Source organism: Pseudomonas farsensis (assembly GCF_014268805.2).
Taxonomy (GTDB): domain Bacteria; phylum Pseudomonadota; class Gammaproteobacteria; order Pseudomonadales; family Pseudomonadaceae; genus Aquipseudomonas; species Aquipseudomonas farsensis.
Genome location: NZ_JABWRF020000002.1, coordinates 568,712 through 683,330, shown reverse-complemented (window position 1 = coordinate 683,330; position 114,619 = coordinate 568,712). Strand labels below are relative to the sequence as shown.

Here is a 114,619-nt window from a genome sequence, read left to right as displayed (position 1 = left end):
AATGCCCAGGTGGTCCTGAATCGGCCCGGTGGCGACTTTCGAGCCCTTGAGCGCCGGGAACATCGGCGGCAGGCCCTGGCCCTCGGCCTGGTGACAGGCCACGCAGGTGGTGTGGTAGACCTTGTCGCCGCGCTCGACCAGCTCTTCGAGGGTCCAGGTCTTGCTGGTCAGCTCCTTGAGCTTGGCAGCCTCGGCCTTGCGCTCGCCCAGCCAGGTGTCGTAGTCGGCCTGGCTTTTGACCTCGACCACTACCGGCATGAAGCCATGGTCCTTGCCGCACAGCTCGGTGCACTGGCCACGGTAGATGCCGGGCTTGTCGACCCGCGTCCAGGCCTCGTTGACAAAGCCCGGGATGGCATCGCGCTTGACCGCAAACGCCGGCACCCACCAGGAGTGGATCACGTCGGCGGCAGTCACCAGAAAACGCACCTTGGCGCCGACTGGCAGCACCAATGGCTGGTCGACTTCGAGCAGGTAATGCTCGTCCTTGGGGGCCTGGTTGGCGATTTGCGCGGCGGGGGTTGCGAGGTTGCTGAAGAATTCGACGTCCTGGCCCAGGTATTTGTAGTGCCACTTCCACTGGTAGCCGGTGACCTGGATGTCGATGTCCGATTCACTGGCGTCGTAGATATCGATAAGGGTCTTGGTGGCGGGGATCGCCATCACCACCAGGATCAGCAGCGGCACGACCGTCCAGAGGATTTCCACCCGGGTGTGCTCATGGAAGCTGGCCGGCTGTTGGCCAGTGGAGCGGCGGTGCACCACCATCGACCAGAACATGGCGCCGAACACCACCAGGCCGATGACCACGCAGATCCAGAAGATGGTCATGTGCAGGTCGAACACGGCGTGGGAAACGTCCGTGGCGCCGGGCGCCATGTTGACCGTCCACGCCGCGTTTGCCTGACCCATAGCCGACCACAGCAGGAGGCCCATCCAGACATGTGGATGTCGCATCATTGCGGGTTCCCCTTATCGTTCTTGTTGTCCCGGAGGCGTGGACGACCTGCTACGACAAAGGGGGGAACGGCGGCCAAGACTGCCTGGCTTCGACGACCGAGCCCCCTGCTAAAGGCAGTCGGGCCTCATCAACCAATCACGTTTCAAGCGGAGTATAGACAGGGGGCAAGGCTGCGCAATGCAGGCTATGAAATGATCTTGATGAAACCCTGCAAGCGGGCTGCAGGCCTTATGCAGCAAGGGCTGGGGCAAAATGATGGCACTTTGATATAACGCATTCGGTACACACGTGACCGATTTATAACAAATGCGTCTTAGGCATGTTGTATACCGAGCTACCTTAGTGTCTTCCGTTTGTAACGCCATGTCCCTGGAGTTGTCATGAACATCGCTGCTGTACGCGAGCAGATTAACCAAGCCCACCAACACGAGCGCCAGACAGGCCAACTCGAAGCCCGTCTCAAAGACCAAGCGCCGCATCTGCACCCTTCGATCCAACTGCCCCAAGACGCCCAAGGTACGCTGGCGCGTTTCGTCAGCGCCTACATCGACCAGGTGCCGGAATTGCTGGAGGCGGCCCATGAAGTGGCAGTCGAAGCCGGTATCGAGTCGCAGATCAAGCCGGTGCTGAAAATCGCCGAAGCTTATTTCCTGCAACCGCTCAGCGTGATGGCCGGCCACATTGGCCTGGATTGCCTGCTGGATGAGGCCTACCTGGCGCATCGCCTGGTGGAGGAAGTCAACGATCTGTATATCCGCCATTTCCAGCAGCCGTTGATTCCGGTGGACACCACCGTGGCCAACCTGATCGCCCATCAATTGATTGGCGAGACGTTCGCCAACCAGCTCGATGAAGTCGTGCACCACTCGGTGGACGAGATGCTCAACGAAGACAGCTTTGCGGCGGAGTCGGTGGAAACCTACCGCGAGCGCCTGAGCAGCCCCGAGACCGGCGCTGCCTGGAAGCGCTGGCCATGCCTGTCGCGCCAGCTCGGCGTGGAGTTGGGCCAGCCAGTCTGATTGGCTGGGCTTGACACGCCCCCTGTAGGAGCGGCCTCGTGTCGCGAAAGGGCTGCGAAGCAGCCCCGGCAATTCTGCATAAGTCACAAATCCTGGGGCCGCTTCGCAGCCCTTTCGCGACACGAGGCCGCTCCTACACACAGACCGTGTCAAAGCCAATGTGTGGGAGATTCTATAGTTTTGTACAAGCCGGTTCTCGCCAGACATATCTCCTTGTGGCGAGCGGGCTTGTCCCGCGTTGGGCTGCGTAGCAGCCCTTGAAACCCAAGGTAATCCTCAGGGCTGCTGCGCAGCCCAACGCGGGACAAGCCCGCTCGCCACAACTATTTATCCTTTCCCACAGAATTGGGCCCAACCAGCCCAGCAATGCTACGGTTGGGCACGCCCCAATGGCCGTCAGGTCCCGACGCCCGCGGTAGTGCGCAAACGCCCCTCGACCCGCCGTTTCAGGCGATGCTGCTCAAGCACAAGTCGCGAGCCATTGGCCGCGCCACTGCGCCCCCAGTCTTCGAGCAACTCAAGGCAGGAATGGTCGATGTAGCTCAGGTTGCCCAACGGTACATGCAGCGTGGTACCTGCCGGCACACTGTCCAGCACCTGGGTCAGCGCCGGCACCTTGAGGAAGGTCGCCGAACCGGCAAGGCGCAGTTCCATATGCCCCGGTTTACCCAACGCCACCAGGTTGATTTTCAGGCGCGCCGCCTTGAACGCCAGCTTCAGCAGCGTCAAAGCAAAGCCCAGCAACACGCCGGTCAGCAGGTCAGTGAAGATGATCGCCAGCGCCGTAGCGGCATAGGTGAACATCGGCATCCGGCCATAGCGGCCCAGGCCACGAAACGCCTTGAAGTCCACCAGCTTGATACCGGTGTACACCAGCACACCCGCCAGGCTCGCTACTGGAATCTGCTGCAGCACGCTGCTCAGCACTACCACGAACGCCAGCAACCACACACCATGTAGAATCGCCGAGGCGCGGGTCTGTGCGCCGGCCTGCACGTTGGCCGAGCTACGCACGATCACCCCGGTCATCGGCAGCGCACCGAGCACACCGCAAAGCATGTTGCCGATGCCCTGGGCCGACAGCTCACGGTCGAAGTCCGAGCGCTGGCCGCTGTGCATGCGGTCTACCGCCGCCGCCGAAAGCAAGGTTTCGGCGCTGGCGATGAACGCCAGGGCGAAGGCTGCCACCAGCAAGGTGGGGTCAGCCAGCTTGAGCAGGTCGTCCGGGCGCAGCCAGTCGATGGCTTCGGACAAGTCAGCCGGCACCTGCACGCGGTTGACCGGCAGCGCCAGCCACAGGCTGATGGCAGTCATCGCCGCCACGCCCAACAGGGCGCCGGGCAAGAACCTCAGCCGCTGCGGGCGAAAGCGCTCCCACGCCCACATGATGGCGATGGTACCCAACCCCAGCAGCCCGGCCTGCCAGCCGGCGCCGGCGTTTTCCAGCGGCAGCGCCGCCGCCAGCGTGGCCGGGAAGCCCAGCAGGTTATCCATACCCGACGGCTGCGGTGCGGTATCGAACATCACATGCACCTGGGACAGCACGATCAGTACGCCAATACCTGCCAACATGCCGTACACCACCGCCGGCGCCGTGACGCGGAACCAGCAGCCCAGGCGAAAGCGCCCGGCCAGCAGCTGCAGCAAGCCGGCCAGCAGCAGGATCGGCCCGAGCATGGCCATGCCGTGCTGGCGCACCAACTCGAACACCAGCACCGCAAGGCCCGCGGCCGGGCCGCTGACCTGTAGCGGCGAGCCGGCAATAAAGCCCACTACCACACCCCCGATGATGCCCGTGATCAGCCCCTTGGCCGGCGGCATGCCGGACGCGATGGCAATGCCCATGCACAAGGGCAGGGCGACCAGAAACACCACAACCGATGCCAGTAATTCGCGCGGCAGTGCCGCTTTGATCTGTGTCTTGTTCACCATGACGCTCCATTTTTGATTGACGGCCAATCCACTGGCCGTTAGCACGGGGAACCCTGAAACACGCGCACACGCGGGCCGCCAGCGGGTTTGCCGGCAAGGCAGTCAGGGAAATTCAAGGCAGCCGAAGGCCGCGCCGCACCCGTTGGGTGCAGCCGGCTATCAAGGTCTTTTCAGCGTGACGGGGTCGCTTAGTAGCGGCCTCTCGGAGTAGCGCAGGGGATCGTGTCGCCTTCGGTCAGCGGCAGGAAGCGGTCGCTGGCGGCATCGTAGGCTTCGATCTGGCTGGTTTCGATATCGTAGATCCAGCCATGGATGTGCAGTTGGCCTGCGGCCAGGCGCGAGGCCACCGACGGGTGGGTGCGCAAGTGGTGCAACTGGGCGATGACGTTTTCCTTGGTCAGCAGGCCCATGCTCTCGTGTTCGTCGGCGCAGGAGCAATTGTCCTCGACCACGGTACGGGCCACTTCAGCGTGGCGCAGCCAGGCGGAAACGGTCGGCATCTTGTCCAGCGAACGCGGGTTGAGCACCGCACGCATGGCGCCACAGTCGGAGTGGCCACAGATGATGATGTGGTGCACGCCCAGTGCCATGACCGCGTACTCGATGGCGCTGGAAACGCCGCCGTTCATCTGGCCGTAAGGCGGGACCACGTTACCGACGTTACGGGTAACGAACAGGTCGCCAGGCGAGCTTTGCGTGATGAGTTCGGGGACGATGCGCGAATCGGCGCAGGTAATGAACATGGCGCGCGGCTTCTGCGCGGTGGCCAGCTTCTTGAACAGTTCTTGCTGCTCAGGGAAGACTTCGGTGTGGAACCGCAGGAAGCCGTCGACGATATGCTTCATGGCAGCATCGGCACTTTCTGCGGGTGCAACCGGGACGGCCTTGGAGGGGTCCTTGACAGGCATGATTCATCCTCTTGACGGTTTGTGGGTACGTTCCATGTTACCGGGGAAAGATTATGGCTATGCGAGGTTTTAGATGACACGCACAGGTAATTAATCACAGCCGCGGTGGACTGATTTCCTACGCTAGCGGAGAAAACTTAACTGAAACTTAATTGCGGAGGCTCTAGAACGGGCGTTCCAGATAAATCAGGCGGGAATTGGATAATAGCAAAAAAGCATCAGTTGCCAATACCCCATAATGATTTTGTTGCTTGCATGAGCGGCATTGCGACCTAGGTTGGCAGAAGGAAGATTTCCGATCCTGGATGGGAACAATGCGACCTTCACTAGGCGAATCTTCCGACAACGTGCGGGGTATTCTTCCGATTTATCGAGGATATTTCAGCAAAGTAGGATGGATTTCCCTTGTCTTGGAAGTCGGATAGATCGCCATGTCCCTCCACGCCCTTGCGCTCCATGCCTTTGTTGCCGCCGGCCTGGTCCACAGCCCGCTGTTGCTCGCCGACCCCTCGCGTGCTGACCTGCTGGCTGTCTATCGCCAGGCGGCCGGGCAGGATGCCCACCTGAGCGCCGCCCGCCACGAATTCCAGGCGTTGCAGGAGCGCGTGCCGCAAGCGCGGGCCGGCCTGCTGCCCAGCCTCAGCGCCGGCGCCAGCTTCGAAACCACCCGCCTGCAGCGCGACGAACCCGCGTTTGCCCGCACCCGCGGCGGCAGCGTCTACCAGGCCAGCCTCAACCAACCGCTGCTGCGCCTGGACCGCTGGCACGCCCTCAAAGCCGCCCAAGCCGGGGCAGCCCAGGCCAGCCTGGAGCTGGCGGCCAAGGAACAGGCGCTGATCCTGCAAGCGGCGCAGGCCTACTTCGCCACCCTTCGCGCACTCGATGCTCTGGCGGCCGCCACCGCAGAGGCCCGTGCGCTCAAACGCCAACAGCAACAGGCGCAGGGCCGGCTTGCCAACGGCGCTGCCAACCTCACCGACGTGCTGGACGCCCAGGCTGCCTACGACACTGCCAGCGCCAATCACAACGTGGCGCAACGTAACGTCGCCGATGCCTTCGAAGCCCTCAACCGCCTCACCCAGCAGGGCTATTCGCGCATCGCAGGCTTTGCCCACCCGCTGCCGGTGCAGCCGCCGACACCGGCAGATGCCACCACCTGGGTCAACCAGGCCGTGCAGGGCAACCTCTCGCTGCTGGCCAGCAGCCACGCCGTCGAGGTTGCAGCACACACCCGTCGCCAGCGCCAGGCCGGCCATGCGCCCACCCTGGATGCCATCGCCAGCTACCGTCAGGGCGACAACGACCGCTTCGGCTACAGCAACCCCACCGACTTCGGCAGCAACGGCTACCGCGGCCGCATGGCCCAGGCCACCCTGGGCCTGGAGCTGAACATCCCGCTGTTTAGCGGCGGCCTGGCCCGCTCGCAAGTGCGTGAAGCCAGCCAGCGCCTGGCACAGAGCGAAGACGAACACGAAAACCGCCGCCGTGAAGTGGTGCTGCAAACCCGCAACCTGCACCGCGCCGTCAGCGCCCATGTGCAGCAGGTCGCCGCCCGCCAGCAGAGTATTCGCTCAAGCCACGCCTCGCTGAAGGCCAACCAGATGGGCTTGGCGCTCGGTTCGCGCAACACCGCCGACGTGCTCAATGCCGAACGCCAGCTGTACCGGGCGGTGCGCGAGTACAACGACGCCCGCTACGACTACATCGTCGACTCACTCAAGCTCAAGCAGGCCGCAGGCAGCCTGGCCCCGGAAGACCTGATCCATCTCGCCCGTCATCTGAGCGGCGACTACGACCCCGACCGCGACTTCCTTCCCCCCGGCAGCCGAACGCAACCGCCCGCAACCGGCTAGCCCTCGGCGCTGGCACCACGCTCCAACCCTCCCGCCTATTTAGAGGCCGGCCCCGGCCTGCACGGATGCCCCATGAATGAACCAAGCACTGCCACTTCAGATACCGGGCTGGTCTGCATGCTCATGCTTGCCCGCTTTTACAATCTGGCCGCTTGTGGCGAACAACTGGCCCACGAATTCGCCGAAGGCCAGCAACCTTTCGGCACCCCGCAACTGCTGCTCGCGGCCCGCAAGCTCGGCCTCAAGGCCCGGCATGTCAGTACCCACGCACAGCGCCTGGGCCACACGCCACTGCCCGCCATTGCCCACGACCGTGACGGCGGCTACTTCATCATCGCCCGCCTGGACAGCGGCAAAGCACTGATCCAGGACCCGCGTTGCGAAGGGCCGCAGGTCATCGACCTGGCCGCACTGGCGCTGCGCTGGACCGGCGAGCTACTGCTGGTGCGCAGCGAAGCGCCGCTGCCTGGCGAGCCGTCGCGCTTCGACTTCTCCTGGTTCATCCCAGCCATCATCAAGCACCGCAAATTGCTGGGCGAAGTGGCCTTGGTGTCCTTCGTGCTGCAGGTATTCGCCCTGCTCACGCCGCTGCTGTTCCAGGTGGTGATGGACAAGGTGCTGGTGCACCAAAGCCTGACCACGCTGGATGTAATTGCCGTCGGCATGCTCGGCATCATGCTGTTCGAAACCGCCCTCAGTGGCCTGCGCAGCTTTGTCTTCGCCCATACCGCCAGCCGCATCGACGTCGAGCTGGGGTCACGCCTGTTCCACCACCTGATCCACCTGCCGCTGGCCTACTTCCAGGCGCGCCGGGTGGGCGACTCGGTGGCCCGCGTGCGCGAGCTGGAAAACATCCGCAACTTCCTCACCGGCAACGCCATCACCCTGGTGATGGATGTGCTGTTCTCGGTGGTGTTCATCGTGGTGATGTTTTGCTACAGCGGCTGGCTGACCTTGGTGGTGGTCGCCTCGCTGCCCCTGTATGCCTTGGTTTCGCTGCTGATAACCCCGGTACTGCGCAAGCGCCTGCAGGACAGTTTCAACCGCGGCGCCGAAAACCAGGCGTTTCTGGTGGAGGCCGTGAATGGCATCGACACGCTCAAGTCGATGGCCGTCGAGCCACAGGTGCTGCGGCGCTGGGACAACCAGCTGGCAGCCTACGTCGCCGCCGGGTTCAAAACCCAGACCCTGTCCACCGTGGCCAATGAAAGCGTCGGCCTGATCGGCAAGCTGGTCACCGTAGCCACCTTGTGGCTCGGCGCTCGGCTGGTCATCGACGGCCAGCTCAGTGTCGGCGAGCTGATTGCCTTCAACATGCTCGCCGGGCGCGCCGCCCAGCCGATCATGCGCCTGGCGCAGTTGTGGACCAGCTTCCAGCAGACCGGCGTGTCGGTGCAGCGGCTGGGCGACATCCTCAACACCCGCACTGAACTGTCCGCTTCGGCCCGCAGCGCGCTACCGCCCCTGCACGGCACCATCGAATTCGATCAGGTGCATTTTCGCTACCGCGCCGACGGCTCTGAAGTGCTGCGCGGGGTCAGCCTGTGCATAACGGCGGGCGAGGTCATCGGCATCGTCGGCCGCTCCGGCTCCGGCAAGAGCACCCTGACCCGCCTGCTGCAACGGCTGTACGTGCCCGAGCGCGGGCGGGTGCTGGTGGACGGCATGGACCTGGCACTGGCCGACGCCGCCTCGCTGCGCCGGCAGATCGGCGTGGTGCAGCAGGACAACATGCTGTTCAACCGCACCATCCGCGAAAACATCGCCCTCAGCGACCCCGGCACGCCGCTCGAAACCGTCATGCAGGCGGCACAACTGGCCGGCGCCCACGACTTCATCGTGGAGCTCGCCGAAGGCTACGACACCCTGGTCGGCGAACACGGCGCCTCCCTCTCCGGCGGCCAGCGCCAGCGCATCGCCATCGCCCGGGCGCTGATCGGCAACCCGCGCATCCTGATTTTCGACGAAGCCACCAGCGCGCTGGACTACGAGTCAGAACGGGTCATCCAGCAGAACATGCGCTCTATCTGCCAAGGCCGCACGGTGCTGATCATTGCCCATCGCCTGTCTGCCGTGCGTGAGGCCCACCGCATCGTGGTGGTGGAGCGCGGGCAGATCGTCGAGCAGGGCAGCCACACCGAACTGCTCGCCCAACCCACCGGGCACTACGCCCGCCTGTACAGCCTGCAACACGGCGCCACCCCGGCGCCCTCCAGCGAGGCGCAGCCATGACCCGCCCTGATACCCTTTGGCAGCGCTATCGCAACACCTGGCAGCAGGCCTGGCGCCAGCGCAAAGCCCTCGACGCGCCCGTACGCAGCGCCGATGAAAGCGAATTTCTACCCGCCGCCCTGGCCCTGCAGGAAACCCCGCCGCACCCGGCACCGCGGGTGTTTCTGTGGAGCATCATGGCCTTTGCCGCCATTGCCCTGCTGTGGGCCTGCGTTGGCCGAGTCGACGTGGTCGCGGTGGCCAGCGGCAAGGTGGTGCCGAGCGGGCGTACCAAACTGATCCAGCCCAGCGAAGCGGCGGTGGTCAAGGCCATTCACGTCAGCGACGGGCAACCCGTGCGCGCCGGCGAGCTGCTGCTGGAACTCGACCCCACCACTGCAGGCGCCGATGTGCGCCGGGGCGAAAGCGAACTGTTGGCTGCGCGCATCGATGTGGCGCGCAGCAGCGCCATGCTCCAGGCGATCGCCAGCGGCCAGGCCCCGCTGGGGCTGCACGGCGGCCTCGAAGACGCCGATGCAAGCCAGGTACAAGACGCCGAACGCTGGCTGCACGGCCAGTACCAGGAGTTTCGCAACAACCTCGACCAGGCCGACGCCGAGATCCAGCGCCGCGCTGCCGAAATCGAGGCCGCCCAGGCGCAAGTCGCCAGCCTGCGCAAAAGCCTGCCGATCGTCACCCAACTGGCCGAGGACTACCAGAACCTGCTGGGTGAGCAATACGTCGCCCGCCACGAGTACCTCGACAAGCATCAGGCCCGCCTCGACATGGAACGCCAGCTCAAGGTGCAGCAAGCCAGCGTGCGCCAAGCCAACGCCGCCCAGGCCGAGGCCCGGCGCCGCCGCGAAGGCGTGGTGGCCCAGGCCCGGCGCAGCCTGCTCGACCTGCAACAAACCGCCGGGCAGAAAGCCGCCAGCCTGCAACAGGCGCTGGCCAAGGCCCGCTACCAGCAAGCCCGCACGCGCCTCCTGGCCCCGGTCGACGGCACCGTCCAGCAGTTGGCCGTGCATACCGTCGGCGGCGTGGTCACCCCCGCCCAGGCGCTGATGGTGATCGTGCCCGCCGGCCAGCCCGTGGAAGTCGAGGCCCTGCTGCAGAACAAGGACGTCGGCTTTGTGCACCCCGGGCAGCGGGTGACGGTCAAGGTCGAGACCTTTACCTACACCCGCTACGGCACCGTGCAGGGCGAGGTAATGAGCGTGTCACGCGATGCCATCGAAGACCCACGCCGGGGGCTGGTGTACAGCAGCCGCATCCGCCTGGCCAGCGATCACTTGCAGGTAAACGGCCAGCCCGTCCCGCTGATGCCCGGCATGGCCGTGAGTGCCGAAATCAGGACAAGCCAACGCACAGTGATCGGCTATTTCCTCAGCCCGCTGCAACAGCATGTGCAGGAGAGTTTGCGGGAGCGGTGAGGGGGCGGGGCTTATGACGCTGAATATAGCTTTCAAAATTTAACGACTCTCGAAGGAGAGAATGAAAATGATCAGTACAAGCCCTCAATATACGAATTTAGTTTCACGACTGGTGATAGTTCTAGCGTGCCTGTCGTTAGCGGCTTGCACGAAACATGTGATGATTTTCAAACCCATCGATGTGTCACGTAAGGATCAAATAGCCAGAGCACAGTTTTCAGTTAGGAGCACTGGCGATTACAGGTTTTCCCTTATGTTCATCAGAAGTAAAAAACCTGATGAAAACGAAGCGCTGGACACTCTGCTAGGAGATTTGCACAACGACGGCGTCCCCGTCGACCTTAATCTTCGCGTATATCGCGATAAGGTTCTGGTGCATGACCAAAATATAAAATCTGTAGGCGTGTATTGGTACAAAAATTACGAATATGAAAAACGGAGGTTAAACACTGCGGTTCGCCTGATTCGCATCATGGAGCTCGACCCAGGGGATTATTTAGTTGAAGTGCGAACCTTGGACGATTTGCAGCCGCTTAGGAACATAGAGACTCAAGTCTCCTTCAGCTACTACAACCCTAAACACTGACCCAACAAACGGAGGCCGAATACAACTTTATTAACCAGGCGCAGCTTGCCGTAAACATCCAGTTACGGTGAATTATAAAATAGGTGAGCAATGAAAACTTATCTAGCCATGGCACTAACCCCCATGCTTACATGGACGAGCAGCAACTTTGCCTGCACTTTATATGACAAAATAAATGAGACCAACTACCACCTAAACCTGCCCGACAAACAATGCCGCAACATAACTTACATGGACGGAAGGATTATTCCTATTCGTCTTAGCTATCCCCAGGGTCAAGCAGTAGACTACTCCTGGAGCGGTCCGAAAATTAGCCTCCGCATTTACTACGTAGATGCTACCTACAACATCGAAGCATCAATAGATAAAAGCACCTATCTACGAACCGAAAACAACATTGACATCTATCGAGAACCACAAGACGACATCTTCGCTTTCAACGGCAAGGACGGCGTGCGCGTATTTGTTAGAAATTTTGGCTACACGTGGCTCGCTAGAAGAATGCACAGAGACATACTGATTATTTATCAGTATCAAAAAGATCTTATGGGGTTCTCAGATGCTGACGACTTCGTGATGCAATTCGTAAACAAAGCAATCACAAGCGAGGAATAGGCTATGCCTAGCGCTACTTTCTCCGGGCGCATAAATATTAAGCGCCAACCTGCAACGATGTTACCTCGCAGCGCCATGAGTGCCGAAACCGGAACATGCAAACGAACAGTGACCTGCTACTGCCTCAGCCCGCTGCAACAGCATATGCAGGAGAGTTTACGGGAGCGGTGAAGGGGCGAGGCTTATGACGCTGAATATAACTTTCAAAATTTAACGACTCTTGAAGCCGAGAATGAAAATGATCAGTACAAGCCCTCAATATACAAATTTAGTTTCACGACTGGTGATAGTTCTAGCGTGCCTGTCGCTGGCGGCTTGTTCAACACACGTAGTGATTTGGAAACCTATCGATGCATCACGTAAAGATCAAATAGCCGGCGCACAGTTTTCAGTAAAGCACACTGGCGATTACAGATTTGCGTTTATGTTTTTGAAAGCTGAGACCTTAGACGATATCAGACTCCAAAGAAAAATCTGGGGCGACGTAGATAATGAGGGGGTCCCTATCCATGTAAATATCCGTATGCACCGCAACAACATCTTAGTCCACAACCAAAATATCAAGTCTGTAGCCACCGCGTGGGGTATGACTTATCTGCACGAGGGGCGAATGCTAAACACTGCTGTACGCCTCATACGAATCATCGAGCTTGTACCAGGAGCTTATACAGTCGAGATAAGGACGCTGGATGATGCGCGGCAGTTTAAAGATATTGAGACTTATATTTCATTTATGCGTTACAACCCTAAACACTGACCCAACAAAACGGAGGCCGGATACAACTTTCTTAACCAAGCGCAGTCTGCCGGAAACATCCAGTTACGGTGAATTATAAAATAGGTGCGCAATGAAAACTTTTCTTGCCATGGTACTAACCCCAGCTCTTACATGGACGAGCCACAGCTTTGCATGCACTTTATATGACAAAAGAAATGAGACCACCTACCAACTAAACTTACCGGACGACCAATGCAGCACTATTGCCTACATAGACGGAAGAATTATTCCTATTCGCCTGAGCTATCCACAGGGTCAAGCAGTGGATTCCTCGTGGAGAGGTCCTAAAATTGATGTCCGCATTTACTACGCAGATGCCGGCTATAAAATCGGACCACTGATCGACAACAATACTCATTTAAAAACCGAAAACAATATTGACATCTATCGAACACGGAACGAAGAGTTCTTCGCATTTAATGGCGAGGATGGCGCGCGCGTGTTTATTCGAAATCGCATCCACACTTGGGTCGCTAGCAGAATGTATGGGGGCATAGTGATCAATTATCAGTACCTCAAAAGCTCTTTGGGTTTCTCAGAAGCTGACGAGTTTGTAATGAAATTCGTGAACAAAACAATCGTAAAAAGGGATTAATCCATGTCTAGAATTAGTCTATTAGACAGCCAGAAATCTCGAAAAAGTTTAATGCAACGGCAGCAAGAGCTAGTGACAGGGTACAAGAATGAATAGAGCCAAACATCACTCTTCAGTCAAGAATATGTCAATACTCGTAATGATGGCGTCCACGCTCTTAATTGCATGCTCTGCACATGTATCAATACGCAAGACATTTAATGTTTCAAAAGCAAATGAGACCGTAATTACTCATTTTAAAGTAACAAGTACAGGCGATTATAGCTTCGCACTGTTATTTGCCAGAGCCCCAACTCCTGAAGAAGATGCTAAGCAGACCGAGATCCTCGGCAGCGCCTACAGAGATGGAGTCCCGATTACTGTAAATCTGAGGATCAATCGAGGTAATGAAAAAATCTTGGATCAGGACATAACCAGCAAAGGCGTAAGTTGGGCCCAGGTATTTCAGCACGAAGAACGAATGGTCAACGTAGTAGCGCGGCTCATTCGAGCCCTTACACTTTCACCCGGGAACTACACCGCTGAATTTAGAACGCTTGCAGATTCAAAGGAATTTATCGGAATTGAGAGTTACGTTGAAGTCAGCTATCACAATCCTAAACACTGAAACAACACAGAGAGCAACTAATGACATCCACAAAAACATTTACCGTGACATTTAAAGTCGCTGAAGCAGGCGCTCCATACGAACACCATGAAAATAAGGGCGACAGTAAAGCAGGAGATTTAACTTCTTCGACCACGGGCCAAATTTGGCATTCCATTAGTGACGGGGTTAATTCTCCAGAGCGCTACGGTTTTGTATCACGCTATGCCGAGCCTTTTGGGGAGGGGTACGTGAGTACCCACGATGATTTTGCTTATAGGGTAACTGCTGTTAATTCGCAAATCCCGGCTCTAAGTAATCGATGGGGCTAACTTGAAGAGCAGGTGACCAATGAAAGTCTTTCTTAACCTATTAATGGCCTCAGCACTTGCATGGGCGAGCAGCAGCTTTGCATGCACATTAAACGACGAACGGAATAAGATCACCTACCAATTAAACTTACCCGACGATCAATGCCGCGCCATTACGTACATGGACGGAAGGATTATTCCTGTTCGTCTGAGCTATCCCCAGGGTCAAGCAGTGGATTATTCCTGGAGAGGTCAAAAAATTAGTCTCCTTATCTACTACGTAGATGCTACCTATAACATCGAAGCATCAATCGATAAAAGCACCTATCTACGAACCGAAAATAACATTGACATCTATCGAGCGCCACAAGAAGACATCTTAGCCTTAAGCGGCAAGGACGGCGTGCGCGTATTTGTTAGAAATCGTGGCCACACGTGGCTCGCTAGAAGAATGCATAGAGGCATACTGATTATTTACCAGTATCAAAAAGATCTTATGGGACTCTCAGATGCTGACGACTTCGTGATGCAATTCGTAAACAAAGCAATCACAAGCGAGGAATAGGCTATGCCTAGCGCTACTTTCTCCGAGAGCATAAGCATTCAGCGCCAACCTGCAACGATGTTACCTCGCAGCGCCATGAGTGCCGAAACCGGAACAGGCAAACGAACAGTGACCTGCTACTGCCTCAGCCCGCTGCGACAGCATATGCAGGAGAGTTTGCACGAGCGGAGAGGGGGCGGGGCTTATGACGCAGAATACAACATTAAAAATAACAACAAAATAAAACCAGGGACATTCATTAAGTCGCAAATTCCGCCCCTAAATAATCGATGGGGCCAACTTGAGGAGCAGGTGGCCAATGAAAGTTTTTCTTATCCTATTAATAGCCTCGCCACTTGCATGGGCGAGCAGCAGCTTTGCATGCACATTAAACGACGAACGGAATAAGACCACCTACCAATTAAACTTACCCGATTATCAATGCCGTGCCATTACGTACATGGACGGAAGGATTATTCCTATTCGTCTGAGCTACCCACAGGGTCAAGCAGTGGACTACTCCTGGAGAGGTCCAACAATCAGTCTCCGCATTTACTACGTAGATGCTACCTACAACATCGAAACATCAGTCGATAAAAGCACCTACCTGCGAACTGAAAATAACACTGATATATATCGGGAACCACAAGAAGATACCTACGCTTTCAACGGCAAGGACGGCGTGCGTATATTTGTTAGAAATCGTGGCCACACTTGGCTCGCTAACAGAATGCACAGAGGCATACTGATTATTTACCAGTACCAAAAAGATCTTATGGGGTTCTCAGATGCTGACGACTTCGTGATGCAATTCGTAAACAAAGCAATCACAAGCGAGGAATAGGCTATGCCTAGCGCTACTTTCTCCGAGAGCATAAATATTAAGCGCCTGCCAGCATCGCTAGTATCTAGCAGGTCCATTGGCGCTGAGCCCAGAACGAAAACTGACTGGGTACTTTTCAAGTCCGCTGCGACAGCATGTACAGCAGAGTTTGCGGGAGCGATGAGAGGGCTGGAATTTATGATGCTGAATACAGACTTTATAGTGGCACCAGAATTAAATCAAACACACTGGTTAAGCCGAAATGCTGCCCTTAAGGAATCGACGGGCCAGACTTGCAGAGCAGGTCAACAATGAAAGTCTTTCTCATGCTACTAATAGCCCCAGCACTTGCATGGGCGAGTAGCAGCTTTGCATGCACTTTAAAGGACGAACGGAACAAGACCACCTACCAATTTAACCTGCCCGAAAATCAGTGCCGCAACATAACTTACATGGGCGGAAAGATTATTCCTATCCGTCTAAGCTACCCCCAGGGTCAAGCAGAGGACTACTCCTGGAGAGGTACAAAATTTCAACTCCGAATCTACTATGTCGGTTCCAACTTTAACCTCGGAGCATCAATCGACAACAATACGTATCTAAGAACTGAAAATAACACTGACATCTATCGAGAACCACAAGAAGATATCTTCGCCTTCAACGGCAAGGACGGCGTGCGCGTATATGTTAGAAGCCGTGGCCACACGTGGGTCGCCAAGAGAATGCACAGAGGCATACTGATCAATTATCAGTATCAAAAAGGTCTTATGGATTTTTTAGAAGCTGATGACTTCGTGATGAAATTCGTAAACAAAACAATCATAAACAAGGAATAGTCCATGCCTATAATCACTCTTTCCGAAGACCAAGTAGCAGAAATCAAAAAACTGAAAGATGCCGCCGAATACCCCTCAATGTATCTCTACCTGAAGAATATTGTCGACCAGAACAAAGCCTTGGCGCCTGACACGTCAACCGCCGAAAGCCTGACCATCGCCTCTAACTGGCTTGAAACAGCGCGAAAGATAAATTCTAACGACAAGTCTCTATTCAATGAAATTGTTCGCGGCTCAATGAAATTCGCCGCGGCGACCAAAGGACGGCCTCTATCGGATGCCGAATTCCAGAATGCCTCCGACCAGTTGGCCATTGACGTAGCCAACTTAGTAATCTTTAGTCATGAGTTCCCTGAGGTCGATGTAATCATCAAGGAAGATGTGCTATCAGCAGTCAATACACTACAGTTGGAAGACTGGCACTGGGCAGGCACGCTGGCTGACAGCCTTCCCATTGAGGCTTTCGGGCTTGGTCGGGATTTTGTGCAAGTGCCTGGCGATGGTGTGGAATATGTTAAAAACCTAACGGTTTCAATTACGCAAAATATTGCAGGGCTTGGTCGGTATGTCTCCAGCTTCGATGCTTTGGATATACTCCCCGCCTGGAAGGTCGCCAAAGAACTGCAAAATTTCGCTGCCGATAACACCTACAAGCTGTTCCAGTGGTTCGACCCACGCGAAAACTCAGCGCACCAACCTGACCTCAACCAGATACTCAAGGTCGACATTACCGCATCCCCAACACCCCAACAGAAAATCCAGGGTGAAAGCCAAGCCCAACTGGACGTGAGCAACGGCTATATCAAGCGTTCCCCCACCGACACGGTCTACGCCCTCGGCGGCATTCTCAACGAAACCGACTTCACGTCCTCGCAAATGGCCGGCCTGGCCACGGGGGGTGTGCGCCCCGGCGAGGTGCAGATCGACCCGAATGCCCGGCCCAACAGTTATCTGTCGTCGTTCTACGCAGCGCCCGAGGCGCAGAAGCCGGACTTCAGCCTGAACAACGTGATGACGGTGAACAACCTGACCACCAAGGCGAAGATCAACACCTATGTCGACCCCTTGCTGCTGGACCTCACCGGCAACGGTGTGCGCATGACCGACCTGCGCGACGCCGTGCTGTTCGACACCGACCACAGTGGCACCCTCAAGCGCAGCGGCTGGGCCGACCGCAGCACGGGCATGCTGGTAGTTGACGATGGCAGCGGGCAGGTTGCCAACGTCAGCCAGATGTTCTCCGAGTACTACGGCGGCAAGCCCGGGGTGGGTGGCGCGGCCGGCGAGAAGCGCTTCAAGGACGGTTTTGCCGCGCTGGGCAGCGAGGATGGCAATCAGGACGGGGTGATCGATGCCAACGACCCGGTGTGGAACAGGCTGCGGGTATGGGTCGACGCCAGCCACGATGCCAAGGTCGATGGCGGCGAACTGAAGACCCTCGCCGAACTGGGCATCACCCAGATCAGCGTGCGCCCGGCCTCGAGCGCGCCGCAGACCCGGGATGGCAACAAGGTGATCGCCACCGGCTCGTTTACCCGCAATGGCCAGCAGCAGGAGGTGCTGGCGGTGGACTTTCTTGGCGAGCAGGTCAGCAACACCGTCACCCCCGAGGGCAGCGGGGTGCGCGTGACCTCGACCACCTACGGCGCCAACGCCACCTCCACTAGCGTGTTCGCCAGCCAGAGCGAGGTCGGCGAAACCCTGGATGCCACGGCACTTGGCGTAGACAACCTGCACGGCGGCAGCGGCGACGACACGCTGACCGCCAAAGCGGCTGGCAGTTGGCTGACCGGTGGTGCCGGCAGCAACACCTACAACGGCGGCGCGGGTGACGATGTGTTCGTCATCAGCGCTTCGGACGACCCGGCCAATATCCACGGCAATGGCGGGCGTGACATGGCCATTGTGGTCGGCAAGCAAGGCGTCAGGCTGAACCTGGCACAGGCCGGGCTGACTGTCGCCCAAGGCGGCGACGGTGACGACAAACTGGTTAGCGGCGGCCACAACGGGGTAATTCTCAAGGGCGGCTCGGGCAATTCGATACTGGTCGGCGGGGGCGGCACCGATGTGCTGGTGGGCGGCAGCGGTCGCAACACCATCATCGGCGGCAGCGGCAAGGCGTTGATCTATGCAGGCCCCAACGGCGACACCATCTATGGCGCCGAAAGCGGCAGCATCATCCACGCCGGCGGCGGCGCCGACCGGATTTTTGGCGGGGCGAGCGACGATGTGATCGAGGTGGGCCACGGCAATGCGACCATCGACGGCGACGGCGGGGTGAACCTGGTGACGTTGCACGGCACCCATGGCGAGTACACCATCACCCGCACCGCCGAGGGCCATGAGGTGGCCGACAAGGTGGGCGGCCGCGACGGTACCGTCAGCCTGAAAAACATCCAGAAGCTGAATTTCTCGAATATTTCGGCCGTCGACCTGCAAACCCCCAACGCCATGCCCGTGGCAGATGTGCTGCACAGCGACTGGGAGGGCACCCCCTTCAATCGCAACCGCGCCCACCTGATTACCGCTGCCAGCCTGGTGGCCAACGACCTGCTGCTGGGCAGCCAGGGCGGTTTGCGCCTCGACAGCGTGGGTGAGGCCAGCGGTGGCTCGGTCAACCTCACCGAACAGGGCGATGTGCTGTTTACTCCCGAGGCCGGCTACACCGGCATGATGGGGTTCAAGTACGCCATCGTCGATGCCCAGGGCAACCCGGCCGCCTCGGTGGTCGACCTGAGCAGCGGCCAGGCCGCGCCCATGCGCGCCAGTGTGGCGCTGCTCGACCCCGGCATGCCAGGCGACCCGCAGGCTGCGCAGCAGTGGTACCTGAGCGACAGCAACGTGCTGCCCGTGTGGCGCGACTACAGCGGCAAGGGCGTGCGCATCGGCATGTTCGAGCCCGGAGGCGAATTTGCCACGGCGCCGGAAATTTTTGATATCGAGCACCCGGACCTGGCCGCCAATGTCGACCCGGCCTGGCTGCAGTCCCAGCGTGACAAGGGGGTGCTGCCGGCGCTTGCGTCCAACCACGCCACCATGGTCGCCGGGGTGATGGTTGCCGCGCGTAACGACCAGGGCGGCATCGGCGTGGCCCATGGCGCGACGCTCAGCGGTTACTACCTGGCCAACAAGGGCAACGACCTCAGCGCGCTGGGCCACATGCTCAACCATGACGTCGCCAACCACAGCTGGGGCTTCAAGAACGACTTTGCCTTGAGCAACCTCACCGGCAGCGCCGTCAACACCGCTACCGCCCTGGTGGCCAGCACGCGCTATGCAGCGCACAACGGCCGTGGCGGCCTGGGCACAGTAATCGTCACTGCCGGCGGCAACGAGCGCGAGCAGGGCGGCACTGCCCAAGGCTCACTGACCAACAACACCCGCTTCTCGATCGAGGTGGGCGCCATCAACGCCCAGGGCGACCTGTCGACCTTGAACATCGGCTCCGCGCCCTTCAGCAACCCCGGCGCAAGCCTGCTGGTATCGGCGCCGGGCAGCAATGTGTTTTCGACCAGCCGCCAGCTTGAAACCGACCGCGGCTCGACCTTCGGCAACGACTACAGCAGCATGCAGGGCACCAGCTTTGCCGCGCCGATCGTCTCAGGCGTTGCCGCGCTGATGCTCGAAGCCAACCCCAACCTGGGTTACCGCGACGTCCAGCAAATTCTGGCGCTGTCGGCCCGTTGGATCAACGACAGCACCACCCAGTGGGGCGACAACGGCGCACGCAACTGGAACGGCGGTGGTATGCATGCCAGCCATGACTATGGCTTTGGCCAAGTGGATGCACGCGCGGCGGTGCGCCTGGCCGAAAGCTGGATGGCCCGCAGTACGGGCGAAGATGAAGGCGTTCTGGCCGCCAGCAGCGGGCCGCTGGGGCAGACATTGGCCGCTGGCGGCAGTGTGCGCGCCGAGCTGCAGCTGCAAGCCGGGGTGTTGGTGGAGCATGTGGAGGTCGATTTTGACGCCGATATCGGCCGCCTGGGCGATATCACCATGGCCGTGGTGTCACCGGCTGGCGTGCGCAGCGTGCTGCTGGACCGTACCGGCAAGGCGCCGGGCAGCGATGACACCGATGTGGGCAACCCCCACTCCGGCGCGTTCAAATACAGCTTCATGAGCACCCACCACCGCGGCGAAAGTTCGGCGGGTACCTGGGCGCTGGAACTCAAGGACGCAACCAATGGCCAGCCGCTAACCCTCAATAACTGGGCCCTGCGCGTGAATGGCAGCAAGGCCAGTGCCGACGACAGCTATTTCTATACCGACGAATACCGCCCTTCGCTGAACAACCAGCCGGCTCGGGGCGTGTTGGACGATGCCGTCAGCGGCACAGCCGGCGGGCGCAACACCCTCAACGCGGCAGCGGTCAGCGGGGATGTGCAGATTGCGTTGGATACCGGTATCGCCAGCATTGCCGGGGCGCCGCTGAGCCTGCCCAACCCGACCGGCCTGCACAACCTGATCAGCGGCGACGGCAACGACACCTTGGTCGCCGGCAACGCCGACACCCTGCTGAACGGTGGCCGCGGCATCAACAGCCTCACCGGTGGCAGTGGCGCCGACTTGTTTGTGGTTCATCGGCGTGATGGCGGCCAGGACACCCTGCACCGTTTCGAGCCCGCCAAAGGGGAGCGCATCAATCTGGTTGGCTTCAGCGCCAAGACTTTCGCCGAACTCAACCTCAGCCAGCAGGGCGCGGATGTGCGTATCGAGCTAGGCAGCGGCCAGAGCATCCAGTTGAGCGAACAGTCAGTACAGAACCTCAGCGCTGCGAACTTCCAGTTCCAAGACCGCTTTGTCGCGCCGGAGCACTACGCCCGCAGTAACCAGGCGCCTATAGACGCGGGTAGCGTTGCTGGGGTCGTGGTCCTGGCTGGCGGTGGGGAAGGGGTGTCGCTGGGCCCTGGCGCCGATGGCAAGCTGGCCGCATCCTTGGCCGGTAAGGTCTACAGCCACGATACCGCGACCTCGGACCGCTTCGTGATCAGCCACCAACTCAATGCGAAGGATTACAGCAATGCCCTGCGCGGCTTCCGCCATGGGGTCGACAAGATCGACCTGAGCCAAGTCGGTGTCACCGGTTTTGAGGATCTGGCCATTGCCAAGCTTAACCGCAGCACCATCAACGGCGTGGCGCAGATCCACGGTGTGGAACTGAGCACAACCGTGCTGCGGGGCGCCGAGCAACCGGTGAAGCTGCTGTATCTGGACGCCCTGGAGGTGGCTCAACTCGATGCCGGTGACTTCATCTTTGCCACCGAGCGCCTGCCGGTCGAAACCGGCCAGCCTGAGCCGCCGATGCACCGCCAGCGCAGAAGTGCCCTCGCCATGCCCGACCAGGCGCAGCCTGTCGACACCACCGATAGCCCGGAGGGCGGAACAGCAACCGCGCTGTCAGGGCAGTTGTGGTTCCAGCAGCCAGGTGAAGGCCTGGCGGACGGCGGTGCGGGGGCGGTGCGGCAGTTGGCGAGTATCAATGCCGACTCGCTGATCCAGGCCATGGCCGCCTTTGCACCCGCAGACCCTGCGTTCACCCACTTCGATATGGCCCACGCGCAGGCCTTGCAACCGGTGCTCGCAGCCAACTGGCGGTAACTGCCACAGGGTGAGCGGCTGTGGGTCCAGACCGTGAGAGCTGCGTCACTATTGTCTCTGCGCGTTCTCTGTAGGAGCGGCCTTGTGCCGCGAAAGGGCTGCGTAGCAGCCCCGGGAGATATCAGTGGTGCATAACTCCTGGGGGTGCTCCCGCACCCCTTTCGCGGCACAAGGCCGCTCCTACACAGGCCACCCTCAGAACAACGCCATCTGTTCCCCCGGCGGGCAAAACGCCGAACAGTCCAGCGCCAGCGCTTCACGCCCCTCGAAGCCAAGGCTTCGCGACGCCTTGCGAAAGCGCTGCTCAAGCAGCTCGGCAAATACCCCTTCGCCGCGCATGCGGGTGCCGAAGCGGCTGTCGTACAGCTCGCCGCCCCGGCTCTGGCGGATCAGGCTCAGCACATGGGCGGCGCGCTGTGGGTAGTGGTCGTGCAACCACTGCTCGAACAGCGGCGCCACCTCCAACGGCAGGCGCAGCATCATGTAGGCCGCGCTCTGTGCGCCAGCAGCCTTGGCCGCCTGCAGCAGTTGCTCCAGCTCGCTGTCGTTGATCATCGGGATCATGGGCGAACACAGCACGCCCACCGGCACCCCGGCCTCGCGCAACACGCGGATCGCCCGCAGGCGCGCCTTGGGGGCGGCGGCGCGGGGTTCGAGCACGCGCTTGAGTTCGTCATCCAGGGTGGTCAGGCTGATCATCACCCGCACCAGACGGTGGCTGGCAAGCTCGGCCAGCAGGTCGAGGTCGCGCAAGATCAGCGCACCTTTGGTGACCACCGTGACCGGGTGGCGAAAACGCAGCAGCACTTCGAGCAGGCGCCGGCTGAGCTGCTGCTCGCGCTCAATGGGCTGGTAGGGGTCGGTGTTGGCGCCCAGGTTGATCGGTGCGCAGACGTAACCCGGCTTGCTCAACTGCTGGGCGAGCACTTCGGCGGCGTTGGTCTTGGCGATGAGCTTGGTTTCGAAGTCCAGGCCGGGGGAGAGGTCCCAGTAGGCGTGGCTGGGGCGGGCGTAGCAGTAGATGCAACCATGTTCGCAGCCGCGATAGGGGTTGATGGAGCGGTCGAAGGGCAGGTCGGGCGAGGTGTTGCGTGAGATGACGGTTTTAGCCGTTTCGATGCGCACCTCGGTGCCCTGGGTGAGCGGGGCTTCCTGATGCCAGCCGTCGTCCTCAGCCACTGAAACGCTGGGGGCGAAGCGGTTGTGCGGGTTGGTGGCAGTGCCGCGGCCACGGATAGGCGTCATGAGAAAAAACCCGAATTACTGTATTTACATACAGTAATCCTGGTTCAAGTTGAAAGCCAGTACCGTCAGGCGGCCCAGCGCGGTCTCTTTGTAGGAGCGGCCTTGTGTCGCGAAAGGGCTGCGTAGCAGCCCCAGCGATATTGCATGATGCCGAGATCGTGGGGCCGCTACGCGACCCTTTCGCGACACAAGGCCGCTCCTACACACAGACCGCGTCGCTGCATGCGGGCCCTAGGTCACTCCGGCTTCTTCAGCTTCGGATTGGGGAAGAACTGCACCGTCTGCACCTTGGCCGGCGCAGGTTTGGGCGCCAGCTGGTTGACCCGGGTGCCGATCTCCTTGGGCACCGACAAACCCTGTTCATTCAGGGTGTCGGTAAACCCGCAGGCGACGCACTCGCGGTGCGGTACGCCGTCCTCGTTCCACATCATCAGCTTGTCCATCTCGCTGCACGCCGGGCACACGGCCCCGGCGATGAAACGCCTTTTGCTCTTGCTCACGGCAACCTCGCTCATGCCGCCGCGCCTTCGCTCAGGCCGCAGTGGCGCAGCAGTGCATCAATGGAAGGCTCGCGGCCCCGGAAGTCGACGAACAGCACCATCGGCTCGCGCGAGCCGCCACGGGCCAGAATAGCCTCGCGGAAGGCGCGGCCCGTCTCGGCGTTCAGCACGCCTTCTTCTTCAAAGCGCGAGAACGCATCGGCCGACAGCACTTCAGCCCACTTGTAGCTGTAGTAACCCGCCGCATAGCCGCCCGCAAAAATGTGCGCGAAGCTGTTGGGGAAGCGGTTGTAGGCAGGCGGGCGCATGACCGACACCTCGTCGCGCACCCCTTCGAGCACCTGCAAGGCACTGCGCCCGTCGCCATGGGTGGCGTGCAGCTCGAAGTCGAACAACGAGAACTCCAGCTGGCGCACCATCATCATGCCGGACTGGAAGTTCTTGGCAGCCAGCATCTTGTCCAGCAGGTCCTGGGGCAGCGGCGCGCCGGTCTCGTAGTGGCCAGAAATCAACGCCAGGCCTTCGGGCTCCCAGCACCAGTTTTCCATGAACTGGCTCGGCAGCTCCACGGCATCCCACGCCACGCCATTGATACCGGATACCCCGGCATGCTCGATGCGGGTGAGCAGGTGGTGCAGGCCGTGGCCGAACTCGTGGAACAGCGTGGTGACTTCATCATGGGTCAGCAGCGCAGGCTTGCCAGGCGATGCTGGGGTGAAGTTGCACACAAGGTTTGCCACCGGGCTTTGCAGGCTGCCATCAGCAGTGCGGCGGCGGTCACGGGCCCCGTCCATCCAGGCGCCGCCACGCTTGTTGGCGCGGGCGTAGAGGTCGAAGAAGAAGCGCCCGATATGCTGGCCGTGCTCCTTGATTTCGAACAGGCGCACGTCGGGGTGCCAGGCATCGAAGCCCTTCAGCTCGGCGATTTCGATGCCATACAGGCGTTGCACGATGGCAAACAGGCCCGACAACACTTTGTCGATGGGGAAGTAGGCGCGCAGGGCTTCCTGCGACACGCTGTAACGCTGCTCGCGCAGTTTTTCGCCGAAGTAACCGGCATCCCAGCTGGCCAGCTCTGCGGTGCCCTGTTCGGCGGCATAGGCCTTGAGTTGTTCCAGGTCTCGGGCAGCAAAAGGCTTGCTGCGCTTGGCCAGGTCACGCAGGAAGCTCAGTACCTGGTCGCTGGACTCGGCCATTTTGGTGGCCAGGCTCAGCTCGGCAAAATTGGCGTAGCCGAGCAAGGTGGCCAGCTCCTGGCGCAGGTCGAGGATCTGCGCCATCACCGGGCCGTTGTCGAACTGGCCGGCGTTGGGGCCTTGGTCGGAAGCACGGGTACAGTAGGCGGCATACAGCTCTTCGCGCAGCGCGCGGTCGCTGGCGTAGGTCATGACTGCGTAGTAGCTGGGGAACTCAAGGCTGATCAGCCAGCCGTCGAGGCCTTTGGCCTGCGCGGCGGCGGCCATCTGTGCCTTGGCCGAATCGGTCAGGCCAGCCAGTTGCGCCTCGTCGGTGACGTGCTTGGTCCAGGCCTGGGTGGCGTCGAGCAGTTGGTTGGAGAAGCGGCTACCCAGCTCGCTGAGGGTGCTCTGCACCTCGGCGTAGCGTTGTTGCTGCTCGGGCGGCAGGTCGATACCCGACAGGCGAAAATCGCGCAGGGCGTGGTCGAGGATGGTTTTTTGCGCCACGTCGAAGCTCGCAGCCTCCGGGCTGTTGGCCAAGGCCTGGTAGGCCTCGAACAGCGCGCGGTTCTGGCCAAGCTCGGTGGAATAGGCGCTCAGCGCCGGCAGGCACGACTCGTAGGCTTCGCGCAGCTCGGGGCTGTTGCACACGGCATTGAGGTGGCTGACCGGGCTCCAGGCCGCCGCCAGGCGGTCATTGAGCTCGTCCATGGCCAGTACCAGGCCGGCCCAGGTCGGTTGCTTGCCCTGGGCCTGAAGGATGTCGGCGATGGCCTTGCGGTTGTCGGCAAGGATCTGCTCGATCGCCGGCAGCACATGCTCGGCACGGATGGCCGAGAAGGGCGGCAGATCATAGGACTGCAGCAGTGGGTTGTTCGCACTCACGGTTCGGGTACCTTGGCAGGAGAAACACGGGACCATCTTAATTACAATCGACGCCGACCGCAGCAGGCAGCCTGCCTATCGGCATTGCAGAGGAACACTATCATGGCCCTCCGGACTTTCCGGGAACACACGCCAAAAGTTGGACCACGCGCCTTTGTCGACCGTTCGGCAGTGGTTATCGGCGATGTCGAGATCGGCGAGGACAGCTCGGTCTGGCCGCTGACCGTGGTGCGCGGCGACATGAACCACATCCGCATCGGCGCGCGCACCAGCGTGCAGGATGGCAGCGTGCTGCACATCACCCATGCCGGCCCATTCAACCCGGACGGCTTCGCGCTGATCATCGGTGACGAGGTGACCATCGGCCACAAGGTCATGCTGCATGGCTGCACCTTGGGCAACCGCATTCTGGTAGGTATGGGCAGCACCATCATGGATGGCGCCGTCGTCGAGGACGAGGTGATCATCGGTGCCGGCAGCCTGGTGCCACCCGGTAAACGCCTGGCCAGCGGCTACCTGTATGTAGGCAGCCCGGTGAAGCAGATGCGCCCGTTGAACGAGCAGGAGCGGGCGTTCTTCCCCTACAGCGCCAGCAACTACGTCAAGCTCAAGGACCAGCACCTGGCCGAAGGTTACGACCAGTAGTTGCTTGTGCCCCCCTTTTCAGACACCGAGAACCGCATGCATCAGCAGACTATCCTCTTCGACCTCGACGGCACCCTGACCGACCCGCGCCTGGGGATCACCCGCTCGATCCAGTACGCGCTGGCCAAGCTCGGTATCGACGAGCCTGACCTGAGCCGCCTTGAGCACTTCATCGGCCCGCCGCTGCTGCAAGCGTTCATGCAGTTCTACGCCTTCGACGAGGCCAAGGCCTGGCAGGCGGTGAATTTCTACCGCGAGCGCTTCAAGGTCACCGGGCTTTACGAAAACCGCGTGTTCGACGGTGTGCCCGAGTTGCTGCAGGCGCTGCAAGGCCAGGGCCGCGCGCTGTATGTGGCCACTTCCAAACCGTGGGAATTTGCCCGCGAGATTGCCCGGCATTTCGCGTTCGACAAGCACTTCAAGATGATCTACGGCAGCGAGCTGGACGGCACCCGTACCAACAAGGTCGAGTTGATCCGCCACCTGCTCGATGAAGAAAGGCTGGACCCTGCGCAAACGCTGATGATCGGTGACCGCAAACACGACCTGATCGGCGCCCGCAGCAACGGCGTGCAGGCAGTGGCGGTGGGTTACGGGTTCGGTAGCCGCGAGGAACTAGTGGCAGAAGCCCCCGCCTTCCACTTCGAAACCCTGGCCGAACTGCACCAGGCGTTCACGGCCTGAAAACAACGCGGTCGGGTGTAGGAGCGGCCTTGTGTCGCGAAAGGCTGCAAGGCAGCCTCAGGACTTGCGCCTCATGCATGAACGCCGGGGGCGCTTCGCACCCCTTTCGCGACACAAGGCCGCTCCTACACAGGCTACTCCGGTTTATGGGGTCAACCGCTGCAACTCGGCCTTGCGCTGTGCAACCGGCAGCTGGCCCAACGCCTCGACGCGCTGGTAAAAACGCGGCCAATCGCCGCCAACCTCGCTAAATAGCTGCGAAAACGCCGGAACCCACTGGTCATACAGCCCAAACGGCAGCAATTTTGCGTTGTTCAGCGGCCCATACATCCAGCCATCAAAACGCCGATCCCCGGCCCAGTCGCGGTCGCGCACCTGGCGATACTCGCGGCGCAAGCGCTCGAACTCGGCCTGCTTAGCCGCACGCTTGCCCGCATCATTCAGCGGCCCGCTATAAATCGCCTGCAACCGCTCACGGCTGGCCAGCACCAGCCGGATAAACTGCTCGCGCTGCGCCGCGCCGTCTTCCTCCACCGCCGGCAAGCCACGGGACGCGCGCCATTGCCGAGTACCTTCCTGCTCCACGAACGAGGCGAACGACTCGTTGAACTCGGTATCGTCCTGCACATAAAAGCGCTGGTGCGCCAGCTCATGGAAGATCACCGTCGCCAGCCGCTCCTCGCCCCAGCCGAGCATGCTCGACAGAATCGGGTCATCGAACCAGCCCAGCGTCGAGTACGCCTCCACGCCGCCCACGTACACATCCAGCCCTTGCTCGCGCATCAGCGCCGCCGCGCCGCGGGCTGCGCCTTGCTGGTAGTAGCCGCGGTAGGCCACGCAGCCGGCAATCGGGAAGCAATGGGTGACTGGCTGCAGCGAAAGCTCGGGCGTGGCGAACACATTCCACACCACATAAGGCCGGCCCAGCGCGGCGTACACCCGGTAACTGCCGTTGTCCGGCAGTTTCAGCTGCGCACTGGCGAAAGCCCGGGCCTTTTGCGCCACCCGCAGGTGCTCGCGCAGTTGCGGCGGGGTAGCCGGGTCCGCGATCACCTGTTGCACCGGCTGGCGCGCACGCAACAGTTGCCATTGGCCCTCGGCCAGCTGGCCGTAATAGCCAAGGCTTGAACAACCACTCAGCAGGGCGCCAAGCAGCAGGGGAACAAAGCGGGTGAAAACGCGGTCGAGAGCCGGTCGGCTGCAGCGTTTGAAAACAAAGAATTCATGCATCGAGGCGGTCTGTCTCGCTGGTCGGCCGAAGCCTCAAGACTATCTCGCCAAGGGGGAGCTTTGCCATGCGTACCCGGTTTGCCATAAGCACACTGATGCTGTTGTCCAGTTGCAGCACCTTGCCCGACCCGGACCCGAACCAGGCGTGGGTCGACCTCGCCACGCCCGGCAGCGCCTCGCTGCACGCCGTGCAGGTAGACGACCGCGACTGGGCCGACAGCCGTTACTTCGAAGTCCAACCCGGCAACCACGAGCTGACCGTGCGCTACCAGTTCGCCGTGGCACCCAGCAATATCGGCCCGGTGCAGGAGCCGCTGTGGCGCGACTGCCAGCTCAACGTCAACGTCAAAGGTTTCAATGCAGGCGAGCGCTACCAGATGCACGCCGGCAGCATCGGCTTTCGGCCCTGGGTGAAACTCTACGACCAACAGCGCAAGCTGATCGGCGAAGGCGAACCGGCAGGCTGCCAGCGCACCTGACGCCGGCGAACGGCGCTATGCTTAAGCCCTGTACAACGCGAGCGGAGTTTGACCATGCGCCAGCCCATGATGCTGATCGCCCTTAGTGCGCTAGGGGCCTGCGCCAGCCCCTTGCCACCCGTCGACCCCGGCAAGGCCTGGGTCGACCTGTACACCATCACCCCAGGCCGCACGCTGATGGCCGATCGTCTAGACGGCCAACGGCTCAACGATGGCCGCTACTTCCAGGTAACGCCCGGCAAGCATGAACTGGTGGTGCGCTTTGACTATGAAATCTACGCCGGTGGTTTCAGCACAGACCCCACCGAGCGCATCTGCTACCTGACCGTACGCTTCAACGACTTCAAGGCCGGCGAACGCTACCGCCTCGAGGCCCGGGCGCCGGTCATGCAGCCGCAGGTGTTGCTGTACGACGCCAGCCGCAAGGTAGTGGTCAATGAGCCGAGCGAGGTGTTCTGCATTCCGTAACCGCTAGCGCGGGTTACTGATCGTTTTTCTGGTAAACGATCTTTTTGCTGCCGTTATCACAGCTGCCGACAATCATGCTGGGGTCGGTGGCTTCGGCGTTGGGCACGATTTCCAGTGTGTAGGACGCAACCCCGCGCGCCTGGATCTTGGCTTCGATCTCGGCTTTGAGTTCTTCGCATGGCTTGGGGGCCGCCATTGCAGAGGTGGCCAGCAACGAGGCCAGTACGGCGAAAGCTACGCGGATCATGGAACGGCTCCTGAAAAGGCAGGCGGCGCTGCCGACGCTGGTTAGACTACCGCAAAGCGCCGCCGTTGCGCCGCCTACTGCAGCAGGGTCGCGTCCAGGGTGATATCGGCGTTCAGCACCTTGGATACCGGGCAACCGGCCTTGGCCTTGTTGGCGATTTCCTTGAACTGCTCTTCGCTGGCACCCGGCACCTTGGCCTTGAGCACCAGGTGCACTGCGGTGATGGCAAAGCCGTCATCCTGCTTGTCCAGGGTCACCTGGGCTTCGGTATCGATGCGCTCTGGGGTCAGGCCAGCCTCGCCCAGCATCATCGACAGCGCCATCGAGAAGCAGCCGGCGTGGGCTGCGCCAATCAGCTCTTCCGGGTTGGTGCCGGGCTGGTTCTCGAAGCGGGTATTGAAACCGTAGGGGTTGTTCTTGAGGGCGCCGCTCTCGGTGGAAATCTGACCCTTGCCGTCTTTCAGGCCGCCTTGCCAGATTGCCGATGCTGTCTTTTTCATGGTTGCCTCCTGGGTGAGTACGTAAGGTTCTGAGGGCTATGCCTACGCCAAGTTCAGACCAATCCGCCCTTTGGCATTGAATCCTCTGAATGTGCCCATACTGAGTTCAGAGGGCCTTCGGGCCACCCTTTCCCTGCGGAGGCTCCAATGACGCACCTGCGAGACCTTAAGATTTCCACCCTCGACCTGGTGCCCGTGCGCGCCGACCAAGGCCCGGCGCAGTCGCTGCGCAACTCGCTGGACCTGGCACAACACGCCGAACGCTTCGGTTACAACAGGTTCTGGGTGGCCGAACACCACAACATGGATGGCATCGCAAGTTCTGCCACCTCGGTGCTGATCGGTTACCTGGCCGGCGGCACCTCGAGCATTCGCGTCGGCTCCGGCGGGGTGATGCTGCCCAACCATGCGCCGCTGGTGATTGCCGAGCAGTTCGGCACCCTGGCCAGCCTGTACCCAGGCCGCATCGACCTGGGCCTGGGCCGCGCACCGGGCTCCGACCAAATGACCGCCCATGCCCTGCGCCGCGAGCGCTCTGGCAGCGCCGACGACTTCCCGGACGATGTCGAGGAGCTGTCGCGCTACCTCGGCCCGCGTACCGATGACCAGAAAGTCATCGCCGTGCCCGGCCACGACACCGAGGTGCCGATGTGGCTGCTCGGCTCCAGCCTGTACAGCGCCCAACTGGCCGGCATGCGCGGCATGCCTTACGCCTTCGCCTCGCACTTTGCGCCGCGCTACATGCATGAGGCGATCCGCATCTATCGCGACCATTTCAAACCTTCGACCACCCTCGACAAGCCCTACGTGATGCTCGGGGTGCCGATGGTGGTTGCCGACACCGATGAGCAGGCCGAATACCTGGCCACCTCGGTGTACCAGCGCATTCTGGCGCTGATGCGGGGCCAGAGCCTGATGCAGCGCCCACCGGTCGCCAGCATGGATGGCCTGTGGTTGCCCCATGAGCGCGATGCGGTAGGTAATTTCCTGGGCCTGGCGATGATTGGCAGCCCGCAGAAGGTGAAAGCCAAGGTCGAGGTGCTGCTGGAGCAGACCGGCGCAGACGAGCTGATCTTCACCTGTGACCTGTATGAGCATGCGGACCGGGTGCGGTCCTATGAGCTGCTGGCGCAGGCGCTCAAAGCCTGAACAAGCACAATCGCGGCGGTTCGGTGCGCCGAACTGCCGCGATTGTGCCGGAGTAATCAGCCTCGGCTGTAGGCGATTTCTTTGGTTCCACCTTCACAGGTGCCCACAACCTTGCCCGCTGGTTCGCCTTTTTTGACGATCTCCAGGGTATATCCGCTGACACCCTTGGCATCCAGCTTGGCGGCGATCTCGGCCTTGAGCTCTTCGCAGGGCTTGCCCGCAGCCATTGCCCCACCGGCCAGCAGCATCAGCCCCGTTGCTACGATCAACTTCTTCATCTAGCGCATTCCTTGTACAGATAAAAGTCGAAAAGGGCGCAGCATTGCGCCCTGCAAACCTCAATACCGCATTGCGCCAACCTTGGCCAGCGCCGTTTGGTTTCAGCTGTTGGCGATGCGGAAGCCAACCTTCAGGGTGACCTGAAAATGGGCAGCCTTGTTGTCGCGAATATGCCCGCGGGTTTCCACCACTTCGAACCATTCCAGGTGCTTGATGCTCTTGCCGGCCTCGGCCAGGGCATTGTTGATTGCATCTTCGATGCTGGTGGGCGACGAACCTACCAGTTCGATCTTCTTGTAGGTGTGATGATCGGTCATGGGCGCTCTCCTGAGGTGTCGTGTGCGTTGAGCCTAGCAGCGCAGGCTGGGTTTACCTGCGAGCGGCGTTGGCTACAGAAAGTTCGATCGCACTTTCCTGAAGCGGCGCAGTCGCATTTCTTACAGCCCATTACTGCGAAGGAGATTCACCATGGCCCGCAACTCGCTGCGCAAGACCTCGCTGGAAAGCATGGAAGCCGAGATCGAAAACCTGCTGAGCGCTCTCGAGAACCTCAAGCACGACGCTTCGGAAGAGTCGCACAAGACCATGAAGGCGCTGCGCGGCAATGCCGAGAACGCCCTCAAGCACTCGCGCAGCCTGCTCAGTGATGCCTATGCCGAAGTCAAAACCCGCACCCGCGAAACCGGCATCGCCACCCGTGACTACGCCCAGGAACACCCTTGGACCACCGCTGGCGTGGCTGTTGGCGCCCTGGGCCTGCTGGCGGCCTACCTGATGTGCCGCCGCAACTAACCCACCTGCTGCTGCAATGCCTGGCGCAGCCACTGCGCCAGTTGCTCGGCGCGCCCGTCAGCGGCGCGTCGCGGCACCCACAAGGCCAGTGCCGCACGGGTGGGGGAGAAGCCCCACGGTGCGGCCAACCGCCCGGCCTTGAGGTCATCGGCAACCAAGGGTTGCGGCGCGATGGCCACCCCTAAACCCGCCACTGCCGCCTCAAGCAAGTAGTACAGATGCTCGAAGGCCTGCCCGTAATTCAACCCGTGCGCATCCAGCCCATGTTGCCCGGCCCAAGTCGGCCAAGCCTGCGGGCGCGAGGTGGTGTGGAGCACTGCTTCGCGTTGCAAAGCCACGGCTGGCGCGGCTTTCAAACGGTCGAAGCCCTCAAAGTGCGGGCTCATAACAGGGCCGATTCGCTCTTCGGCAAGCACATACACTTGCATATCCGCCGGCCACGGCGGTTCGGCGTATACCAGCAGCGCATCCAGGCCGGGGCGCCGAGGGTCAAGGTCGCCTTCACCGGCAGAAAGGTGCAAGCGTAGCTCTGGCAAGTCGGCTTTCAGGCGCCCCAGGCGTGGGATGAACCAGCGCGCCAACAGGCTGCCCGAGCAGCCGAGCACGAACGGCGCTTCATCGGCATCACGGGACAATTCTGCGCACACGCCCCGCAGCCGGTCGAACGCCTCGGCGCTGGCATCGCGCAGCCGGATACCGGCATCTGTGAGTTTGACGCCACGCCCGTCCTTGACGAACAAGGCGATGCCCAGATGCTCTTCGAGCACCTTGATCTGCCGGCTGACGGCACCATGGGTCACATGCAGCGCTTCGGCTGCCTGGCTGACACTGCTGAGCCGCGCGGTGGCCTCGAAGGCACGCAGGGCGTTGAGCGGGGGAAGATCCTGAGCCATAACGCGTGAGATTTCCTGACATGTTGGCGCAATCTTATCGGTTTTCAGCCGGGCCTGCTGTGGTTAGAGTAGTCCCATCGACCCGTGCCAGGCTGCCCAACCCCAGCCAGCACCGTCCCCAGCCAAAACGCCTATGGAGCGCCCCATGTCCCAGTCCCAATACCGTCCCGGCCCCGATGCCAACGGCCTGTTCGGCTCGTTCGGCGGCCGCTACGTTGCCGAAACCCTGATGCCACTGGTACTGGACCTCGCCCGCGAGTACGAAGCGGCCAAGGCCGACCCGCAGTTCCTCGAAGAGCTGGCGTACTTCCAGCGCGACTACATTGGCCGCCCCAACCCGCTGTACTTCGCCGAACGCCTGACCGAACACTGCGGCGGTGCAAAAATCTTCTTCAAACGTGAAGAGCTCAACCACACCGGCGCGCACAAGGTAAACAACTGCATCGGCCAGGTGTTGCTGGCCAGGCGCATGGGCAAAAAACGCCTGATTGCCGAAACCGGCGCCGGCATGCACGGCGTGGCCACCGCCACCGTGGCCGCCCGCTTTGGCCTGCCCTGCGTGATCTACATGGGCGCCACCGACATCGAGCGCCAGCAGGCCAACGTGTTCCGCATGAAGCTGCTGGGCGCCGAGATCGTCCCGGTCACTGCCGGCACCGGCACCTTGAAAGACGCCATGAACGAGGCCCTGCGCGACTGGGTCACCAACGTCGAAGACACCTTCTACCTGATCGGCACCGTGGCCGGCCCGCACCCTTACCCGGCCATGGTCCGCGACTTCCAGTCGATCATCGGCAAGGAAACCCGTGCCCAACTGCAAGAGAAGGAAGGCCGCCTGCCTGACAGCCTGGTCGCCTGCGTGGGCGGCGGCTCCAATGCCATGGGCCTGTTCCACGAGTTCCTGCAAGAGCCAAGCGTGCAGATCATCGGCGTCGAAGCCGGTGGCCATGGCGTGCACACCGACAAACACGCGGCCAGCCTCAACGGCGGCGTACCTGGTGTACTGCACGGCAACCGCACCTACCTGCTGCAAGACAACGACGGCCAGATCACCGACGCCCACTCCATTTCCGCAGGCCTGGACTACCCCGGCATCGGCCCGGAGCACGCCTACCTGCATGAAGTGAAGCGTGTGGAATACGTGAGCATCACAGACGACGAAGCGCTCGATGCGTTCCACGCCACCTGCCGCCTTGAAGGCATCATCCCGGCGCTGGAAAGCTCCCACGCCCTGGCCGAGGCCATCAAGCGCGCACCAAACCTGCCCAAGGACCACCTGATGGTGATCTGCCTGTCCGGTCGCGGCGACAAGGACATGCAAACCGTGATGAACCACATGGCCGCCCAGGAGAAACAGGCATGAGCCGTCTTGAAACCCGCTTCGCCGAACTGAAGGCCGAAGGCCGCGCTGCCCTGGTGACCTTCGTCACTGCCGGCGACCCTGGCTACGATGCTTCGCTGCGTGTGCTCAAAGGCCTGCCGGCCGCTGGCGCCGATGTGATCGAACTGGGCATGCCGTTCACCGACCCGATGGCCGACGGCGTGGCGATTCAGCTGGCCACCCTGCGCGCCCTGGAAGCAGGCCAGACCTTGGCCAAGACGCTGCAGATGGTTCGCGAATTCCGTGTCGAAAACCAGGCCACGCCCATCGTGCTGATGGGCTACTACAACCCGATTCACCGTTTCGGTGTGGATAAGTTCGTGGCTGAGGCCAAGCAAGCCGGTGTCGATGGCTTGATCATCGTCGACCTGCCGCCTGAGCACGATGCCGAGCTGGCTACCCCGGCCCAGGCCGCGGGGATCGACTTCATCCGCCTGACCACCCCGACCACCGACGATGCGCGCCTGCCGCGTGTGCTTGAGCGCAGCACAGGCTTCGTCTACTACGTGTCGGTGGCCGGCGTTACTGGCGCAGGCTCTGCGACCACCGAGCATGTCACCGAGGCGGTCGCCCGCCTGCGCCGGCATACCGACCTGCCGGTGAGCGTCGGTTTCGGTATTCGCACGCCTGAGCAGGCCGCTGCTATCGCGCGGTTGGCCGATGGTGTGGTGGTGGGCTCGGCGCTGGTCGACAAGATCGCCCACGCCAAAGACGCCGACCAGGCGGTCAACGATGTGCTGAGCCTGTGCTCGGCGCTGGCAGAAGGGGTGCGCGCTGCGCGTAAGTGAGCCACTAATCCACGCGGATGGCACCGGCTTCGCCGGTGTTCGCGGCACAAGGCCGCTCCTACACAGGTTACGCGGCTGTTGTCTTTACAGCGGCCCCTATCCGCCGAACATCGACAAATCCAACGGCCTGACCGCCCCCATCCAGATCGCATGGTCGCGGTGATCGGCCAGCTCATCCCCGGTCAGCGGGTGCAGAAACACCACCAACCCCTTGCGATACAGCGCCAGCCACGGCAGCACCACCCCGACCACCTCCGGCCCGAAAGCCAGCTGGCAGCTCCAGTCAGGGTGCGGCCCGACCGGCTTCTGGTGCATGCGCCCCATGCTCACGCCAAACAGCCGCGTCGCCTCTTCACACAGCTCGCGGGCTTGCGCCAGGGTTGTGGCGTCGTAGTACACATGGGCGTGATAGCCCTTGATCCTTTGCACGATAACTCCTGAATGCGGTCCAACCATCACCCACCTGCGAAGGGAGTGATGCGGTGAAAAATGCCGAAACCCCAGCGTTGAAACTGGTCCTGCTCGGTGCCGAGAGCAGCCTGGGCAATGCCCTGACGGTCCAGCTGCTGGCGCGCCAGCACGAGGTGATCGCCATCGTTGACGACCTCAGCCGCCATACCGCGCGCCCCGGCCTGCATTACAAGATAGGCGGGCTGGCTGATGCCGACCAGGCCGAGCAGAGCATGGCCGGTGGCTCGGCGGTGATTGCCTTGCTCTCGGCACTGGCCCCAGGCGACCTGCCAACCCAGCGCAAACTGTGCGAAGCCCTGCTGGCAGGGTTGGCGCGCACGACTATACGCCGGCTGTTGCTGGTGGGCGATTTTCAGGTGCTGGAAGGCGCCAGCGGCCACAGCAGCCTGGAGCGCGAGTGCATGGACCGGATTGTCGACGGGCTGCAACGTAGCGGCCTGCAATGGACAGTGATCAATGCCCCGGACGATGCGCCGGGCCTGAGCATCGAGCAGTTTCGCCACAATGAGGCAGCGCTGGCGCCCGACCAGGCCAAGCGCTTGCGCGACCTGGCGCGGGTTGCGGCGGGCCTGGTCGATACGCTGGAGCTGGGCTTGCACAAAGGCGAACACCTGAACTTCGTGGTGTAGCGGGGCAAGCCACACGGTCGCGTGTAGGAGCGGCCTTGTGTCGCGATGGGCTGCGAAGCAGCCCCGGCAGTATCAGCGTGGGGGCACACATATTGGGGGTGCTGCGCACCCCATTCGCGACACAAGGCCGCTCCTACATGGACCGAGTGACCTCCGAATCAGCGATTTCAACGCCTACAGGCCTCGCTCGCTCTCCAGCCAATCCACAAACCTTGCAATCAACGCCCCGCGCCTTTTACGCGGCGGCAGCACCGCGTAATAGCCCCGCGCCGAGCGCAAGCTGCCTTCGAACGGCCTGCACAGCAGGCCTTGCTCCACCAACCCATCCACCAGATGCCCCCAGCCAATCGCCACGCCTTGCCCGGCAAGCGCCGCCTGAATCAGCAGGGTGTAGTTATCAAAACGCAGTTGCCCGGCCGGGGGCGCGCTGTGCAGCCCAAAGCCGCGAAACACTCCAGCCCAGTCGAACCAGCGGCTGGCCTGCTCACCGCGCAAATGCAGCAACGGCAAATGCTGCAAAGCCTCGGCAGGCAAGGCGTTGCCAGGCATCAAGCGCGGGCTGCACACGGGGAAAACCTCCTCATCGAACAGCCAGCGGCTTTCGCCCTGGTGAAAGCGCCCATCCCCGAACAACACCGCCACGTCGATATCCGGGCGCAACATGCCCTGGCTGCGCTCGCCAGTGACCAAGCTCACATCCACCTGTGGATAAGCCTGGTGAAAACGCTGCAGCCGCGGCATCAACCAGAACGCCGCGAAGGCAAAGTCGGTCGCCACCTGCAACACCTCACGTTGCCCACGGCCACTGGCTTGGGCCACCCCGTCATCCATGGCCTGCAACCCCAGGTGCACCTGTTCGAACAGCAACTGGCCCGCTTCGGTGAGGGCGATCCCGCGGTAGATGCGGTCGAACAGCCGCGTGCCCAACTGGGCCTCCAACCGCTTGACCTGCTGGCTCACCGCCGGCTGCGTGGTGCCCAGCTCCAGCGCTGCGGCGGTAAACCCACGCAGGCGGGCAGCGGTTTCGAAAACGCGCAGGGTGTCGAGGGGCAACTCGGCAAGGTGATCAAACATAACTCTGGCTAATCCCAGTCATTGCCCGGCATGGGCTTTACCGCGTTTATCCACAGCTCCATGCTCGATTGCAAGCGATCACCATAACTTCTAACGATGGAAGGCCCCATGCAGCGACCCAATATCCTGTTCATCATGGCCGACCAGATGGCCGCGCCCATGCTGCCCATCTACAGCCCATCGCCGATTCGCATGCCCCACCTTGCCAGGCTCGCCGAGCAAGCCGTGGTGTTCGACGCGGCCTACTGCAACAGCCCGCTGTGCGCGCCATCGCGCTTTACCTTGGTCAGCGGCCAGTTGCCCAGCCGTATCGGCGCCTACGACAATGCTGCCGACTTTCCTGCCGACGTGCCCACCTATGCGCATTACCTGCGCCGCCTCGGCTACCGCACGGCGCTGTCGGGCAAGATGCACTTCTGCGGCCCCGACCAGTTGCACGGCTACGAAGAACGGCTGACCAGCGATATCTACCCCGCCGACTACGGCTGGGCGGTGAACTGGGATGCCCCCGACCAGCGCCCCAGCTGGTACCACAACATGTCTTCGGTGCTGCAAGCAGGCCCCTGTGTGCGCACCAACCAGCTGGACTTCGACGAAGAGGTCGTGTTCAAGGCCCGCCAATACCTGTACGACCACGTGCGTGAAGCCGATGGCCGGCCGTTCTGCCTGACCGTGTCGATGACCCACCCCCACGACCCCTACACCATCCCCAAGCGCTACTGGGATCGCTACCAGGGTGTGGATATCCCCATGCCCCGCGCTGAAATGGCGCAACACCAGCTCGATGCGCATTCGCAGCGCCTGCTCAAGGTCTACGACCTATGGGACAAGCCGCTGCCTGTGGACAAAATCCGCGATGCCCGGCGCGCCTACTTCGGCGCCTGCAGTTACATTGACGACAACATCGGGCAACTGCTGCAAACCCTCGAAGAGTGCGGCCTGAGCGACGACACCGTGGTGGTGTTTTCCGGCGACCACGGCGACATGCTCGGCGAACGCGGGCTCTGGTACAAAATGCACTGGTTCGAAATGTCGGCCCGGGTGCCGCTGCTGGTGCATGCACCCAAACGCTTTCAGCCGGCGCGGGTTGCCGCCTGCGTGTCCACCTGCGATTTGCTGCCAACCCTGGTGGAACTGGCGGGTGGCGCTGTGGATAACCAACTGCACCTGGATGGCCGCTCACTGCTGGGCCATCTGCAAGGGCAGGGCGGGCATGACGAGGTGATCGGCGAATACATGGCCGAAGGCACCGTCGGCCCACTGATGATGATCCGGCGCGGCAACTACAAGTTCGTGTACAGCGAGGACGACCCGTGTCTACTCTTCGACCTGAGCATTGACCCGCACGAGCGGGAGAACCTCACCGGCAGCCCCGACCACCAGGCGCTGCTGCAGGCATTTGTCGATGAAGCGAAGCAGCGCTGGGACATTCCGGCCCTGCGCCAGCAGGTACTGGCCAGCCAACGGCGCCGGCGCCTGGTGGCCGAGGCGCTGGCCATCGGCAAGCTGAAAAGCTGGGACCACCAACCTTGGGTGGATGCCAGCCAACAGTACATGCGTAACCACATCGATCTCGATGACCTCGAGCGCAAGGCACGTTATCCACAGCCCGCACCCCTGGATTGAGTAGAGAGGCCGCCATGCAGAAGTTCTTCCCCACCGTGCTCGCCCTGGCCCTGAGCCTGGGCACGGCCCACGCCGCCGACAGCGACGCACAATGCAGCACCGTGAAGCTGGCCGACCCCGGCTGGAGCGACATCGCCACCACCAATGCCATCGCCCGCCTGCTGCTCGAAAGCCTGGGTTACCAGGTGAAAATCGACAGCCTGGCGGTGCCGATCATCTATGGCGGCCTGAAAGACGGCAAGGTCGACGCGTTTCTCGGCAACTGGATGCCTGCGCAGCAAGGTTTCCATGACAAGTTCGTCGCCAATGGCGATGTCCACCGGCTGGCGCGCAACCTTGAGGGCACCGAGTTCACCCTGGCAGTACCGGACTATGTGTGGAACGCCGGGGTAAAAGACTTCGCCGACCTGCAAAACCATGCCGATCAGTTCGACAAGAAGCTGTACGGCATCGGCTCTGGCGCGCCGGCCAACCTGTCACTCAAGGAAATCATCGCCAACAACGACTTCAACCTAGGGCAATGGAAGCTGATCGAGTCCAGCGAGCAGGCGATGCTCACCCAGGTGGGCCGGGCGGTGAAGAAGCAGCAGTTCGTCACGTTCCTGGGCTGGACACCGCACCCGATGAACGTGAAGCTGAAGATGCATTACCTGACCGGCGGCGAAAAATGGTTTGGCAGCAAGGGCGAAGTGTTTACCCTGACCCGCAAAGGTTATCCACAAGCCTGCCCGAATGCGGCGAAACTGCTGAGCAACCTGGCGTTCACACTGGACATGGAAAACACCATCATGGCCGAGAATGTGGATAAGAAGCTGAGCTTCGATGACGCCGCCAAGGCTTGGGTGAAGGCCCATCCGCAGGTGCTGGAGGGGTGGTTGGCCGGGGTCACGAGTAAAACCGACGGTGATGCCCTGGCGGCCGTCAAAGCCAAGCTCTAACGCCGCCATCGCAGCTGGGCACAGCCCCTGTAGGAGCGGCCTTGTGTCGCGAAAGGGGCGCGAAGCGCCCCCGTCGATATCAACTAGTTGCACATATCCTGGGGCCGCTTCGCGCCCCATCGCGACACAAGGCCGCTCCTACACCCACCAGCACGAGAAAACCCATGCATCGCCTTTCCCACCTGCTGCCGTTCCTCACCTGGCTACCCCGCCAGTCAGGCCGCAGCCTGCGCCAGGACCTGCTGGTGGGCTTGAGCGGTGCCATCCTCGCGCTGCCGCAATCCATCGCCTACGCCTTGATTGCCGGCCTGCCCGTGGAATACGGCCTGTACGCAGCGATTGTCCCGGTGCTGATCGCCTGCTTGTGGGGCTCGTCCTGGCACCTGATCTGCGGCCCAACCGCTGCCATCTCCATCGTCCTGTATGCCAGCATCAGCCCGCTGGCGGTGGCGGGCAGTGGGGACTACGTCACCCTGGTGCTGCTGCTGACCTTCCTCGGAGGCGTGTTCCAGCTGCTGTTGGGCCTGCTGCGCTTCGGCGCGGTGGTCAATTTCGTGTCCCACTCGGTTGTATTGGGGTTCACCTTGGGCGCTGCCATCGTTATCGCCCTCGGCCAGTTGCCAAACCTGCTGGGGCTGGACCTGCCGAGCCAGGCTACCGCGCTGAAAGCATTGCAGGAACTGGCCGGGCACGTGGGTGACGTCGACCTGCCATCGCTGGCCCTGGGCCTGGCGACACTGCTGATCGGCGTTACGCTGAAACTCTGGCGCCCACGCTGGCCGAGCCTGTTGATAAGTCTATTGCTGGTCAGCCTGACGGCATGGCTTCTACCGGGTATCTTCGGCCATGTGCCGCGAGTACCGGCATTCGTCGGGCAACTGCCGCCGCTAAGCCCGCTGCCACTGACCGACCTTGAGCTGATCCTGCGGCTGCTACCCAGTGCGGTTGCGGTTGGCATGCTTGGGCTGGTCACCAGCCTGTCTATCGCCCGGTCGCTATCTGCACGCTCCGAGCAGATGATCGACGCCGACCAGGAAATCCGTGCGCAGGGCCTGTCGAACATCATCGGTGCGTTTTTCTCGGGCTACCTGTCGTCCGGCTCGTTCACCCGCTCCGGGCTCAGCTTCGAAGCCGGTGCCCGCTCGCCCATGGCGGGGGTGTTCTCGGCATTGTGGCTGGCGCTGTTCGCAGTCACCGGCGCCGGGTTGATCGCGCACCTGCCGGTCCCGGCCATGGCCGGGAGCATCCTGCTGATCTGCTGGGGGTTGGTTGACCACCGCGGCATGCGCGCGCTGTTCCGGGTCAGCCGTTCGGAGTTTCTGGTGATGGCGCTGACGGCGGCGGCAACGCTGCTGCTGGAGCTGCAAACGGCGATCTATGCCGGGGTGCTGGCGTCGCTGTTTTTCTACCTGAAACGCACCTCGCGGCCACGGGTGCAGCAGAGCCGTGAAGGCGAGGCCGATGTGTTGCGGGTAGGCGGGTCGATCTTCTTTGGCGCGGCGCATTACCTGCAGGTGCGCTTGCAGCGCTGCGAAGGCCCGCATGTGGTGATCGATGCGCGGCAGGTGAACTTCATCGACTATTCGGGTGTGGATATGTTGCACCGCGAGGCGCGGCGCCTGCTGCGCAGTGGCGGCAGCCTGACCCTGCAGCGGGCCAGGCCGCAGGTGGTGGAGGAGTTGCACAAGCTGGAAGGGCCGCAAAACTGCCCGATCCGTTTTGAGGAGTAACAAGGTGGGGATTCCATGGTTTCTGGCCAGTCTCTTTTGATTTGTGTAGGAGCGGCCTTGCTCACGTCCTGTGGGGCGCTGACGCCTGCCCTGCGATTGGGCCTCAGCCTCGCGCCAACTGCCGGCGCAGTTCATCCAGCACCGGCCCGGTATCAGGCCGCACCCCACGCCAGATGTAAAACGCCTCTGCCGCCTGCTCGGCGAGCATGCCCAGCCCATCCAGCACCTTGGCCGCGCCAAGCTTGCTGGCCCACAGGCAGAACGGCGTCGGCTCCTTGCCATACATCATGTCGTAACACACCGTGCGCCCAGGCTCGACCAGGCTGTCGGCAATCGGCGGCAGCTCGCCGGCAAGGCTTGCCGAAGTGGCGTTGATAATCACGTCCACCGGCTCCTGCAACCAGGCAAAACCGCTGGCAACCACCGGCCCCAGTTCATCGAACTCATGGGCCAGTTGCTCGGCCTTTTCTACCGTGCGGTTGGCGATGACCAGCGATTGCGGGTTGTGCGCCAGCATCGGCTCCAGCACGCCACGCACCGCACCGCCCGCGCCCAGGATCAGAATGCGCTTGCCCGCCAACACCACCCCGGCGTTCACCGTGAGGTCACGCACAAGCCCCGCACCATCGGTGTTATCGCCCTGCAAGGTGCCGTCGGCCAGTTTGCTCAAGGTATTCACCGCCCCGGCACGCCGCGCCCGTGGCGTGAGGCTGTCGCACAAGCGGTAGGCCTCTTCCTTGAATGGCACGGTGACGTTGGCGCCGCTGCCTTGCTTGAAGAAGCCCAGCGCGCAGTCACTGAAGTCGTCCAGCGGGGCCAGCAGCGTGGCGTATTCGAGCTGCTCGCCGGTCTGGTCGGCGAACAGGCGGTGAATCAGCGGCGACTTGCTGTGGCCGATGGGGTTACCGAAAACGACGTACTGGTCCATGGCGGTTCCTTGTTTATCCACAGGCTTACTGGGCGAGCCAGTCGCGGTCCTGCAGGAAGTAATCGGTCAGGCGCGCTTCTTCGCTGCCTGGCGCCGCCTTCCAATCGTAACCCCAGCGCACCTGCGGTGGCAGCGACATGAGGATCGACTCGGTGCGCCCGCCCGATTGCAGGCCAAACAGGGTGCCACGGTCGTAGACCAGGTTGAATTCGACGTAGCGGCCACGGCGGTATTCCTGGAATTCACGCTGCTCGGCGGTGTACGGCGTGGCCTTGCGGCGCTGGATGATCGGCAGGTAAGCATCGACGTAGGCATCACCGATGGCGCGGATGAACGCGAAGCAGGTGTCAAAGTCCCACTCGTTCAGGTCGTCGAAGAACAGCCCGCCAATACCGCGTGGCTCGCCACGGTGCTTGAGGTGGAAATAGCGGTCGCACCAGGCTTTGTAGCGCGGGTACACATCGGCGCCAAACGGCGCGCAGGCCTGCTCGGCAACGCGGTGCCAGTGGATGCAGTCTTCCTCGACGCCGTAGTACGGGGTCAGGTCGAAGCCGCCGCCGAACCACCACACGGCCTCTTCACCTTCTTTTTCGGCGATGAAAAACCGCACATTGGCGTGGGAAGTCGGAACATGCGGGTTGTGCGGGTGAATCACCAGCGATACGCCCAGCGCCTCGAAGCCACGCCCAGCCAGCTCCGGGCGGTGGGCGCTGGCCGACGGCGGCAGGCCGCTGCCGAACACATGGCTGAAGTTCACGCCGCCTTTCTCGATCACATTGCCGTCGCCGATCACCCGCGTGCGCCCCCCGCCACCGGCTTCGCGCACCCAGGCGTCCTCGACGAAGCGGGCGCCGCCGTCTTCGGTCTCGAGGGCAGTGCAGATGCGGTCTTGCAGGTCGAGCAGGTAGGCTTTCACGGCCTCGGTGCGGCTGGTCATCGGGTCACCTGGAGCGGGTGGGGAAAATTTGCCGCGTAGCATACCACCGGCCAACCCCGCGCCGCAGTTGACGGCGATCAAGCAAAGGCGTCCGATAGAAGGCCTTTAACGAGCCCGACGACAGGAGTGTGAAATGGCCAAGCGTATCCAGTTCAGCCAGCATGGTGGCCCGGAAGTCCTGCAACTGGTGGAGTTCGACCCGGCTCCGCCCGGCCCGCAGCAGGTGCGCGTGCGCAACCATGCCATCGGCCTGAACTTCATCGACACCTATTTCCGCAGCGGGCTGTACGCACCGCCTGCGCTGCCGTCTGGCCTGGGCACCGAAGCCGCGGGCGTTGTAGAAGCAGTGGGCGAGGGCGTCAGCCGGCTCAAGGTGGGCGACCGCGTGGCCCATGCCGTTGGGCCGCTGGGCGCCTACAGCGAGGTGCATACGTTGCCAGAGGCCAACCTGGTCAAGCTGCCCGACAGCATCAGCTTCGAACAGGCAGCTGCGGTGATGCTCAAGGGCCTGACCACGCAGTACCTGCTCAAGCAGACCTACGCCGTGCAGCCGGGCGACATCATCCTGTTCCACGCAGCAGCCGGGGGCGTGGGCTCGCTGGCGTGCCAATGGGCCAAGGCGCTGGGCGCCAAGTTGATCGGCACCGTCAGTTCAGCCGAGAAAGCCGAACGGGCCAAGGCCCTCGGCGCCTGGGCAACCATCGACTACAGCCACGAAGACGTCGCCCAGCGCGTGCTGGAACTGACCGACGGGAAAAAATGCCCGGTGGTGTATGACGGCGTCGGTGCCGACACCTGGCTGACTTCGCTGGACTGCTTGCAGCCGCGCGGCTTGATGGTGAGTTTCGGCAATGCCTCGGGGGCGGTGAGCGGGGTGAACCTGGGCATTCTTTCGCAGAAAGGCTCGCTGTACGTGACCCGCCCGACCCTTGCCAGTTACGCCAACAATGCCGAGAACACCCAGGCCATGGCCGACGACCTGTTCGCGATGATCGCCAGCGGCAAGCTGGTTGTGGATATCCAGCAGCGCTATCCGCTGAGTGAAGCGGCCAAGGCCCAGGCTGAGCTGTCGGCACGACGGACGGTGGGGTCGACTGTGTTGTTGCCTTGAAGTCCGCATGTCGGTTATGTGCCCCCTGCACCGGCCTCATCGCAGGCTGGCGCCAGGCATATCTCCTTGTGGCGAGTTCCCTTGTGGCGAGCGGGCTTGTCCCGCGTTGGGCTGCGCAGCAGCCCTGAAAACTCAAGGGTAATCCTCAGGGCTGCTGTGCAGCCCAACGCGGGACAAGCCCGCTCGCCACGAACCGCCGCTATGGCCTCACCCCGCCCGGACGACCTGGCCGGTAGCCAGGTCGCGAATCACACTCGGGTTCTTGCGCCCACCCAAGGCGCCGCCGAGCACCATGTCCAGCTGGCGATGGAAATACTGCTCCACCCGCAACCGGGTTTTCGCCGCCGGGCGCCCAGCAGGGTTGCAGGAGGTCGAAATCAGCGGCCCCACCAGCGAACACAGTTCACGCACCTGCGGGTGGTCACTGACCCGCAGCGCCACGGTGTCGTGCTGGCCGGTCACCCACTCGGGCAACAGGTCCTGATGCGGCACCAGCCAAGTGTTCGGCCCAGGCCAGGTGCTGCCCATGCGGTCGATCCAGTCTTCAGGGAAGTCTTCGAAGAGGAAATCGAACTGGCGAATGTTGTCGGCGACCAGAATCAGGCCTTTATCCACAGGCCGCGACTTGAGCGCCAGCAGGCGATACACCGCGTCTTCGTTCCATGGGTCGCAGCCCAGGCCCCAGACCGCTTCGGTTGGATAGGCGATCACCGCGCCGGCCTTGATCTCTCGTGCGGCTTGCTGCACACGCCAACTGCTCACCATTTTGTCTCTCTCCGCCTATAAGCCTTGGTGCGCAGTGTACTTAGCCCGACCGGGCAAACCAACGGCCACCTTCACTGCTGACCCTGCCTTCAAGCTCCAGTTCGGTGAGGCTGGCCAGCACCCGCGCCAGCGCCTGGCCACTGCTATGGGCCAGGCCCTCGCTGGTCTGCGGGGCGGCGTGCAGCAGTGCCAGCAGCGGGTGCGCGGGTTTGTCCACAGCCGCGGGGGGCAGGTTCTGCCAGCCGCGCAGGGTTTGCAGAATCTGCTCGACGCTTTCTACCAGCAACGCGCCGTCACGAATCAACTGGTGGCAGCCTTTGGCGCCCGGGTGATGGATAGAGCCCGGTATGGCATACACCTCACGCCCCTGTTCGGCGGCCAGCCGTGCGGTGATCAGCGAACCGCTGGCCAAACTTGCCTCAACCACCAGCACCCCCAGCGACATGCCGCTGATGATGCGATTGCGGCGGGGGAAGTTGCCGGGTAGCGGGCCTGCGTCCAAGGGGTACTCCGAAACCAGCGCGCTGCCGCTGTCGAGCATGGCCCTGGCGAGGTCGCGGTGGCGCTGTGGATAAAGTTTTTGCAGGCCCGTGCCGAGCACCCCGATTGTGCGCCCGCCAGCCTTCAATGCTGCCCGGTGTGCAGCACCGTCGATGCCCAGGGCAAGGCCACTGGTGATGGTAAAACCGGCCAGCGAGAGGCAGCGCGAAAAGGCCCCGGCGGTGTCCAGCGCAGGGGGCGACGCACGCCTGCTACCCACCACGGCCAACTGCGGTTGTTCGAGTAATGTGGGGTCACCAGCGACGAACAACAGCGGCGGCGGGTCGTCGATTTCGGCCAGTAATGCCGGGTAGCCCGGCCCGTCCCACATCAGTAAATGCTGGCCCGGACGCTCTAGCCAGGCCATTGCAGCCAGTGCGCCGTCGCGTACCTGCGGGCTGCGCCGGGCATCGATGCTGGCGGCCGGAAGGCCTAGCGAACGCCACGCGCTGGCCGGTGCGCTGAGCGCAGAAGAGGCATTGCCGAACGCTTCGATGAGCGTATGAAAGCGCCGCAAACCGGTATCGGGCAGGCTGTGCAGACGCAGCCGCGCCTCAAGTTCCGAAGGCGGGCACGGCGAAGGATCGAACAGCGGCATAGGGATCATCCTTGATCGATAGGCGGCCATCGACATGGCACAACCTGTGGATAACTGTGTTGATAACGCTTTGAAAACCTGTCCATCAAATGCGCTATAAGCGCACCATTCACACCCTAGCCGAGCTTTCGCAGGTGCCTTGCCAACCTTTTCCCTTTATTATGTGTGCTCAGGTGCGACACGCGTAGCGTGTCTCCTCCACCAAGCTGTATGGTCAGCTTGATGGGATTTCTGCAAGGAAATCGAATACTTGGGTATCCATCCCCAAGAAACAAAACCAACCCAGAAGTCCACTGCCTTCAAGGACTTACCGCTGCGGCGGATGGCAAACCCCAAGGTCGTTCAGCTCTCGGTAGCACGACCGCAGAACCGGTACTCCCGGTTTTGGAGAGCCTCTTAGACTTAACCCACGCGGGAGTGTAGATCCCCGCAGGGGTCTCCTCCTGCTCCTTTTAATTGCAGGAGGTAACAAGTAACCGACCAACGGTCATTACCGTCTTGGCTCGGATTTTCCTCAGGAGACATGAGCGGAAGCTCTGTCTGTCATTGTCCAACTGCCGCCCACATGGAGCAGTAGCGGACTCGTTGTACGACCAACGGTAGCCTACGACGGCATGCACTACTGGCAACGGTGGTGTGTGAAGCCCGTCTGACAATGTAGCCCCCATCTCGGGTGCATTCTCTCCGCGAGGAGGTGTGCAGAGACTCGGAGCAGTGCCGGGTTAAGGCGCTAGGCTGACTGGTATGGGCAACATATGTGAACTACTGATAAACACCGTAAACATAGCCAAGCCAAAGCTGCTGACAGGCTTGAACCAAAAGGTACGTGATCGGTTATTCCCGTCTGAGCTGGGGATACGTCGTCTTCCGAGATCACCGGTGAAAAAGGTAGGTCCTAACCCAGTCGTGTGACAGACAGGGAACGTGGTAAGCCCGTATCGCTGCCCTTTGGGCAGGTGAACCGTAAGGAACACTGTTGGCGGTGCGGGTATGGGATCGCAGAGAAAGCGAACGCCAGGTTGTAATGGCTTGGATAGGGGTTGGAACATCACCCCACGGGAAACCGGGCAGACTTCTGCGTGGTCTTCTGCCGCAATGACTCTGACTGAGACCGTCTCATCAACTTCAGGGCTGGCTTCATTGGCCCTTGATCTTCCAACCCTGACGGGGTGCATACGCCCCTCAGGGGTACGTGCGCCTTCCGCTCGGGTGGTATCACTTTGAGAGGAAAGCAGCATGAAAGAGCTCAGCCAGCAAGGTGAGCCTGCGCTTTCCGGCACTCCGCAACAATGGCACGACGTCGATTGGCGTCGGGTTCAACGGAATGTCCGGGAAATGCAGGTGCGAATTGCGAAGGCTTGTCGGGAAGGCAAATGGCGCAGGGTTAAATCCCTGCAACGAATGCTTACTCGCTCGAAGTCGGCCAGATACTTGGCTGTACGGAGAGTCACGGAAAATCAGGGAAGCCGTACGGCGGGAGTCGATAGGCAACTCTGGGACACACCCATCGCGAAATGGAACGCGGTTGGTCAGTTGAAGACGCGGGGTTACCGGGCTCGGCCACTACGGCGAGTCTACATCCCGAAGTCGGATGGACGGGAACGCCCATTGGGCATACCGACCATGACGGATAGGGCTATGCAAGCGCTGTACATGCTGGCCCTGTCTCCCATCGCCGAAACCCATGGCGATCCTAATAGCTACGGCTTCAGGATCGAACGTTGTACGGCGGATGCGATGGCTCAGCTCTTCCTGTGTCTTTCCAAACAGGCTTCCGCCTGTTGGGTTTTGGACGCAGACATCGAAGGGTTCTTCGACAACATCAACCACGAATGGCTGCTAAGGAATGCCCCTACGGATACCCGGATGCTTCAGCAGTGGTTAAAGGCTGGAGTCATCCACAAGGGGCAGTTGCACGCAACGGACGCAGGCACGCCACAAGGGGGAATTATCTCCCCGGTGTTGGCAAATCTGGCACTGGATGGTCTGGAAACACTCCTCAAGCAATACCTAGGAGTGGCAAGGGCGAAGAAACTGAAGGTGAATGTGGTGCGATACGCAGATGACTTCGTGATTACTGGCACCTCCTCGGAGGTGCTTGAGAACGAAGTAAAACCTTGGGTAGAACAGTTCCTCGCGACGCGAGGGCTGCGGTTGTCACTCAAGAAAACGCGTGTTGCTCACATCGACGAAGGCTTCGACTTCCTTGGATGGAGTTTCCGGAAATACGACGGAACGTTACTGATCAAGCCGAGCAAGAAGAACGTTAAGGCGTTCTATAGCAAGGTTCGAGAGGTGATCGACTCTCACAAGACGGTGAGGCAGGGCGACTTGATCCGAATGCTAAACCCGATGCTGAGAGGGTGGGCTCTGTACCACCAGCCAGTAGTTGCCAAACAAGCGTACAGCCGTATGGACAACAGAGTGTTTATCAAACTCTGGCGATGGGCAAAGAGGCGGCACCCAAACAAGTCCCTCGACTGGGTCAGGAAGAAGTATTTTCGGGCCTCAGGGGACAGGAAATGGGTGTTCGCGACCACAGTATTGGAGGAAAATGGGACGAAACGGGAGTTCGAGTTGTACTCGCTTGCGAGTACTCCGATCGAGCGGCACAGAAAGGTGAGTGGGGAATATAACCCCTACGATCCAGCCATGGAGGCCATGGGCGAGAAACTCCGGATGGACCGGATGCTGAATAAGCTGAAGTACCGGAAACAAATCGGAAATTTATTCGCCAGCCAGAACGGCCTGTGCCTGCTTTGCAAACAACCGATCACCAAGGAAACAGGGTGGCACGACCACCACATCATCCACCGGGCCGTAGACGGTGGTGACGCTTTGGCCAATCGGGTACTCTTGCATCCTAATTGTCACAACCAGCTCCACACGCGTGGTCTGCACGTGAGCAAACCGGCTTCCATTGGAAGCTTGGTGAAGGCTTGAGCCGTATGCGCTGAAAGGCGCACGTACGGTTCTTAGGGGGGAGCTGGCCAGTAATGGCCGGTTCCCACCCGACTTTTCAACCGACCGCACAGTGACTGCCTGACCCTATGGCTATTTTGAACATTCTCGAATTCCCGGACCCGCGCCTGCGCACCCTTGCCAAACCGGTGACGGTTTTTGACGACGCCCTGCGCCAGCTGATCGACGACATGTTCGAGACCATGTACGAAGCGCCTGGCATCGGCCTGGCCGCGACCCAGGTCAACGTGCACCTGCAGGTAGTGGTCATGGACCTCAGCGAAGATCGCAGCGAGCCGCGGGTGTTCATCAACCCCAGCGTCGAAGAGCTGACCGACGACATGGGGCAGTACCAGGAAGGTTGCCTGTCGGTGCCCGGCTTCTACGAGAACGTCGACCGCCCACTGCGCGTTCGGGTCAAGGCCCAGGACCGCGACGGCAAGCCTTTCGAGCTCGAAGCCGAAGGCCTGTTGGCGGTGTGCGTGCAGCACGAGTTCGATCACCTGAACGGCAAGCTGTTCGTCGACTACCTGTCCCAACTCAAACGCGACCGGATCAAGAAGAAGCTGGAAAAGCAGCACCGCCAGCAAGCCTGACCCCCACCGCCCTGAAGGCTTGCTCCGGCAAGCCTTTTTCTTTTTTGCAGCGAGAACTCCATGCGCATCGTCTTTGCAGGCACCCCAGAGTTTGCCGCCGAACACCTCAAGGCCTTGCTCGACAGCCCCTACCAGATCGTGGCCGTCTACACCCAGCCCGACCGCCCAGCAGGGCGTGGCCAGAAGCTCATGCCGAGTGCGGTCAAGGCACTGGCCGTGGCCCACGGCATCCCGGTGCTGCAGCCGCCAACCCTGCGCAATGCCGAGGCCCAGGCCGAACTCGCGGCACTGCAGCCGGACCTGATGGTAGTGGTCGCCTATGGTTTGATCCTGCCGCAGGCGGTGCTGGATATCCCGCGCCTGGGCTGCATCAATAGCCACGCCTCGCTGCTGCCACGCTGGCGCGGTGCTGCGCCGATCCAGCGCGCCGTCGAAGCCGGCGATGCCGAGAGCGGCGTTACCGTGATGCGCATGGAAGCCGGCCTGGACACAGGCCCCATGCTGCTCAAGGTGGTCACCCCAATCACCAGCGATGACACCGGTGGCAGCTTGCATGACCGCCTCGCGCAAATGGGCCCGCCAGCGGTGGTGCAAGCCATCGCGGGCCTGGCCGACGGCAGCCTGCACGGCGAAGTGCAGGACGACGCCCTGGCCACTTATGCACACAAGCTGAACAAGGACGAGGCGCGCATCGACTGGAGCCGCCCGGCCATCGAGCTTGAGCGCCTGATCCGCGCCTTCAACCCGTGGCCGGTGTGCCACAGCACATTGGATGGCGAGAGCGTCAAAGTGCTGGCCGCAAGCCTGGCCAGCGGCCACGGCGCACCGGGCGAAATCCTCAGCGCCAGCAAAGACGGCCTGGTGGTGGCCTGTGGTGACCAGGCGCTCAGCCTGACCCGCCTGCAATTGCCCGGCGGCAAGGCGCTGAACTTCAGTGACCTGTTCAACAGCCGCCGCGAGAAGTTCGCCAGCGGCAAGGTACTTGGCCAATGAACCCGCGCCTCGCCGCCGCCCGCGCCCTGGCAGCTGTCCTCAGCGGCAAGGCTTCGCTGAACAGCTCGCTGCCGGCGCAGTTGGACAAAGTCGATGAACGCGACCGTGGCCTGACCCAGGACTTGGCCTTCGGCACCGCCCGCTGGCAGCCGCGCCTGGACCTGTTGGCCGCGCAACTGCTGCAGAAGCCTTTCAAAGCCGCCGACGCCGATGTGCAGGCGCTGCTGCTGGTGGGTTTGTACCAGCTGTTCTACACCCGTATTCCGGCCCACGCCGCCATCGGCGAAACCGTGGGCTGCGCCGACAAGCTGAAAAAGCCGTGGGCCAAGGCGTTGCTCAATGCCGTGCTGCGCCGCGCCCAGCGCGAAGGCCAGGAGCTGCTGGCCAGCATGGAGCGCGATCCGGTGGTGCGCACCGCTCACCCGCGCTGGCTGCAAAAGTCGCTCAAGGCGTTCTGGCCTGAGCAGTGGGAAGCCATCTGCGCCGCCAACAACGCGCACCCGCCGATGATCCTGCGGGTCAACCGCCGCCACCACAGCCGCGATACGTACCTGGCGCTGCTGGCCGAAGCCGGCATCGGCGCCAGCGCCTGCCAGTACAGCCGTGACGGCATCGTGCTGGCCGAAGCCTGCGACGTTCGCGGCCTGCCGGGCTTTGCCGAAGGCTGGGTGAGCGTGCAGGACGAAGCCGCGCAGTTGTCTGCCGACCTGCTCGAACTGGCCCCCGGCCAGCGCGTGCTCGACGCCTGCTGTGCACCCGGCGGCAAGACCTGCCACCTGCTCGAAGCCGAAGCGGGCCTGGCGCAGATGGTCGCCATCGACCTCGAAGCCAAGCGCCTGACCCGCGTGCGCGAAAACCTCGAGCGCCTGCAACTGGACGCCGAGCTGATCGCCTGCGACGCTCGCGACACGGCCAGCTGGTGGGACGGCAAACAGTTCCAGCGCATTCTGCTGGACGCCCCGTGCTCGGCCACCGGCGTCATCCGCCGCCACCCCGACATCAAGCTGACCCGCCAGGCCGACGACATCCCGGCCCTGGCCGCGCTGCAAGGCGAGCTGCTCGACGCGTTGTGGCCGACGCTTGAAGTAGGCGGCATCCTGCTGTACGCCACCTGCTCGAGCCTGCCCACCGAGAACACCGAGGTGATCGCCGCCTTCCTCGCCCGCACCCCCGGTGCCCGCGAGCTGGACCTGGCCACCGAAGCCGGCCTGCGCCAGCCCCACGGCCGGCAGTTGCTGGCCCAGGAAGGCGGCCACGACGGTTTCTACTATGCCAAGCTGATCAAGATCGCCGCCTCGCGCGGGTAGGGAGTAGCCGATGAAGATCATCATCCTCGGCGCAGGGCAGGTGGGCGGCACGCTGGCCGAACACCTGGCCAGCGAAGCCAACGACATTACCGTGGTGGATACCGATGGCGACCGCCTGCGCGACCTGGGCGACCGCCTCGACATCCGCACCGTGCAGGGCCGTGGCTCGCTGCCGACGGTGCTGCGCCAGGCTGGCGCCGACGACGCCGACATGCTGGTGGCGGTGACCAACAGCGACGAAACCAACATGGTTGCCTGCCAGGTGGCGTATTCGCTGTTCCACACCCCGACCAAGATCGCCCGCGTGCGCGAAACGGCCTACCTCACCCGCGAGGAGCTGTTCGACAACGACCACATCCCGGTCGATGTGCTGATCAGCCCGGAACAGGTGGTGACCAACTACATCAAGCGCCTGATCGAGCACCCAGGCGCGCTGCAGGTCATCGACTTCGCCGAGGGCAAGGCGCAACTGGTGGCAGTCAAGGCGTACTACGGCGGCCCGCTGGTGGGCCAGCAACTGCGCCAGATCCGCGCCCACATGCCCAACGTCGACACCCGCGTGGCGGCGATCTTCCGCCGCGACCGGCCGATCAAGCCGCAAGGCGACACGGTGATCGAGGCCGATGACGAGGTGTTCTTCATTGCTGCCAAGAAGGACATCCGTGCGGTCATGGGCGAGCTGCGGCGCATCGACGAAACCAACAAGCGGGTGGTGATCGCCGGTGGCGGGCAGATTGGCGAGCGCCTGGCCGAGGCCATCGAAAGCCGCTACCAGGTGAAGATCATCGAGATGAACCCGGCCCGCTGCCGGCAGCTGTCCGACACCCTGGAAAGCACCGTGGTATTGCAGGGCAGCGCTTCGGACAAGGACCTGATGCTCGAAGAGAACATCGCCGATGCCGATATCTTCCTGGCCCTGACCAACGATGACGAAGCCAACATCATGTCGTCGTTGCTGGCCAAGCGCCTGGGCGCGCGCAAGGTGATGACCATCATCAACAACCCGGCCTACGTCGACCTGGTGCAGGGCGGCGAAATCGACATCGCCATCAGCCCGCAGCTGGCCACCATCGGCACGCTGCTGGCGCACGTGCGCCGTGGCGATATCGTCAGCGTGCACTCCCTGCGCAGGGGAGCCGCCGAGGCCATCGAGGCGGTTGCCCATGGTGATTCGAAGTCGAGCAAGGTGATCGGCAAGGCCATCGAGAACATCGACCTGCCGCCGGGCACCACCATCGGCGCGATCATCCGCGAAGACCAGGTGATGATCGCCCACGACGCCACGGTGATCGAATCGGGGGACCATGTGATTCTATTCGTTGTGGATAAAAAGCATATTCGCGATGTGGAGAAGCTGTTCCACGTCGGCTTGAGTTTCTTCTAGGAGAAGACCGCATGCGCGAGTCGCTGGAAAAGATGCTGGCCAAGGGTGTGGATAACCCGCTGCTGCGCTTCGGCCTGGGCAAGGCCTGGCTGGACGAGGGCGATGGCGCACAGGCGGCGCTGCACCTGGCGCAGTGCGTCGCGCAGGACCCGAAGTACTCGGCGGCCTGGAAGCTGCTGGGCAAGGCGCATCAGTTGCAGGGCGACCTGGCGGCGGCGCGCAAGGCCTGGCAGGAAGGGCTTGCAGCGGCGCAGGCCCATGGCGACAAGCAGGCCGAGAAAGAGATGACGGTATTCTTGAAGAAGCTCGATAAGGTTTGAGATGGCCGGGGCTGCCTTGCAGCCCTTTCGCGACACAAGGCCGCTCCTACAGGTCATCCGTAGGAGCGGCCTTGTGTCGCGAAAGGGGCGCACAGCGCCCCCACACTCTCAGTACCAGCGCGCCTCGCCCGCCGGGCGCTTCTTGAAGCGCTTCATGCTCCACATGTACTGGCTCGGGTACTCGCGCACATAACGCTCGACCACCTTGCTCATCGCCGCCGCCGATTCGGTGACGTCAAGGCTGTACATCGCCTCGGGCGCTGCCTCCAGAATGACCCGGAACCCCGACCCATCCGGCAGGCGCAGGGCATGCAGGAACACCCCCACCGCCTTGCCACCGGCCAGCATGTTCGGCACAAACTTGCTGGTCAGCGCCTGGGTGCCGAGAAACGGCACGAACACACCCGCCGACTCCGCAGGCTCCGGGTCGGCCGGAATACCTACCTGGCCACCACGGCGCACTTCCTTGATGATGCTGAGGATGCCTTCCTTGGTCGACGGCGCCACACGGTTGCCCATCTGCACCCGCTGCTCGCGCAGCAGGTCATCCACCGCCTTGAGCTTGGGCGGGCGGAAGAAGATGATCGGTTTGCACTGGCTGCAATAGAAGTGGTTGAGCACCTCCCAGTTGCCCAGATGGCTGGTAATGCCGACCACGCCCTTGCCCGAGGCCAGCGCCTGCTCCAGCACTTCCAGGCCGTGCACCTCCTTGACCAACTCCAGCGAGCGCTGCGGCGGCCAGATCCAGGCACAAGCGCTTTCGACGAACGACTTGCCGATGTCACGCAGCGCCTTGCCAACCAGGCGCTCACGCTCGGCCGGGTTCATTTCGGGGAAGCACTTGGCCAGGTTGATACGCACCACGTTGCGCGAACCGTTGGGGATTTTCCACATCAGCCAGCCGATACCGGCGCCGACGCGCTGCACCGCGCCCCAGGGCAGCTTGGCAAACAGACGCAGCACCCCGACCATCAGGGCGCCCTTGAACTTTTCCACAGGCAATTCCTTATTTCAGCAAGGCGCGCATTGTACCGCGTCAACGCGCCAGCGCGGCGTAGCGATCACAGTCGGTGGTGTGGTCCATGACCATCCCGGTCGCCTGCATGAAGGCGTAGCAGATGGTCGGCCCAACGAAGGTGAAGCCGGCTTTCTGCAAGGCCTTGCTCATCGCCTTGGCCTCGTCGGTGACCGCCGGCACGTCGCTGCGGCCAGTGAAGTGGTTGACCTTGGGCACGCCGCCCACGAACGACCACAGCCATTCGGACGGGTTATCCACAGCCAGCCACGCCTGCGCATTGCGCCGCACGGCCTTGAGTTTCAGGCGGTTACGGATGATGCCGGCGTCGAGCATCAATGCTTCGATGCGTTCATCACTGAGCTGCGCCAACTTGGCCGGGTCGAAGCCGTCCAGCACCTGGCGATAACGCTCGCGCTTGCGCAGGACGGTGATCCACGAAAGGCCCGCCTGGAACCCTTCGAGCAAAAGCATCTCGAAGAGCAACGCCGGGTCACGCTGCGGCGTTCCCCACTCCTGATCGTGGTAGGCCTGGTACAACGGGTCGTCGGAACACCAAAAGCAGCGTGGCATAAGGCTCCAATGAGTAGAGGGCGAAGCGAATCGGGTTATACTCCCGCTCTTTACATCCGCATCCCCAGATACAGGTGAATTTCGTGAGCCAGCCTACGCCAGCCGTGCGTACCTTCCAAGACCTGATCCTCGCCCTGCAGAACTACTGGGCAGCTCAAGGTTGTGTGGTGCTTCAGCCCTACGATATGGAAGTAGGCGCCGGCACTTTCCATACCGCGACATTCCTGCGCGCCGTCGGCCCAGAAACCTGGAACGCCGCCTATGTGCAGCCAAGCCGTCGCCCCGCCGACGGGCGGTATGGCGAAAACCCTAACCGCCTGCAGCACTACTACCAGTTCCAGGTAGTGCTCAAACCGAACCCGGCCAACTTCCAGGAGCTGTACCTCGGCTCGCTGAAAGCCATCGGCCTGGATCCGCTGGTTCACGATATCCGCTTCGTCGAAGACAACTGGGAATCGCCGACCCTCGGCGCCTGGGGTCTGGGCTGGGAAATCTGGCTCAACGGCATGGAGGTGACGCAGTTCACCTACTTCCAGCAAGTGGGCGGCATCGAGTGCTACCCGGTTACCGGTGAAATTACCTATGGCCTGGAACGCCTGGCCATGTACATCCAGGGTGTCGATTCGGTGTACGACCTGGTGTGGGCCGACGGCCCGTTCGGCAAGGTCACCTATGGCGATGTGTTCCACCAGAACGAAGTGGAGCAGTCGACCTACAACTTCGAGCACGCCAACGTCGAGAAGCTGTTCGAACTGTTCGACTTCTATGAAAGCGAAGCCAACCGCCTGATCAAGCTCGACCTGCCGCTGCCGACCTACGAAATGGTGCTGAAGGCGTCGCACACCTTCAACCTGCTCGATGCCCGCCGCGCCATCTCGGTGACCGAGCGCCAGCGCTACATCCTGCGCGTACGCACCCTGGCCCGTGACGTGGCGCAAAGCTATCTGCAAGCCCGCGCACGCATGGGCTTCCCGATGGCCACCCCTGAACTGCGTGACGAAGTGTTGGCTAAGCTGGAGGCTGCACAATGAGTGCTCAAGATTTCCTGGTTGAACTGGGCACCGAAGAGCTGCCACCCAAGGCCCTGGCAACCCTCGGCGATGCGTTCCTCGCCGGCATCGAAAAAGGCCTGCAGGCCGCTGGCCTGAACTACACCGGCAAGCAGGTCTACGCCGCACCACGCCGCCTGGCTGTGCTGATCCGCCAGCTCGACGTGCAACAGCCGGACCGCAGCATCAACATCGACGGCCCGCCCCTGCAAGCGGCGTTCAACGCCGAAGGGCAGCCAACCCAGGCCGCCCTTGGCTTTGCCAAAAAGTGCGGGGTAGAGCTGGCCGATATCGACCAGAGCGGCCCGAAACTGCGTTTCTCGCAGCACATTCCAGGCAAGGCCACCAGCAGCTTGCTGCCGACCATCGTCGAAGATTCGCTCAACGACCTGCCGATCCCCAAGCGCATGCGCTGGGCCGCCAGCCGTGAAGAGTTCGTGCGCCCAACCCAGTGGCTGGTAATGCTGCTTGGCGATCACGTCGTCGATTGCACCATCCTGTCGCAGAAAGCCGGCCGTGAATCCCGTGGCCACCGCTTCCACCACCCGGAAAACGTGCGCATCAGCGCGCCGGCCAACTATGTCGAAGACCTGCGCAAAGCCTACGTGCTGGCCGACTTCGCCGAGCGTCGCGAGCTGATCAGCAAGCGTACCGCAGAGCTGGCCATGCAGCAGGAAGGCAGCGCCATCGTGCCGCCGGCACTGCTGGACGAAGTCACCGCGCTGGTCGAGTGGCCGGTGCCGCTGGTGTGCTCCTTCGAGGAGCGTTTCCTCGAGGTGCCGCAAGAAGCCCTGATTACCACCATGCAGGACAACCAGAAGTACTTCTGCCTGCTGGACAGCGAAGGCAAGCTGCTGCCGCGCTTCATTACCGTGGCCAACGTCGAAAGCCGTGACCCACAGCAGATCGTGCAAGGTAACGAAAAAGTCGTGCGCCCACGCCTGACCGACGCCGAGTTCTTCTTCAAGCAGGACAAGAAGCAGCCTCTGGCAACCTTCAACGAGCGCCTGAAGAACGTGGTGTTCCAGGCCCAGCTGGGTACGGTCTACGAGAAAGCCGAGCGTATCTCGCGCCTGGCCGCCTTCATTGCCCCGTACATCGGTGGCAACGCCACCAACGCCGGGCGTGCAGGCCTGCTGTCCAAGTGCGACCTGGCCACCGAAATGGTCGGCGAGTTCCCAGAAATGCAGGGCGTGGCCGGCTACTACTACGCCCTCAACGATGGCGAGCAGGAAGACGTCGCACTGGCGCTGAACGAGCAGTACATGCCGCGTGGTGCTGGCGCCGAGCTGCCGCAGACCCTCACCGGTGCTGCCGTAGCCATTGCCGACAAGCTCGACACCTTGGTTGGCATCTTCGGCATCGGCATGCTGCCTACCGGCAGCAAAGACCCGTACGCCCTGCGCCGTGCAGCCCTCGGTGTACTGCGCATCCTCATCGACAAGCAGCTCGACCTCGACCTGGCCGTGGCCGTTGAGTTCGCGGTCAAGCAGTTTGGCGCCAAGGTCAAGGCTGCCGGCCTTGCCGAGCAGGTACTGGAGTTCATCTTCGACCGCCTGCGTGCGCGTTACGAAGACGAAGGTATCGATGTCGCCACCTACCTGTCGGTACGTGCCCTGAAGCCGGGTTCTGCCCTGGACTTCGACCAGCGCGTGCAAGCGGTGCAGGCGTTCCGCAAGCTGCCAGAAGCCGACACCCTGGCCGCTGCGAACAAGCGTGTATCGAACCTGCTGAGCAAGGCCGAAGGCGCTATCGCCGAGCAGGTCGAGCCGAAGTACTTCGACAATGCCAACGAGTTCTCGCTGTACTCGGCCATCCAGCAAGCCGACCACGCCGTGCAGCCGATGGCTGCTGCGCGCCAGTACAACGAGGCGCTGACCCGCCTGGCGGCCCTGCGTGACCCGGTCGATGCCTTCTTCGAGGCGGTGCTGGTGAACGCCGAAGATGCCAAGGTGCGTGCCAACCGTTATGCCCTGCTCAGCCGCCTGCGCGGTCTGTTCCTGGGCGTTGCCGACATTTCGCTGCTGGGGTAAGCCTTGAAACTGCTGATTCTCGATCGGGACGGGGTGATCAACTTCGACTCCGACGCCTACATCAAGACGCTGGAAGAATGGCTGCCCATTCCCGGCTCGGTCGAAGCGATTGCGCAGTTGAGCAAAGCCGGCTGGACGGTGGCAGTTGCCACCAACCAGTCCGGCATTGCCCGTGGCTATTATCCACTGGCCACCCTCGATGCCATGCATGCGCGTCTGCGCGAGCTGGTGGCTGGCCACGGCGGTGAAGTGGGTCATATTGTGTATTGCCCGCATGGGCCCGACGAAGGCTGCGCTTGCCGCAAGCCCAAGCCGGGCATGCTGCTGGCGATTGCCGAGCATTACCAGGTGCCATTGGCCGGCGTGTGGTTCGTCGGTGACAGCAAAGGTGACCTGCAGGCGGCGCTGGCCGTCGATGCACAGCCGGTGTTGGTGAAAACCGGCAAGGGCGAGAAAACCCTCGAAAACGGCGTGCCTGAAAACACGCTGGTTTTCGACGATCTGGCGGCTGTTGCCAGAGCACTCATTTAAAGCGGTGCGCCGGTGCGGCGTACCTTTCATCAGGCGGGCGATGCCCCGCAACGGTAAATGCCACTATGTCGATCCTGCAGGCGATCAGAATCTTTCTTTTTTACCTGCTGTTGGGTACCAGCTCGATGCTCTGGTGCTCGCTGAGCTTTTTCATCGCGCCGTTTTTGCCGTTCCCCAAGCGCTATCGGTTCATTAACGTGTACTGGTGCCGTTGTGCGTTGTTTCTGGCGCGCACCATCCTGGGCATCCGCTACACCGTGACCGGCGCCGAGAACGTGCCAGAACAGCCCTGCGTGATTCTGTCCAATCACCAGAGCACCTGGGAGACGTTCTTCCTGTCGGCGTATTTCTCGCCCCTGAGCCAGGTGCTCAAGCGCGAACTGCTGTACATGCCGTTCTTCGGCTGGGCGATGGCCATGCTGCGGCCGATCGCCATCGACCGCAACAACCCGAAAGAAGCCCTGCGCCAGGTCGCAAGCCAAGGTGACGAACTGCTCAAGCAGGGCACCTGGGTACTGATTTTCCCTGAGGGCACCCGTGTGCCTTACGGCCAGATCGGCAAGTTCTCCCGCGGCGGTACTGCGCTTGCGGTAAATGCCGGTTTGCCCGTGCTGCCCATCGCCCACAACGCCGGCAAGTTCTGGCCACGTGAAGGGTGGGGCAAGCGCCCGGGCACCATCGAGATCGTGATCGGCGAACCGATGTATGCCGAAGGCACCGGGCCCCGCGCAATTGCGGCTCTGAACGAGCGCGCCCAGGCCTGGAACGAAGCCACCCAGCGGGCCATGGGCGCGTTGCCGCCAGTGCCTGAAAACGCCGAGCAGAACATCGCCTGACGACCTGTGGATAAGGTGTTAGCAATTTTTGGATTAAATGCCTGAATTGCTACCTAAGTGATTGAAATAAAACGTTATTTCTCAAATCGTAAATTTTCGGAAAATCGTGCATAAGTTTTTTTGCGCGATAAAAAAACCGGCTTTTAAGCCGGTTTTTTTGTGCGCTGCATTTATACCTTGTCGATATCCACATCCTTGGTTTCTTTAAGGCAGAAGATCCCCACCACCAGGCTCACCCCGGTGATCAAGATCGGGTACCACAGCCCGTAGAAGATATCCCCTGTGTACACCACCAGCGCGAAGGAGACCGTCGGCAGGAAGCCGCCAAACCAGCCGTTGCCGATGTGGTAGGGCAGGGACATCGAGGTATAGCGGATGCGTGTGGGGAACAATTCGACCATCACCGCGGCCAGTGGCCCGTAAGTCATGGTGGCGATCAGGATCATGGCGACAATCAGCACCACCACCATCACCTGATTTACCTGCGCTGGGTCCGCCTTGGCCGGGTAGCCCGCAGCCTCGATGGCGCTGCGCATGGCTGCTTCGTCAAAACCGTTGATGGTCTTGTCACCGATGCTCACGCTGACATCGTTACCGGCAACCGCGACCGAGCTATACGGCAGGCCTTGCTTGACCAGGAACGTCTTGACCTTGTCGCACGGGCTGTCGAAGCGCGCCTTGCCCACCGGGTCGAACTGGAAGGTGCAGCCTTGTGGGTTGGCGTTGACCACAATCGGTGCCTGGCGGCTGGCCGCGTCGATCTGTGGGTTGGCGTAGTGGCTCAGGGCCTTGAACATCGGGAAGTAGCACACCGTGGCCAGCAGCAGGCCAATCATCAGGATCGGTTTACGCCCGACCCGGTCCGACAGCCAACCAAAGAACACGAAGAACGGCGCGCCAATCACCACGCTGATAATCAGCAGGGTATTCGCCTGGGCCGGGTCGACCTTGAGCATCTGTGTCATGAAGAACAGCACGTAGAACTGCGCGGTGTAGAAGGTCACCGCTTGGCCTGCGTTGATACTGAACAGCGCCGTCAGCACCACCTTGAGGTTTGGCCACGAGGTGAACGACTCACGGATCGGCGCCTTGCTCACCTTGCCTTGGGCTTTCATTTTCACGAAGGCCGGCGACTCGTGCATGCTCATGCGGATCCAGGTCGAGATCGCCAGCAGGAAGATCGACAGCAGGAACGGCAGGCGCCAGCCCCAGGTCTCGAACTGATCACCGCTGATATACCGACTTGCCAACACCACGACCAGCGACAGCAGCAAGCCGAGCGTTGCGGTGGACTGGATGAACCCGGTGTAGAAGCCGCGCTTGCCATGCGGGGCATGCTCGGCAACATACGTTGCCGCGCCGCCGTACTCCCCCCCCAGCGCCAGGCCTTGAAGCATGCGCAGCACGACCAGAATGATCGGTGCGGCGATGCCGATGGTGGCGTAGGTAGGCAGCAACCCGACCGCGAAGGTCGACAGGCCCATCAGCACAATGGTGACCAGGAAGGTGTACTTGCGCCCGATCATGTCGCCCAAACGGCCGAATACCAATGCGCCGAACGGGCGCACCAGGAAGCCGGCAGCAAAGGCCATCAAGGCGAAGATGAAGGCGGTGGTGTCGTTGACGCCAGCAAAGAACTGCTTGCTGATGACCGCGGCCAGTGCGCCATAGAGAAAAAAGTCATACCACTCGAACACTGTCCCGAGGGATGACGCGAAGATGATCTTGCGTTCTTCACGGCGGCTTACGCTGCTGGCAGCAGCGCCTTGCTCTTGGATGTAGTCCGACATCGTTGCTGTCCTCGGCCCGCAGGCCACAGTGATTATTCTTGTTGTTCCACTGTCGACGGCCTTTGACCTCAGGCCATCGGTGTTGCACACACCCGGGTCAGGGCGTCGGTATCGCGCTGGTGTCGCTCAGCTGGGTCTGGGTATGCGCTCCCTTGAGGATCAATTGCGCCGCCTTCTCGGCGATCATCAATGTGGGTGAACAGGTATTGCCGGAAACAATCTGCGGCATGATCGAAGCGTCAGCCACCCGCAGCCCGGGGATACCGTGCACGCGCAGCTGGTTATCCACAACATCCAGCGCGCCACCGCCCATGCGGCAGGTGCCCACCGGGTGGAAGATGGTGGTGCCAATCTGCGCGGCGGCCTGGTGCAGTTCCTCTTCGGTTTGCAGCGCAGAACCGGGCAAGTATTCGCGTGGCTCGAACGCTGACAGGGCAGGGGCCTGAACGATACGCCGGGTGATGCGGATAGCGTCGGCTGCAACCTTCAGGTCAGCCGGGTCGCTCAAGTAGTTGGGGTCGATCAGCGGCGCGGCGTTCATGTCAGCTGACCGGATGTCGATGCGCCCACGGCTCGCCGGGCGCAAGTTGCACACCGACGCGGTGAATGCCGGGAAGCGGTGCAGGGGTTCGCCGAAGCGCTCAAGCGACAGCGGTTGCACGTGGTACTGCAAGTTGGCCGAGGCCTGTTCGGGGCCGGAACGCACGAACGCGCCCAACTGGCTCGGTGCCATGGCCAGCGGGCCAGTGCGGTCGTAAGCGTAGCGCAGGCCCATGCCCAGTTTGCCCCACAAACTGTTAGCCATCTGGTTCAGCGTGCGGGTGTTCTGGATCTGGTAGATAAGCCGTAGCTGCAGGTGGTCTTGCAGGTTGCCGCCCACCCCAGGCATGTCATGGCGAACGCCAATGCCAAGGTTCTCAAGCAGCGCCCGTGGGCCGATGCCTGAGCGTTGCAGAATACCGGGCGAACCCAGGGCGCCAGCACACAGGATGATTTCGCGGCGCGCGTCGAACTCGTGCCAGGCGCCTTGCCACAAAGCCTTCACTGCACGTGCGCGGGTGTTGTCGAGTAGTACCTGATCGACCTGCACACCGGTCAACACTGTGAGATTGGGGCGTTTCAGAATAGGCCGCAAGAACGCTTTGGCCGAGTTCCAACGCACTCCACTGCGTTGGTTGACCTGAAAGTATCCACAGCCTGCGTTGTCACCGGTATTGAAGTCGTCGATCTTGGCGATGCCGCTTTGTTCGGCAGCATCACGGAAAGCATCGAGAATCGGCCAGCTGTAGCGTTGTTGTTCGACCCGCCATTCACCTTCGCTGCCATGGCTGTCGCTGGCACCGGCAAAGTGGTTTTCGCTGGCCTTGAACAGCGGCAGCACATCCTTCCACCCCCACCCGTCGTTGCCTTGCTCAGCCCAACGGTCGTAGTCAGCCGCTTGGCCGCGCATGTAGATCATGCCGTTGATCGACGAACAGCCGCCAAGCACCTTGCCGCGCGGGTAACCGAGGGCACGGCCACTGAGGCCGGCTTGCGGCTCGGTCTTGAAGCACCAGTCGGTGCGTGGGTTACCAATGCAATACAGGTAACCAACGGGGACGTGAATCCAGGGGTAGTTGTCGCGCCCACCGGCTTCAAGCAGCAGGACACGGCAGGATGGGTCCGCAGACAAACGGTTGGCCAACAGGCAACCGGCGGGCCCGGCGCCTACGACCACGTAGTCGTACACAGAATCGGCTGATGGCATGTGCAACCTCGCGCCTGATTATTATTCTTGTCCCGGTCCATCTTATTGATTAATTTCGCGGAGGAAACACGAGATTTTGCGCAGCCGTTGTGCGTTTTAGCACAACGCAAACAGCCCAGAAGGGCGGTAGCCTCGCAACCGAGACCTGCCTGCACATCCAAGGACGCCGAATGTTTGACTGGAATGATCTGCGGTTTTTCCTCGAGTTGCAGCGCAGCGGCCGGCTGCTCACTGCCGCCAAACGCCTGAACACCACCCACAGCACCGTAGCCCGGCATATAGAAAGCATCGAGCAAAGCCTCGGCACCGCGCTGTTCGTGCAACATGCACAGGGTTATGAACTGACGCCGTCGGGCCAGGCACTGCTCAAGCATGCCGAAGCCATGGAGAACGCCGCGCTGCTGGCACAGGAAGAAATCACCCAGGCCATCACGCCGCTGGGCAAGATTCGCCTAGGGGTGACCGAGGGGATCGGCATCATGTTCTTCACTCCGCGCATGAACGCGCTGTTCGAGCGCTACCCTGGGCTTGAGGTGGAGTTGGTGGCGGTGCCGCGGTTTGTGAGCATTCTCAACCGCGAGGCCGAGATCAGCATCCACCTCGAACGCCCCAACGCGGACCTGCTGATTACCCGCAAACTCACCGACTACCGGCTGGCGCTGTATGCAAGCCAGGCCTACCTGGACCGCGCACCGCCCCTCAACAGCCGCGAAGACCTGGCGCGGCACAACTGGATTGGCTATGTCGATGACCTGCTGTTCAGCCAGGAGCTGCTGTTGCTCAACAGCTTCTGTCGGGCACCCAACGTGGTATTTCGCAGCACCAGCGTGATCGCCCAGCAAAAGGCGGCGCAAGCCGGGCTAGGTATTGCCGTGCTGCCCAACTACATGGCCAGGAACGACCCGAAGCTCATACGCGTGCTGCCCAGCGAAACCATCCAGCGCAGCTACTGGATTTGCACCCGCCGCGAGTTGCACAAGTCGGTGCGGCTGCGCGTGGTGTGGGACTACCTGCTGGCGGTGTGTGCAGCCGAACAGGGCGAGCTGTTAGCCGAGTAGCGTCTTGGCTGCCAGCAGCAGCGCAGCACCCATCCCTACCACCGCAAACAGCTGCTGCAAGCGCGGCCCGGCCAACTTGCTGGCCAGCGGGCGCGCCGACAGCAGGCCCAGCACTGCACCTGCAGCGAACGGCGCACCGACCTGCCAGTGCATCACCCCGGCAACACTTGCACTGATCACGCTACCGGTCGCGACCAAGGCGATCACCGCCAGCGACGTCGCGACGATGCTTTTCATGTCCAGGTTGGTGTAGCGGCTGAGCGCGGGAATAATCACGAAGCCTCCGCCAACGCCCAGCAGCCCGGAGAGCACCCCCGAGAGCATGCCGGTAAACGCCAGCGCCCGGGCGCAGGGCAGGGTCCAACGCAAGCGGCCCTGCAACGGGTTGAGTACGCAGGGCATCAGGTGCCGGTCACCGCACGGCGGCTGGCCGCGCAATTCGCGTGCGGCTTTGCGCCAGATGCGCAGGCAGGCGTACACCAGCACCGCAGCGAAACCAATGGCCAGCGGGGTGTTGGGCAGCTTATGGGCGAGTATCAACCCCAACGGTGTACAGGCAATACCGATCACCGCAATAAACAGTGCTGCCCGATAGCGCACCAACCCCTGGCGCAACCCGAGCCCGGCGCCGACAGCAGCGGCCATACCCACGGCCAGCAAGCCAACCGGCGCCGCCTCGACCATGCTCAGGCCCAACCCGAATACCAGCAGTGGCACTGCCAGTATGCCGCCACCGGCTCCCGTCAGCGCCAGAACCGCACCGATGATCGCGCCCAGCGCAGCGCCGAGCAGTTGCGTTTCAATCACTGCCGAACCTCAGGCTGGAGGGGAGGGCGCATGGTCCAGGCATCCTTTACAGCGTGTTCAAAGGGATCTTGAGGTAGCTCACGCCGTTTTCTTCAGGCTCGGGAAACTGCCCGCTGCGCATGTTGATCTGCACCGAAGGCAAGATCAGCACCGGCATATCGAGGGTGGCGTCACGCGCTTCGCGCATGGCCACAAAGCTGTCCTCGCTGATGCCTTGGTGAATATGGACATTGCTGGCGCGTTGCTCCGCGACTGTGGTGTGGTATTGCAGCTCACGCCCACCGGGCAAATAGTCGTGGCAGAGAAAAACCCGGGTCTGGTCCGGGAATGCCAACAGGCGCCTGATCGAACGGTACAACGTTCGCGCGCTGGCGCCGGGGAAGTCACAGCGCGCCGTGCCGTAGTCGGGCGAGAACAACGTGTCGCCAACAAACAGCGCTTTCTCGCCGGCGTCTTCCACCAGGTAGCTCATGCATGCCGGGGTGTGGCCGGGGGTGTGCAAAGCACGGGCATGGAGGTTTCCGATTCGGAAACCCTCCTCATCGACGAACAGCACATCGAACTGACTGCCGTCGCGGGAGAACCCTGGATCGGCGTTGAACAGCGTGCCGAAGGTTTTCTGCACCTGGGTAATCTGCGCACCAATACCAATATGCCCGCCGAGCTTTCCCTTGAGGTAGGCCGCTGCCGAGAGATGGTCGGCGTGGACATGGGTCTCGAGGATCCATTGCACCTTGGCGCCTAAGTGTTCCACAAGCGCGATCAAGCGATCAGCGGACGCACTGGAGGTCCGCCCGGATTTCGGATCGTAGTCCAGCACGCTATCAATCAATGCGCACTCTCGAGTCGCGGCGTCCATTACCAGGTAGCTGAGGGTCGAGGTTGCTTCGTCGTACAGTGCTTCGATGTGCAGGTTGTTACCGATGATCATCGCACTCTCCAGGTCTGCTGGGCCCATCTTTATAGCAGCAAGCTTTTCGTCAGCCAGTATGACATTGCATCGTTTACCAATAGCGATGTTCCACGTGGAACATTGATACCGAGCACGACAGGGCCGCTGTCGGAGCGGCCTTTCGCCGCGATGGGCTGCGGGGGCAGCGCTGGCGTTCACTACAGCGAAAACAAGAAAGCCCGCATACGCGGGCTTTCTCATACAGCAGGTTCTACCCGGGTAATCAGAAGTCCAGGTTGGAAACCGACAATGCGTTGCTCTCGATGAAGTCACGGCGTGGCTCGACCGCATCACCCATCAGGGTGTTGAACAGTTGGTCCGCACCAATGGCGTCTTCGATGGTGACTTTGAGCATGCGGCGTACAGCCGGGTCCATGGTGGTTTCCCACAGCTGGTCCGGGTTCATCTCACCCAGCCCTTTGTATCGCTGGATGCTGTGACGCTTGGTGCTCTCGTTCATCAGCCAGGCCAAGGCCTCTTTGAACTCGGTCACGGCCTTGCGACGTTCGCCGCGCTGCACGTAGGCACCTTCACCCAGCAAGGTCGCCAACCTGGAACCCAAGGCAACCACAGTACGGTAGTCGTTACTGCCGAAGAAATCCCGGTTGAAGGTGACGTAGCTGGCCATGCCGTGGGAGGTCACTTCGACTTCCGGCAGCCAGACGTTGCGCTCTTTGTCTTCGCGCAGGCTGGTCGAATAGCTCAAGCCGGACTTCTGGCAACCGTTCAGGCGCTCTTGAAGCCTGGCCAACCAAGCCTTCATGACCTCATGGTCGCCCAACTGATCCAGGGTGACTTCCGGCAGGTAGATGAAGTGCTCGGTCAGCTCTTCAGCGTACAGGCGCGAAAGGCGCTTGAGGGTCTTGGTGACCGAACGGAATTCGTTCACCAGGGCTTCAAGCTGTACACCCGAAACCGGTGGAGCCGATTCGTCGAGGTGCAGGCTGGCATCCTCGAGGGCCGACTGGGTCATGTATTCCTCCATGGCCTCGTCGTCCTTGATGTACTGCTCCTGCTTGCCCTTCTTCACTTTGTACAGTGGTGGCTGGGCGATGTAGATGTAGCCGCGCTCGACCAGCTCCGGCAACTGACGGAAGAAGAAGGTCAGCAGCAGGGTACGGATGTGCGAACCATCGACGTCAGCATCGGTCATGATGATGATGTTGTGGTAGCGCAGCTTCTCGATGTTGTACTCGTCACGGCCAATGCCACAGCCAAGGGCGGTGATCAGCGTGCCGACTTCCTGCGAAGAAATCATCTTGTCGAAACGGGCTTTCTCGACGTTAAGGATCTTGCCCTTCAACGGCAGGATTGCCTGGGTTCGACGGTTACGGCCTTGCTTGGCCGAACCACCTGCGGAGTCACCCTCCACCAGGTACAGTTCGGAAAGGGCAGGGTCCTTCTCCTGGCAGTCGGCCAACTTGCCTGGCAAGCCGGCGATGTCCAGCGCGCCTTTACGGCGGGTCATTTCACGCGCCTTGCGCGCAGCTTCACGGGCGCGTGCAGCGTCGATCATCTTGCCAACGACCGCTTTGGCTTCGTTGGGGTTTTCCAGCAGGAAGTCGGAGAAGTACTTGTTCATCTCCTGTTCCACGGCGGTTTTCACCTCCGAGGAAACCAGCTTGTCTTTGGTCTGCGAGCTGAACTTCGGGTCCGGCACTTTGACCGAGATAATCGCGGTCAGGCCTTCGCGGGCATCGTCACCCGTGGTGGCAACCTTGTTCTTCTTGGCCAGGCCTTCCTGCTCGATGTAGCTGTTCAGGCTACGGGTCAGCGAAGAGCGGAAGCCGACCAGGTGAGTACCACCGTCGCGCTGCGGAATGTTGTTGGTGAAGCACAGCAGGTTTTCGTTGAAGCTGTCGTTCCACTGCAACGCGACTTCAACACCCACGCCATCTTCACGCTGCACGCTGAAGTGGAAAATCTGGGAGTTAACCGGGGTCTTGTTGGTGTTGAGGTAGTCAACGAACGCGCGCAGGCCACCTTCGTATTTGAAGAACTCTTCCTTGCCGCTGCGCTCATCCTTCAACAGGATGCCGACACCGGAGTTCAGGAACGACAGCTCGCGGATACGCTTGGCGAGGATGTCCCAGCTGAAGTGAATGTTCTTGAACGTTTCGGCCGAAGGTTTGAAATGAATGTGAGTACCCGTGTGCTCACTTTCGCCAACGATGGCCATCGGTGCCTGTGGCACGCCATGCACGTAGGTCTGTTCCCAGACCTTGCCGCTACGGCGAACGGTCAGTACCAGTTTCTCGGACAGGGCGTTCACTACCGAAACACCTACGCCGTGCAGACCGCCGGAAACCTTGTAGGAGTTGTCGTCGAACTTACCGCCGGCGTGCAGCACGGTCATGATGACCTCGGCTGCCGAAACGCCTTCTTCTTTGTGCACGTCGACCGGGATGCCACGGCCGTTGTCACGGACGCTGATGGATTCGTCCGGGTGAATGATGACGGTGATGTCGTCGCAGTGACCGGCCAAGGCTTCGTCGATGGAGTTGTCGACCACCTCGAACACCATGTGGTGCAGGCCGCTACCGTCATCGGTGTCGCCAATGTACATGCCGGGACGCTTGCGTACGGCATCCAGACCTTTCAGCACTTTAATGCTGGAAGAGTCGTACGTTTGATTTTCGCTCATGCCTTCACTCCCGATGGACGTGGGTCTGGGTGATACGGCCTTGTTCCACGTGGAACAAAGCAACTGGCGTTTCCTTCTGCCAGCCTTCCCTCAGAAATTCGTGGTCTACACAGGTGATGAACACCTGGCAGTTCAATTCTTCAAGCAAGCGGCACAGGGCACGGCGATGCTGTTCGTCCAACTCGGACGGCAAGTCATCCACCAGATAAATACACTGACCGCGGCGGACCTGGCTCACCAGGTGCCCTTGGGCAATTCGCAGCGCACACACCACAAGCTTCTGCTGCCCTCGCGAGAGGATGTCAGCGGCGTTGTTGGCGCCCAATCGAAGACGTAAATCTGCGCGCTGCGGGCCAGCTTGGGTGTGCCCCATCTGTTGGTCGCGGAGCACGGAGGTTGCGAGGACTTCACTGAGTTCTCGGTCCTTGTCCCAGCCGCGGTAGTAGCTCAGGGTCAAACCTTCCAGCTCGACCAATTCGCTCAGGGTACGCTCGAAGACCGGCTTCAAAGCCGCGATGTAGGTGCGACGGTATTCATCTATTTCCGCACTGGCCAGACATAACTCCCGGTCCCAGGCGGCTTGCGAAACGGCGTCAAGTGTACCATGCCGGAGCCATGAGTTCCGCTGCCGCAGGGCCTTCTGCAGGCGCTGCCAAGTGGCCATGAAGCGAGGTTCCACGTGGAACACTCCCCAATCCAGGAACTGCCTGCGGATTTTTGGGGCGCCTTCGAGCAAGCGGAAGCTGTCCGGGTTGATCAACTGCAGCGGCAGCATCTCGGCCAGTTGCGCCGCACTGCGTGCGTTCTGGCCATCGATGCGAATAGTGAAATCGCCCTGACGCTCCCGCGAAACACCCAGGTTACTGGTGCCACCCTCTGCCAGCGCGACTTGCCCGAATACCGTGCAGGTTGGTTGTTCGTACTGGATGACCGGGTTCAGACGAGTGCTGCGGAACGAGCGCGCGAGACCGAGCAGGTGCACAGCCTCCAGCACGCTGGTTTTACCGCTGCCGTTGTCGCCGTACAGGATGTTGATGCGGGGGGAGGGAGAGAGGGTCACCGGGTGCAGGTTGCGCACCGCGGTGACCGAAAGCCGTAGAAGGGACATTTGGCCTGCTAAAGGTTACAGGCGCATCGGCATGACAACGTAAGCCGAGTCGTCATTGCCGGCTTCCTGCAGCAGGGCGCTGCTGTTGGAGTCGGACAGAATCAGGCGAACTTGTTCAGTCGTCATCACACCCAGCACGTCCAGCAGGTAGCTGACGTTGAAACCAATCTCCAGCGAACTGCCTTCGTACTCGACGCTGATCTCTTCTTCGGCTTCTTCCTGCTCCGGGTTGTTAGCCTGGATTTTCAGTTGGCCGGCGGCCAGCTGCAGGCGAATGCCACGGTACTTTTCGTTGGACAGAATCGCGGTGCGGCTAAACGCCTCACGCAGGGCCTGGCGATCGCCGACCACAGTCTTGTCGCCGCCTTTGGGCAGCACGCGCTCGTAGTCCGGGAATTTACCGTCGACCAGTTTGGAGGTGAAGGTGAACTCACCGGTGGTCGCGCGGATGTGGTGCTGGCCCAGGACGATACTGACCATGCCTTCCGGGTCGGTCAGCAGGCGCGCCAGCTCAAGGATACCCTTGCGCGGCACGATGACCTGGTGACGGTCGGCCTGGCCGATTGCAGCGTGCATGGCGCACAGGGCCAGACGGTGCCCGTCGGTGGCCACGGCGCGCAGCGTGTCGGTGGAAACTTCAAGCAACATACCGTTGAGGTAGTAGCGCACATCCTGCTGGGCCATGGCAAAGCTGGTGCGCTCGATCAGACGGCGCAGCTTGCTTTGCTCCAGGTTGCAGGTCAGCGAGCCCGGGCCTTCTTCCACAGTCGGGAAGTCGTTGGCAGGCAGCGTCGACAGGCTGAAACGGCTGCGACCGGCTTTGACCAGCAACTTCTGCTCGTCGACCTTGATGTCGATAAGCACGTCGCTCGGCAGACTCTTGCAGATGTCCATCAGCTTGCGCGCAGGCACAGTAATCTCGCCGGGCTCGGCCGGCTCTTCCAACTGCACACGGCCAACCAGTTCGACTTCCAGATCGGTACCGGTCAACGACAGTTGCTGACCTTGGACGACCAGCAGGACGTTGGACAGGACCGGCAAGGTCTGGCGGCGCTCGACGACGCCTGCGACCAGTTGCAGGGGTTTCAACAGGGCTTCGCGTTGAATGGTGAAATGCATGGTCTAGTCCCTTGCCTTCAATAAGCTGCGCAGACGGCCATCAGGTCGTCAGCGTACGCAGCAGGTTCTTGTAGTCCTCGCGGATGTCCGCGTCGGATTCCTTAAGTTCGTTGATCTTGCGGCAGGCGTGCAGCACGGTGGTGTGATCGCGACCACCAAACATGTCGCCGATTTCCGGCAAGCTGTGGTTGGTGAGCTCTTTCGACAATGCCATGGCCACCTGGCGCGGACGCGCGACCGAGCGCGAACGGCGCTTGGACAACAGATCGGAGATCTTGATCTTGTAGTACTCGGCCACGGTGCGCTGGATGTTATCCACACTCACCAGCTTGTCCTGCAACGCCAGCAGGTCTTTCAGCGATTCGCGAATCAGCTCGATGGTGATGTCGCGGCCCATGAAGTGCGAGTGGGCGATAACCCGCTTGAGTGCGCCTTCGAGTTCACGCACGTTGGAACGGATACGCTGGGCGATGAAGAATGCGGCATCGTGCGGCAGTTCGACCTTGGCCTGATCGGCCTTCTTCATCAGGATCGCCACGCGGGTTTCAAGCTCAGGCGGCTCTACAGCCACCGTCAGGCCCCAACCAAAGCGCGATTTCAAGCGCTCTTCCAGGCCTTCGATCTCCTTGGGGTAGCGGTCGCTGGTGAGAATCACCTGCTGCCCGCCTTCAAGCAGTGCGTTGAAGGTGTGGAAGAACTCTTCCTGCGAACGCTCCTTGCGGGCGAAGAACTGGATATCGTCGATCAACAGCGCATCCACCGAACGGTAGAAGCGTTTGAATTCGTTGATCGCGTTCAGCTGCAGCGCCTTGACCATGTCGGCGACGAAGCGCTCCGAATGCAGGTACACGACCTTGGCATTCGGGTTCTTCTTCAGCAGGTGGTTACCCACAGCGTGCATCAAGTGGGTTTTACCCAAGCCCACACCGCCATAAAGGAACAGCGGGTTGTAGCCATGCTTGGGGTTGTCTGCCACCTGCCAGGCAGCGGCACGCGCCAACTGGTTCGATTTACCTTCGACGAAGGTTTCGAAGGTAAAGGTGCGGTTCAGATAACTGGTGTGCTTGAGCGCACCTTCTACCTGGACAGTGCGTTGCTCGGTCCGCCCAGGCGCTACCGGAGGCCCGCCAGCCGAACCCATGCTGTCAAAGCTGTCGCGCGAAGTAGGCGGTTCGACTTCTTCGAGCACTAACTGGGCAACGGGCGCTGCAACCGGCTCGCTGGCCACGGCAACCGGTGCCGCTGGCTGGGCAGCGGGCTGTTGGGCAAGGGAAGCCGCCATGGCCGCGCTGACTGGCGCGTTGGGAGCTGCACGTGCAGCCGAACTGCGTCGGCTGCCTATTAATAAGGAAAGCGCCGGCGCGATGCCGGTGCCGTGTTCGCCCAACAGCTCGAGCAGACGACCCAGGTATTTTTCATTTACCCAATCGAGCACAAAGCGGTTAGGCGCGTAGATGCGCAACTCGTCGCCTTCGGCTTCGACCTGTAGCGGACGGATCCAGGTGTTGAATTGCTGGGCAGGCAGTTCATCGCGCAGAAGCTCCACGCACTGCTGCCAAAGTTCCACTGACACGGATATCCCCTGAGTTGAAAGCCGGATGAGGCAAAACAAACCGCCATTGTACCGGGGCGGTAGCCAGTTATCCACATAAGAGGACAGCTCTGGACGCGACAAAAGCGTCAAATCGCGACTGAAATACCACAGACGGCATGTGAATAAGCCCTGTGGATAACGGCACTTGAGGGCTATGCACAACCCTGGGTTCAACCCTGTGGATAAAACCCCTGTGGATAAACACCCATTCGATACACAGGTTGTACCCATGCGCAGCACAGACAGAGCACCTGTTTCGGACAAGGTTTCGGATCTCTGTACATACCGAAAATACTGGGCTGTAACCGGTTATCCACAGAAGGAGGCGTGCTTAAGCTTTATAAGTTCTTCAGAAAAGCTTTTTATATGCCTCTTTATTTTTTTCATATTGAGTGTCTGTCTGCATGGCCGTCCCGTACCCTGGGTAAAAACCGTGCCCAGGCAAAACCGACGTCCAGTGGCCGTGAACGACCTTCCATAAGGAAACGCTGGTTGGAAATTGACCTACGAGCTTGCTTTCTCTAGAATCGCCGGTCTCTTAAAAGGGGGCCATTCCGGCCCGTCGTCGACAAACCCAGGTAACACGCCATGAAACGTACTTTCCAACCAAGCACCATCAAGCGCGCCCGCACCCACGGTTTCCGTGCCCGTATGGCAACTAAGAACGGCCGCGCCGTACTGTCGCGTCGTCGTGCCAAAGGCCGTAAGCGTCTGGCCATTTGATTTTTCGGCACAGGTGGTGAGTCAGGACTTCAGTCGGGAAAAGCGACTGCTTACACCCCGGCATTTCAAAGCGGTCTTCGACTCCCCAACCGGCAAGGTTCCAGGGAAAAACCTGCTTATCCTTGCTCGCGAGAACGGCCTGGATCACCCACGCCTCGGCTTGGTGATCGGCAAGAAGAGCGTAAAGCTCGCCGTTCAGCGCAATCGCCTGAAACGCCTGATGCGCGATTCGTTCCGTCTGAACCAGCAATCGCTGGCTGGGCTGGATATCGTGATCGTTGCACGCAAGGGGTTGGGCGAAGTGGAAAACCCAGAATTGCACCAACACTTTGGCAAGCTCTGGAAGCGACTGGTCCGCAGTCGACCCTCTCCAGCGGTCAATGCCGATCCTGCAGGGGTAGACAGTCACGATGCGTAAACTGGCCCTCGTTCCGATCCAGTTCTACCGTTACGCCATCAGTCCTCTGATGGCCAGTCACTGTCGTTTCTATCCCAGCTGCTCCTGTTACGCATACGAAGCCATCGAAAACCATGGCTTGTGGCGTGGTGGGTGGCTGGCCGTTCGTCGCCTGGGGCGTTGTCATCCGTGGAACGACGGCGGTTTCGATCCCGTTCCTCCCGCTCCTTCCTCCCGAACTTCTTCGATAGCCGAGTAATCATGGATATTAAACGCACGATCCTGATCGTCGCCCTGGCAATCGTGTCCTACGTCATGGTCCTCAAGTGGAACCAGGACTACGGCCAGGCTGCCTTGCCGACTCAGCATACTGCTGCCCCAGCGCTGCCAGACACGGTGCCTGCCGGTAATAATTCCGGTACCAGCGCCGATGTACCAAGCGCCAATGCCGAGTCGACCCCGGCAGAAATCGCCCCGGTTGCACTCAGCAAGGATCTGATCCGGATCAAGACCGACGTCCTGGAACTCGCTATCGACCCAGTCGGTGGTGACATCGTCCAGCTGACTCTGCCGCAGTTCCCGCGTCGCCAGGACCACCCGGAAATCCCGTTCCAGCTGTTCGATAACGGCGGCGAACGTGTTTACCTGGCGCAGTCCGGCCTGACCGGTACCAACGGCCCGGATGCCCGCAGCGGCGGTCGCCCGCTGTATGCCGCCGAGCAGAAAAGCTTCCAGCTGGCCGACGGCCAGGACCAACTGGTCGTGGACCTGAAGTTCAGCGAGAACGGCGTCAACTACATCAAGCGCTTCAGCTTCAAGCGCGGTGAGTACGACCTGACCGTCAGCTACCTGATCGACAACCAGAGCAGCCAAGCCTGGAACGGCAACCTGTTTGCCCAGCTCAAGCGTGACGCCAGCTCCGATCCATCGTCGAGCACCGCCACCGGTACTGCTACCTACCTGGGCGCCGCCCTGTGGACAGCTGCCGAGCCGTACAAGAAAGTGTCGATGAAAGACATGGACAAGGGCGGTTTGAAAGAAACTGTGGCTGGCGGCTGGGTTGCCTGGCTTCAGCACTACTTCGTGACTGCGTGGATTCCGGCCAAGTCGGACAACAACACCGTGCAGACCCGCAAGGACAGCCAGGGTAACTACATCATTGGTTACACCGGCCCAGCCCTTAGCGTCCCTGCCGGCGGCAAGGCCGAAACCAGCGCCGTGCTGTACGCCGGCCCGAAGATCCAGTCCAAGCTCAAAGAGTTGTCCCCAGGCCTGGAACTGACCGTCGACTACGGCTTCCTGTGGTTCATCGCTCAGCCGATCTTCTGGCTGCTGCAACATATCCACAGCCTGCTGGGTAACTGGGGCTGGTCTATCATCGTTCTGACCATGCTCATCAAGGGCCTGTTCTTCCCGCTCTCGGCTGCCAGCTATCGTTCGATGGCGCGCATGCGTGCCGTAGCGCCGAAGCTTGCCCAGCTCAAGGAACGCTTCGGTGACGATCGCCAGAAGATGTCCCAAGCGATGATGGAGCTGTACAAGAAAGAGAAGATCAACCCGCTGGGTGGCTGCTTGCCGATCCTGGTGCAGATGCCGGTGTTCCTGGCCCTGTACTGGGTACTGCTGGAAAGCGTAGAAATGCGCCAGGCCCCCTGGATGCTGTGGATTACCGACCTGTCGATCAAGGATCCGTTCTTCATCCTGCCGATCATCATGGGCGCCACCATGTTCATCCAGCAGCGCCTGAACCCAACCCCGCCGGATCCGATGCAGGCGAAGGTCATGAAAATGATGCCAATCATCTTCACCTTCTTCTTCCTGTGGTTCCCAGCTGGCCTGGTGCTGTACTGGGTTGTGAACAACTGCCTGTCGATTTCGCAGCAGTGGTACATCACTCGCCGTATCGAAGCCGCGACTAAAAACGCCGCAGCTTGACGGGCTACTGAACTAGCCTGTGAATAAAACGCCCCTTCGTGGGGCGTTTTTGTTATCTGTTGTAACCGTCTAGAGGCTTCGAGCATGAACACTGTGCGTGAAACCATCGCTGCCATCGCCACCGCCCAGGGCCGCGGCGGTGTCGGCATTGTCCGTTTGTCGGGTCCGCTGGCCAGCCAGGCCGGGCAAACCATCACGGGGCGCACGCTGACACCGCGCCATGCCCACTACGGCCCGTTCCGCGACGCCGACGGCCTGGTGCTGGATGAAGGCATTGCGCTGTATTTCCCGGGGCCGAACTCGTTTACCGGCGAAGATGTGCTGGAGCTCCAGGGCCACGGCGGCCCAATTGTCATGGACATGCTGCTGCAGCGCTGTTTGCAGCTTGGTTGCCGGCTGGCACGCCCAGGTGAGTTCAGTGAGCGTGCGTTCCTCAACGACAAGCTCGACCTGGCCCAGGCAGAAGCGATTGCCGACCTCATCGAGGCCAGCTCCACCCAGGCGGCACGCAATGCCCTGCGTTCGCTGCAGGGCGCGTTCTCCAAGCGTGTACACAGCCTTACCGAAGCGCTGATTGCTCTGCGCATCTACGTCGAGGCGGCCATCGATTTCCCCGAGGAAGAAATCGACTTCCTTGCCGATGGCCACGTGCTGAACATGCTCGACACTGTGCGCGCGGAGTTATCCACAGTGCAGCGCGAAGCCGGGCAGGGCGCATTGCTGCGTGATGGCATGACGGTTGTGATTGCCGGGCGGCCGAATGCCGGCAAATCGAGCCTGCTCAACCAGCTGGCAGGCCGCGAAGCTGCCATCGTGACCGACATCGCCGGCACCACCCGGGACATCCTTCGCGAACATATCCACATCGATGGCATGCCGCTGCACGTGGTCGACACCGCAGGGTTGCGCGATACCGACGACCATGTGGAAAAGATTGGTGTGGAAAGGGCGTTGAAAGCTATCGGTGAGGCCGATCGGGTGCTGCTGGTGGTGGATTCCACAGCGCCAGAAGCCAGTGACCCGTTTGCCCTGTGGCCTGAGTTTCTCGATCAACGGCCAGACCCGGCCAAAGTCACGCTGATTCGCAACAAGGCGGACCTCAGCGGCGAGCGGGTGGGCCTTGAGCAAAGCGAAGATGGGCATGTGACGATTACCCTCAGTGCCCGTGATTCAGACGTGGGCCTGGAGCTGCTGCGCGACCACCTTAAGGCCTGCATGGGTTATGAACAGACCGCTGAAAGCAGCTTCAGCGCCCGTCGCCGGCACATGGAGGCGCTGCGCCAGGCCAGCGAGCACCTTGAACACGGGCGCGCACAGCTGACGTTGGCGGGTGCAGGTGAGTTGTTGGCTGAAGATCTGCGCCATGCGCAGCAGGCACTGGGCGAGATTACCGGTGCGTTCAGCTCGGATGATTTGCTGGGTCGCATCTTCTCGAGCTTCTGTATCGGCAAATAGAACAAGCAGCTGTGGATGAAACCGCCCTTGATGGGCGGTTTTTTTTCGTCTGCAGGAAAGGCGAGAGCGCGAAACGCAGGTGATATTGCATCAACAGGGAAAAAACTCGCGGATAAGCTCTGTGGACAACTGACCTTTAGCTCAGTTGATAACCGTGCTTTTTTGTTGAGGAAAAAGGCACCTGTTGATAACCATCAGTTTCATCCACAGGCTATACGCGCCTATCCAGAACCCTCAACCCCAGTCGGACACAGGGTTTTGAAACGCTACATGCCTTATGGATATTGGCCTGTAGAGCTTTATCCACAGAAAAGGTGCTGTGTATAAATAAACATAAAAACAAAGCTTTTATAAATTTTTTCTCTTTGTTTACTTTTACCTGCCACTCATCCACAGACTGGTCAAATTTTGCTCAGACGGTTTCTTTGAAGGGGTCTAAGTCCCTATACTTGTCGGCTTACCTTCTCTATTCGCAAAAACAGGCACGAGGTGCGTGGTGGATTTCCCTTCCCGTTTTGAAGTGATCGTCATCGGCGGCGGCCATGCCGGTACCGAGGCTGCGCTTGCGTCGGCACGCATGGGTGTGAAAACCCTGCTGTTGACCCATAACGTGGAAACCCTCGGTCACATGAGCTGCAACCCCGCCATTGGTGGCATCGGCAAGAGCCACCTGGTCAAGGAAATCGATGCGCTCGGCGGCGCCATGGCACTGGCTACCGACAAGAGCGGCATCCAGTTCCGGGTTCTGAACAACCGCAAAGGCCCAGCCGTACGTGCCACTCGGGCACAGGCCGACCGCGCCATCTACAAGGCCGTGGTGCGCGAGATTCTGGAAAACCAGCCAAACCTGTGGATATTCCAGCAGTCCTGTGACGACTTGATCGTCGAGCAGGACCAGGTCAAGGGCGTGGTCACGCAAATGGGCCTGCGTTTCTTTGCAGACTCGGTCGTGTTGACCACCGGCACCTTCCTGGGTGGACTTATCCACATCGGCTTGCAAAACCATTCGGGCGGCCGCGCCGGTGACCCACCGTCGATTGCCTTGGCACACCGCATGCGTGAGTTGCCGCTGCGTGTTGGCCGCCTGAAAACCGGTACCCCGCCGCGTATCGATGGCCGTTCTGTGGATTTCTCGGTGATGAGCGAACAGCCAGGCGATACGCCGATTCCGGTGATGTCGTTCATGGGCAACGCACAGATGCATCCGCGTCAGGTCAGCTGCTGGATTACCCACACCAACGCGCGCACCCACGACATCATCGCCTCGAACCTCGACCGTTCGCCGATGTACTCCGGTGTGATCGAAGGCGTGGGCCCGCGCTACTGCCCGTCGATCGAAGACAAGATCCACCGCTTCGCCGACAAGGACAGCCACCAGGTGTTCATCGAGCCTGAAGGCCTGACCACCCACGAGCTGTACCCCAACGGTATTTCCACCTCGCTGCCGTTCGACGTGCAGCTGGAGTTGGTGCGCTCGATCCGCGGCATGGAAAACGCCCACATCGTGCGCCCGGGCTACGCCATCGAGTACGACTACTTCGACCCGCGTGACCTGAAATACAGCCTCGAAACCAAAGTCATCGGCGGCCTGTTCTTCGCCGGCCAGATCAACGGCACCACCGGCTACGAAGAAGCCGGCGCCCAGGGCCTGCTGGCCGGCACCAACGCTGCGCTGCGCGCGCAGGGCCGCGAAAGCTGGTGCCCACGGCGTGACGAGGCCTACATCGGCGTGCTGGTCGACGACCTGATTACCCTGGGTACCCAGGAGCCGTATCGCATGTTCACCTCGCGCGCCGAATACCGGTTGATCCTGCGCGAAGACAACGCCGACCTGCGTCTGACCGAGAAAGGCCGCGAGCTGGGCCTGATCGACGACCAGCGCTGGGCCGCCTTCTGCGCCAAGCGCGATGGCATCGAGCGCGAAGAACAGCGCATGAAGACCACCTGGGTGCGCCCAGGGACGGCGCAAGGCCAGGCCATTGTGGATAAGTTCGGCACGCCGCTGGCCCACGAGTACAGCCTGTTGAACCTGCTGGCTCGCCCGGAAATCGACTACGCCGGCCTGATCGAGGCCACTGGCGGCGAGCAGCTTGACCCGCAGGTGGCCGAGCAGGTCGAGATCAAGACCAAATACGCCGGTTACATCGACCGTCAGCAGGAAGAAATCGCCCGGCTGCGTGCCAGCGAAGACACGCGCCTGCCTGTGGATATCGACTACACGTCGATCTCCGGGCTGTCCAAGGAGATCCAGGGCAAGCTCGGCCAGACCCGCCCTGAGACCCTCGGCCAAGCGTCGCGTATTCCTGGCGTAACCCCAGCGGCCATTTCGCTGCTGCTGATTCATCTGAAAAAACGCGGCGCTGGCCGCGAATTGGAGCAAAGCGCTTGAGTTCTCCGGTTACCCCGCAACACGCCGAAGAGTTGTCCACAGGTGCGCGTCAGCTCGGTGTCGAGCTGAGCGCGCAGCAGCACGAATTGCTGCTCGGCTACCTGGCCCTGTTGATCAAATGGAACAAGGCCTACAACCTGACCGCCGTGCGCAACCCGGACGAGATGGTTTCACGCCATCTGCTCGACAGTCTCAGCGTCATGCCGTTTATCCACAGGGACGCCCAGCGTTGGCTGGACGTCGGCAGCGGTGGCGGCATGCCGGGTATCCCATTGGCCATCCTGCATCCGCACAAGCAGGTGACCGTGCTCGACAGCAACGGCAAGAAGACGCGCTTCCTCACCCAGGTGAAAATGGAGCTGAAACTGGACAACCTCACAGTTATCCACAGCCGTGTCGAAGACGTTCAGCCCGAGCAGCCGTTCTGCGGAATCATCTCCCGCGCCTTCAGCAGCATGGAGAATTTCACCAACTGGACCCGCCACCTGGGTGACGCCCGCACGCAATGGCTTGCAATGAAGGGGCTGCATCCTGCCGATGAACTGGTAGCATTGCCCGCAGACTTCACAGTGGATAGCGAGCAGGCCCTGACCGTTCCAGGTTGCCAGGGCCAGCGCCATCTGCTGATACTGCGCCGCAAGGCATGACTGGGAACACACGCAACAATGGCTAAGGTATTCGCAATCGCGAACCAGAAAGGTGGTGTGGGCAAGACCACCACCTGTATCAATCTCGCCGCATCGCTGGCTGCGACCAAGCGTCGTGTGCTGCTGATCGACCTCGATCCACAGGGCAACGCCACCATGGGCAGCGGTGTGGATAAACACGAGCTCGAGCAATCGGTGTACGACCTGCTGATCGGGGAATGCGACCTGGCCCAGGCCATGCAGTACTCCGAGCACGGCGGCTACCAGTTGTTGCCGGCCAACCGCGATCTCACCGCGGCCGAAGTTGTGCTGCTGGAAATGCAGATGAAGGAAAGCCGCCTGCGCAATGCGCTGGCGCCGATCCGTGACAACTACGATTTCATCCTCATCGACTGCCCACCGTCGCTGTCGATGCTCACCCTCAATGCCTTGGTCGCCTCCGATGGCGTGATCATCCCCATGCAGTGCGAGTACTACGCGCTGGAAGGCTTGAGCGACCTTGTGGATAACATCAAGCGCATCGGCGCCAGGCTCAACCCTGCGCTGAAGATCGAAGGCCTGCTGCGTACCATGTACGACCCGCGCCTGAGCCTGAACAACGACGTTTCGGCGCAGCTCAAGGAACACTTCGGCGATCAGCTGTACGACACTGTGATCCCGCGCAACATCCGCCTGGCCGAGGCGCCGAGCTTCGGCATGCCGGCGCTGGCCTACGACAAGCAGTCGCGCGGCGCGCTGGCCTACCTGGCACTGGCCGGGGAGCTGGTTCGCCGTCAGCGCCGCCCTTCACGCACTGCACAAACAACTTAAGGAATCCGCATGGCCATCAAGAAACGCGGTCTCGGACGTGGGTTGGATGCACTGCTCAGTGGTCCTTCCGTCAGCTCGCTCGAAGAGCAGGCTGTGCAGATCGACCAGAAAGAACTGCAACACCTGCCGGTCGAGCTGATCCAGCGTGGCAAGTACCAGCCGCGCCGTGACATGGACCCGCAGGCGCTCGAAGAACTGGCGCACTCGATTCGTGCCCACGGCGTCATGCAGCCGATCGTGGTGCGTCCGATCGGTGACAACCGCTACGAGATCATCGCCGGTGAGCGCCGCTGGCGGGCTACGCAGCAGGCCGGGCTGGACACTGTTCCGGCCATGGTCCGCGAAGTGCCCGACGAAGCCGCCATCGCCATGGCGCTGATCGAGAACATCCAGCGTGAAGACCTCAACCCGCTGGAAGAAGCGCTTGCCCTGCAACGCCTGCAGCAAGAGTTCGAGCTGACCCAGCAGCAAGTGGCCGATGCCGTCGGCAAGTCGCGGGTCACCGTGGCCAACCTGCTGCGCCTGATCTCGTTGCCGGAGGCGATCAAGACCATGCTCGCCCACGGCGACTTGGAGATGGGCCACGCCCGTGCATTGCTCGGCCTGGAAGAAGATCGCCAGGAAGAAGGGGCGCGTCATGTTGTCGCACGTGGCCTCACCGTGCGCCAAACTGAAGCACTGGTGCGCCAGTGGCTGAGCGGCAAACCTGAGCCGGTCGAAACGAGCAAACCTGATCCGGACATCACCCGCCTTGAACAGCGGCTCGCAGAGCGCCTGGGCTCGGCGGTGCAGATTCGCCACGGCAACAAGGGCAAGGGGCAACTTGTCATCCGCTACAACTCGCTAGATGAGTTGCAGGGCGTGCTTGCTCACATCCGCTGAAACAATTCCTGTTGTAGCGCGCAGTCGGAAATCACTACCCGATAGTTGAATAGGGGTTAATCCACCCCTATACTCTGCGCGCATTTTGTCGGCACAAATTATGCCAAGTCGATGTTGACGAGGCGGTCGACTTTCGGGGAGCAGTTTCGATGGAAATCCGCACGCCAAACCGCCTGCCTTTCCATCGCTGGGCAGTTTTTCCGGTATTACTGGCTCAATTTGTCGTACTGCTGCTGGCAGCCTTGGTGTTGTGGCAGTGGAAAGGGGGAGTCAGCGGTTATTCAGGCCTCTGCGGAGGGCTGATCGCCTGGCTACCCAATGTGTATTTCGCCTGGAAGGCTTTTCGCTTCAGCGGAGCCCGGGCGGCGCAGGCCATCGTCAAGTCGTTCTACGCTGGCGAGGCAGGCAAGATGATTTTGACGGCAGTGCTGTTTGCACTGACCTTCGCAGGCGTGAAGCCGTTGGCGCCGTTGGCAGTATTCGGTGTCTTCGTGCTGACCTTATCGGTCAGCTGGTTCGCGCCCCTGCTGATGAATAAAAGACTTTCGAGACCTTAGGGCGTTTGAGGCAACCATGGCAGAAGAAACCGCTTCGGGTTATATCCAGCACCACTTGCAGAACCTGACCTACGGTCAACTACCAGACGGCAGCTGGGGCTTGGCCCATTCGGCTGCAGAAGCCAAGGCAATGGGCTTCTGGGCGTTCCACCTGGACACCCTGGGCTGGTCCGTCGCGATGGGTCTGATCTTCCTGTTGATCTTCCGCATGGCAGCCAAGAAGGCGACTTCCGGCCAGCCTGGCGGCTTGCAGAACTTCGTCGAAGTGCTGGTCGACTTCGTTCACGGTAGCGTGAAGGACTCGTTCCACGGCCGCAGCGCGGTAATCGCCCCGCTGGCGCTGACCATCTTCGTCTGGGTGTTCCTGATGAACGCCATCGACCTGGTACCGGTCGACTGGTTGCCATGGGCTGCACAGAAGCTGTCGGGCAACGAGCACATCTTCTTCCGTGCCGTACCGACCACCGACCCGAATGCGACCCTGGCCATGGCCTTCTGCGTATTCGCGCTGATCATCTTCTACAGCATCAAGATCAAGGGCATCGGCGGCTTCATCGGCGAACTGACCCTGCACCCGTTCGGCAGCAAGAACCTGTTCGTTCAGGCGCTGCTGATCCCGGTCAACTTCCTGCTCGAGTTCGTCACCCTGATCGCCAAGCCGATCTCGCTGGCACTGCGACTGTTCGGCAACATGTATGCCGGCGAGCTGGTGTTCATCCTGATCGCCGTGATGTTCGGCTCTGGCCTGCTGTGGCTGGCCGGCCTGGGCGTGGTGCTGCAATGGGCGTGGGCGGTGTTCCACATCCTGATCATCACCCTGCAAGCCTTCATCTTCATGATGCTTACCATCGTCTACCTGTCGATGGCTCACGAAGATAACCATTAAGACCGCCTGGCGTGTCTGATAGTCTTGCCCGCCAGTCCCGGGGGCAGGGCTTAAAAAGTCCGCAAGGGCAATGCTGTACCAAACGATTTGTTTTACCGCTTCAAACTAAAAACCTAACCAATACGACGTAAAAGTCGGGAGGAAAGATGGAAACTGTAGTTGGTCTGACCGCTATCGCTGTTGCTCTGCTGATCGGCCTGGGTGCTCTGGGTACCGCCATTGGTTTCGGCCTGCTGGGCGGCAAATTCCTGGAAGGCGCTGCTCGCCAGCCAGAAATGGTTCCGATGCTGCAGGTCAAAATGTTCATCGTTGCCGGCCTGCTCGACGCCGTAACCATGATCGGCGTTGGTATTGCTCTGTTCTTCACCTTCGCAAACCCCTTCGTTGGTCAGATCGCCGGCTAATCACTCGTTTCCGACGAGTTGATGGCTGTGATGAACAAAGACCGAGCGAGGTGTTGGCGTGAACATTAATGCAACCCTGATTGGCCAATCCGTTGCTTTCTTTATTTTTGTATTCTTCTGCATGAAGTACGTATGGCCTCCGGTCATCACTGCTTTGCAAGAGCGTCAAAAGAAGATTGCCGACGGCTTGGACGCTGCCAACCGTGCAGCTCGCGACCTGGAGCTGGCCCAAGAGAAAGCGGGCCAGCAACTGCGTGAAGCGAAAGCACAGGCAGCTGAAATCATTGAGCAAAGCAAGAAACGCGCTGCTCAGCTTGTCGAGGAAGCCCGTGATCAGGCCCGCGTCGAAGCTGACCGTGTGAAGGCTCAGGCTCAGGCCGAGATCGAACAGGAACTGAACAGCATCAAAGACGCTCTGCGTGCCCAAGTGGGTGCTCTGGCCGTTGGCGGTGCTGAAAAGATCCTTGGCGCCACAATCGATCAAAACGCGCATGCGGAGCTGGTTAACAAACTGGCCGCTGAAATTTAAGCGAGGGCGATCATGGCAGAACTGACCACGTTGGCCCGACCTTACGCTAAGGCGGCCTTTGAGCACGCCCAGGCCCATCAGCAACTGGCCAATTGGTCAGCCATGCTCGGCCTGGCTGCTGCGGTGTCGGAAGACGGCACCATGCAGCGCCTGCTCAAGGCCCCGCAACTGACTAGCGCAGAAAAGGCCGCCGCATTCCTAGAAGTGTGCGGTGACAAGTTCGATGTACAGGCACAGAATTTCATTCATGTTGCCGCGGAAAACGACCGTCTCCTGCTTCTGCCGGAGATCGCCGCTCTGTTCGAGCTGTACAAGGCCGAACAAGAGAAATCCGTGGACGTGGAAGTCACCAGTGCTTTTGCGTTGAACCAAGAACAGCAAGACAAACTCGCCAAGGTTCTCAGTGCACGGCTCAGCCGGGAAGTGCGCCTGCATGCGTCGGAGGATGCCAGCCTGATCGGCGGCGTCGTCATCCGCGCAGGCGACCTGGTAATCGATGGCTCGGTTCGCGGCAAAATCGCGAAACTGGCTGAAGCATTGAAATCTTGAGTTTGAAGGGGCAGCAGAGCAATGCAGCAACTCAATCCTTCCGAAATTAGTGAAATCATCAAGGGTCGCATCGAGAAACTCGATGTCGGCTCCCAAGCCCGTAACGAAGGTACCGTGGTATCCGTCTCTGACGGTATCGTGCGTATCCACGGTCTCGCCGACGTCATGTACGGCGAAATGATCGAGTTCCCGGGCGGCGTATACGGTATGGCACTGAACCTGGAGCAAGACTCCGTAGGTGCGGTGGTACTGGGTGCGTACAACTCCCTCGCCGAGGGCATGAGCGCCAAGTGCACTGGCCGCATCCTGGAGGTTCCGGTTGGTAAGGAACTGCTGGGTCGCGTTGTCGACGCACTGGGTAACCCGATCGACGGCAAAGGTCCGTTGGGCAACACCGAGACCGACGCGGTCGAGAAAGTTGCTCCAGGCGTGATCTGGCGTAAGTCGGTAGACCAGCCTGTACAGACTGGCTACAAATCGGTTGACGCCATGATCCCTGTCGGCCGTGGCCAGCGTGAGCTGATCATCGGTGACCGTCAGATCGGCAAGACCGCCATGGCCATCGACGCCATCATCAACCAGAAAGACTCCGGTATTTTCTGCGTTTATGTTGCTGTCGGCCAGAAGCGTTCCACCGTTGCCAACATCGTTCGCAAGCTGGAAGAAAACGGCGCCCTGGCCAACACCATCGTGGTGGTTGCCAGTGCTTCGGAATCCGCCGCACTGCAATTCCTGGCGCCTTACGCCGGTTGCACCATGGGCGAGTTCTTCCGTGACCGCGGTGAAGACGCTCTGATCGTTTACGATGACCTGTCCAAGCAGGCCGTTGCCTACCGTCAGATCTCCCTGCTGCTGCGCCGTCCACCAGGACGTGAAGCGTACCCAGGCGACGTGTTCTATCTCCACTCCCGTCTGCTGGAGCGTGCATCGCGCGTTTCGGAAGAGTACGTCGAGAAGTTCACCAACGGCGCAGTGACTGGCAAAACCGGTTCCCTGACCGCTCTGCCGATCATCGAAACCCAGGCTGGCGACGTTTCCGCGTTCGTTCCGACCAACGTGATTTCCATCACCGACGGTCAGATCTTCCTGGAATCGGCCATGTTCAACTCGGGCATCCGCCCTGCAGTGAACGCCGGTGTTTCGGTATCCCGCGTAGGTGGTGCCGCTCAGACCAAGATCATCAAGAAGCTGTCCGGTGGTATTCGTACCGCACTGGCTCAGTACCGTGAACTGGCGGCATTCGCCCAGTTCGCGTCCGATCTGGACGAAGCGACCCGCAAGCAGCTTGAGCATGGTCAGCGCGTTACCGAGCTGATGAAGCAGAAGCAGTACGCGCCGATGTCGATCGCTGACATGGCTCTGTCGCTGTACGCCGCTGAGCGTGGGTTCCTGACCGACGTGGAAGTCTCCAAGATTGGTAGCTTCGAACAAGCGCTGATCGCCTTCTTCAACCGTGATCACGCCGACCTGATGGCGAAGATCAATGTGAAGGGTGACTTCAACGACGAAATCGACGCTGGCCTGAAAGCCGGTATCGAGAAGTTCAAGGCCACCCAGACCTGGTAAGCCGCAGCGGGGGCTCCGGCCCCCGCTTGCTAACCTGATAGGTGATACATGGCAGGCGCAAAAGAGATTCGCAGTAAGATTGCGAGCATCAAAAGCACGCAAAAAATTACCAGCGCCATGGAAAAAGTGGCGGTCAGCAAAATGCGCAGGGCACAAATGCGCATGTCTGCTAGCCGTCCTTATGCGGAGCGTATCCGCCAGGTGATCGGTCATCTGGCCAACGCCAACCCGGAATACCGCCACCCGTTCATGATCGACCGCCCTGTAAAGCGCGCCGGTTATATCGTGGTGAGCAGTGACCGTGGTCTGTGCGGTGGCTTGAATACCAACCTGTTCAAGGCCTTGGTCAAGGACATGAACGCAAACCGCGAACAGGGCGTTGAAATCGACCTGTGCGTGATCGGCAGCAAAGGTGCGACTTTCTTCCGTATCTTTGGCGGCAACGTTGTAGCCGCGATCAGCCAACTGGGCGAAGAGCCATCGATCAATGATTTGATCGGCTCCGTCAAAGTGATGCTGGACGCCTACCTCGATGGCCGTATCGATCGCCTTTCGGTGGTTTCGAACAAGTTCATCAACACCATGACCCAACAACCAACGGTCGAGCAATTGGTACCGTTGGAGGCAACCCCGGATCAAGAACTCAAGCACCACTGGGATTACCTGTACGAACCCGACGCAAAAGAGCTGCTGGACGGCTTGATGGTGCGTTACGTGGAGTCGCAGGTGTATCAGGCGGTGGTCGAGAACAACGCTGCTGAACAAGCAGCCCGGATGATCGCCATGAAAAACGCCACAGACAACGCCGGTGATCTGATCAGCGAACTTCAGCTGATCTACAACAAGGCGCGTCAGGCTGCGATCACCCAGGAGATCTCGGAAATCGTCGGCGGCGCTGCCGCGGTTTAACGGTTCAAAAATTCAGAGGATCCAGCTATGAGTAGCGGACGTATCGTTCAAATCATCGGCGCCGTCATCGACGTGGAATTCCCACGTGACGCCGTGCCGAGTGTTTACAACGCGCTGAAAGTACAAGGCGCGGAAACCACTCTCGAAGTTCAGCAGCAGCTGGGCGACGGTGTGGTTCGTACCATTGCGATGGGCTCGACCGAAGGTCTGAAGCGCGGTCTGGACGTCGTCGATAGCGGCGCGGCCATTTCCGTTCCAGTTGGTAAGGCCACTCTGGGCCGTATCATGGACGTTCTGGGCAACCCAATCGACGAAGCCGGCCCGATCGGTGAAGAAGAGCGTCGCGGTATCCACCAGCCAGCGCCTTCGTTCGCTGACCAGGCAGGCGGCAACGACCTGCTGGAAACCGGCATCAAGGTTATCGACCTGGTTTGCCCGTTTGCCAAGGGTGGTAAGGTTGGCCTGTTCGGTGGTGCCGGTGTCGGCAAGACCGTAAACATGATGGAACTGATCCGTAACATCGCCATCGAGCACAGCGGTTATTCCGTGTTCGCCGGTGTGGGTGAGCGTACTCGTGAGGGTAACGACTTCTACCACGAGATGAAGGACTCCAACGTTCTCGACAAAGTAGCGCTGGTCTACGGTCAGATGAACGAGCCACCAGGAAACCGTCTGCGCGTTGCGCTGACCGGCCTGACCATGGCTGAGAAGTTCCGTGACGAAGGTAACGACGTTCTGCTGTTCGTCGACAACATCTATCGTTACACCTTGGCCGGTACCGAAGTATCCGCACTGCTGGGCCGTATGCCTTCGGCAGTAGGTTACCAGCCGACTCTGGCCGAAGAGATGGGCGTTCTGCAAGAACGTATCACTTCGACCAAAGAAGGCTCGATCACTTCGATCCAGGCCGTATACGTGCCTGCGGACGACTTGACCGACCCGTCGCCTGCTACCACCTTCGCCCACTTGGACGCCACCGTCGTTCTGTCCCGTGACATCGCCTCCCTGGGTATCTACCCAGCGGTCGATCCACTGGACTCGACTTCGCGCCAGCTGGACCCGAACGTGATCGGCAACGAGCACTACGACACTGCCCGTCAGGTCCAGTATGTTCTGCAGCGCTACAAAGAGCTGAAGGACATCATTGCGATCCTGGGTATGGACGAACTGTCCGAGACCGACAAGCAACTGGTAGCCCGCGCTCGTAAGATCCAGCGCTTCCTGTCGCAGCCGTTCTTCGTGGCCGAAGTCTTCACCGGTTCGCCAGGCAAGTACGTTTCCCTGAAAGACACCATCGCTGGCTTCAGCGGCATCCTCAAAGGTGACTACGACCACTTGCCAGAACAAGCGTTCTACATGGTCGGCAGCATCGACGAAGCGATCGAGAAAGCCAAGAAACTGTAATCCCGGCGCCCCGCAAGGGGCGCTAATCAGGTTGAGGCAAGCAGATGGCTATGACAGTCCATTGCGATATCGTCAGCGCGGAAGGAGAGATCTTCTCCGGCCTGGTCGAGATGGTAGTAGCGCACGGCAACCTGGGCGATCTTGGTATCGCTCCAGGCCACGCCCCGCTGATCACCAATCTCAAGCCGGGTCCGATCACGCTGACCAAGCAGGGTGGCACTCAAGAGGTGTTCTACATCTCCGGTGGCTTCCTCGAAGTGCAGCCGAACATGGTCAAGGTTCTTGCCGACACCGTGCAGCGTGCTGCCGACCTGGACGAAGCTCAGGCGCAGGAAGCCCTCAAGGCTGCCGAAAACGCCCTGAACACGAAAGGCTCGGACTTCGACTACGGTGCTGCTGCGGCACGCCTGGCCGAAGCTGCAGCTCAGCTGCGCACTGTCCAGCAAATGCGCAAAGGCAAGTAATCTGGCTTTGGCCGGTAACCTGCGTTGCGATTGAGTTAAAGGGTAGCCTCGGCTACCCTTTTTCTTTTTCCGAATTTTATTCCTCGGTCACCCCCCTGACCGCCCCGGATTGGTAGCCAGTCAATGTCTCTCGATATCGTCATTCTCGCCGCAGGCCAAGGCACCCGCATGCGCTCGGCGTTGCCCAAGGTGCTGCACCCGGTTGCCGGCAACTCGATGCTTGGCCATGTTATCCACAGCGCCCGTCAGCTGAAGCCCAACGGCATTCACGTGGTCATTGGCCACGGTGCCGAGCAAGTTCGCGAGCGCCTGGCGGCGGATGACCTTAACTTCGTGCTGCAGGACAAGCAGCTCGGTACTGGCCACGCAGTAGCCCAGGCACTGCCGGCAATCAGTGCCGACACTGTGCTGGTGCTGTATGGCGATGTGCCTTTGATCGAGGTCGAGACCCTGCAACGCTTGCTGGCCAAGGTCAGCGCCAGCCAGCTTGGCCTGCTCACCGTGAACCTTGCCGACCCGACCGGCTATGGCCGTATCGTGCGGGATGCCCAAGGGCAGGTGCAGGCCATCGTCGAGCACAAAGATGCCAGCGATGCGCAAAAGGCTATCAAGGAAGGCAACACCGGCATTCTGGCCATGCCGGCAGCGCGCCTGGCTGACTGGATGGGCCGCCTTTCGAACAACAACGCCCAGGGCGAGTATTACCTGACCGACGTGATTGCCATGGCAGTGGCCGATGGCCTGGTGGTTGCCACCGAGCAGCCGCACGACGCGATGGAAGTGCAGGGCGCCAACGACCGCCGCCAGCTGTCTGAGCTAGAGCGCCATTATCAACTGCGTGAAGGCCGTCGCCTGATGGCCCAGGGCGTGACCCTGCGCGACCCGGCCCGTTTCGATGTGCGCGGTGAGGTCACGGTTGGGCGCGATGTGCTCATCGATATCAACGTGGTGCTCGAAGGCAAGGTAGTGATCGAGGACGACGTGCAGATCGGCCCGAACTGCGTGATCAAGGACAGCACCCTGCGTAAAGGCGTGGTCATCAAGGCCAACAGCCATATCGAAGGCGCGGTGATGGGCGAGGGCAGCGATGCCGGCCCGTTTGCGCGCCTGCGCCCGGGCAGTGTGCTGGAAGCCAAGGCCCATGTGGGTAACTTTGTCGAGCTGAAGAATGCCCGACTCGGTGAAGGCGCCAAGGCCGGGCACCTGAGCTACCTGGGGGACGCCGACATCGGGGCGCGTAGCAACATCGGCGCTGGCACCATTACCTGCAACTACGACGGGGCGAACAAATTCCGCACCGTGATGGGTGAGGACGTGTTCATTGGCTCCAACAACTCGCTGGTAGCGCCTGTGGAAATCCAGGCCGGCGCCACTACTGCTGCGGGCTCGACCATCACCCAGGCAGTCGAGGCGGGGCAGTTGGGCGTGGCCCGTGCCCGCCAGCGCAATATCCAGGGTTGGAAACGGCCTGAGAAAATCAAGAAGAGCTGAGTTATCCCCAGCTGAGTTATGCACAGGCCGGCTTATGTGAATAAGTCGGCCTTTGTGTTTTTTGGCGTAGCTAAAACTGCCGGGGCCGCTTCGCAGCCCATTCGCGGCACAAGGCCGCTCCTACAAGAGTGCGCGGTCGGCCCTAAACAACGCTTGACTAAAAAACGCTCATAGGTTTTGATTGCGCCACTTATCTTTCGAATCGAAACTTAAAACCGAAATGTCGAAACGTAATACACCCCAACGCCGCCATAACATCCTCACCTTGCTCAACGAGCAGGGCGAAGTCAGTGTCGACGCCTTGGCCAAGCGTTTCGAAACTTCCGAAGTGACCATTCGCAAGGACCTCGCCGCCCTCGAAGCCAACGGCCTGCTGCTGCGCCGCTACGGTGGCGCGGTCACCATGCCGCAGGAACTGCTCAGCGATACCGTGCAACCGGTGTCGCCGCACAAGCAGGCCATCGCCAAGGCAGCCGTGGAACGCATTCGAGAACACGCACGCATCATCATCGACAGCGGCAGCACTACGGCTGCGATGATCCCGCAGCTCGGGCGCCAACCAGGCCTTGTGGTGATGACCAATTCGCTGAACGTGGCCCGCGCCATCAGCGAGCAGGAACACGAGCCGGTACTGTTGATGACCGGTGGCACCTGGGACCCGCATTCCGAGTCGTTCCAGGGCCAGGTGGCCGAGCAAGTGCTGCGCTCCTACGACTTCGACCAGCTGTTCATCGGCGCCGACGGCATCGACCTTGAACGTGGCACCACCACCTTCAACGAGCTGCTCGGCCTGAGCCGGGTGATGGCCGAAGTCGCCCGGGAAGTGATCGTGATGGTCGAGTCCGACAAGGTCGGCCGCAAGATCCCCAACCTTGAGCTGCCCTGGAGCAGCGTCACTACCCTGATTACCGATGATCGCCTGCCCACAGAGGCACGCGACCGCATTCAAGCCCGCGGCATCAATCTGATCTGCGCCGCTATCAGCTAGGAGCAACATCTTATGTGTGGAATCGTAGGTGCCGTTGCCGAGCGCAACATTACAGCCATCCTGATCGAAGGCCTCAAGCGCCTGGAATACCGCGGCTACGACAGCGCCGGCCTGGCCGTGCTCAGCGAGCAGGGCCTGGAGCGTCGCCGCCGCATCGGCAAGGTCAGCGAGCTGCAAGCCGCCGTGGCTGCCGACCCGCTGCTGGGCAAGCTGGGGATCGCCCATACCCGCTGGGCCACCCACGGTGCGCCGACTGAAGAAAACGCTCACCCGCACTTCTCCGGCCATGACGTGGCGGTGGTGCACAACGGCATCATCGAAAACCACGAAGAGCTGCGCGACGAGCTCAAGGGCCTGGGCTACGCCTTTGCCTCGCAGACCGATACCGAGGTGATCGTTCACCTGATCCACCATTTGCTCAAGACCACCCCCGACTTGACCGCCGCGCTCAAAGCCGCGGTGAAGCGCCTGCACGGCGCCTACGGCCTTGCAGTGATCAGCACCAGTCAGCCCGACCGGCTGGTCGCTGCGCGCAGCGGTAGCCCGCTGGTGATCGGCCTGGGCCTGGGCGAGAACTTCCTGGCCTCCGACCAACTGGCGCTGCGCCAGGTCACCGACCGCTTCATGTACCTCGAAGAAGGCGATATCGCCGAAATTCGCCGCGATCAGGTACTGGTCTGGGATCAGGCCGGCGAGCCGGTGCAGCGCGAAACCGTGCAGCACAGCGAAGGCGCGGAAGCGGCCGACAAAGGCGTATATCGCCACTTCATGCTCAAGGAAATCCACGAGCAACCGGCCGTGGTACAGCGCACCCTGGAAGGCCGTCTGGGCAAGGACCACGTCATGGTCCAGGCTTTCGGCCCGCAGGCCGCCGAGCTGTTTGCCAAAGTGCGCAATGTGCAGATCGTCGCCTGCGGCACCAGCTACCACGCCGGCATGGTCGCGCGTTACTGGCTGGAAAGCCTGGCTGGTATCCCGTGCCAGGTCGAAGTGGCCAGCGAGTTCCGCTACCGCAAAGTCGCGGTGCAGCCGGACACCCTGTTGGTGTCGATTTCCCAGTCGGGCGAGACCGCCGACACCCTGGCCGCGCTGCGCAATGCCAAGGAGCTGGGCTTCCTAGGCAGCCTGGCGATCTGCAACGTTGGCATCAGCTCGCTGGTGCGTGAATCCGACCTGACCCTGCTGACCCTGGCCGGCCCGGAAATCGGCGTCGCCTCGACCAAAGCCTTCACCACCCAACTGGTGTCGCTGATGTTGCTGACCCTGGCCCTGGGCCAGGTGCGCGGCTCGCTTGCCGCCGGCGTCGAAGCCGAGCTGGTAGAAGAGCTGCGCCGCCTGCCAGCGCGCCTGGGCGAAGCCCTGGCCATGGACCATGTGGTCGAGAAAACCGCCGAACTGTTCGCCGACAAGCACCACACCCTGTTCCTCGGCCGTGGCGCGCAGTACCCGGTGGCGATGGAAGGCGCGCTCAAGCTCAAAGAAATCTCCTACATCCACGCCGAAGCCTACCCAGCCGGCGAGCTCAAGCACGGCCCGCTGGCCTTGGTCGACGGCGACATGCCGGTGGTCACCGTGGCGCCGAACAACGAGCTGCTGGAAAAGCTCAAGTCCAACCTGCAGGAAGTGCGCGCCCGCGGCGGGCAGTTGGTGGTGTTCGCCGATGAGCAGGCCGGCATGAGCAACGGCGAAGGCACCCACGTGATCAAGGTGCCGCACATCGCCGATGCACTGGCGCCGATTCTGTACACCATTCCGCTGCAGCTGCTTTCTTACTATGTGGCGGTGCTGAAGGGTACAGACGTGGACCAGCCGCGGAACCTGGCTAAGTCTGTGACGGTGGAGTAGGGGGCTAAAGCAGGGCCCAGCGATGGATTTCGACAATTAAAGCTGTGCTGAAAAAATCAAAGCTTTAATGCACGGAGGGAGCTCGCTCAATGCTCCCTCCAATCCACCCCTTCCATCCCAATCGTAGGCGCGCCAGTATCCACAGCTTCGTGGGACAGCCTCATTACATCTACTGCCTCGGCGTAGGTTTGGTGATCAGGTAGCAGAATCTTGGGATTGGGCATCAGTGCCTCGAGGTCAGTGAAGCGAGTCGGATAAGCTGGCTGCTTCCGAAAACTGGAAATCCACAACCGTGTGCTAAGGGCGATCCGCCAGCAATTTTAACCATCAGCTTCTGATGTCCGAGCTCCATCACTATTGGAAGGGCGCTGCGCTCGTGGACTATTCAGATCCGTCGAGACGGCTACCCGCACTCCGGATGAATGAGTAAGAGATCCCTACGTGTTGCCACCGGAAAAACGACCCCATCGTTCCGGTCATCGACTCTCGTGATTCCCTGGCTGGCGTTTTCTATGCGGTGTCTGCGACACTTTTTCCATAGAGCGCCTAGGAGGATACCTCATCAGCTTTCGAGAAATAGACACTTAGGGCGGCGACTATCGGGAGCTAACCAGAAGCAAATCAGATAGGCCTACAAGCGATCCAGCGTCCACGCGTGTGCGATGTCATCACAATGTTTTGCCGTGAACATAAGGTTCAGTTCGGTTGAGTCGAATGGGCGATACGCCCAATGCCCAGGAATAGGCCCCCGGGTCACCATGTACTCCAGCCGATATTTCTGAAGAGGCTCACAGGTGAGAGTGGTCGCATTCAGATCGAGCCATTCGCCCTGGCGAAGTGTCCAAAGCTTGTTGACAAGGTTGTCGTCATCTAACAACGCGATGCCGACATCTATCAGATAGAGGCTGTGCAGCTTATTTTGCAGTCTGAGGCTTCTGGCCATGAGGCAACCTATTGCGCTAAATGATGGCGTTATGATGCCCATCCATGACACATAATAAGTCCAACATCCTGCCAGCGCGCAAGAAGCGGCGTTGAAACTGTGGCGGGCTGATAAGGTTTTTGCGTTCAGCTCGGGGGCCATACCGGATTCGGTTGCTGCCCAAGCCATTGCGAAGGAGTGGGGAAAGAAAAAATGATGTAAATCATGTTGTTAAGTTAAAAATACAGGTTTTATTGTATTTGCAATTGATCAGAGCGGCTGATTTCAGCAGTTGTGACAGCTTTGCGGAATTTCAGCGAGGCCTGAAACCCTGAGGGCCGTAAGGGCCTGAAAGTACGGACTTTATTGTCCATTATCAGCGACCAAAAATCAGCCCTGGAGCACGACACTGTTGCGCTCCAGGGCTGAGTACTACCCTTACTTCAGATGCTGCTTGAGCGCCTGGGCAGCCTGGTCCATCGCACTGTGGGTTCCAGGCACTGCCTGGAGGACGTTGAGCAGGCCGAAGTCGTGGATCATGCCGTTGTAGCGCACAGCGGTCACTGGCACACCAGCGGCGTTCAACTTGCGGGCGTAGGCTTCGCCTTCATCGCGCAGCACGTCCATTTCAGCCGTTTGTACCAGTGCCGGTGGCAGTCCTTTCAGCTGGTCCAGGCTGGCGCGCAGCGGAGATGCGTGAATGTCGTTGCGCTGCTTCGGATCCGTGGTGTAGCTGTCCCAGAACCACTGCATCATGTTGCGTGTCAGGAAGTGCCCTTCGGCGAATTGGTTGTACGAACCGTTGTTGAAATTGGCATCCGTCACAGGCCACAGCAGCGCCTGGAAGCGCAGCTTCGGGGTGCCTGCTTCCTTCGCCTTGATGGCGACTACCGCGGCCATGTTGCCGCCGACGCTGTTGCCCGCCACTGCCAGGCGGGTGCCGTCCACACCGATTTCTTTGCCGTGCTCAGCCACCCAACGCGTAGCGGCGTAAGCCTGATTGATCGCGGTGGGGAAGCGGGCCTCGGGCGATGGCGTGTAATCGACGTAGACCGCTGCCGCACCAGAGCCCACCACCAGGTCGTGAATCAGCCGCTCGTGGGTCGGATAGTCGCCCAACACCCAGCCGCCGCCATGGAAGAACATGAACACCGGCAGGTCACCCTGGGTGCCCTCCGGGCGTACTACCCGGATTTCCAGCGGTTGGCCGTCGACCGTGATGGTACGGCGCTCGACCTGAATACCTGACAAATCGACCTTGACGCTGGCCTGGGCACCGGTCAGCACCGCTCGGGCGTCTTTCGGCGGCAGGGTTTCCAGTGGCTTGCCGCCGCCTGCAGCCAGAGCCTCGAGGAAGCCTTGGGTGGTTTGGTCCACGCCTTGGCTACCAGCGGCGAAAGCGCCAAAGCTGGCGCCGAGCGTCAATGTGGCAATGGCGAAGGTTTTGCGAAAGGTCATGGTGGTTCTCCAATGCGGGATCAGGGATGAGCGGGTGTTTAGTGCTTGAGATGTACATTGCGCGATAATGTTTAGCGCGCAAAATATATTCCCGCTATGGGCACGATTGACCGTTTGCATAAGCCCCGCACACCGGCCTGGCTCACGTGATCGAGAATTCAAACGATCGTGCTTGACTAGAGAGAACGACCGTTCTACATTGAGTCCATGAGCCGACCAACGATAGATCACCGAGACCAGATCCTCGCCACCGCCGAGAAACTCATTTACGAGAACGGGATTCATGCCACAGGCATGGATCTATTGGTGAAGACGTCTGGCGTGTCCCGCAAGGGCATTTATAACCACTTCGCTACCAAAGACGATGTGGCTGCTGCGGCGTTGAGTGCGCGCGATGTGCGCTGGATGAACTGGTTTAGAACAGAGTGCGACAAGGCCGGTACGCCGTATGACCGCATACTTAATATGTTCACGGTTTTAAAGGGCTGGTTCGAAACCGATGGTTTTCGTGGCTGTGCGTTCATCAATACAGCAGGCGAGGTTGGGAGTCCCGATGACCCCATCCGCCAGATCGCAAAGCGACATAAACAAAAGCTTTTAGACTACACGCTTGAACTGACGGAGCAATTGAACACCGAGCAACCGTTGGTCTTGGCCAGGCAGTTACTTGTTTTGATGGAAGGCGCAATCACCATGGCGCGAGTTATGGGTGATTATCACGCTGCTGATAATGCAAAGGACGTTGCGCGGATGTTGCTGAAAGAGCTCACGCCTTAACGCGCGCGCTTTAAATACCCCTCACATTCTATCTATCCTGCTCGACTGGAGTCACTACCATGTCCAATGCCCAAACTCGCCCGCCACTTCCTCCTTTCACTCGCGAAACAGCGATTGAAAAAGTTCGCCTCGCTGAAGATGGTTGGAACAGCCGCGACGCCGAGAAAGTTTCGCTGGCCTATACGCTGGATACCAAATGGCGTAACCGCGCTGAATTCGCTACTAATCGCGAAGAGGCCAAAGGTTTTCTCACGCGCAAGTGGAAAAAAGAACTCGACTATCGCCTGATCAAGGAACTCTGGGCCTTTACCGACAACCGCATCGCCGTCCGTTATGCGTACGAGTGGCACGATGATTCTGGTAACTGGTTCCGTTCCTACGGTAACGAGAACTGGGAGTTTGAAGCCGATGGCCTGATGCACCGTCGCTTCGCCTGCGTCAACGACATGCCTATCAAGGAAAGCGAGCGCAAGTTCCACTGGCCGCTGGGCCGTCGTCCGGATGATCACCCGGGCCTGACTGAACTCGGCCTGTAAGTCATCCATAACCTGACCTTTTGCAAAGAAGGGATGGGGAAAGGAATGTAGGCCTTGGCATCGTCTTGTAAATTCGGCATGTGCTGGGTTCGTGTTAACTACCTTTTTCAACTGTAATCCACTGTGGTTTACCAGTCGAAAAACTAGTTTACAGTGCAGTGATTCACGCTCGATAAGGCAATAGCCCTCTAGCATGCTGCAATTTCCTACAGCAGATGCAGATCCGTATGATTGACGCCAGCAATTCTCAGGACGAGCACCCTCAAATGTTGATGAAACTGGCACCGAAAAAGCGCCGCAACCCGCGTAATTTCTACCTCGGCATCGCCGCAACCTTGCTAATCGTCGGCGTTGGCCGTTATTTCTCGCACAAGGCCGAGCAGGAGAGTGCGGCGCAAAAGGCGCAGCTTGCGGCAACCTTGGTGCAGTTGAATGCGGCGCTTCCAAGGGCGGTGGATGCGCAGACCACGCTTGAGTTCATCGGCATGATGTACGGCGACACGATTTTCTACCGTTACCGTATCGACATGGCTCCCAGCAGCCTGTCCGAAGAAGCCAAGGCCAGCATGGAAGCGCGGATACGCCAGGGCCTTGAGCAGATGTCTTGCAAGGAGCCGCAACTGATGGCGGCGATGCGCAAGTTCAAGCTCCACCAGGAGCACTTCTACCTGGCCCGCAACACCTCGCTGTTCTCCATCGACATTCGTCCCGAGCAGCTGAACTGCGCAAGCTGATTCGCAGTTAACTCCCTCGCAGAGATCGTACAACATGCTGTCTGCGGCTTCAGCTGCAAGCAAAGCGCCGATCCGCGCCCTAACGCTTTTCACGTCAGATCGCTAGGGCCACTTTGCGGGCCCGGTGAACAGCACTACGATCCGCTCCTTCAAATTTAGTTGTACGACGACCTATGACGTGTCAATCTCTCGCCTGAAACAATTTGTCTCAATTGGCCCTGCCGGCCTGTTGGGGCAAACACCACACCTCTAAAAATAAAAGTCAGGTGAACCATGAAGATCAAAGGCATCCGTTGGTGGATGGTCAGCCTTGTCACGGCTGGGCTCGTCGTCAACTACCTCGCCCGCAACACGCTGTCGGTGGCTGCGCCCACCTTGATGAGCGACCTCTCCATCAGTACCGAGCAATACGCCAAGATCGTCGCCACCTGGCAGGTGTGCTACGCCCTCATGCAGCCCATCGCGGGATGGTTTATCGACTTCATCGGCACCAAGCTCGGCTTTGCCGTGTTCGCCATGGCCTGGTCGGTGGCCTGTGCGGGCGCAGCGCTGGCGACCGGCTGGCAGAGCATGGCGTTCATGCGTGGGTTGTTGGGGCTGACGGAAGCGGCGGGGTTGCCGGCAGGGGTCAAGGCCACCACCGAGTGGTTCCCGGCCAAGGAACGGTCGGTGGCCATCGGCTGGTTCAACATCGGCTCATCGCTCGGCGCGGTGCTGGCGCCGCCGCTGGTGGTGTGGGCGATCCTGCACAGCGGCTGGCAGTTGGCGTTTGTGCTGGTCGGGGTGTCCGGCATCGTCTGGACCTTGCTGTGGATGCTGCTGTACAAGCACCCGCGTGACCAGAAGCGCCTGAGCGACGAGGAGCGCGACTACATCCTCTCCGGGCAGGAAGCACACTTCAAACAGCAAACCCGCGAGAAGGGCGCGTGGAAACGCATCTTCAAGACCCGCAACTTCTACGCCATCGCCTCGGCGCGGATTCTTTCCGAGCCGGCCTGGCAGACCTTCAATGCCTGGATTCCGCTGTACCTGATGACCGAGCGGCACATGAACATCAAGGAAGTGGCGATGTTCGCCTGGCTGCCGTTTCTGGCTGCCGACATCGGCTGCGTGCTGGGTGGCTACCTCAGCCCGCTGTTCCACCGTTACCTGAAAGTATCGCTGTTCACCTCGCGCAAGATGGTGCTGGTGTTCGGCGCCAGTTGCATGATCGGGCCGGCGTGCATCGGCCTGGTGCAAAGCCCGTACACCGCGATCATGCTGCTGTGCATCGGCGGCTTTGCGCACCAGACGCTTTCCGGTGCGCTGTACTCGATCACCTCGGACTCCTTCAGCAAGGACCAGGTGGCGACGGCGACCGGCATGGGTGGTATGTGTGGGTACCTCGGCGCTGCGGTGTTTACGCTGGTGTTCGGCATTCTGGTGACCAAGATCGGCTACAGCCCGCTGTTCGTGGTGCTGGCAGTGTTCGATATCATCGCGGCGGTGCTGGTGTGGAAGGTGGCGCGTGAGGTGATGGCCGAGCCTTTGAAACAGCCTGTAGTCGGTGCTTCGGCAGTTGCTTGAAGTTGGGGCCGCTTTGCGGCCCCATCGCGATGGTTCGGCATTTCAGGCAAGGCTAAAGGCTTTAAATTCGTGGGACACAGTCATTTGCAGGCCTGTTCTGGCCCTATCGCAGGCCGCCCATCCCCATATCGATGCCGTCTACGCGGTCAGTGTAGGAGCGGCCTTGTGCCGCGAAAGGGCTGCGAAGCAGCCCCAGGATCTGAGCACCCACCAGAATCGTTGGGGCTGCTTCGCAGCCCTTTCGCGGCGCAAGGCCGCTCCTACACAATCAAAAGCGACTTGCCCGAAACCATAGAATCTCCCACGCTGCCCCAGTGCTCTGCGCACAGCGAAGCCCAAACACCGCTACCTGCTCACAGCGCCTGATACTGCATCCTGAACCCCAGGCTCATGACTTCACCTTGCTCTAACAAGCGCAGCCCCGGCCGCCCGGGCAAGTGATGCGCATTGACCGGGTGGCTGACCGGCTCGAAACAGAAGAAGTCCTTGCCCTGCGGGCAAAACAGCAAGAAGTGCTCGGCGCCTGTGGCGCTGCACGCCAGACGGTAGCCAGCACTTGGCTGCTCGATAATGCAGCTGCCCGGCCAGCCGCCAAAGCCATGATCGACTACCCCGCCTGGCAGAGGCCCGAGCGCCTCGAAGTTCCAGTCCTGTGGCAGTGCCGCCTGGCGCGAAGGCAACTGCCCTTCGTCTGCCAGCCACACATGCTGCGCCGCCGCCTGCAGCCGAGTATCGGCATGGCGCGGGAAATAGGGGTGTAGCCCCAGCCCGTACCAGTTGGCGACGGGGTCTTGATGGGTGACCTGCAGGTCCAGTTGCAGGCAGCCGTCATGCAGTTCCACATCCAGCGTCGCGCGGTAGGCGAACGGCACTTTGCTGTCCAGGCTCAGGCGCGCCCGGCGCTGGCTGTGGTGCTCAACCTGCCAGGCCTGCAACCAGGCGCTGCCATGGATGGGGTAGACGTCATGGTCGGTATTGGGCGCCAGTGCCTGCCAACCATCGGGGCGGGCATAACCGCCTCCGGCGATGCGGTTGGACCAGGGAGCCAGCAGGTAGCAGCCCAGCCGCCGCGGCGTGCCGCTGGCCAGTGCGGCGGCGTCGCTGTGGCGCAGCAGCGCCTGGCCGGTGGCCTTGACCTGCCAGTTGACCAGGCTGGCGCCGGTAGCGGGTGCCAGGCTCAGGCGGGTCAGGTGATCTTGCAGGTGCAGTTCGGTCACGGCCAATTCAAGGCTCCTTTGAAGAGGGGTCAGTTGGCCCGGCGGTACGTCAGCAGCACGATGCCGCTCACCACCACGGCGCCGCCGAGCAGTTGCAGGTTGCCCAATTGCTGGCCCAACAGCGCCCAGCCCAGCAGCAGGGTGGCGATGGGTTCGACATTCATCACCGGGGCGTTCTGCGCCATGTTCAGCCGTGGCACGCAGACGAACAGCAAGGTGAACGCCACGCCATACAACACCACCAGACTTGCCAGGGCGACCCAGCCGGTGCTGCTGCCCGGCAGTGACAACCCGGACGGCATCACGCCGCTGGCGCCCGCCACCAGCATGCTGGAAAACACGATCAGCAAGGTCAGCAGGCTGCGCACCGGGCCGCGAACGCTGGCCAGCTTGTGGTCGGTTATCCACAGGGCACAGGCGAACGCGCAGGCAGCGCCGAAGGCCAGGCTCACGCCCAGCGCCCAGTGCGGGTTGGCGTCACTGCTGGCGGCCAGGCGCCCAGGCACATCCAGTGCCAGCACCAGGCCGCACAGGATCAACCCCATGAACAGCACCGTGCGCCCGGTCGGGCGCGCGCCGCCCAGCGCCCAGGTGAGCAGCGCCAGCAGCATCGGGAAGGTGTTGCCCACCAGTAACGCCAGCGCCACCGGAATGCGCGCCACGGCCGAATACAGGCACAGGCTCTGGGTGGCGATCAGCAGGCCCAGCAGCAATTGCCAGCGCCGCGTGCCGCTGGGCAGGCCGATGCTCTGGCGCTGCCACAGCAGCAGGCCGGCGAGCACCAGGAAGGTAATGCCCGAGCGGCACAAAATGGCCAGCAGCACGCCGGTGCCGTCATCGAAGGCGATGCGGGCGGCGACGTGGTTGGCAGCGAAGGAACACGCCAGCAGCGCCAACAGGGCGATGGCCAGCTTGCGTGGGAAAAGGGCAGGAGCCAGGGAGGTTACAGCCATGTGCAGAGTCCATTTTGCAAAACAGCGCTTTGCTAGCTGTGTGTAGGAGCGGCCTTGCGTCGCGAAAGGGCCGCGAAGCGGCCCCGGCATTATCTGCCTGGACGCCAAAAGGGGGCCGCTTCGCAGCCCTTTCGCGACGCAAGGCCGCTCCTACACATCCAGCGGGCGGCGCGGGTTTAAAGTACGACGCTAGGCAGCCACAGCGAAATCGCCGGAATGTAGGTCACCGCCATCAGCACCAGGAACAACGCCAGATAAAACGGCAGCAACGCCTTCACCGTGGCTTCGATACTGACCTTGCCGATCGCCGAGCCGACAAACAGCACTGCACCCACGGGCGGTGTGATCAGCCCGATGCCCAGGTTCACCAGCATGATCATGCCGAAGTGCACCGGGTCCACGCCGATACCGGTAATCACCGGCAGCAGGATGGGCGTGAGAATCAGGATCAGCGGCGCCATGTCCATCACTGTGCCCAGCAACAGCAGCATGAAGTTGATGCACATCAGGATCACATAGCGGTTGTCCGACAGGGTCAGGAACGCCGTGGTGATTTTCGACGGGATCTGCATCAGCGTCATCACGTAGCCGAAGCTTGCGGCAAAGCCGATCAGGATCATCACGATGGAGATGGTACGCACCGTGCGGTGCATCAACTTGGGCAGGTCGCGCCACTTGTAGTCGCGGTAGATGAACATGGTCACGAAGAACGACCACACCACGGCCACGGCTGCCGATTCGGTCGCGGTGAACACCCCGGACAGAATGCCGCCCAGAATGATGACCATGGCCATCAGCCCCCACAGCGCTTCGCCGGCAATCTTCAGCGCCTGGCGCAGCGGGATCACCTCGCCCTTGGGGTAGTTGCGCTTTTTCGCGAAGATCAGGCACAGGCCCATCATCACCGCGCTGAGCAGCAACCCCGGCATCACCCCGGCCATGAACAGCGAGGCAATCGACACCGTGCCGCCGGCCGCCAGCGAATACAGCACCGAGTTGTGGCTCGGCGGGGTCAGCAGCGCCTGCACCGAACCGCTGACGGTCACGGCAGTGGAGAACTCGCGCGGGTAGCCTTTGCGCTCCATCTCCGGGATCAGCACCGAGCCCACCGATGCAGTGTCGGCCACCGACGAGCCGGAAATGGCGCCAAAGAACGTCGAGGCCATGATATTGACCAGCGACAGCCCGCCCCGCACAAAGCCCACCAGCACCCCGGCGAAGGCCACCAGCCTGCGTGACATGCCGCCTTCGGCCATGATCGCGCCCGCCAGCACGAAGAACGGGATCGCCAGCAGCGAGAACTTGTTAACCCCGCTGGCCACCTGAATCATCATCGCTTGCAGCGGGATGTCGATCCACCAGGCGCCAATCAGTGCCGACAGGCCAAGGGCATAGGCCACTGGCATGCCGAGCAGAATCAGCAGGATAAAGCTGCCCAACAAAATGAATGCATCCATGTCAGGCCGCTCCTTCGCTTTCTTCGAAATGGTCGAAGCGCACGACCTTGCGCTGGCTCTGATCGCCCAGAAGCAGTTTTTCCACCACAAAAAACAGCGTCAGCACACCGCCAATCGGGATCGGCGCGTAGGTCATGCCCACGCGGATGCCTGGCAGCGACGCCAGCGACTGGTTCCAGGTGGTGATGCACAGCTTGGTGCCGTACCAGGTCATGAACACGCAGACCACGATCATCAGCACTTGCACCAGCACCGACAGCAGCCGGCGCGGGATGGGTGGCAGGCGGTCGGTGATCATCGCCACCGCCATGTGTGCCCCGGCGCGGTAGCTGGCGGCGGCGCCGACGAAGGTGAACACCACCATCAGCAGAATCGCCACCGGCTCTGGCCAACTGGAGCCGGTGCCCAGCACATAGCGGGCGAAGATGCCCCACGGGATGATCAGCGACATGGTCAGGATCGACAGGCCGGCGATCCAGATGCAGCCGCGATACAGCGTGTCGTTCACGCTCAGAAACAGTGATTTCATTGGCATCACCAAAGCGGCAGGGCGACGGGCGCCGCACTGCCGGGTTTGTCTTGGAAGGGGCCGGCTTTACTGGACGGCGTCGATACGCTTCATCAGGTCGGCGTAAGGCGCGCCGTATTTCTCGCGCACCGAGGCAGTGGCGTCATAGAACGGCTTCTTGTCGACGGTGATGAACTCGACACCGGCCGCCTTGAGTTTCTCTTCGCTGGCGGCGGACTTGGCATCCCACAGGGCGCGCTCTTCCATCTGCGCTTCGCGGGCGACCTTTTTCACCAGGGTTTGCTGCTCGGGGGTGAGCTTGTCCCAGGTGGTCTTGGACATCACCACCGGCTCCGGCAGGATCAGGTGGCCGGTGAGGGTGTAGTACTTGGCGCTCTGGTAGTGGTTGTGCTCGAGCAGCGTCGGCGGGTTGTTCTCGGCGCCGTCGATAACGCCGGTCTGCAGGGCGCTGAAGATCTCGCCGGTGTCCATGGCGATGCCGTTGCCGCCCATGGCGTTCATCATGTCGATGAACAGCGGGTTGCCTTGCACGCGGATTTTCATGCCCTTGAGGTCTTCAAGGCGGCGTACCGGTTTTTTCGTGTAGATGCTGCGCGAGCCGCCATCCATCCAGGCCAGGGCCACCAGGTTGAATTCGGAACTGGTGATCTTGTCGAGGATCTCCTGGCCGATCTCGCCGTCGATGATCTTGCGCATGTGCTCGTGGTCGCGGAACACGAACGGCATGTTGAACACGTTCACATCCGGCACCACCGGGCCGACGATGCCCAGGCTGACGCGGGTCATCTGCACGGCGCCAATCTGCGTCTGCTCGATCACTTCCTTCTCCGAGCCCAGCACGCCGCCGGCGAACATCTTGAAGGTGATAGCGCCATTGCTGGCCTGTTCGAGTTTTTTGCCCATGTTCTGTTCGGCGACCACGGTCGGGTAGCCGGCCGGGTGGATTTCGGCGAACTTGATGTCCAGCGCCGAGGCCGGCATGGCCAGGCTGAAGGTCAGCGGGAGTACGGCAAGAAGCAGCTTGCGTTTGAAAGTCATGATGAAACTCCGTGTTTTTTATTATCCGGTTTCGTTCGTGCAAGTGTTGGATGCCAGGGCGTTCAGCCTTGCCAGGCAGGCTCCTCCAAGCCTCGGGTGCCAGGGTTGAGGGCGAATACCCCACCGGCCAGCGGCTGGTCGCTGAGGTCGGTGTTGGCGGGGCGGATCGAGGTCACGTAGAGAGTGTCGAGGTTGGCGCCCCCGAAGGCGCACATGGCCGGTTTTTTCACCGGCACGTCCAGCGAGCGGTCGAGGCGCCCGTCCGGGGTGAAGCGGTGAATCTGCCCGGCGTCGTTGCCGCAGATCCAGTAGCAGCCGTCCTGGTCGACGGCGGCGCCATCGGGGCGGCCGGGGTATTCGCGCATATCGACGAACAGGCGTTTGTTGTGCGGCGTGGCGGTATCGATGTCGTAGTCGAAGGCCCAGATCTGCTGCACCTGGGGGTGCGAGTCAGACAGGTACATGCGCCGGCCGTCCGGGCTGAAGGCCAGGCCGTTGGGCACGATCATGCCGTCCTGTTGCAGGTGCAGGCGGCCTTCGCCGTCATGCCGGTACAGCGCGCCCACTGGCGCACCTTGTTGCATGTCCATGAGCATGGTGCCGGCCCAGAAGCGGCCTTGGCGGTCGCAGCGGCCATCGTTGAAGCGCATGCCGGGCTGGGCATGGGCAACGCTGCTCAGCAGGTGGCTGGCGAGGCTGCCGTCGGCCTGGGGGCGTAGCTGGAAGATGCCGCTTTCCATGCCGGCCACCCAGCCATGGGCGCTGCGGGCGATGCAGGCGAGCATCTGCTCGCCTTGCCACACCTGGTGCAGGCCATCGGCCAGTTGCCAGCGGTGCAGCTGGCGCGCGGGGATATCGACCCAGTACAGGGCCTGTTCGAGCGGGTGCCACACCGGGCTTTCGCCGGTGCCATTACGGGCATCGAGGATCAGTTCGCAGTTCATCGCCAGGCCTTCTGCGGTGCAGGGTCAGTTGAACGGGCCGGCCGCCGCGAAGGCGCCGCCCTGGTAGACCATGCTCGGATCATCGGCGGCTGGCGCCGGCTTGGCTTCGACGGCCGCGCGGAACACCTCGGAGGTGTCCTTGGGCTGGTAGCCCAAGTGCTCGGCATGGCGGTTGTCCCACCACACGGTGCGGTTGTCGGAGGCGCCGTAGACGATGGTGTGGCCGACATTGGCGGTAAACAGCCCGCGCTGGATCAGTTGCACCAGGTCGTCGTAGCTCAGCCAGGTGCAGAGCATGCGGGGGTTTTGTGGCTCGGGGAACGATGAGCCAATGCGGATGCTCACGGTTTCGATGCCGTAGCGGTCGAAGTAGAAGCTGGCAAGGTCTTCGCCGTAACACTTGGACAGCCCGTAGTAGCTGTCCGGGCGGCGTGGGGAGTGGGCGTCGATGCGCTCGTCCTGGCGGTAGAAGCCGATGGTGTGGTTGGAGCTGGCGAAGATGATGCGCTTGACGCCATGCTTGCGCGCGGCCTCGTAGACGTGGAACACGCCGCAGATATTCGGGCCGAGGATGGTTTCGAACGAGTGCTCGGTCGACACACCGCCAAAGTGGATGATGGCGTCTACGCCTTCGACCAGCGCGTGCACCGCCGCTTTGTCGGCGAGGTCGCAGGTGACCACTTCTTCGTCGGCACCGCGTGGCGGGTCCATGGGGCTGATATCAGAAAGGCGCAGGACCTCGGCAACGTCGTGCAGACGTTCGCGAAGGACCTTGCCCAGGCCGCCTGCGGCTCCGGTGAGCAGCAGGCGTTTGAAGGGAGTAGGGGTCATGGCCGGCTCTTTTGTTAATTGTTGTAAGTTGTCGTATGACTGCGAAGATTATCGACAGTGCGTTTGCAGGTTGTCAACGGGGCATGGTGGGCAGGTGATCAACTGTCCTGTACCAGCCCGGCTGAAATATTCCGCCGATCTAATGTTCTGGGTTACCTGCCAGGGCCTCATCGCAGGCTGGCGCCAGCTCCCACAAGATCAAGAGCAACGCGGCCCCTGTGGGAGCTGGCGCCAGCCTGCGATGAGGCCAGGACAGGCTTATAAACAACCGTCGAATCGCCTGTTACAAAAGTGACAACGGGTAATTGAATATCAGCCGGTTCTCATCGAACTCGTTATTGTTGAAATCGCGGCGGATCGAAGAGTTGCGCCATTTCACGCTGAGGTCCTTGAACGCCCCACTCTGGATCACATACGCAAGCTCGGTCTCGCGCACCCATTCCTTGCCGTCAGTCACGCTGCCGATACGCACGTCTTCGCCGCTGATATAGCGGTTCATCAAGGTCAGCCCCGGCACGCCGACCGTGACGAAGTTGAAGTCATGGCGCACCTGCCATGAACGCTCCTCGGCCAGGTCGAAGCTTGAGTTGTAGCTGTCGTTGGCCAGGGTCCCGCCGCTGGTGCCGTTGACCCGCATCCAGGTGTCGCCGTTGACCCGCTGCAAGCCCACCCAGAAGGTGTGCCCGGCGTACTTGGCCGAGAACATGCCCGAGTAGGTCTTGTTGTCCAGCTTGCCGGCCCGCGCCGCGCCGTCGTCATCGCCATGGAAATAGCCAAGGTTGGCGCCCAGGGTCCAGTCACCCAGCGGCTGGCTATGGCTCAGTTGCAGGTACTGCTGTTGGTACACGTCCTTGAGCTCGGCATTCCACACGCCAACCAACGTGCGCTTTTCATTGAAGGTGTACTCGCCACCGACAAAGTTGAAGCGGTCCGAAAGCCCGCCGCCGTAGCTCATGTCTTCCATGCTCGCGTCGTTGCGCGGGCTGTTGCCACGGAACTGGCCGCCATACAGCGTCAGCCCGGCCAGCTCACTGGACGTCACCTGCCCGCCACGGAAAGTCTGCGGCAGCGAACGGCCGTCATCGGAACGCAGAATCGGCAGCACCGGCATCCATTCGCCGATCTTCAGCTCGGTTTTGGATATACGCGCCTTGCCCGCTACCGCCAGGCGCCCGTAGTCATCGGCCGGCCGGCCATCCTGGTGGCGTGGCAACAGCCCGGTGCCGTAGGTGCCGCCGCCGCCGTCGAGCTTGACCGACCAGAGCCCAAGCACATCTGCACCAAACCCCACCGGCCCCTCGGTAAACCCGGAGCGGGCATCGAGGATGAAGCTCTGCGTCCATTCCTCCGCCTTGCTCTGCGAGTTGGCGGGGTTGGTGAAGTTGCGGTTGATGTAGAAGTTGCGCAACCCGAGCGTGGCCTTGGCATCGTCGACGAAGCCTGCGGCGAGGCCGGTGGCTGGCAGGCCACCGAGGACGCTGGCGCCGAGCAGGGCGAAGGGAAGGGTCTGGCCGATTTTCATTATTGTTGTGCTCCCTGGGGGTGTAGCTGCCCGTCCCCCGTGCACGCGTTGGCGCCGGAAGTTGGGGCGGTGGATACCGGGCCCGGCATGGGCCTTGGGTGAAATTACGGGTGAGCGGCGTCAGGTGCCCGAAGGGGGACACGACGGGTCGAAGAGGCGAGGGTTGCCGAGCAGGCGGTACGAGTGGCGTGCGAATGCAGTGCGGGATGTCGACATGAGGAGGTCCATTCTTTTGTTATTTTTGTTATCTGTTGTCGTACAACGTGGCGGATTATTATCAAGCGTTCAAGGGGCTGTCAACGGTGAGTTTGCATAGTCCTACGCCGCTTATCCGACTTTCCGCAACCTAGAGCCGCTGGTCGCTCTTCTATTATCGGAAACGCCTTACATGCCCGCTGACTGGCATGGATCAATGGCAGCAATCTGCGCTTGGCCTACTTTCTCGGACCTCACGTAAACCATGGATGAGAAAGTCATGACGACACTGCAGCGTTCACACGATATCCAACCCCTTGATCACCCGGATGTCACCTTGCAGCTCAATGGCCAACCGGTCGTTGCCGCTGCGGGTGAAACGGTGCTCAGCGTCCTCAGTGCGGTCGGCCTGCGCCAGGTGGCACGCAACGACCATGGCCAGGCCAGCGGCGCGTTCTGCGGCATGGGTGTTTGCCATTGCTGCCTGGTGCAGATCGACGGCCGGCCCAAGCGCCGGGCCTGTCAGACCGTGGTGCGCCCTGGGATGCAGGTGCAAACCCAGGTGAACGCGGTCGCCGGGGAGGGCCAGCCATGAGCTTGCGTCCTGTGATCGTTGGCGGTGGGTCGGCTGGCATGGGCGCCGCCATCGAATTCGCCGCACATGGCGTCGACAGCCTGCTGTTCGACGAAGCCTCGCGTGCAGGCGGTGTGGTGTATCGCGGCCCGCTGCGCGCGGGGGTGGACCTCGGTTACCTCGGCTCGCGCTACGCCAAGGCGCTGACCGCGTTGCATGAAGACTTTGCCGCCAGTGCCGAGCATATCGACCTGCGCCTGAACCACCGCGTGGTGGGCGGCGATGACCAGCGACTGATGGTGCTCGACGGCGACGAACGCCTGCACGAAATCGACTATAGCCACCTGGTGCTGGCCGCCGGCTGCCACGAGCGCAATGTGCCGTTCCCTGGCTGGACGCTGCCAGGGGTGATGCTGCTGGGCGGCTTGCAATTGCAGATCAAGAGCGGGGTAGTGAAGCCATTGGGCAGCACCTTGATTGCGGGCACCGGGCCGCTGCTGCCGCTGGTCGCCTGCCAGCTGCACGCGGCGGGCGCCAAGGTGGCGGGCGTCTACGAGGCCTGCGCATTCAACCGCATCGCCCGCGAAAGCCTGGCACTGCTCAACAAGCCGCAGTTGTTCCTCGACGGCCTGAGCCTGCTGGCCTACATGAAGCTCAATGGCATCCCCATGCACTACGGTTGGGGCGTGGTCGGTGCCAGCGGGGACGATGAGCTGCGCGAAGTCAGTGTGGCGCCCTATACCGCTGACTGGAAGCCGGACATGACCCGCGTGCAGCGCGAACCGGTGCAAACCTTGGCGGTGGGCTACGGTTTCATTCCGCGCACCCAGCTCAGCCAGCAATTGGGCTTGGCCCACGGGTTCAGTGCCGACGGCTACCTGCGCGCCGAGTGCAATGTGTGGCAGCAAAGCAGCCGCCCAGAGGTCCACCTGGCGGGCGACATGGCCGGTATTCGGGGTGGCGAGGCGGCAATGCTCACCGGGCGTATCGCTGCGGTGTCGGTATTGCTGCAAATGGGCAAGCTGGACGCAGCGCAAGCCATCGAACTGCGTGAGCGCTACCTCGGCAAGCTGGCGGCGATCGGGCGCTTCCGTGCCGGCGTCGAGCGCTTCACCGCCCGTGGCGCTGCGCAAGTCGAACTGCCCCAGGCCGAGACGGTGATCTGCCGTTGCGAACACGTCACCCGCGAGCAGATCGACCTTGCCCTGGAGCAGGGCGTGCAGGACATGGCCAGCCTGAAGATGCGCACCCGCGTGAGCATGGGCGACTGCCAGGGCCGCATGTGCGTCGGCTACTGCAGCGACCGCCTGCGCACCGCCACCGGGCGCAAGGATGTGGGCTGGCTGCGGCCACGCTTCCCGATTGACCCGATTCCATTTTCTGCATTCGAACACTTGGGCACGGAGGCCTGAACATGGCTAAGCATTACGACATCATCATTGCCGGCGGCGGCGTGATCGGCGCCTCGTGCGCCTACCAGCTGTCCAAGCGCAAGAACCTGCGTATCGCGCTGATCGACAGCAAGCGCCCTGGCAACGCCACCCGCGCTTCGGCCGGCGGCCTGTGGGCCATCGGCGAGTCGGTGGGGCTGGGCTGCGGGGTGATCTTCTTTCGCATGATGTCCTCGCGCAGCAAGCGCGAGGCCAATGGCGCGGCGGTGGTGGTCGATTCCAGCACGCCGCATATCCTGCCGCAGTGCTTCTTCGACTTTGCCTTGCAGTCCAACGCGCTTTATCCACAGCTGCACGAAGAGCTGATCGAGCGCCACGGGATGGACTTCAAGTTCGAGCACACCGGCCTCAAGTACATCATTCAGGACGAAGAGGACCAGCTGTACGCCCAGCACATCGTCAGCCATATTCCGCACCTGGCTGATCAGGTGCGCTGGCTCGACCAGGCGGCCTTGCGCGCAGCCGAGCCGGGCGTCACCGAGCATGCCCATGGCGCGCTGGAGTTTCTTTGCGATCACCAGGTCAGCCCGTATCGCCTGGGCGACGCCTTCATGGAAGCGGCGCGGCAGAATGGCGTCGACCTGTACCCCAACGTCAATGTGACTGGCGTGCTGCATCAGGGCGGGCGTATCAAAGGTGTGCAAACCGCGGAGGCTGGTGAGTTCCACTGCGAGACCTTGATCAACGCTGCCGGCGCCTGGGCGGCCGAGCTGAGTGAATGGGCCACCGGGCAGAGCATTCCGGTCAAGCCGGTGAAAGGGCAGATTGTGCTGACCGAGCGCCTGCCGCGCCTGCTCAATGGCTGTATCACCACCAGCGACTGCTACATGGCGCAGAAGGACAACGGCGAAATCCTGATTGGCAGCACCACCGAGGAGAAGGGCTTCGACGTCAGCAACACCTTCCCCGAGATCAACGGCCTGGTGCAAGGCGCTATCCGCTGCCTGCCGGAGCTGGCCAAGGTCAACCTCAAGCGCACCTGGGCGGGGTTGCGCCCAGGCTCGCCGGACGAGTTGCCGATTCTCGGGCCGGTGGACCACATCCACGGGTACTACAACGCCTGTGGGCATTTCCGCACCGGCATCCTGACGTCGGCCATCACCGGCGTGATGCTGGATAAAGTTATCCACAACGAACCGCTGCCGCTGGATATCACACCCTTTCTGGCGTCTCGTTTCGCAGAAGATCAACGCAAAGCCGCCATTGGCTGAGCCCGCGCTTGTGCGCACGGTGGGGGCTGCTCGACGGCCCCCGCTGTGTGAATGAACTACCCTGATGCGGTGACGTCGTTAACTGTAAGGCGACGTCCCGTCATCGATTGGGGAGGGTCATGAATGCTTGCGCAACTTCCACCCGCATTGCAGAGCCTGCACTTGCCGCTACGCGTGAAACTGTGGGACGGCAACCAGTTCGACCTGGGGCCAAACCCTCAGGTCACCATCGTGGTCAAGGAACCCCAGCTGATCGCACAGCTGACCCATCCGAACCTTGAACAGCTTGGTTCAGCCTTCGTCGAAGGCAAGCTGGAGCTTGAGGGTGATATCGGCGAGGTAATCCGCGTTTGTGATGAACTCAGCGACGCCTTGCTCAAGGATGCAGAAGATGTGCTGCCGGTGCGCTGCGCCCATGACAAACGCACCGACGCCGAGGCGATTTCCTACCATTACGACCTGTCCAACGACTTCTACCAGCTATGGCTGGACCCGGACATGGTCTACTCCTGCGCGTACTTCAAGGAGCCAGACAATACCCTGGCGCAAGCCCAGCAAGACAAGTTCGACCACCTGTGCCGCAAGCTGCGCCTGCAAGCCGACGACTACCTGCTGGATGTGGGCTGCGGCTGGGGCGGGCTGGCGCGGTTCGCCGCGCGCGAGTACGGGGCGAAGGTGTTCGGCATCACCCTGAGCAAGCAGCAACTGAAGCTGGCGCGCCAGCGGGTCAAGGAGGAAGGCCTGGCCGGCAAGGTCGAGTTGCAGATCCTCGATTATCGCGACCTGCCCCAGGACGGGCGTTTCGACAAGGTGGTCAGTGTCGGCATGTTCGAGCACGTTGGCCACGCCAACCTCGAACTGTATTGCCAACGCCTGTTCGCTGCGGTGCGTGAAGGTGGCCTGGTGATGAACCATGGCATCACTGCCAAGCATGTAGATGGCCGCCCGGTGGGGCGTGGTGCGGGCGACTTCATCGACCGCTATGTGTTCCCCCACGGCGAGCTGCCGCATATTTCGATGATCACAGCGCGCATCTGCGAAGCGGGGTTGGAGGTGGTGGACGTCGAAAGCCTGCGCCTGCACTACGCCAAGACCCTCAACCACTGGAGCGAAAACCTCGAGAACCAGCTACACCGCGCCGCCGCGCTGGTGCCTGAGAAAACCCTGCGTATCTGGCGCCTGTACCTGGCCGGGTGTGCCTACGCCTTCACCAAGGGCTGGATCAACCTGCACCAGATCCTTGCGGTAAAACCCTTTGCCGATGGCCATCACCAGCTGCCCTGGACGCGCGACGACATGTACCGCTGAAACTCACAGGATGGGTGAAATCAACCGCGCGATGCGCATGCCCAACTGCTGCAGGCGGTGGGTATCGCGGCTGTCTTCGGCGGTAATTTCCCGGGCCTGCTCGAAGTCCTCGGTGAGCATCTGTTCCACCTGGTCGGCAAACGCCCGGTCGACGGTGAGCAGGGTGATTTCGAAGTTCAAGCGGAACGAGCGGTTATCCAGGTTGGCACTGCCGATGGCGGTGATTTCATCGTCCACCAGCACCACTTTTTGGTGCAAAAAGCCCGGCTGATACCTGAACATGCGCACCCCCGCGCGTACTGCCTCGAAGGCGAACAGGCTGGAGGCGGCATAGACGATGCGGTGGTCGGGCCGCGACGGGATGAGGATGCGCACATCGACCCCGCGCAGCACGGCCAGGCGCAGGGCGGCGAAGATGGCTTCGTCGGGAATGAAGTACGGGCTGGTGATCCACACTCGGCGGGTGGCGCAATGGATTGCCTCGAGAAAGAACAGCGCACAGGTTTCCTGCGGGTCGGCCGGGCCGCTGGCCAGTGCCTGGCACAGCACGCCGTCCTCGGGGTAGGTGTCGGGCAGAATCAGCGGGGGGAGCTGGCGCGTGGCCCAGTACCAGTCTTCGGCAAACGACTCCTGCAAGCAGGCCAGCACCGGGCCGCAGATCTGCACATGGGTATCGCGCCATGGCGACAGTTGCGGGTGCGCACCGAGGTATTCGTCCCCCACGTTGTGCCCACCCATGAAGCCCAGCACCCCGTCCACCACCACGATCTTGCGGTGGTTGCGGAAGTTGACCTGAAAGCGGTTGAACCAGCCACGGCGGGTGGCAAAGGCTTGGATCTGCACGCCACCGTCGCGCAGCGTCTGGCTGTAGCGCGCCGGCAAGGCATGGCTGCCGACGCGGTCATACAGCACGAACACCCGCACCCCTTCGGCGGCCTTGCGCAGCAACAGCTGCTGCAACTGCTGGCCGAGGTTGTCGTCGTGGATGATGAAGAATTGCACCAGCACCGTATCGCGGGCGCGTTCGATGGCGGCGAAAATGGCCGCGAAGGTGGCCTCACCGTTGATCAGCAGCTTCACTTCGTTGTTGGCCAGGCACGGCATGCGCCCAAGCTTGGGCAGTGCGCGCAGGGCGGCGTAGCTGTCGGACTCGCGCGCGGTCAGGGCCTCTTCCACCCAAGGCCGCCAGTTGAGGCTGGCCATGGCCACGTGCATTTCCTGGTTGGCCTGGCGCCGGGCCTGGATGTAGGCATAGAAAGAGCGTGCGCCGAACACCAGGTACGGGATCAGTGCCAGGTAAGGAATGAAGAACAGCGGCATGGCCCAGGCGATGGCGCCTTGGGCGGTGCGCACGGTAAACACGGCGTGCAGCGCGGCGACGATGCCGAGCAGGTGGATAACTCCGAGCACGTAGCCGAAAAAGTAGGGGCTGTGGTAATCCATATGCATCCTGCTTGCCGTTGGCACCTGCCTAACAGACCACGTTCATGGGGTTGGCTGCAACCCGCAGGCATAATTGGCGTCTAACGGCACAGTCCGGCCAGAGCCGGTATTTCGAGGAGCACTGATCCATGAAGATTCGTCTGCCACTGCTTGCCCTGGCCCTGGGGTTGGGCAGCCCGCTGGTCCACGCGCAGATGCTGCAACCCGGCTTGTGGGAACTGACCACCAGCAACATGCAGGTCGATGGCAAGCCGCTACCGGACATGGAGTTCATGCTCGGCCAGATGAAAAACCTGCCGCCTGAGCAGCGCGCGATGATGGAAGGCGTGCTGGCCAAGCAAGGCATCAGCGTGGGCGGCAAGGGCGTGCGTTCGTGCCTGACGCCGGAGCAAGTGAAGACTGACGATATTCCGCTTCAGGACCCGCA

Annotated in this window: 106 protein-coding genes (2 of these 106 cut by a window edge); 67 read left to right on the top strand and 39 right to left on the bottom strand. The window is 61.2% G+C overall.

Features of this window, described 5'->3' with window-relative positions; genetic code table 11:
* A protein-coding gene (gene coxB, locus HU719_RS12470; RefSeq protein WP_186537123.1) for a cytochrome c oxidase subunit II crosses the window boundary here: on the bottom strand, window positions 1-960 show its 5' portion. The gene continues 168 nt to the left of window position 1, outside the view; only the first 960 of its 1,128 coding nucleotides appear in the window; the start codon lies at window positions 958-960; the stop codon falls past the left edge of the window.
* A gap of 381 nt (window positions 961-1,341) precedes the next feature.
* Here coxB and HU719_RS12465 point away from each other — a divergent pair, with 381 nt between their 5' ends.
* The gene (locus tag HU719_RS12465) at window positions 1,342-1,980 is read left to right on the top strand and encodes a hypothetical protein (RefSeq protein WP_186537124.1); all 639 of its coding nucleotides are present in this window, start codon (window positions 1,342-1,344) and stop codon (window positions 1,978-1,980) included.
* Window positions 1,981-2,376: 396 nt separating this feature from the next.
* On the opposite strand, the gene HU719_RS12460 is transcribed toward HU719_RS12465, so the two are convergent.
* On the bottom strand, window positions 2,377-3,912 hold the full coding sequence (locus HU719_RS12460; RefSeq protein WP_189659764.1) for a SulP family inorganic anion transporter: 1,536 nt from the start codon (window positions 3,910-3,912) through the stop codon (window positions 2,377-2,379).
* Between the two features lie 188 nt (window positions 3,913-4,100).
* The gene (locus HU719_RS12455; RefSeq protein WP_186519275.1) at window positions 4,101-4,820 is read right to left on the bottom strand and encodes a carbonic anhydrase; all 720 of its coding nucleotides are present in this window, start codon (window positions 4,818-4,820) and stop codon (window positions 4,101-4,103) included.
* A 431-nt stretch (window positions 4,821-5,251) separates the two neighbouring features.
* Here HU719_RS12455 and HU719_RS12450 point away from each other — a divergent pair, with 431 nt between their 5' ends.
* The 12 genes from HU719_RS12450 (at window position 5,252) to HU719_RS12395 (ending at window position 21,589) form a co-directional block, all read left to right on the top strand.
* Window positions 5,252-6,673 (top strand): TolC family outer membrane protein, encoded by a 1,422-nt coding sequence (locus HU719_RS12450; protein WP_186534817.1) that lies wholly within the window; start codon window positions 5,252-5,254, stop codon window positions 6,671-6,673.
* A gap of 72 nt (window positions 6,674-6,745) precedes the next feature.
* The gene (locus HU719_RS12445) at window positions 6,746-8,905 is read left to right on the top strand and encodes a type I secretion system permease/ATPase (RefSeq protein WP_186534818.1); all 2,160 of its coding nucleotides are present in this window, start codon (window positions 6,746-6,748) and stop codon (window positions 8,903-8,905) included.
* A complete protein-coding gene (locus HU719_RS12440; RefSeq protein ID WP_186534819.1) occupies window positions 8,902-10,317 on the top strand; it encodes an HlyD family type I secretion periplasmic adaptor subunit in 1,416 nt (471 codons plus the stop codon). Before HU719_RS12445 ends, HU719_RS12440 begins: the two co-directional genes overlap by 4 nt.
* A gap of 160 nt (window positions 10,318-10,477) precedes the next feature.
* Entirely contained in the window at window positions 10,478-10,903 is a 426-nt protein-coding gene (locus tag HU719_RS12435) for a DUF5625 family protein (RefSeq protein WP_186534820.1), read from the top strand.
* A 90-nt stretch (window positions 10,904-10,993) separates the two neighbouring features.
* On the top strand, window positions 10,994-11,518 hold the full coding sequence (locus HU719_RS12430) for a hypothetical protein (RefSeq protein WP_186534821.1): 525 nt from the start codon (window positions 10,994-10,996) through the stop codon (window positions 11,516-11,518).
* 232 nt (window positions 11,519-11,750) lie between these two features.
* Window positions 11,751-12,275 (top strand): DUF5625 family protein, encoded by a 525-nt coding sequence (locus HU719_RS12425; RefSeq protein ID WP_186534822.1) that lies wholly within the window; start codon window positions 11,751-11,753, stop codon window positions 12,273-12,275.
* A gap of 91 nt (window positions 12,276-12,366) precedes the next feature.
* Window positions 12,367-12,891 (top strand): hypothetical protein, encoded by a 525-nt coding sequence (locus HU719_RS12420; RefSeq protein ID WP_186534823.1) that lies wholly within the window; start codon window positions 12,367-12,369, stop codon window positions 12,889-12,891.
* An 88-nt stretch (window positions 12,892-12,979) separates the two neighbouring features.
* A complete protein-coding gene (locus HU719_RS12415) occupies window positions 12,980-13,498 on the top strand; it encodes a DUF5625 family protein (protein WP_186534824.1) in 519 nt (172 codons plus the stop codon).
* A gap of 330 nt (window positions 13,499-13,828) precedes the next feature.
* The gene (locus HU719_RS12410; protein ID WP_186534825.1) at window positions 13,829-14,353 is read left to right on the top strand and encodes a hypothetical protein; all 525 of its coding nucleotides are present in this window, start codon (window positions 13,829-13,831) and stop codon (window positions 14,351-14,353) included.
* Between the two features lie 298 nt (window positions 14,354-14,651).
* On the top strand, window positions 14,652-15,176 hold the full coding sequence (locus HU719_RS12405; protein ID WP_186534826.1) for a hypothetical protein: 525 nt from the start codon (window positions 14,652-14,654) through the stop codon (window positions 15,174-15,176).
* Between the two features lie 290 nt (window positions 15,177-15,466).
* A complete protein-coding gene (locus HU719_RS12400) occupies window positions 15,467-15,991 on the top strand; it encodes a hypothetical protein (RefSeq protein ID WP_186534827.1) in 525 nt (174 codons plus the stop codon).
* Between the two features lie 585 nt (window positions 15,992-16,576).
* Window positions 16,577-21,589: an SPM autocatalytic domain-containing protein gene (locus tag HU719_RS12395; protein ID WP_225917220.1), complete on the top strand. Its 5,013-nt coding sequence runs from the start codon at window positions 16,577-16,579 to the stop codon at window positions 21,587-21,589.
* A gap of 195 nt (window positions 21,590-21,784) precedes the next feature.
* Here HU719_RS12395 and HU719_RS12390 read toward each other — a convergent pair whose 3' ends face one another.
* The 3 genes from HU719_RS12390 to prlC all read right to left on the bottom strand — a co-directional run bounded on the left by HU719_RS12390 (window position 21,785) and on the right by prlC (window position 25,433).
* Window positions 21,785-22,834 (bottom strand): PA0069 family radical SAM protein, encoded by a 1,050-nt coding sequence (locus HU719_RS12390; RefSeq protein ID WP_186534828.1) that lies wholly within the window; start codon window positions 22,832-22,834, stop codon window positions 21,785-21,787.
* A gap of 236 nt (window positions 22,835-23,070) precedes the next feature.
* Window positions 23,071-23,349: a YheV family putative zinc ribbon protein gene (locus HU719_RS12385; protein ID WP_186519296.1), complete on the bottom strand. Its 279-nt coding sequence runs from the start codon at window positions 23,347-23,349 to the stop codon at window positions 23,071-23,073.
* A complete protein-coding gene (gene prlC, locus HU719_RS12380; protein WP_186519298.1) occupies window positions 23,346-25,433 on the bottom strand; it encodes an oligopeptidase A in 2,088 nt (695 codons plus the stop codon). Before prlC ends, HU719_RS12385 begins: the two co-directional genes overlap by 4 nt.
* A gap of 66 nt (window positions 25,434-25,499) precedes the next feature.
* On the opposite strand from prlC, the gene HU719_RS12375 reads away from it, so the two are divergent.
* Entirely contained in the window at window positions 25,500-26,042 is a 543-nt protein-coding gene (locus tag HU719_RS12375; RefSeq protein ID WP_186534829.1) for a gamma carbonic anhydrase family protein, read from the top strand.
* Between the two features lie 36 nt (window positions 26,043-26,078).
* Window positions 26,079-26,726, top strand: coding sequence for an HAD family hydrolase (locus HU719_RS12370; RefSeq protein WP_186534830.1), 648 nt, complete (start codon window positions 26,079-26,081; stop codon window positions 26,724-26,726).
* 144 nt (window positions 26,727-26,870) lie between these two features.
* Here HU719_RS12370 and HU719_RS12365 read toward each other — a convergent pair whose 3' ends face one another.
* Window positions 26,871-27,956 carry an aminopeptidase gene (locus HU719_RS12365; RefSeq protein ID WP_186534831.1) on the bottom strand — a complete coding sequence of 362 codons (1,086 nt, stop codon included), beginning with the start codon at window positions 27,954-27,956 and terminating at the stop codon, window positions 26,871-26,873.
* A 65-nt stretch (window positions 27,957-28,021) separates the two neighbouring features.
* On the opposite strand from HU719_RS12365, the gene HU719_RS12360 reads away from it, so the two are divergent.
* Together HU719_RS12360 and HU719_RS12355 are read left to right on the top strand one after the other, a co-directional pair.
* Window positions 28,022-28,435: a PA0061/PA0062 family lipoprotein gene (locus tag HU719_RS12360; protein ID WP_186534832.1), complete on the top strand. Its 414-nt coding sequence runs from the start codon at window positions 28,022-28,024 to the stop codon at window positions 28,433-28,435.
* Between the two features lie 54 nt (window positions 28,436-28,489).
* On the top strand, window positions 28,490-28,903 hold the full coding sequence (locus HU719_RS12355) for a PA0061/PA0062 family lipoprotein (RefSeq protein ID WP_186519308.1): 414 nt from the start codon (window positions 28,490-28,492) through the stop codon (window positions 28,901-28,903).
* A 13-nt stretch (window positions 28,904-28,916) separates the two neighbouring features.
* On the opposite strand, the gene HU719_RS12350 is transcribed toward HU719_RS12355, so the two are convergent.
* Entirely contained in the window at window positions 28,917-29,150 is a 234-nt protein-coding gene (locus HU719_RS12350) for a DUF1161 domain-containing protein (protein WP_186519310.1), read from the bottom strand.
* A gap of 74 nt (window positions 29,151-29,224) precedes the next feature.
* On the bottom strand, window positions 29,225-29,650 hold the full coding sequence (locus HU719_RS12345) for an OsmC family protein (RefSeq protein WP_186534833.1): 426 nt from the start codon (window positions 29,648-29,650) through the stop codon (window positions 29,225-29,227).
* 147 nt (window positions 29,651-29,797) lie between these two features.
* Here HU719_RS12345 and HU719_RS12340 point away from each other — a divergent pair, with 147 nt between their 5' ends.
* Window positions 29,798-30,799: an LLM class flavin-dependent oxidoreductase gene (locus HU719_RS12340; protein WP_186519315.1), complete on the top strand. Its 1,002-nt coding sequence runs from the start codon at window positions 29,798-29,800 to the stop codon at window positions 30,797-30,799.
* A 56-nt stretch (window positions 30,800-30,855) separates the two neighbouring features.
* On the opposite strand, the gene HU719_RS12335 is transcribed toward HU719_RS12340, so the two are convergent.
* Both HU719_RS12335 and HU719_RS12330 read right to left on the bottom strand, forming a co-directional pair.
* Window positions 30,856-31,077, bottom strand: a complete 222-nt coding sequence (locus tag HU719_RS12335; RefSeq protein WP_186519317.1) for a DUF1161 domain-containing protein — start codon at window positions 31,075-31,077, stop codon at window positions 30,856-30,858.
* 102 nt (window positions 31,078-31,179) lie between these two features.
* Window positions 31,180-31,395, bottom strand: a complete 216-nt coding sequence (locus HU719_RS12330) for a dodecin (protein ID WP_186519319.1) — start codon at window positions 31,393-31,395, stop codon at window positions 31,180-31,182.
* Between the two features lie 151 nt (window positions 31,396-31,546).
* On the opposite strand from HU719_RS12330, the gene HU719_RS12325 reads away from it, so the two are divergent.
* Window positions 31,547-31,870: an ElaB/YgaM/YqjD family protein gene (locus HU719_RS12325; RefSeq protein WP_186519321.1), complete on the top strand. Its 324-nt coding sequence runs from the start codon at window positions 31,547-31,549 to the stop codon at window positions 31,868-31,870.
* On the opposite strand, the gene HU719_RS12320 is transcribed toward HU719_RS12325, so the two are convergent.
* On the bottom strand, window positions 31,867-32,763 hold the full coding sequence (locus tag HU719_RS12320) for a LysR family transcriptional regulator (RefSeq protein WP_186534834.1): 897 nt from the start codon (window positions 32,761-32,763) through the stop codon (window positions 31,867-31,869). The two genes, HU719_RS12325 and HU719_RS12320, sit on opposite strands and share 4 nt — an antisense overlap.
* A gap of 145 nt (window positions 32,764-32,908) precedes the next feature.
* Between HU719_RS12320 and trpB the strand changes: the two genes are divergently transcribed.
* Together trpB and trpA are read left to right on the top strand one after the other, a co-directional pair.
* Window positions 32,909-34,126 (top strand): tryptophan synthase subunit beta, encoded by a 1,218-nt coding sequence (gene trpB, locus HU719_RS12315; protein WP_186519325.1) that lies wholly within the window; start codon window positions 32,909-32,911, stop codon window positions 34,124-34,126.
* Window positions 34,123-34,932 carry a tryptophan synthase subunit alpha gene (gene trpA / locus HU719_RS12310; RefSeq protein WP_186519327.1) on the top strand — a complete coding sequence of 270 codons (810 nt, stop codon included), beginning with the start codon at window positions 34,123-34,125 and terminating at the stop codon, window positions 34,930-34,932. The genes trpB and trpA overlap by 4 nt, the downstream gene beginning before the upstream one ends.
* Window positions 34,933-35,028: 96 nt before the next feature.
* On the opposite strand, the gene HU719_RS12305 is transcribed toward trpA, so the two are convergent.
* Window positions 35,029-35,361 carry a DOPA 4,5-dioxygenase family protein gene (locus HU719_RS12305; protein ID WP_186519329.1) on the bottom strand — a complete coding sequence of 111 codons (333 nt, stop codon included), beginning with the start codon at window positions 35,359-35,361 and terminating at the stop codon, window positions 35,029-35,031.
* A gap of 53 nt (window positions 35,362-35,414) precedes the next feature.
* Here HU719_RS12305 and HU719_RS12300 point away from each other — a divergent pair, with 53 nt between their 5' ends.
* The gene (locus HU719_RS12300) at window positions 35,415-36,032 is read left to right on the top strand and encodes an NAD(P)-dependent oxidoreductase (RefSeq protein WP_186534835.1); all 618 of its coding nucleotides are present in this window, start codon (window positions 35,415-35,417) and stop codon (window positions 36,030-36,032) included.
* Between the two features lie 174 nt (window positions 36,033-36,206).
* Here HU719_RS12300 and HU719_RS12295 read toward each other — a convergent pair whose 3' ends face one another.
* Entirely contained in the window at window positions 36,207-37,106 is a 900-nt protein-coding gene (locus HU719_RS12295) for a choline sulfate utilization transcriptional regulator (RefSeq protein ID WP_186534836.1), read from the bottom strand.
* A gap of 108 nt (window positions 37,107-37,214) precedes the next feature.
* On the opposite strand from HU719_RS12295, the gene betC reads away from it, so the two are divergent.
* From betC to HU719_RS12280, 3 genes are all read left to right on the top strand, one after another.
* Window positions 37,215-38,732 (top strand): choline-sulfatase, encoded by a 1,518-nt coding sequence (betC, locus tag HU719_RS12290; RefSeq protein ID WP_186534837.1) that lies wholly within the window; start codon window positions 37,215-37,217, stop codon window positions 38,730-38,732.
* 14 nt (window positions 38,733-38,746) lie between these two features.
* Window positions 38,747-39,670 (top strand): choline ABC transporter substrate-binding protein, encoded by a 924-nt coding sequence (choX, locus tag HU719_RS12285; RefSeq protein ID WP_186534838.1) that lies wholly within the window; start codon window positions 38,747-38,749, stop codon window positions 39,668-39,670.
* Window positions 39,671-39,834: 164 nt separating this feature from the next.
* Window positions 39,835-41,400: a SulP family inorganic anion transporter gene (locus HU719_RS12280; protein WP_186534839.1), complete on the top strand. Its 1,566-nt coding sequence runs from the start codon at window positions 39,835-39,837 to the stop codon at window positions 41,398-41,400.
* Window positions 41,401-41,503: 103 nt separating this feature from the next.
* Here the strand turns inward: HU719_RS12280 and aroE are convergent, their stop codons facing one another.
* Together aroE and hemF are read right to left on the bottom strand one after the other, a co-directional pair.
* Window positions 41,504-42,328 carry a shikimate dehydrogenase gene (gene aroE / locus HU719_RS12275; RefSeq protein ID WP_186517651.1) on the bottom strand — a complete coding sequence of 275 codons (825 nt, stop codon included), beginning with the start codon at window positions 42,326-42,328 and terminating at the stop codon, window positions 41,504-41,506.
* Window positions 42,329-42,353: 25 nt separating this feature from the next.
* Complete coding sequence (gene hemF, locus HU719_RS12270; protein WP_186517650.1) at window positions 42,354-43,265, bottom strand: oxygen-dependent coproporphyrinogen oxidase; 912 nt, start codon at window positions 43,263-43,265, stop codon at window positions 42,354-42,356.
* Window positions 43,266-43,398: 133 nt separating this feature from the next.
* Here hemF and HU719_RS12265 point away from each other — a divergent pair, with 133 nt between their 5' ends.
* On the top strand, window positions 43,399-44,376 hold the full coding sequence (locus tag HU719_RS12265; protein ID WP_186517649.1) for an NADPH:quinone reductase: 978 nt from the start codon (window positions 43,399-43,401) through the stop codon (window positions 44,374-44,376).
* 207 nt (window positions 44,377-44,583) lie between these two features.
* On the opposite strand, the gene tsaC is transcribed toward HU719_RS12265, so the two are convergent.
* Both tsaC and dprA read right to left on the bottom strand, forming a co-directional pair.
* Window positions 44,584-45,141 (bottom strand): L-threonylcarbamoyladenylate synthase type 1 TsaC, encoded by a 558-nt coding sequence (gene tsaC / locus HU719_RS12260; RefSeq protein ID WP_186517648.1) that lies wholly within the window; start codon window positions 45,139-45,141, stop codon window positions 44,584-44,586.
* Window positions 45,142-45,181: 40 nt separating this feature from the next.
* Entirely contained in the window at window positions 45,182-46,279 is a 1,098-nt protein-coding gene (gene dprA / locus HU719_RS12255) for a DNA-processing protein DprA (RefSeq protein WP_186534840.1), read from the bottom strand.
* 1,236 nt (window positions 46,280-47,515) lie between these two features.
* Between dprA and ltrA the strand changes: the two genes are divergently transcribed.
* From ltrA to HU719_RS12225, 6 genes are all read left to right on the top strand, one after another.
* Window positions 47,516-49,222, top strand: coding sequence for a group II intron reverse transcriptase/maturase (gene ltrA, locus HU719_RS12250; RefSeq protein WP_186534841.1), 1,707 nt, complete (start codon window positions 47,516-47,518; stop codon window positions 49,220-49,222).
* A 107-nt stretch (window positions 49,223-49,329) separates the two neighbouring features.
* The gene (def, locus tag HU719_RS12245; protein WP_186517645.1) at window positions 49,330-49,836 is read left to right on the top strand and encodes a peptide deformylase; all 507 of its coding nucleotides are present in this window, start codon (window positions 49,330-49,332) and stop codon (window positions 49,834-49,836) included.
* A gap of 60 nt (window positions 49,837-49,896) precedes the next feature.
* Complete coding sequence (fmt, locus tag HU719_RS12240) at window positions 49,897-50,829, top strand: methionyl-tRNA formyltransferase (protein ID WP_186517643.1); 933 nt, start codon at window positions 49,897-49,899, stop codon at window positions 50,827-50,829.
* Entirely contained in the window at window positions 50,826-52,136 is a 1,311-nt protein-coding gene (gene rsmB, locus HU719_RS12235) for a 16S rRNA (cytosine(967)-C(5))-methyltransferase RsmB (RefSeq protein ID WP_186534842.1), read from the top strand. The genes fmt and rsmB overlap by 4 nt, the downstream gene beginning before the upstream one ends.
* A gap of 10 nt (window positions 52,137-52,146) precedes the next feature.
* The gene (trkA, locus tag HU719_RS12230) at window positions 52,147-53,520 is read left to right on the top strand and encodes a Trk system potassium transporter TrkA (protein ID WP_186517639.1); all 1,374 of its coding nucleotides are present in this window, start codon (window positions 52,147-52,149) and stop codon (window positions 53,518-53,520) included.
* Between the two features lie 11 nt (window positions 53,521-53,531).
* On the top strand, window positions 53,532-53,840 hold the full coding sequence (locus HU719_RS12225; RefSeq protein WP_186534843.1) for a tetratricopeptide repeat protein: 309 nt from the start codon (window positions 53,532-53,534) through the stop codon (window positions 53,838-53,840).
* 108 nt (window positions 53,841-53,948) lie between these two features.
* Here the strand turns inward: HU719_RS12225 and HU719_RS12220 are convergent, their stop codons facing one another.
* A complete protein-coding gene (locus HU719_RS12220) occupies window positions 53,949-54,836 on the bottom strand; it encodes a lysophospholipid acyltransferase (RefSeq protein WP_186517635.1) in 888 nt (295 codons plus the stop codon).
* Between the two features lie 40 nt (window positions 54,837-54,876).
* Complete coding sequence (locus HU719_RS12215) at window positions 54,877-55,428, bottom strand: DNA-3-methyladenine glycosylase I (protein ID WP_186517633.1); 552 nt, start codon at window positions 55,426-55,428, stop codon at window positions 54,877-54,879.
* An 83-nt stretch (window positions 55,429-55,511) separates the two neighbouring features.
* Here HU719_RS12215 and glyQ point away from each other — a divergent pair, with 83 nt between their 5' ends.
* The 4 genes from glyQ (at window position 55,512) to HU719_RS12195 (ending at window position 59,877) form a co-directional block, all read left to right on the top strand.
* Window positions 55,512-56,459, top strand: a complete 948-nt coding sequence (glyQ, locus tag HU719_RS12210; protein WP_043198565.1) for a glycine--tRNA ligase subunit alpha — start codon at window positions 55,512-55,514, stop codon at window positions 56,457-56,459.
* Window positions 56,456-58,510, top strand: coding sequence for a glycine--tRNA ligase subunit beta (gene glyS, locus HU719_RS12205; RefSeq protein ID WP_186534844.1), 2,055 nt, complete (start codon window positions 56,456-56,458; stop codon window positions 58,508-58,510). The genes glyQ and glyS overlap by 4 nt, the downstream gene beginning before the upstream one ends.
* Before the next feature lie 3 nt (window positions 58,511-58,513).
* Window positions 58,514-59,041 carry a D-glycero-beta-D-manno-heptose 1,7-bisphosphate 7-phosphatase gene (gene gmhB / locus HU719_RS12200; RefSeq protein ID WP_186534845.1) on the top strand — a complete coding sequence of 176 codons (528 nt, stop codon included), beginning with the start codon at window positions 58,514-58,516 and terminating at the stop codon, window positions 59,039-59,041.
* A 65-nt stretch (window positions 59,042-59,106) separates the two neighbouring features.
* Window positions 59,107-59,877 carry a lysophospholipid acyltransferase family protein gene (locus tag HU719_RS12195; RefSeq protein WP_186517627.1) on the top strand — a complete coding sequence of 257 codons (771 nt, stop codon included), beginning with the start codon at window positions 59,107-59,109 and terminating at the stop codon, window positions 59,875-59,877.
* Window positions 59,878-60,047: 170 nt separating this feature from the next.
* On the opposite strand, the gene HU719_RS12190 is transcribed toward HU719_RS12195, so the two are convergent.
* The gene (locus tag HU719_RS12190; protein WP_186517625.1) at window positions 60,048-61,667 is read right to left on the bottom strand and encodes an MFS transporter; all 1,620 of its coding nucleotides are present in this window, start codon (window positions 61,665-61,667) and stop codon (window positions 60,048-60,050) included.
* Window positions 61,668-61,764: 97 nt separating this feature from the next.
* Complete coding sequence (locus tag HU719_RS12185; RefSeq protein ID WP_186534846.1) at window positions 61,765-63,414, bottom strand: GMC family oxidoreductase; 1,650 nt, start codon at window positions 63,412-63,414, stop codon at window positions 61,765-61,767.
* 170 nt (window positions 63,415-63,584) lie between these two features.
* Here HU719_RS12185 and HU719_RS12180 point away from each other — a divergent pair, with 170 nt between their 5' ends.
* The gene (locus tag HU719_RS12180) at window positions 63,585-64,472 is read left to right on the top strand and encodes a LysR family transcriptional regulator (RefSeq protein WP_186517621.1); all 888 of its coding nucleotides are present in this window, start codon (window positions 63,585-63,587) and stop codon (window positions 64,470-64,472) included.
* Here the strand turns inward: HU719_RS12180 and HU719_RS12175 are convergent.
* The 6 genes from HU719_RS12175 to dnaA all read right to left on the bottom strand — a co-directional run bounded on the left by HU719_RS12175 (window position 64,461) and on the right by dnaA (window position 72,675).
* Window positions 64,461-65,279: a TSUP family transporter gene (locus tag HU719_RS12175; RefSeq protein ID WP_186517619.1), complete on the bottom strand. Its 819-nt coding sequence runs from the start codon at window positions 65,277-65,279 to the stop codon at window positions 64,461-64,463. The genes HU719_RS12180 and HU719_RS12175 overlap by 12 nt on opposite strands.
* Window positions 65,280-65,325: 46 nt before the next feature.
* A complete protein-coding gene (locus HU719_RS12170; protein WP_186534847.1) occupies window positions 65,326-66,210 on the bottom strand; it encodes an MBL fold metallo-hydrolase in 885 nt (294 codons plus the stop codon).
* A gap of 244 nt (window positions 66,211-66,454) precedes the next feature.
* Entirely contained in the window at window positions 66,455-68,875 is a 2,421-nt protein-coding gene (gene gyrB / locus HU719_RS12165; protein WP_186517608.1) for a DNA topoisomerase (ATP-hydrolyzing) subunit B, read from the bottom strand.
* A gap of 4 nt (window positions 68,876-68,879) precedes the next feature.
* Window positions 68,880-69,983 carry a DNA replication/repair protein RecF gene (gene recF, locus HU719_RS12160; RefSeq protein ID WP_186517606.1) on the bottom strand — a complete coding sequence of 368 codons (1,104 nt, stop codon included), beginning with the start codon at window positions 69,981-69,983 and terminating at the stop codon, window positions 68,880-68,882.
* Between the two features lie 15 nt (window positions 69,984-69,998).
* Window positions 69,999-71,102 carry a DNA polymerase III subunit beta gene (gene dnaN / locus HU719_RS12155; RefSeq protein ID WP_186517604.1) on the bottom strand — a complete coding sequence of 368 codons (1,104 nt, stop codon included), beginning with the start codon at window positions 71,100-71,102 and terminating at the stop codon, window positions 69,999-70,001.
* Between the two features lie 40 nt (window positions 71,103-71,142).
* Window positions 71,143-72,675, bottom strand: coding sequence for a chromosomal replication initiator protein DnaA (dnaA, locus tag HU719_RS12150; RefSeq protein WP_186517602.1), 1,533 nt, complete (start codon window positions 72,673-72,675; stop codon window positions 71,143-71,145).
* 609 nt (window positions 72,676-73,284) lie between these two features.
* On the opposite strand from dnaA, the gene rpmH reads away from it, so the two are divergent.
* The 21 genes from rpmH to glmS all read left to right on the top strand — a co-directional run bounded on the left by rpmH (window position 73,285) and on the right by glmS (window position 93,526).
* Complete coding sequence (gene rpmH / locus HU719_RS12145) at window positions 73,285-73,419, top strand: 50S ribosomal protein L34 (RefSeq protein WP_003253163.1); 135 nt, start codon at window positions 73,285-73,287, stop codon at window positions 73,417-73,419.
* 13 nt (window positions 73,420-73,432) lie between these two features.
* Window positions 73,433-73,837, top strand: coding sequence for a ribonuclease P protein component (gene rnpA / locus HU719_RS12140; RefSeq protein ID WP_186517662.1), 405 nt, complete (start codon window positions 73,433-73,435; stop codon window positions 73,835-73,837).
* On the top strand, window positions 73,830-74,075 hold the full coding sequence (gene yidD / locus HU719_RS12135; protein ID WP_078477749.1) for a membrane protein insertion efficiency factor YidD: 246 nt from the start codon (window positions 73,830-73,832) through the stop codon (window positions 74,073-74,075). The genes rnpA and yidD overlap by 8 nt, the downstream gene beginning before the upstream one ends.
* 2 nt (window positions 74,076-74,077) lie before the next feature.
* Complete coding sequence (yidC, locus tag HU719_RS12130) at window positions 74,078-75,751, top strand: membrane protein insertase YidC (RefSeq protein ID WP_186517600.1); 1,674 nt, start codon at window positions 74,078-74,080, stop codon at window positions 75,749-75,751.
* Between the two features lie 84 nt (window positions 75,752-75,835).
* Window positions 75,836-77,206: a tRNA uridine-5-carboxymethylaminomethyl(34) synthesis GTPase MnmE gene (mnmE, locus tag HU719_RS12125; RefSeq protein ID WP_186517598.1), complete on the top strand. Its 1,371-nt coding sequence runs from the start codon at window positions 75,836-75,838 to the stop codon at window positions 77,204-77,206.
* A 496-nt stretch (window positions 77,207-77,702) separates the two neighbouring features.
* Complete coding sequence (gene mnmG / locus HU719_RS12120) at window positions 77,703-79,595, top strand: tRNA uridine-5-carboxymethylaminomethyl(34) synthesis enzyme MnmG (protein ID WP_186534848.1); 1,893 nt, start codon at window positions 77,703-77,705, stop codon at window positions 79,593-79,595.
* Window positions 79,592-80,242 carry a 16S rRNA (guanine(527)-N(7))-methyltransferase RsmG gene (gene rsmG / locus HU719_RS12115; RefSeq protein WP_186517593.1) on the top strand — a complete coding sequence of 217 codons (651 nt, stop codon included), beginning with the start codon at window positions 79,592-79,594 and terminating at the stop codon, window positions 80,240-80,242. Before mnmG ends, rsmG begins: the two co-directional genes overlap by 4 nt.
* An 18-nt stretch (window positions 80,243-80,260) precedes the next feature.
* Entirely contained in the window at window positions 80,261-81,052 is a 792-nt protein-coding gene (locus HU719_RS12110) for a ParA family protein (protein WP_186517590.1), read from the top strand.
* Between the two features lie 9 nt (window positions 81,053-81,061).
* Window positions 81,062-81,934 (top strand): ParB/RepB/Spo0J family partition protein, encoded by an 873-nt coding sequence (locus HU719_RS12105; RefSeq protein WP_186517588.1) that lies wholly within the window; start codon window positions 81,062-81,064, stop codon window positions 81,932-81,934.
* Between the two features lie 149 nt (window positions 81,935-82,083).
* Window positions 82,084-82,491 carry a F0F1 ATP synthase subunit I gene (locus HU719_RS12100; protein ID WP_186534849.1) on the top strand — a complete coding sequence of 136 codons (408 nt, stop codon included), beginning with the start codon at window positions 82,084-82,086 and terminating at the stop codon, window positions 82,489-82,491.
* A gap of 16 nt (window positions 82,492-82,507) precedes the next feature.
* The gene (gene atpB / locus HU719_RS12095) at window positions 82,508-83,377 is read left to right on the top strand and encodes a F0F1 ATP synthase subunit A (RefSeq protein WP_186517584.1); all 870 of its coding nucleotides are present in this window, start codon (window positions 82,508-82,510) and stop codon (window positions 83,375-83,377) included.
* A gap of 146 nt (window positions 83,378-83,523) precedes the next feature.
* Window positions 83,524-83,781 carry a F0F1 ATP synthase subunit C gene (gene atpE, locus HU719_RS12090; protein ID WP_003097235.1) on the top strand — a complete coding sequence of 86 codons (258 nt, stop codon included), beginning with the start codon at window positions 83,524-83,526 and terminating at the stop codon, window positions 83,779-83,781.
* A gap of 58 nt (window positions 83,782-83,839) precedes the next feature.
* Complete coding sequence (locus HU719_RS12085) at window positions 83,840-84,310, top strand: F0F1 ATP synthase subunit B (protein WP_186517582.1); 471 nt, start codon at window positions 83,840-83,842, stop codon at window positions 84,308-84,310.
* A gap of 12 nt (window positions 84,311-84,322) precedes the next feature.
* The gene (locus HU719_RS12080) at window positions 84,323-84,859 is read left to right on the top strand and encodes a F0F1 ATP synthase subunit delta (RefSeq protein WP_186517580.1); all 537 of its coding nucleotides are present in this window, start codon (window positions 84,323-84,325) and stop codon (window positions 84,857-84,859) included.
* Between the two features lie 21 nt (window positions 84,860-84,880).
* A complete protein-coding gene (gene atpA, locus HU719_RS12075) occupies window positions 84,881-86,425 on the top strand; it encodes a F0F1 ATP synthase subunit alpha (RefSeq protein WP_186517578.1) in 1,545 nt (514 codons plus the stop codon).
* Between the two features lie 48 nt (window positions 86,426-86,473).
* Window positions 86,474-87,334 (top strand): F0F1 ATP synthase subunit gamma, encoded by an 861-nt coding sequence (gene atpG / locus HU719_RS12070; protein ID WP_186517576.1) that lies wholly within the window; start codon window positions 86,474-86,476, stop codon window positions 87,332-87,334.
* 27 nt (window positions 87,335-87,361) lie between these two features.
* Complete coding sequence (gene atpD / locus HU719_RS12065) at window positions 87,362-88,738, top strand: F0F1 ATP synthase subunit beta (RefSeq protein ID WP_186517574.1); 1,377 nt, start codon at window positions 87,362-87,364, stop codon at window positions 88,736-88,738.
* A 44-nt stretch (window positions 88,739-88,782) separates the two neighbouring features.
* Window positions 88,783-89,202 carry a F0F1 ATP synthase subunit epsilon gene (locus HU719_RS12060; RefSeq protein WP_110994045.1) on the top strand — a complete coding sequence of 140 codons (420 nt, stop codon included), beginning with the start codon at window positions 88,783-88,785 and terminating at the stop codon, window positions 89,200-89,202.
* Between the two features lie 123 nt (window positions 89,203-89,325).
* Entirely contained in the window at window positions 89,326-90,693 is a 1,368-nt protein-coding gene (gene glmU / locus HU719_RS12055; protein ID WP_186517572.1) for a bifunctional UDP-N-acetylglucosamine diphosphorylase/glucosamine-1-phosphate N-acetyltransferase GlmU, read from the top strand.
* 220 nt (window positions 90,694-90,913) lie between these two features.
* Window positions 90,914-91,681: a DeoR/GlpR family DNA-binding transcription regulator gene (locus HU719_RS12050; RefSeq protein ID WP_186517570.1), complete on the top strand. Its 768-nt coding sequence runs from the start codon at window positions 90,914-90,916 to the stop codon at window positions 91,679-91,681.
* A 12-nt stretch (window positions 91,682-91,693) separates the two neighbouring features.
* The gene (gene glmS, locus HU719_RS12045; RefSeq protein ID WP_186534850.1) at window positions 91,694-93,526 is read left to right on the top strand and encodes a glutamine--fructose-6-phosphate transaminase (isomerizing); all 1,833 of its coding nucleotides are present in this window, start codon (window positions 91,694-91,696) and stop codon (window positions 93,524-93,526) included.
* Window positions 93,527-94,157: 631 nt separating this feature from the next.
* Here the strand turns inward: glmS and HU719_RS12040 are convergent.
* Both HU719_RS12040 and HU719_RS12035 read right to left on the bottom strand, forming a co-directional pair.
* On the bottom strand, window positions 94,158-94,610 hold the full coding sequence (locus HU719_RS12040; RefSeq protein WP_186517534.1) for a hypothetical protein: 453 nt from the start codon (window positions 94,608-94,610) through the stop codon (window positions 94,158-94,160).
* A 276-nt stretch (window positions 94,611-94,886) separates the two neighbouring features.
* Window positions 94,887-95,906, bottom strand: coding sequence for an alpha/beta hydrolase (locus tag HU719_RS12035; protein WP_186534851.1), 1,020 nt, complete (start codon window positions 95,904-95,906; stop codon window positions 94,887-94,889).
* Between the two features lie 207 nt (window positions 95,907-96,113).
* Between HU719_RS12035 and HU719_RS12030 the strand changes: the two genes are divergently transcribed.
* The 4 genes from HU719_RS12030 (at window position 96,114) to HU719_RS12015 (ending at window position 99,519) form a co-directional block, all read left to right on the top strand.
* The gene (locus HU719_RS12030; protein ID WP_186534852.1) at window positions 96,114-96,683 is read left to right on the top strand and encodes a TetR/AcrR family transcriptional regulator; all 570 of its coding nucleotides are present in this window, start codon (window positions 96,114-96,116) and stop codon (window positions 96,681-96,683) included.
* Window positions 96,684-96,742: 59 nt separating this feature from the next.
* Window positions 96,743-97,219 (top strand): nuclear transport factor 2 family protein, encoded by a 477-nt coding sequence (locus tag HU719_RS12025; protein ID WP_186517530.1) that lies wholly within the window; start codon window positions 96,743-96,745, stop codon window positions 97,217-97,219.
* 266 nt (window positions 97,220-97,485) lie between these two features.
* Entirely contained in the window at window positions 97,486-97,953 is a 468-nt protein-coding gene (locus tag HU719_RS12020; protein ID WP_186534853.1) for a hypothetical protein, read from the top strand.
* 273 nt (window positions 97,954-98,226) lie between these two features.
* A complete protein-coding gene (locus HU719_RS12015) occupies window positions 98,227-99,519 on the top strand; it encodes an MFS transporter (RefSeq protein ID WP_186534854.1) in 1,293 nt (430 codons plus the stop codon).
* Window positions 99,520-99,872: 353 nt separating this feature from the next.
* Here HU719_RS12015 and HU719_RS12010 read toward each other — a convergent pair whose 3' ends face one another.
* From HU719_RS12010 to HU719_RS11975, 8 genes are all read right to left on the bottom strand, one after another.
* Window positions 99,873-100,742: an aldose 1-epimerase gene (locus HU719_RS12010; RefSeq protein ID WP_186537495.1), complete on the bottom strand. Its 870-nt coding sequence runs from the start codon at window positions 100,740-100,742 to the stop codon at window positions 99,873-99,875.
* A 23-nt stretch (window positions 100,743-100,765) separates the two neighbouring features.
* Window positions 100,766-101,689, bottom strand: a complete 924-nt coding sequence (locus tag HU719_RS12005) for an EamA family transporter (RefSeq protein ID WP_186537496.1) — start codon at window positions 101,687-101,689, stop codon at window positions 100,766-100,768.
* A gap of 176 nt (window positions 101,690-101,865) precedes the next feature.
* Window positions 101,866-103,146, bottom strand: coding sequence for a TRAP transporter large permease (locus HU719_RS12000; RefSeq protein WP_186518570.1), 1,281 nt, complete (start codon window positions 103,144-103,146; stop codon window positions 101,866-101,868).
* Between the two features lies 1 nt (window position 103,147).
* Window positions 103,148-103,675, bottom strand: coding sequence for a TRAP transporter small permease (locus HU719_RS11995; RefSeq protein ID WP_186518572.1), 528 nt, complete (start codon window positions 103,673-103,675; stop codon window positions 103,148-103,150).
* Between the two features lie 66 nt (window positions 103,676-103,741).
* Complete coding sequence (locus HU719_RS11990; protein ID WP_186535226.1) at window positions 103,742-104,713, bottom strand: TRAP transporter substrate-binding protein; 972 nt, start codon at window positions 104,711-104,713, stop codon at window positions 103,742-103,744.
* Between the two features lie 62 nt (window positions 104,714-104,775).
* The gene (locus HU719_RS11985; protein ID WP_186518576.1) at window positions 104,776-105,657 is read right to left on the bottom strand and encodes a glucurono-1,5-lactonase; all 882 of its coding nucleotides are present in this window, start codon (window positions 105,655-105,657) and stop codon (window positions 104,776-104,778) included.
* 24 nt (window positions 105,658-105,681) lie between these two features.
* Window positions 105,682-106,488, bottom strand: coding sequence for an NAD-dependent epimerase/dehydratase family protein (locus HU719_RS11980; RefSeq protein ID WP_186535224.1), 807 nt, complete (start codon window positions 106,486-106,488; stop codon window positions 105,682-105,684).
* Between the two features lie 283 nt (window positions 106,489-106,771).
* Window positions 106,772-108,010: an OprD family porin gene (locus HU719_RS11975; RefSeq protein WP_186518580.1), complete on the bottom strand. Its 1,239-nt coding sequence runs from the start codon at window positions 108,008-108,010 to the stop codon at window positions 106,772-106,774.
* Window positions 108,011-108,485: 475 nt separating this feature from the next.
* Between HU719_RS11975 and hcnA the strand changes: the two genes are divergently transcribed.
* From hcnA to cfaB, 4 genes are all read left to right on the top strand, one after another.
* Entirely contained in the window at window positions 108,486-108,800 is a 315-nt protein-coding gene (hcnA, locus tag HU719_RS11970; protein WP_186518582.1) for a cyanide-forming glycine dehydrogenase subunit HcnA, read from the top strand.
* On the top strand, window positions 108,797-110,191 hold the full coding sequence (hcnB, locus tag HU719_RS11965) for a cyanide-forming glycine dehydrogenase subunit HcnB (RefSeq protein WP_186535222.1): 1,395 nt from the start codon (window positions 108,797-108,799) through the stop codon (window positions 110,189-110,191). The genes hcnA and hcnB overlap by 4 nt, the downstream gene beginning before the upstream one ends.
* A gap of 2 nt (window positions 110,192-110,193) precedes the next feature.
* The gene (gene hcnC, locus HU719_RS11960; protein WP_186518585.1) at window positions 110,194-111,441 is read left to right on the top strand and encodes a cyanide-forming glycine dehydrogenase subunit HcnC; all 1,248 of its coding nucleotides are present in this window, start codon (window positions 110,194-110,196) and stop codon (window positions 111,439-111,441) included.
* Window positions 111,442-111,564: 123 nt separating this feature from the next.
* Complete coding sequence (gene cfaB, locus HU719_RS11955; RefSeq protein WP_186535220.1) at window positions 111,565-112,749, top strand: C17 cyclopropane fatty acid synthase CfaB; 1,185 nt, start codon at window positions 111,565-111,567, stop codon at window positions 112,747-112,749.
* A 3-nt stretch (window positions 112,750-112,752) separates the two neighbouring features.
* Here cfaB and cls read toward each other — a convergent pair whose 3' ends face one another.
* A complete protein-coding gene (cls, locus tag HU719_RS11950) occupies window positions 112,753-114,192 on the bottom strand; it encodes a cardiolipin synthase (RefSeq protein ID WP_186535218.1) in 1,440 nt (479 codons plus the stop codon).
* Between the two features lie 128 nt (window positions 114,193-114,320).
* Here cls and HU719_RS11945 point away from each other — a divergent pair, with 128 nt between their 5' ends.
* Window positions 114,321-114,619, top strand: the 5' portion of a protein-coding gene (locus tag HU719_RS11945) for a DUF3617 domain-containing protein (protein ID WP_186518591.1). It continues 229 nt past the right edge of the window; the window shows 299 of its 528 coding nt (coding positions 1-299); its start codon is at window positions 114,321-114,323; its stop codon lies off the right edge, out of view.

Excerpts from the sequence above, each read along its gene's own strand:
- HU719_RS12465 (WP_186537124.1), top strand. The coding sequence starts at position 1,342 with ATGAACATCGCTGCTGTACGCGAGCAGATTAACCAAGCCCACCAACAC.
- HU719_RS12460 (WP_189659764.1), bottom strand. The coding sequence starts at position 3,912 with ATGGTGAACAAGACACAGATCAAAGCGGCACTGCCGCGCGAATTACTG.
- HU719_RS12455 (WP_186519275.1), bottom strand. The coding sequence starts at position 4,820 with ATGCCTGTCAAGGACCCCTCCAAGGCCGTCCCGGTTGCACCCGCAGAA.
- HU719_RS12450 (WP_186534817.1), top strand. The coding sequence starts at position 5,252 with ATGTCCCTCCACGCCCTTGCGCTCCATGCCTTTGTTGCCGCCGGCCTG.
- HU719_RS12445 (WP_186534818.1), top strand. The coding sequence starts at position 6,746 with ATGAATGAACCAAGCACTGCCACTTCAGATACCGGGCTGGTCTGCATG.
- HU719_RS12440 (WP_186534819.1), top strand. The coding sequence starts at position 8,902 with ATGACCCGCCCTGATACCCTTTGGCAGCGCTATCGCAACACCTGGCAG.
- HU719_RS12435 (WP_186534820.1), top strand. The coding sequence starts at position 10,478 with ATGATTTTCAAACCCATCGATGTGTCACGTAAGGATCAAATAGCCAGA.
- HU719_RS12430 (WP_186534821.1), top strand. The coding sequence starts at position 10,994 with ATGAAAACTTATCTAGCCATGGCACTAACCCCCATGCTTACATGGACG.
- HU719_RS12425 (WP_186534822.1), top strand. The coding sequence starts at position 11,751 with ATGAAAATGATCAGTACAAGCCCTCAATATACAAATTTAGTTTCACGA.
- HU719_RS12420 (WP_186534823.1), top strand. The coding sequence starts at position 12,367 with ATGAAAACTTTTCTTGCCATGGTACTAACCCCAGCTCTTACATGGACG.
- HU719_RS12415 (WP_186534824.1), top strand. The coding sequence starts at position 12,980 with ATGAATAGAGCCAAACATCACTCTTCAGTCAAGAATATGTCAATACTC.
- HU719_RS12410 (WP_186534825.1), top strand. The coding sequence starts at position 13,829 with ATGAAAGTCTTTCTTAACCTATTAATGGCCTCAGCACTTGCATGGGCG.
- HU719_RS12405 (WP_186534826.1), top strand. The coding sequence starts at position 14,652 with ATGAAAGTTTTTCTTATCCTATTAATAGCCTCGCCACTTGCATGGGCG.
- HU719_RS12400 (WP_186534827.1), top strand. The coding sequence starts at position 15,467 with ATGAAAGTCTTTCTCATGCTACTAATAGCCCCAGCACTTGCATGGGCG.
- HU719_RS12390 (WP_186534828.1), bottom strand. The coding sequence starts at position 22,834 with ATGACGCCTATCCGTGGCCGCGGCACTGCCACCAACCCGCACAACCGC.
- HU719_RS12385 (WP_186519296.1), bottom strand. The coding sequence starts at position 23,349 with ATGAGCGAGGTTGCCGTGAGCAAGAGCAAAAGGCGTTTCATCGCCGGG.
- prlC (WP_186519298.1), bottom strand. The coding sequence starts at position 25,433 with ATGGTCCCGTGTTTCTCCTGCCAAGGTACCCGAACCGTGAGTGCGAAC.
- HU719_RS12375 (WP_186534829.1), top strand. The coding sequence starts at position 25,500 with ATGGCCCTCCGGACTTTCCGGGAACACACGCCAAAAGTTGGACCACGC.
- HU719_RS12370 (WP_186534830.1), top strand. The coding sequence starts at position 26,079 with ATGCATCAGCAGACTATCCTCTTCGACCTCGACGGCACCCTGACCGAC.
- HU719_RS12365 (WP_186534831.1), bottom strand. The coding sequence starts at position 27,956 with ATGCATGAATTCTTTGTTTTCAAACGCTGCAGCCGACCGGCTCTCGAC.
- HU719_RS12360 (WP_186534832.1), top strand. The coding sequence starts at position 28,022 with ATGCGTACCCGGTTTGCCATAAGCACACTGATGCTGTTGTCCAGTTGC.
- HU719_RS12355 (WP_186519308.1), top strand. The coding sequence starts at position 28,490 with ATGCGCCAGCCCATGATGCTGATCGCCCTTAGTGCGCTAGGGGCCTGC.
- HU719_RS12350 (WP_186519310.1), bottom strand. The coding sequence starts at position 29,150 with ATGATCCGCGTAGCTTTCGCCGTACTGGCCTCGTTGCTGGCCACCTCT.
- HU719_RS12345 (WP_186534833.1), bottom strand. The coding sequence starts at position 29,650 with ATGAAAAAGACAGCATCGGCAATCTGGCAAGGCGGCCTGAAAGACGGC.
- HU719_RS12340 (WP_186519315.1), top strand. The coding sequence starts at position 29,798 with ATGACGCACCTGCGAGACCTTAAGATTTCCACCCTCGACCTGGTGCCC.
- HU719_RS12335 (WP_186519317.1), bottom strand. The coding sequence starts at position 31,077 with ATGAAGAAGTTGATCGTAGCAACGGGGCTGATGCTGCTGGCCGGTGGG.
- HU719_RS12330 (WP_186519319.1), bottom strand. The coding sequence starts at position 31,395 with ATGACCGATCATCACACCTACAAGAAGATCGAACTGGTAGGTTCGTCG.
- HU719_RS12325 (WP_186519321.1), top strand. The coding sequence starts at position 31,547 with ATGGCCCGCAACTCGCTGCGCAAGACCTCGCTGGAAAGCATGGAAGCC.
- HU719_RS12320 (WP_186534834.1), bottom strand. The coding sequence starts at position 32,763 with ATGGCTCAGGATCTTCCCCCGCTCAACGCCCTGCGTGCCTTCGAGGCC.
- trpB (WP_186519325.1), top strand. The coding sequence starts at position 32,909 with ATGTCCCAGTCCCAATACCGTCCCGGCCCCGATGCCAACGGCCTGTTC.
- trpA (WP_186519327.1), top strand. The coding sequence starts at position 34,123 with ATGAGCCGTCTTGAAACCCGCTTCGCCGAACTGAAGGCCGAAGGCCGC.
- HU719_RS12295 (WP_186534836.1), bottom strand. The coding sequence starts at position 37,106 with ATGTTTGATCACCTTGCCGAGTTGCCCCTCGACACCCTGCGCGTTTTC.
- betC (WP_186534837.1), top strand. The coding sequence starts at position 37,215 with ATGCAGCGACCCAATATCCTGTTCATCATGGCCGACCAGATGGCCGCG.
- choX (WP_186534838.1), top strand. The coding sequence starts at position 38,747 with ATGCAGAAGTTCTTCCCCACCGTGCTCGCCCTGGCCCTGAGCCTGGGC.
- HU719_RS12280 (WP_186534839.1), top strand. The coding sequence starts at position 39,835 with ATGCATCGCCTTTCCCACCTGCTGCCGTTCCTCACCTGGCTACCCCGC.
- aroE (WP_186517651.1), bottom strand. The coding sequence starts at position 42,328 with ATGGACCAGTACGTCGTTTTCGGTAACCCCATCGGCCACAGCAAGTCG.
- hemF (WP_186517650.1), bottom strand. The coding sequence starts at position 43,265 with ATGACCAGCCGCACCGAGGCCGTGAAAGCCTACCTGCTCGACCTGCAA.
- HU719_RS12265 (WP_186517649.1), top strand. The coding sequence starts at position 43,399 with ATGGCCAAGCGTATCCAGTTCAGCCAGCATGGTGGCCCGGAAGTCCTG.
- tsaC (WP_186517648.1), bottom strand. The coding sequence starts at position 45,141 with ATGGTGAGCAGTTGGCGTGTGCAGCAAGCCGCACGAGAGATCAAGGCC.
- dprA (WP_186534840.1), bottom strand. The coding sequence starts at position 46,279 with ATGCCGCTGTTCGATCCTTCGCCGTGCCCGCCTTCGGAACTTGAGGCG.
- ltrA (WP_186534841.1), top strand. The coding sequence starts at position 47,516 with ATGAAAGAGCTCAGCCAGCAAGGTGAGCCTGCGCTTTCCGGCACTCCG.
- def (WP_186517645.1), top strand. The coding sequence starts at position 49,330 with ATGGCTATTTTGAACATTCTCGAATTCCCGGACCCGCGCCTGCGCACC.
- fmt (WP_186517643.1), top strand. The coding sequence starts at position 49,897 with ATGCGCATCGTCTTTGCAGGCACCCCAGAGTTTGCCGCCGAACACCTC.
- rsmB (WP_186534842.1), top strand. The coding sequence starts at position 50,826 with ATGAACCCGCGCCTCGCCGCCGCCCGCGCCCTGGCAGCTGTCCTCAGC.
- trkA (WP_186517639.1), top strand. The coding sequence starts at position 52,147 with ATGAAGATCATCATCCTCGGCGCAGGGCAGGTGGGCGGCACGCTGGCC.
- HU719_RS12225 (WP_186534843.1), top strand. The coding sequence starts at position 53,532 with ATGCGCGAGTCGCTGGAAAAGATGCTGGCCAAGGGTGTGGATAACCCG.
- HU719_RS12215 (WP_186517633.1), bottom strand. The coding sequence starts at position 55,428 with ATGCCACGCTGCTTTTGGTGTTCCGACGACCCGTTGTACCAGGCCTAC.
- glyS (WP_186534844.1), top strand. The coding sequence starts at position 56,456 with ATGAGTGCTCAAGATTTCCTGGTTGAACTGGGCACCGAAGAGCTGCCA.
- HU719_RS12195 (WP_186517627.1), top strand. The coding sequence starts at position 59,107 with ATGTCGATCCTGCAGGCGATCAGAATCTTTCTTTTTTACCTGCTGTTG.
- HU719_RS12190 (WP_186517625.1), bottom strand. The coding sequence starts at position 61,667 with ATGTCGGACTACATCCAAGAGCAAGGCGCTGCTGCCAGCAGCGTAAGC.
- HU719_RS12185 (WP_186534846.1), bottom strand. The coding sequence starts at position 63,414 with ATGCCATCAGCCGATTCTGTGTACGACTACGTGGTCGTAGGCGCCGGG.
- HU719_RS12180 (WP_186517621.1), top strand. The coding sequence starts at position 63,585 with ATGTTTGACTGGAATGATCTGCGGTTTTTCCTCGAGTTGCAGCGCAGC.
- HU719_RS12170 (WP_186534847.1), bottom strand. The coding sequence starts at position 66,210 with ATGATCATCGGTAACAACCTGCACATCGAAGCACTGTACGACGAAGCA.
- gyrB (WP_186517608.1), bottom strand. The coding sequence starts at position 68,875 with ATGAGCGAAAATCAAACGTACGACTCTTCCAGCATTAAAGTGCTGAAA.
- recF (WP_186517606.1), bottom strand. The coding sequence starts at position 69,983 with ATGTCCCTTCTACGGCTTTCGGTCACCGCGGTGCGCAACCTGCACCCG.
- dnaN (WP_186517604.1), bottom strand. The coding sequence starts at position 71,102 with ATGCATTTCACCATTCAACGCGAAGCCCTGTTGAAACCCCTGCAACTG.
- rpmH (WP_003253163.1), top strand. The coding sequence starts at position 73,285 with ATGAAACGTACTTTCCAACCAAGCACCATCAAGCGCGCCCGCACCCAC.
- yidD (WP_078477749.1), top strand. The coding sequence starts at position 73,830 with ATGCGTAAACTGGCCCTCGTTCCGATCCAGTTCTACCGTTACGCCATC.
- yidC (WP_186517600.1), top strand. The coding sequence starts at position 74,078 with ATGGATATTAAACGCACGATCCTGATCGTCGCCCTGGCAATCGTGTCC.
- mnmE (WP_186517598.1), top strand. The coding sequence starts at position 75,836 with ATGAACACTGTGCGTGAAACCATCGCTGCCATCGCCACCGCCCAGGGC.
- HU719_RS12110 (WP_186517590.1), top strand. The coding sequence starts at position 80,261 with ATGGCTAAGGTATTCGCAATCGCGAACCAGAAAGGTGGTGTGGGCAAG.
- HU719_RS12105 (WP_186517588.1), top strand. The coding sequence starts at position 81,062 with ATGGCCATCAAGAAACGCGGTCTCGGACGTGGGTTGGATGCACTGCTC.
- HU719_RS12100 (WP_186534849.1), top strand. The coding sequence starts at position 82,084 with ATGGAAATCCGCACGCCAAACCGCCTGCCTTTCCATCGCTGGGCAGTT.
- atpB (WP_186517584.1), top strand. The coding sequence starts at position 82,508 with ATGGCAGAAGAAACCGCTTCGGGTTATATCCAGCACCACTTGCAGAAC.
- atpE (WP_003097235.1), top strand. The coding sequence starts at position 83,524 with ATGGAAACTGTAGTTGGTCTGACCGCTATCGCTGTTGCTCTGCTGATC.
- HU719_RS12080 (WP_186517580.1), top strand. The coding sequence starts at position 84,323 with ATGGCAGAACTGACCACGTTGGCCCGACCTTACGCTAAGGCGGCCTTT.
- atpA (WP_186517578.1), top strand. The coding sequence starts at position 84,881 with ATGCAGCAACTCAATCCTTCCGAAATTAGTGAAATCATCAAGGGTCGC.
- atpG (WP_186517576.1), top strand. The coding sequence starts at position 86,474 with ATGGCAGGCGCAAAAGAGATTCGCAGTAAGATTGCGAGCATCAAAAGC.
- atpD (WP_186517574.1), top strand. The coding sequence starts at position 87,362 with ATGAGTAGCGGACGTATCGTTCAAATCATCGGCGCCGTCATCGACGTG.
- HU719_RS12060 (WP_110994045.1), top strand. The coding sequence starts at position 88,783 with ATGGCTATGACAGTCCATTGCGATATCGTCAGCGCGGAAGGAGAGATC.
- glmU (WP_186517572.1), top strand. The coding sequence starts at position 89,326 with ATGTCTCTCGATATCGTCATTCTCGCCGCAGGCCAAGGCACCCGCATG.
- HU719_RS12050 (WP_186517570.1), top strand. The coding sequence starts at position 90,914 with ATGTCGAAACGTAATACACCCCAACGCCGCCATAACATCCTCACCTTG.
- glmS (WP_186534850.1), top strand. The coding sequence starts at position 91,694 with ATGTGTGGAATCGTAGGTGCCGTTGCCGAGCGCAACATTACAGCCATC.
- HU719_RS12040 (WP_186517534.1), bottom strand. The coding sequence starts at position 94,610 with ATGGCCCCCGAGCTGAACGCAAAAACCTTATCAGCCCGCCACAGTTTC.
- HU719_RS12035 (WP_186534851.1), bottom strand. The coding sequence starts at position 95,906 with ATGACCTTTCGCAAAACCTTCGCCATTGCCACATTGACGCTCGGCGCC.
- HU719_RS12030 (WP_186534852.1), top strand. The coding sequence starts at position 96,114 with ATGAGCCGACCAACGATAGATCACCGAGACCAGATCCTCGCCACCGCC.
- HU719_RS12025 (WP_186517530.1), top strand. The coding sequence starts at position 96,743 with ATGTCCAATGCCCAAACTCGCCCGCCACTTCCTCCTTTCACTCGCGAA.
- HU719_RS12020 (WP_186534853.1), top strand. The coding sequence starts at position 97,486 with ATGTTGATGAAACTGGCACCGAAAAAGCGCCGCAACCCGCGTAATTTC.
- HU719_RS12015 (WP_186534854.1), top strand. The coding sequence starts at position 98,227 with ATGAAGATCAAAGGCATCCGTTGGTGGATGGTCAGCCTTGTCACGGCT.
- HU719_RS12005 (WP_186537496.1), bottom strand. The coding sequence starts at position 101,689 with ATGGCTGTAACCTCCCTGGCTCCTGCCCTTTTCCCACGCAAGCTGGCC.
- HU719_RS12000 (WP_186518570.1), bottom strand. The coding sequence starts at position 103,146 with ATGGATGCATTCATTTTGTTGGGCAGCTTTATCCTGCTGATTCTGCTC.
- HU719_RS11995 (WP_186518572.1), bottom strand. The coding sequence starts at position 103,675 with ATGAAATCACTGTTTCTGAGCGTGAACGACACGCTGTATCGCGGCTGC.
- HU719_RS11990 (WP_186535226.1), bottom strand. The coding sequence starts at position 104,713 with ATGACTTTCAAACGCAAGCTGCTTCTTGCCGTACTCCCGCTGACCTTC.
- HU719_RS11985 (WP_186518576.1), bottom strand. The coding sequence starts at position 105,657 with ATGAACTGCGAACTGATCCTCGATGCCCGTAATGGCACCGGCGAAAGC.
- HU719_RS11980 (WP_186535224.1), bottom strand. The coding sequence starts at position 106,488 with ATGACCCCTACTCCCTTCAAACGCCTGCTGCTCACCGGAGCCGCAGGC.
- HU719_RS11975 (WP_186518580.1), bottom strand. The coding sequence starts at position 108,010 with ATGAAAATCGGCCAGACCCTTCCCTTCGCCCTGCTCGGCGCCAGCGTC.
- hcnA (WP_186518582.1), top strand. The coding sequence starts at position 108,486 with ATGACGACACTGCAGCGTTCACACGATATCCAACCCCTTGATCACCCG.
- hcnB (WP_186535222.1), top strand. The coding sequence starts at position 108,797 with ATGAGCTTGCGTCCTGTGATCGTTGGCGGTGGGTCGGCTGGCATGGGC.
- hcnC (WP_186518585.1), top strand. The coding sequence starts at position 110,194 with ATGGCTAAGCATTACGACATCATCATTGCCGGCGGCGGCGTGATCGGC.
- cfaB (WP_186535220.1), top strand. The coding sequence starts at position 111,565 with ATGCTTGCGCAACTTCCACCCGCATTGCAGAGCCTGCACTTGCCGCTA.
- cls (WP_186535218.1), bottom strand. The coding sequence starts at position 114,192 with ATGGATTACCACAGCCCCTACTTTTTCGGCTACGTGCTCGGAGTTATC.